Raw genomic sequence first — 81,792 nt, 5'->3', positions numbered from 1 at the left:
CGTCGCCAGCAGCGCCGCCGCCCTCGTTCAGTGAGTGGGCTTATAGAACTAACCCCTTTTCCAAGTCAACACACCAAACCAAAGTTTTTTGACATTTTTGTAACAGGTTGAAAATGAAGGGCTTTTAGTGCCTTCCGCTCAAAGCGAAGAAATTCGCCGCCCGCTCGGGCGGTTTTTGAGATTCGTTTTCGCCGAATCCCGAAAGAATGGCTTCGGCGAGGGAGGCAAGGTCTATATGGGAAGCCCGACGGGGAATTCCAGGTGCTTGCCTATGACGCGCCTCACTGGCTAGTCTGGGAGGAAAGAACGACCCGGCGAAGTGAAGGACGCTTATTCTCGATGAAGAACGGCCGGCCGGCGCTATCCTTGCCTATAAGACGATGACAGGGCGAAAGTGACAATCAGTGCATCATTGCCGGAGCTTCCGGTTTCCCATGTCCTGCCGGCCGTCGGTGCCGCCCTGGGCGAGCAGAAACGCGCCGTCCTTTCCGCACCCCCCGGCGCCGGCAAGACGACGCTGGTGCCGCTTTACCTGCTTGACCAGGCCTGGCGCGGCGACGGCAAGATCATCCTACTGGAGCCGCGGCGGCTGGCAGCGAGGGCGGCGGCAAGCCGAATGGCGTCATTGCTCGGCGAACAGGTTGGCGGCACGGTCGGCTACCGCATGCGCCTCGACAACAGAATATCGGCGGCGACGCGGATCGAGGTGGTGACCGAAGGGGTTTTTGCCCGAATGATCCTCGACGATCCGGAGCTCACCGGTGTCTCTGCGGTGATCTTCGACGAATTTCATGAGCGTTCGCTCGATGCCGATTTCGGGCTGGCGCTGGCGCTCGATGTTCAGTCGGCGCTGCGCGAGGATTTGCGTATCCTCGTCATGTCGGCGACCCTCGACGTCGAACGCGTGGCGGACCTTCTCAACCATCCGCCTGTCATCGAAAGCCTGGGGCGCAGCTTTCCGATCGATATCCGCTACCAGGATCGGACGGGCGGCGAGCGCATCGAGGATGCGGTCACACGGGCGATACTCGATGCCCATGCCGATGAAACCGGCTCGATCCTCGCTTTCCTGCCCGGCCAGGCGGAAATCACCCGAACCGCGGAACGGCTGCAGGGACGATTCGGACCCGAGACACTGATTGCACCGCTCTATGGCAATCTTGGCCAGAAGGAGCAGGATGCGGCAATCCGGCCGGCATCGAAGGGCACGCGCAAGATCGTGCTTGCGACGTCGATCGCCGAAACCTCGATTACGATCGACGGCGTCAGGATCGTGATCGACAGCGGGCTGCAGCGCCTGCCGGTGTTCGAGGCGTCGACCGGGATCACACGGCTGGAGACGGTGCGCGTGTCGCGGGCGTCCGCCGATCAGCGGGCGGGCCGTGCCGGGCGAACCGAACCGGGCATCGCCGTCAGGCTGTGGCACCAGGGACAGACAGCGGCCCTGCCGGCCTTCACGCCACCGCAGATCCTGTCCAGCGATCTTTCCGGGTTGGTGCTCGATCTTGCCCATTGGGGCGTTCAGGATCCGGCATCGCTTGCCTTTGTCGACCAGCCGCCGGAGACGACGCTTAAGGAAGCGCGGGTGCTGCTTGGCCAGCTCGGTGCGCTCGACAAGGATGGGGCGCTGACAGCGCGCGGCAAGGTGATGCGCGATCTCGCTTTGCCGCCGCGGCTCGCGGCCATGGTCGTTTCCGCAGGCGAATCGGGGCACGCCCGGGATGCGGCATTGATCGCCGTGCTTCTCACCGAACAGGGGCTAGGCGGAACCAACATCGATATCGAGGAGCGGCTGCGACGCTTCAGGGCCGAGCGCGGCGAAAGAGCGGAGGCCTCGCGGCGACTCGCGGGGCGGCTGGCGAGCGGCCTCGACAGAGTCACTGCAACGGCGCCGGCGCTTGCGGGCCAGTTGCTGCTGCATGCATTCCCGGATCGAATCGCGCTTCAGCGCGGCGGGCGCGGCCGATTCGTCATGGCGAACGGGCGCGGCGCGGAACTGCCTGAGACCGAGAGGCTGGCCGGCAGTCAGATGCTTGTCATCGCCGACCTTACCGGCCGGGCGGCGCAGGCGCGGGTTCTGGCGGCAGCCGAGGTGACCCGCGGCGATATCGACGCCGAGCTGCCCGGCGAGATCAAAACCGGCGATCAGATCTTCTTCGACCGGCAAAGCCGGCAGATACGGGCGCGGCGGGCAACCCGGCTCGGTGCGATCGTCTTCGAAGAGACGCCCTTGCCGCGACCTTCCGGGCCAGCGGTCACCCAGGCGCTGGTGGAGGGGGTGCGCGAGCTCGGGCTCGATCACCTCGCCTTCTCGAAGGAGGCCGTGCAGCTTCGCGAGCGGATCGGATTCCTTCACCGGACGATCGGCGAGCCGTGGCCCGATGTCGGCGACAATGCCCTGCTTTCCCGGCTGGACGACTGGTTCGGCCCCTATCAGACGGAAGCCCGCGGCCTCTCCGAAATTTCCGCAGCCGGGCTGTCGAACGGGCTGATGTCCTTGGTGCCGCACGAGTTGCAGCGCGACCTTAGCCGACTTGCGCCGACCCATTTCGAAGCGCCGACCGGCCAGAGGCATCCGATCCAATATGAGGGCGAGGAGCCGGTGCTGACGATCCGCGTGCAGGAGCTGTTCGGGCTGAAGCAGCACCCGGCGATCGCCGGAGGCCGTCTGCCGCTGCTGCTCGAACTGACCTCGCCGGCGCACCGGCCGATCCAGACGACCCGCGACCTGCCAGGCTTCTGGGCCGGTTCATGGAAGGATGTGCGCGCCGATATGCGCGGCCGCTATCCCCGGCATCCCTGGCCGGAGCGGCCGGAAGACGCCTTGCCGACGACACGGGCGAAACCGCGTGGTACATGAGGGCCATTTGAGGAGCCCTCGGCATGATCGACAAGACGGAAAGCCATACGCTGGAGGACCGCCATAGCAGCCGCAGGCTGCGCCTGCAGACGCTGGTGCGGCTGCGCTGGCTTGCGGTCGGCGGGCAGGCGCTGACGGTGTTCATCGTGGCCTTCTGGCTGAAATTTCCCTTGCCGCTGATTGCCAGCTCGTCGCTGATCGCCGCGCTTGCCTGGGTGAACTTCTACCTGACGATCCGCTATCCGCCGACACACCGGCTGGAATCGCCGGCCGCCTTTGCGCTGCTCGGCTTCGATCTTCTGCAGCTCTGCGCGCTGCTTTTCATCACCGGCGGCCTTGCCAATCCTTTCGCAGCCCTCGTCTGCGTGCCGGTCATCATCTCTTTTGCCTCGCAGCCGATCCGTTACAGCACGGCGCTGATCGGCTTTGCGATGGTCTGCATCACCGTGCTTGCCTTTTCGCCGTTTCCGCTGCCGTGGTTCGACGGCGTCGAGATCAATGTCCACAACGTCATGCAGTTCGGCGTCTGGTGCTCGATCGCCTCGACGATGGCATTCGCCGCCTTCTATGCCTACCGGGTGTCGATGGAAGCGAGCCAGCTTGCCGATGCGCTGGCCGCGACCGAACTGGTGCTGCAGCGGGAAAAGCATCTTTCGCAGCTCGACGGACTGGCGGCGGCCGCCGCCCACGAACTCGGCACGCCGCTTGCGACGATCAGCGTCGTCGCCAAGGAAATGGAGCGGGAACTCAAGGACGACGATCGTTTCCGCGAGGATGTGATGCTGCTGCGCAGCCAGAGCGAACGCTGCCGTGACATCCTGCGGCGGCTGACGACACTGTCCTCGGAAGGCGAAGCGCATATGCGGCGGCTGCCGCTTTCCTCGATGATCGAAGAGGTCGTCGCGCCGCACCGGGAATTCGGCATCGTACTGGAGCTGATCGAAAAGAGCCCGCGCAAGGACGAGCCGGTGACCGACCGCAATGCCGGCATCATGTATGGGCTCGGCAATCTGATCGAAAACGCCGTCGATTATGCGCGGGAGAAAGTCAGGATCACCGTCGAGCATGATCACGATAAAGTGCTGATCGTCATCGAGGACGACGGCAACGGTTACGCCCCCGATATTCTGACGCGGATCGGCGAGCCTTACATGACCAGGCGGCAGAAGGAGGATACGGCGGGCGGCCTCGGGCTCGGGCTTTTCATCGCCAAGACCCTGCTGGAGCGCTCGGGGGCATCTTTGATTTTCGAGAATCGCGACCCGGAAAGCGCGGGCGCACGTATCCGGATCGAATGGCCGCGCATGCTGATCGACGCAAATTCGACAAAGTGACTTTGTCGGCATAAGTAGGATATAAGCGGTTGACGCAGATCGGGCGTTCAAGCGCCAGGGCAAGACGATGACAGAACAAAATCACGAAAATTTCGCCGCCGGGGGTGAAGACCATATCGGTCCCGACGCCAGCCTGCTGATCGTCGACGATGACGGGCCGTTCCTGCGCCGGCTGGCCCGGGCTATGGAGACACGCGGTTTCCAGGTAGAGACGGCCGAATCAGTGGCGGAAGGTGTTGCGAAATCGAAAGGCAGGCCGCCGAAATATGCGGTGGTCGACCTTCGGCTCGGTGACGGCAACGGGCTCGACGTCATCGAAGCGATCCGCCAGCGGCGCGACGACACCAGGATCATCGTGCTGACCGGCTACGGCAATATCGCAACGGCGGTGACCGCCGTGAAGCTTGGCGCCGTCGACTATCTGGCAAAGCCTGCGGATGCCGACGACGTCTTTTCGGCGCTGACGCAGCGGGCGGGCGAAAAGGCGGAGCTTCCCGAGAACCCGATGTCGGCCGACCGGGTGCGCTGGGAACATATCCAGCGGGTCTACGAAATGTGCGAGCGTAACGTCTCGGAAACGGCACGCCGGCTCAATATGCACCGGCGCACGCTGCAGCGCATCCTTGCCAAACGGGCGCCGAAATAGGCGAGACATCCGTCAGACATCATCGACGGTGAACGGCTTTCCGTTCGCCCATTCGGCCATCATCAGCCTTTGGGCGGCGGCACGCGAGAAATTGAGCGTGACGGATTTTCGCGTCGCCGGGGCCATGCGGTGTTCCGGCGCCTCGCGAATCATATGGGCGCCATAACCATCCGAGAGGAAAAGCCCGCACTCCTCGGGAAAGATGTCGAGCGGTACACCCTCGTGAGTCGCGAAGAACAGGCGGTCGCAATGCAGCCTGTATTCGGGCCACTTGCGATCGACTCTGAAATCCTCGATCGACGTCTTGATTTCGATGATCCAGACCTCGCCTTTTTCCGAAACGGTGATCAAATCGGCGCGGCGGCCGCTGGCCAGCGGCAGTTCGGGCAGCACGGCGTGGCGCATTTCATGCAGCAATATCTGCGTTCCCCGCCGCACCATCATGGCTCTGTCCGATTGCCGGCCATCGATTAACGGATTGTTATTGTAAACGCTCAAAATCGTCATGGATAACCATCCCAGGGGCTGGCGAGTTGTTGCAAAAAAACCATGCGCTTTTAATTTGCGCGGCAGACGGATTTGTCGCGCTGCAGTAGCCTTGCAAAGCGCAAGTTAATCGAAAATAAACCATAATCAACGATGGTCGAAAGACTGTTCTCCTTGCCCCAAAACTTCAAGAGTCATCTATGCGCATCCGCAATGCATTCCCGGTACTTGGCCTGCTGACGACGCTCGCACTGGCCGGTTGCTCCACGACATCAGACAGCGCATCCGTCGACGACAAGGGCGCAGGCCCGACCGTACAGACAGCCCAGATCTTCAACGACGCCTATGGCGTAACGAAGGATGCCGGATACTCTCTGCCGGCGATCCCGATCGACAGGGTCAAGCCGCAGTTCCGCCGCCAGGTCGTCAGCTACCAGACCACGGAGCGTCCCGGAACGATCATCGTCAACACGCGCGAGCGCTTCCTCTATTACATCCTGGCCAACGGCAAGGCGATGCGCTACGGCATCGGCGTCGGCAAGCAGGGCTTCGCATGGGCCGGCACCGCCTACGTCGCCTGGAAGCAGGAATGGCCGACCTGGCACCCGCCGAAGGAAATGGCCGTTCGCCGCCCAGACGTCGCCAAGTATGTCGAGGACGGCATGGGCCCGGGTCTCAGCAATCCGCTCGGCGCGCGCGCCATGTATCTCTTCAACGAGGACGGCAAGGACACGCTGTTCCGCCTGCACGGCACGCCGGAATGGGCTTCGATCGGCACTGCCGCTTCCTCGGGCTGCATTCGCCTGATGAACCAGGATGTCATCGACCTTTACAGCCGCGTCCGTCCCGGCAAGGGCACGTCCAAGGTCGTCGTCATCCAGTAAGCTAGAGACCGAATTCGGTATAAAAAAGGCCGCCGGACTGTCGTCCCGGCGGCCTTTTTCTGTTCCCGGCTATACTCTCAACCAGCCAGCTTCGCCTTCAGCTCGAGGCGGCGGCGGTGAAGCACCGGCTCGGTATAGCCGTTCGGCTGCTCCCTGCCCTTCAAGACGAGATCGAGAGCGGCCTGGAAGGCGATCGAGCCGTCGAAATTGCCTGCCATCGGCCGGTAGGCGGGGTCCGCCTCGTTCTGCCGGTCGACGACGGCGGCCATGCGCTTCATGGTTTCGACGATCTGAGCCTCGCTGACAACCTTGTGATGCAGCCAGTTCGCCATGTGCTGGGCCGAGATGCGCAAGGTGGCGCGATCCTCCATCAGGCCGACATTGTTGATGTCGGGCACCTTCGAGCAGCCGACGCCCTGATCGACCCAGCGCACGACGTAGCCGAGGATGCCCTGGGCATTGTTGTCGAGTTCGCGCTGGATTTCCTCCTGAGACCAGTTCGGCCGCACCGCAACCGGCACCGAGAGAATGTCGGAGAGCTTGGCGCGGGCCCGGTCCTTCAGCCCCTGCTGAACCCTGGCGACATTGACACGATGGTAATGGGTGGCGTGCAGGGTTGCAGCCGTCGGCGACGGGACCCAGGCGGTGTTGGCCCCGGCCTTCGGGTGGGCGATCTTCTGTTCCAGCATCGCCGCCATCAGATCCGGCATCGCCCACATGCCCTTGCCGATCTGGGCGTGGCCGGCGAGGCCGCATTCGAGACCGATGTCGACGTTCCAGTTCTCATAGGCTGAAATCCAGGCTGCTTGGCGCATGTCGCCCTTGCGGATCATCGGGCCTGCTTCCATCGAGGTGTGGATTTCGTCGCCGGTACGATCGAGGAAACCGGTATTGATGAAGACCACGCGCTCGCGGGCAGCGCGGATGCACTCCTTGAGATTGACCGTCGTGCGGCGCTCCTCATCCATGATACCCATCTTGATGGTGTTGCGCGGTAGCCCAAGCGCATCTTCGACCCGCGAAAAGATCTCGACGGCGAAGGCGACCTCCTCGGGCCCGTGCATCTTCGGCTTGACCACATACATGGAGCCGGCGCGGGAATTCCTACGCCGGCCGGCCGGGCCGATATCGTAAAGCGCGATCAGGCCGGTGATAACGGCATCCATGATGCCCTCAGGCACTTCATTGCCGTCCTTGTCGAGAATCGCCGGATTGGTCATCAGGTGGCCGACATTGCGCACCAGCATCAGCGAGCGGCGATGCACTTCGAAGGCAGTGCCATCCGGGCCTGTATATTCCAGATCCGGGTTAAGCTTGCGGATGAAGCTCGCCCCGCCCTTTGCCACCTCCTCCTGCAGATCGCCCTTCATCAGGCCGAGCCAATTGCTGTAGACGACGACCTTGTCCTCGGCATCGACGGCGGCAATCGAATCCTCACAGTCCATGATCGTGGTGATCGCCGATTCCAGCCAGACATCGGAAATATGAGCCGGATCGGACTTGCCGATGGCCGTCGTCGCGTCGATGACGATCTCGATATGGATGCCGTTGTTCTTCAGGAGAATATGCGTCGGGGCGGCGGCATCGCCGCGATAGCCGGCGAAGTGTCCGTCATTCCCAAGCGATATCTGTTCGCCGTCGATCGATCGGAGGGCGAGCGCTCCATCCTTGACGGCGAAACTGCCGACATCCTTCCAGTGGCTCTCCTGCAGCGGCACCGACGTATCGAGGAAATCGCGCACCCAGGCGATGACCTTCTCACCGCGTTTCGGGTTGTACCCCCTGCCCTTTTCGGCGCCGTCACCCTCGGGAATGGCGTCCGTGCCATAAAGCGCATCATAGAGCGAGCCCCAGCGGGCATTGGCGGCGTTCAGCGCATAGCGGGCGTTCATGACGGGAACGACCAACTGCGGACCGGCGATCGAGGCGATCTCGGGGTCGACATCTTGGGTCGACACCTGGAAGTCCGATCCCTCAGGCAGGAGATAGCCGATTTCGCGCAGGAAGGACTGGTAGTCGTCCATATCCGCAGGCGCGCCATGCCGGCGATACCAGTCGTCGATCTTGAGCTGCAGCTCGTCGCGTTTTGCCAGCAGCGCCCGATTCCTCGGAGCGAGGTCGTGGACGATCGCCGAAAAATCGGCAAAGAACTTGTCCGCATCGACCGCCAGGCCCGGCAAAACTTCCTGGACGAGAAAATCATGAAGGACGGCTTCGACGGCAAGCCCGTTCTTATCAATGCGGCTCATGCGGCATTCTCCCTGCAACAACTGTCATGCTGCCACTTTGCCCGGCTTTCATTCATAGTCAATTCCGCAATAATTCGAAAGATTTATGCCACTCGGGAAACTATGCGCGGCGTCACGTGCATCGGCAGGCCGTTCTGCGGCTGCGTCGTCAGCTTCTGCACCGGCCAGGGGTTGGTCTCATCGGTGGAATCGAAGCGATAGCGATGCATCAGGACGGCAAGGGCAATCACCGCCTCCTGAAGAGCAAAGGTTGCGCCGATGCAGACACGCGGACCGGCGCCGAAAGGCAGGAACTGGAAACGGCCGATAGAACCGCGATTTTCGGGCAGGAAGCGCTCGGGCATATAGGCGCGCGGCCTGTCCCAATAGAGTTCGTGGCGGTGCAGCGTCCAAGGCATGATCAGCACCGTGACCCCAGCCTCAAGCTCGACCCGCTCGCCCTTGGGGCTTATCCAGGAATCATCCGCTATGGCGGCGCGATTGATGGATGGCGCCGGCGGATAGAGGCGCAACGTCTCCTCGAAGGCGGCGCGCGTCTGCGGCATCATATCCAGCCATGCCACTGGTTCGGCCCCGGTGGCGAGCACCGCGTCGATTTCCGCCTCCATCGCCTCGCGGATATGCGGGCTGTTCGAGACGCAATAGAGCGTCCAGGCCAATGCCCGAGCCGTGGTCTCATGGCCCGCGCCGATAAAGGTCAGGATATTGTCTTCGATTTCTTCCTTCGTCAGCCCGTCGGGGCCGGCCTGCTCCAGCAGCAGGGTCAGGAAATCTTCGGGTGCCGTGCGGCGATCCGCCTTCATCTTGGCGAGCCGCATATCCATCGTGTCGCGCACGATGGTGCGGAATTTCTCCAGCACTTTCTGCCCGCCGATGCGTGTCACACGTGGAACCCAGGACGGTGCGCGCATCAGATCCATCGGATCGACGCGGCCCATGCGATGCAGGAGCGCGTTGACGTCATCGGCGAAATGGCCGCTCGAGGTGACGATTTCACCTGAAAATAACGTGTCGGCCAGAATCGCGAAGGTCAGCTCGGTCATATCGGTGCTGATGTCGAAAATTGCCCCCGCCTCGCCCGCGCTCTGATATTTGCAGGCATAGTCTTCCGACTGGCGCAGCATCTGCCCGGCAAAGCCCTGGGCATGGCGAGGTGTGAAAACCGGCGCCACCGCCTTGCGTGATCTTTTCCAGACAGAACCTTCGGCAGTCAGAAGACCGTCGCGGAGGATCGGCCGCAGGACGAGCTGGCGCACATCCGACATGCGGTAATTATTGGCATTGTCGACCAGCACATGCTTGATCAGGCCGGGATCGTTGACGATCAGCGTCCTCTGGCCGAAGAAATTGGTGCGGATCCAGGGCAGCGTGTAGGACGGTTCGCCCCAGAGCTCGAGCGGGTTGCGCAGAATGGTGCGGATGATTTCCAGCCGGCTCGGCGGCGCAGTGCGCGGCAGCGGCGCCGGCGGAACGAAGGGATCAGGACGCATGTCCATCGGAAAGCCTTTCGGGGAAGATCGACACCTTCCCGTCAGGCTTGAAGCTAGAGCAGGCCCTTGAGTTCGTCCAGCTTGTCGTTGATCAGCCAGCCGTAATAATTCTCTTCCGGCCAGACGGCCGTGCCGGAAGCGCGGTTTTTCGCAGCAAGGGCTGCGGCTCGCTGGCGCGAGTTGCCGACATTATAAAGCGTCGCGGTCAGGCCGGGATTGCCCGAGATATCCATGCCGGCAATCTCCTTGTAATCGTCGATCGACCGGCGGATCGAGGCGGCGACGAAGGCGAGCGAGATATCGGGATCCATGATCGCCCTGTAGACGGCGCCGGCATTCTTCTCGTTCAGCTTCGGATAACCGGAGACGCGTGACACGAGATCGGAGAGCATCAGCGCCGTCAGCGGATTGACCTGGCCGAGGCCGAAGGTCTGGCCGGCATAGAAGGGCTGAAAGAAGACCGCGCTGAAGCGATTGTTGGGGAAGCTCTCGCCACCCACCGTCTTGCCGCGGAAATCGCTTTCCCAGACATCCTCGCGGCAGGACCAGAGCGTGTAGGAATCATTCTTGGCCTTGCATTCGGCAAATTGCGGCCGCGCCACGAAATCGTCGACGTTTTCGCCGTCATAAGCGAAGCGGAAGCTTTCTCCGGCATAGGAAGCAGCCTTGACATAATAGGCCTGCAGCCGGTCGTAGGCGTCGACATTATAGGTGTGTTCGCCGACGATCGCGCCGACGACATGGATGGGATTGATGCCGTAAGCGCTGGAGACCTTGCGGATCTTGCCCATCAGCTCGCGATCGGTCGCCAAGAGCTCGTGGACCTTTTCATATTTCAGATCGAAGCTGCTCTTGGTTCCCTTGGTGCGCCTGACGGACGCGCCCGGAATATCGGGCTGCTCGGCATGACGGTTGCCGGCCGGCACCGTCTGCATGGCGAAGGCAGGCGCCGAATTCACCAGGGCAGCGGCAATCAAAAGGCTTGTCAAAAGGCGTCGCACGATCCGCTATCCCGTCCCGTTCCATCGTCCTGTTTGCGATGCGGCTGACTGGACCAGAATCTTGGCCGAATAAAGCCGGAGCGGAAAACAAAACGGGCCTTCACTAAAAAGGAAAAGGCCCGCTGTCGAGAGAGCGTTCGTCACAATCCGGCATTCACATCGGGAAAGACATGGACCGGTGCGCCGATATCACAGAATGAAGCGCGAGAGATCGGTATTCTGAGCGAGATCGCCGACATGTTCGCGCACATAGGCGGCATCGATGGTGATGGCCGTGCCGCCGCGATCGGGCGCATTGTAGGAAATATCGTCCAGGACCCGCTCCATCACCGTCTGCAGACGGCGGGCGCCGATGTTTTCGACGGAGGAGTTCAGATGCACGGCGACATCGGCGAGCGCATCGATCGCGTCGTCGGTGAATTCGAGGCTCAGGCTTTCGGTTTCCATCAGCGCACGATACTGGCGGATGAGACTCGCTTCCGTCTCGGTCAGGATCCGGCGGAAATCCTCCTTGTTCAACGGCCGCAATTCGACACGGATCGGCAGGCGGCCCTGCAGCTCGGGAAGAAGATCCGACGGTTTGGAGACATGGAAGGCGCCGGAGGCGATGAAGAGGATATGGTCCGTTTTCACCGGCCCGTATTTGGTCGAGACCGTCGTGCCTTCGACGAGCGGCAACAGGTCGCGCTGGACGCCTTCGCGCGAAACGCCGGCGCCCATGCCGCCGTCACGGGCGGCGATCTTGTCGATTTCGTCGAGGAAGACGATGCCGTCATTCTCGGTGGAGCGAACGGCCTCGCGCTGAATCACCTCATTGTCGATCAGCTTGTCGGATTCATCGCGGATCAGGTCGGTATAGGAGGCCTTGACCGTGGTGCGGACCTTCTTGGTGCGTCCGCCCATCGCCTTGCCGAACATTTCCGACAGGTTGAGCACGCCGATATTGGCGCCCGGCATGCCGGGTATATCGAAGCCGCCCATGCCGGAACCGGCATCGGCCACCTCGATATCGATTTCCTTGTCGTCGAGTTCGCCGTCCCTCAGCTTCTTGCGGAAGCTTTCGCGGGTGGCGGGCGATGCGGTGGTGCCGACCAGCGCATCGAGAACACGCTCCTCGGCGCTGACATGCGCCTTGGCCTGGACCTCGATCCGTTTCTTCTCACGCACCAGACCGATGCCGACCTCGACCAGATCGCGGATGATCTGCTCGACATCGCGGCCGACATAGCCGACTTCGGTGAATTTGGTGGCTTCTACCTTGATGAAGGGCGCGCCGGCGAGTTTCGCCAGGCGGCGGGAGATCTCGGTCTTGCCGACACCGGTCGGGCCGATCATCAGGATGTTCTTCGGCATCACTTCGTCGCGCAGGCTCGGGTCGAGCTGCTGGCGGCGCCAGCGGTTGCGCAGCGCAATCGCAACGGCGCGTTTGGCATCATGCTGGCCGATAATGTAGCGGTCGAGTTCGGAAACGATCTCGCGGGGGGAAAAAGTCGTCATTGCCTGTCATTCTCCTGGCGGTCCGGGGCCATCAACAGCACCCGGCCGCAATTCCTCTTTGTTCGCCGCGGCAGCGGCCGGAAGGCCTGACGGTCAGCCTTCGACATCCAGCGTTTCCACCACGATATTGTGGTTCGTGTAGACGCAGATGTCGGCGGCGATTTCGAGGGCGCGGCGCGCGATCTCTTCGGCCGATTTATCGGTATCCATGAGCGCGCGGGCGGCGGCGAAGGCAAAATTGCCGCCCGAACCGATCGCCGTCGTGCCATGCTCGGGCTCCAGGACGTCGCCATTGCCGGTGATCGCCAGCGTGATCGACTTGTCGGCGACGAGCATCATGGCTTCGAGATTACGCAGGTATTTGTCGGTGCGCCAGTCCTTGGCGAGCTCGACGGCGGCGCGCATCAGCTGACCGGGATATTGCTCCAGCTTCTTCTCAAGCCTTTCGAGCAGGGTGAAGGCATCGGCGGTGGCGCCGGCGAAACCGGCGATCACCTCGCCCTTGCCGATGCGGCGCACCTTGCGGGCATTGCCCTTCATGACGGTCTGGCCAAGGCTCACCTGGCCATCGCCGGCCATCACCACCTTGCCGCCTTTTCGAACTGTAATGATCGTTGTCATCAAACACCTGTCTGCCCACGACGCGGGCGTTTACGCGAGACCAGACATTGGCCCTGTTGAGCCCTATGTAAGTGGGCCGGCGCGGTTTGCAAATGGGCGAGCTTTTCTCTTGCCCGGCTTCTGGATATTTGCCGATACGCCTGATATGGAACGGCCTTATTCCGATGGAGGGCCATATGGCCGAGACCGCAGCAAGCCGCACGGGCAGCGTTTCCCGCAAGACCAACGAGACCTCGATTTCCGTTTCCGTCAATCTCGACGGCACCGGCAAATCGAAGATTTCGACCGGCGTCGGCTTCTTCGACCATATGCTCGACCAGCTTTCGCGGCATTCCCTCATCGACATGGAAATCGAGGCCGAGGGCGACCTGCATATCGACGACCATCATACGGTTGAGGATACCGGCATCGCCATCGGCCAGGCGATCTCCAAGGCGCTCGGCGACCGGCGCGGCATCACGCGTTACGCCTCGATCGATCTCGCCATGGACGAGACGATGACCAAGGCCGCGGTCGATCTTTCCGGCCGGCCGTTCCTCGTCTGGAACGTCGCTTTCAGTGCGCCGAAGATCGGCACGTTCGATACCGAACTCGTTCGCGAATTCTTCCAGGCGCTCGCCCAGAATGCCGGCATCACCTTGCATATTCTCAACCATTATGGCGCCAACAATCACCATATTGCCGAGACATGCTTCAAGGCCGTCGCCCGCGCATTGCGCACGGCGACAGAGATCGATCCGAGACAGGCGGGCCGCGTTCCCTCGACCAAGGGCACGCTCGTCTGAGCCCCTCAAGGGAGCGGCGACAATGACGTCAAGCTATATCTTCCTGACACCGCCCGGCAGCGCAGGCACGCGCCTTGACGAGACGCGAGTGATCCGCGACGGCTCCACATGGCTCGGTCTGCTGTTTCCATGGGCCTGGCTGCTGGTCCATCGGCTGTGGCTATATGCGGCGGCCGCCTTTCTGTTGCAGGCAATCGGCGGCGTGCTGATGGACGAACCGGGTCTCTGGCCGGCTGGAGCAGCCATCACGCTGGGCGTGAACCTGTTGGTCGGCCTCGAGGGCCAGAATTTGCGCATCCGCGACCTCGCCGGCAAGGGCTGGAATGAAGACGCACTCATTGCAGCCGATACGATCGGCATTGCCGAAGACGTCTACTTCTCCGACAGGGCAGCTCCTGCGGCCGGGGATGACGCCGCGACACCGGACTGGCAGAACAAGAGCCGGCCGAACGGCCCGCATGGCCAAGCGACATCGCTTGGTCTTTTTGGTTTTGATGGAGGACGCTGACGATGCGCGTCGCGATTATCGACTATGGCTCCGGCAATCTGCGCTCGGCCACCAAGGCTTTCGAGCGGGCCGCCCGTGAGGCTGGCATCGATGCGCATATCGATCTCACCGACAAAGCTGAGGATGTTGCCGCCGCCGATCGCATCGTGCTTCCCGGTGTCGGCGCCTATGCCGATTGCCGGCGCGGCCTCGATGCCGTGCCCGGCATGGCCGAGGTGCTGATCGAGGCCGTCGAGAAGAAGGCGCGGCCGTTCCTCGGCATCTGCGTCGGCATGCAGCTCATGTCCTCGCGCGGCCTCGAGAAGACCGTGACGCATGGTTTTAACTGGATCCGCGGCGACGTCGTCGGGATGACGCCTGATGATCCTAAATTGAAGATCCCGCAGATCGGCTGGAACACGCTCGACCTGCAGCGGGACCACCCGGTCTTTAACGGCATTGCGACCGGCCCGGACGGGCTGCATGCCTATTTCGTGCATTCCTACCATCTTGCCGCCGAGAACGCCGACGATGTCATCGCGACCGTCGACTATGGCGGTGCGATGACCGCTCTCGTCGGACGCGGCAACATGGTCGGCGCCCAGTTTCACCCGGAAAAGAGCCAGAAACTCGGCCTGGCGCTGATCGCCAATTTCCTGCGCTGGAACCCGTAATAGCTCAGCCTTGTTTCCCCTTTATGGAAACGGCGGAACAGGAGTGCGCTCGATGCCGGCGTCGCGGAAATCAGGCAAGGTGTTCTACACGCTGAGACCCTCCCGAGAAGGCCTGCCTCCCTTCTCGGACATCCGGCTTCCCGACGGAACGATCATCCGCCGTGTCGATGAGGCCATTCATAAAAGAGCGCTTTCCAATGCAGCCAAGGCGTTGAAAGAAAGGCTGGACCGATGATCCATGAATTCCTTTCCGGCAGCGAGAATTCGCAGCTGCGCGCCAACGGCATCAACGCCGGCGACATCACTGAAGCCGTGCTGGAATTTTATATCGAGGGCGAGGACGATCTGATCGGCCTGCTTGCCTATGCCCTCTACGAGCGGCAGAGGCGCGATTTCGTCCTCAGCTATCGCAAGCGCAATGCCGGCCGTTCGCCCAACGAGGCCGAGCTTGCCGCCGTCGCCGGCAACTATCTCTCGACCGACCTGCGCAATACGCTGCGCGACCGTGCCTCGCAGATCCTGTCGAGTTATGCCGAAACCTATGTCGAGGCGATGGAGCCGGAAATCCGGCTCGCCGCCGTCAACAGCCAGGCGCTGCGGGAGGTGCGTGACATCGAAAAATCGATGAAGCGCCGTCTCGGCTTCTGGCGCCAGGTTCGTGCCGGCCTTACCGTCTCCTTGCTTCTTCTTCTGCTTTTCGGCGCGGCCGCCATTGCCGCTGTCTTTTTTCGCTCGGATATCGTAGATGCGTGGAATGCGCTGATGGTATCGACCACTCTACGGACGTAAGACGACATGATCCTTTTTCCAGCGATCGACTTGAAGGGCGGCCAATGCGTCCGCCTGAAGCTCGGCGACATGCAGCAGGCGACGGTCTACAACACCGATCCGGCCGCCCAGGCGAAATCCTTCGAAGACCAGGGTTTCGAATGGCTGCACGTGGTCGATCTCGACGGTGCCTTTGCGGGACATTCGGCCAATGGCGACGCCGTCGAGGCGATCCTCAAGGCGACGAAAAATCCGGTACAGCTTGGCGGCGGCATCCGCACGCTCGATCATATCGAAGCCTGGCTGTCGCGCGGGCTGCGGCGCGTCATTCTCGGCACCATTGCAGTCAGAAATCCTGATCTGGTCATCGAGGCCTGCCGGAAATTTCCCGGCCACGTCGCCGTCGGCATCGACGCCAAGGGCGGCAAGGTGGCCGTCGAGGGCTGGGCGGAGGCGTCCGAACTCGGGATCGTCGAGCTCGCCCGGAAATTCGAGGGCGCCGGCGTTAGCGCGATCATCTACACCGATATCGACCGTGACGGCATCCTTGCCGGCATCAACTGGGCTTCGACGCTGGAGCTTGCCGACGCCGTCTCCATTCCCGTCATCGCCTCCGGCGGCCTTGCCTCGCTCGACGACGTCAGGCGTTTGCTGCAGCCGGATGCGCGGAAGCTCGAAGGGGCGATTTCAGGCCGGGCGCTTTACGACGGCCGTATCGATCCCAAAGAGGCGCTGGCGCTGATCAAGGCCAACAGGGCAAAGGAGACCGCATAATGACCCTTAAAGCCCGTGTCATTCCCTGCCTCGACGTCAAGGACGGCCGCGTCGTCAAGGGCGTCAACTTTCTCAATCTCGTCGATGCCGGCGATCCGGTCGAAGCGGCCAAGGCCTATGATGCGGCCGGCGCCGACGAACTTTGCTTCCTCGACATCACCGCTTCCTCGGACAATCGTGAGACGATCTTCGATGTCGTCTCACGCACCGCCGACCAATGCTTCATGCCGCTGACGGTCGGCGGCGGGGTGCGCAGCATCGCCGATATCCGCAAGCTGTTGCTGTGCGGCGCCGACAAGGTCTCGATCAATTCGGCAGCGGTCAGCAATCCGGATTTCGTCACGGAGGCGGCCGACAAGTTCGGTGACCAGTGCATCGTCGTTTCGATCGACGCCAAGCGCAGACGCACACAGGCGGTTGGCGGCGACAATCTCAGCGCCTGGGAAATCTACACGCATGGCGGCCGCAACGCGACCGGCCTCGACGCCGTCGAATTCGCCCAGAAGATGGTCGAGCGCGGTGCCGGCGAGCTGCTGGTCACCTCGATGGACCGTGACGGCACCAAGGTCGGCTACGATCTGGAACTGACGCGGGCGATCGCCGATGCGGTGCGTGTGCCCGTCATCGCCTCGGGCGGCGTCGGCGACCTCGACGATCTCGTCGCCGGGGTGAAGGAGGGCCATGCCAATGCCGTGCTCGCCGCGTCGATCTTCCATTTCGGCACCTATTCCGTCGGCGAGGCGAAGCACTATATGTCGAAGTGCGGCATCGACATGCGTCTCGACTGAACCTTGAAAGCGGACATATGAGCGGATTTTCCCTTTCCGATCTCGAAAGCATCGTCAAAGAGCGGTCGGCGGCCTCGCCGGAGCAATCCTGGACAGCCAAGCTCGTCGCCGCCGGCCAGCCGAAAGCGGCCAAGAAGCTCGGTGAAGAGGCGATCGAAGCCGTGATGGCGGCGGTGACCGGCGACCGCGACAATCTGACCTATGAAGCCGCCGATGTGCTCTATCACCTTTTGGTCGTATTGAAGATTGCTGAAATACCGTTAGAGAATGTCATGGCCGAACTCGAGCGCAGAACCGCGCAGTCCGGCCTCAAGGAAAAGGCCGGCCGGCAGAGTTCATGAGTATCGCGACTGAGATTATCGGGGTGCCGGAAACGTTGGATCACTTCCAGTCGGACTCCTATTCGCCCTACCACTTCTTCTCTTCCGAACAATGGGCGAAGTTCCGCGCCGATACGCCGCTGACACTGACCAGCGACGAGGTCAAACGTCTGCGTTCGATGGGCGACCCGATCGATCTCGACGAGGTCAGGCGCATCTATCTGTCGCTGTCGCGGCTGCTGTCGGCGCATGTCGAATCCTCGCAGATGCTGTTCGAACAGCGCAACCGCTTCCTCAGCCTGTCCGATGTGACGAAGACTCCCTTCGTCATCGGCATTGCCGGTTCGGTCGCCGTCGGAAAATCGACCACCGCCCGTATCCTCAAGGAGCTTCTGGGACGCTGGCCTTCCAGCCCGAAGGTCGATCTCGTCACCACCGACGGCTTCCTTCATCCGAATGCCGTGCTGCAGCGGGAAAAGCTGATGCAGCGCAAGGGTTTTCCGGAGAGTTACGACACGGCGGCGATCCTGCGCTTTCTCTCGGCAATCAAGGCCGGGCAGCCGGATGTCAAGGCACCGAGCTATTCGCACCTGGTCTATGACGTGCTGCCGGACGAATACAAGATCGTCGACCGGCCCGACATCCTGATCTTCGAGGGCATCAACGTGCTGCAATCGCGCGACCTGCCGGCCGGCGGCAAGATCGTGCCGATGGTCTCCGATTTCTTCGACTTCTCGATCTATATCGATGCCGCCGAAGACCAGATCCACAACTGGTACGTCGCCCGTTTCATGCGGCTGCGCGAGACCGCCTTCCGCGATCCGAACTCCTTTTTCCATCGCTACGCCTCGATCAGCGACGCGGAAGCGCTCGAAATCGCCGGAGATCTCTGGGCGAATATCAACCTGAAAAACCTGCGCCAGAACATCCTGCCGACGCGGCCGCGTGCCGATCTCATCCTGAAAAAGGGCAAGGATCATCTGATCGAGCAGGTCGCGCTGCGGAAACTATAGCAGGCGCTATTCCGATCCTCACGGATTGACGCGGCGCAGCGTCAGATTGATGCGGCCGCCATTCTTCAACAGCGTCGAGGTCGCCGGATGAATGCGGTCGACGCCATGGAAACAAAGCCTCCCCTCGCCGCCCAGAACGACCAGATCACCGCTCGCAAGCTTGAAAGATAGCGTGCGATCATTGCGGTTGAGACCGCCGACACGAAAGAGGCAGCTATTGCCGAGCGAGATCGAGACAACCGGCGCCTGTAGATCCCTCTCGTCCCTGTCCTGATGCAGGCCCATGCGCGCTTCGTCGGAGTAGAAATTCACCAGACAGGCTTCCGGCGGCTTGTCGTAACCGGCCACATCATTCCAGATAGCGAGCAATTCCTACGGCATATCCGGCCAGCGCCTGCCGGTTGCCGGATGCGTCGGCTGGTAGCGGTAGCCGCGCTCCTTGTCGGTCACCCAGCCGAGCGGCCCGCAATTGGTCATGCGCACCGACATCGGCTTGCCGGTGCCGGGCATGACCGGCGCATAAAGCGGCGCCTCGGCGACAATGGTGCGGATCACCTCGACCAACGCCTCCTGGCGCGCCCGGTCGAGATAGCCGGGAAGATGGCGAATACCGCTCAAGAGTTCGGGCATGTCAGTCGCCGCTGCTGCCGCCAGGGCGGCCGCGCATTTTCTTGACTTCCGAGCGGCCGGATTTTTCCTTCAGGCGGCGTTCGACCGAACCCTTGGTCGGTCTGGTCTTCTTGCGCGGCGGCGGCGGCGGTTTGGCGGCCTCCAGAATCAGCTCCTTCAGCCGCTCGCGCGCGTCCTCGCGGTTGCGATCCTGACTGCGAAACCGGCTCGCCTCGATCATCAGCACGCCGTCCTTCGACAGGCGCCGGCCGGCGAGCTTGACCGCATTGGTTTTGACGCGATCATTGAGCGACGGCGAATTCGGGATATTGAAGAACAGCTGGACCGCGGTCGAGACCTTGTTGACATTCTGCCCGCCGGGACCGCCCGCCAGAACGAACTGTTCCGTCAGCTCCCATCCGGCGATGGTGATCCTGTCATCGATATAGAGCGCGTCGCTGGCCATGCGGCGTTCTATCTCACATCGGCGGCGAATTGAAAATATCGACCGTCAACCGAAAAACCCGGCAATCCTGCGATGCCGGGTTTCACGTGAGTCAGAGAATCTGTTTAAGGCGAGCTTCGCTTATTCAGCCGCAACCTTTACGCCCGGGGCCGCGTCGCGGACGCCGCCGTCGACGTGATCCTCGAATTTGGCGAAGTTGGCGATGAACATCGAGACCAGCTTTTCGGCCTGCGCGTCATAGGCTGCCTTGTCGGCCCAGGTCGAGCGCGGGTCGAGGATGCTGCTGTCGACACCGTTGACGGAGACCGGCACGGCGAAGCCGAAGTTGGTGTCCGCACGGAATTCGACCTGGCCGAGTTCGCCGGTGAGGGCAGCCGCGAGAAGGGCGCGCGTCGCCTTGATCGGCATGCGCTTGCCGGTGCCGTAGGCGCCGCCGGTCCAGCCGGTATTCACCAGCCAGCACTCGACGCCATGACGGCTGATCAGCTCCTTCAGCAGGTTGCCGTATTCAGCCGGATGCCGCGGCATGAAGGGCGCACCGAAGCAGGTGGAAAAGGTCGCTTCCGGCTCGACGACACCCTTTTCGGTGCCGGCCACCTTGGCGGTGTAGCCGGAAAGGAAGTGATACATCGCCTGGTCGGGCGTCAAACGGGCGATCGGCGGCATGACGCCGAAGGCATCGGCGGTCAGCATGATGATCGTCTTCGGATGCCCGGCCCGGCCGGTTTCCGAGGCGTTCGGGATGAAATGCATCGGATAGGCGCAGCGGGTGTTCTCGGTCAGTGACCCATCATCGAAATTCGGCTCGCGGCGCTCGTTCAGCACGACGTTTTCGAGCACGGTGCCGAAACGCTGCGTCGTCGCGTAGATTTCCGGCTCGGCTTCGGCCGACAGACGGATGGTCTTGGCGTAGCAGCCGCCTTCGAAGTTGAAGATGCCGTTTTCGCTCCAGCCGTGTTCGTCATCGCCGATCAGCGTGCGGGCCGGATCGGCCGACAGCGTCGTCTTGCCGGTGCCGGACAGGCCGAAGAACACTGCCGCATCACCGTCCGGACCGACATTGGCCGAGCAGTGCATCGGCATCACGCCCTTGGCCGGTAGCAGGTAATTGAGAACGGTGAACACCGATTTCTTCATTTCCCCGGCATAGGAGGTGCCGCCGATGAGGACGAGACCATTGGTCAGGTCGCAGGCGATCACCGTTTCCGAACGGCAGCCGTGGCGGGCCGGATCGGCCTTGAAGCTCGGCAGATCGATGATCGTCAGCTTCGGCGCGAAGGCCGGCAGCGCTGCGGCCTCGGGGCGGATCAGCAGATTGCGGATAAACAGCGAATGCCAGGCAAACTCGGTGACGACCCGGGTCGGCAGCGCATGGCCTTCTTCGGCACCGCCGACGAGATCCTGGACGAACAGGTCCTTGCCGGCGGCATGCGCCAGCATATCCGCGCGCAGTAGAGCGAAATGCTCCGGCGAGAGCGGCTTGTTGTTGTCCCACCAGATTTCGCCATCGGTATTGCTGTCGCGAACGACGAACTTGTCGCGTGGCGAACGGCCGGTGTGCTGGCCGGTGAGGGCCCGCAGCGCACCCTGAGCAGTCAGTTCGGCTTCGCCCCGGCGGATCGATTCTTCATAGAGCGCGGCGGCGGAAAAGTTGTAGCGGACGCTGGCTGCGCCGCCCAATCCAACCGTTGCCAGCTCTGTTGCCGGGTTATGAACTCCGAACATTTCCATGGCTAGTTCCCTTCGCTCAGGCTCGTTGCCGTTAAAACTAATCGCGAAAATACGGGCAGAAATTTTAAAACACAAGAGACAAAACTTGAAAAAATATAGTAATATCAATTATTTAATCGATTTAAATTTAGCGCCATAATTTTAAATCGTTTTAGATGGGGACGTTGAAACATTTTACCGCACCACTCACGATTGCCTTCGAATTCCACGACAATCTTTCCCTTTATCTTTGCCACAATTTGTTCCACCTTTATCCTCCATAAGCGCATCCGGTCATTGAGACCGCCTGGGGAAAGCAAATCCGGGAGATTGCGCACTGATGACGGAGACGAACACCATGCCGACAATCGCGCTCGTTGATGACGACCGCAACATCCTCACCTCGGTGTCGATCGCACTGGAGGCCGAAGGATATAAGGTCGAGACCTATACGGACGGTGCTTCGGCCCTCGACGGCCTTCTGGCGCGGCCGCCACAGCTGGCGATCTTCGATATCAAGATGCCGCGCATGGACGGCATGGAATTGCTGCGCCGGCTGCGGCAGAAGTCGGACATTCCGGTCATCTTCCTCACCTCCAAGGATGAGGAGATCGATGAACTCTTCGGCCTGAAAATGGGCGCCGACGATTTCATCACCAAGCCGTTTTCGCAGCGCCTGCTGGTCGAGCGCGTCCGCGCCGTGCTGCGCCGCGCCTCAAGCCGTGAAGCCGCAGCCGCCGGCGCCAGCCCCGCCGGCGCGCCGAAGAACGGCGCCGTGCAGCAGGCCCGCTCGCTGGAGCGCGGGCAGCTGGTCATGGATCAGGAACGCCATACCTGCACCTGGAAGGGTGAGGCCGTGACCCTGACGGTCACCGAATTCCTGATCCTGCATTCGCTGGCGCAGCGCCCCGGCGTCGTCAAAAGCCGCGACGCGCTGATGGATGCAGCCTATGACGAACAGGTCTATGTCGACGACCGGACCATCGACAGCCACATCAAGCGGCTGCGCAAGAAATTCAAGATGGTCGACAACGACTTTGATATGATTGAAACGCTCTACGGAGTGGGATACCGCTTCCGCGAAGCAGCCTGAGTCCAAACGGCGCAGCGCGAGACATAGTTGAGGGCTGCGGGCCGGTTCATCCGGCCCTGCCCTTCGAAAGGGCCAGTCATTGGCACAGTTGGTGCAGGAAAGGGATCTCGACGATGCGGAGGGCGTGAGCACCCGTCGCGTCCGAGGCCGCCGTTGGTCGCATCCCTTCACGCTGATCCGCCGCATCTTCGGCAATGCCGTGTTTTCGAGCCTGACACGGCGCATCGTCTTCTTCAATCTCGTCGCACTGCTGGTGCTCGTCGGGGGTATCCTCTACCTCAACCAGTTTCGCGAAGGGCTGATCGACGCCCGCGCCGAGAGCCTGTTGACGCAAGGCGAGATCATCGCCGGCGCTATTTCGGCTTCGGCATCGGTCGATACCAACTCGATCACCATCGATCCGCAGAAGCTGCTCGAGCTGCAGGCCGGCCAGAGCATCACCCCGGTGCCGAACGACGAAGACCTCGAATTCCCCATCGATCCCGAGAAGGTCGCGCCGGTGCTGCGCCGGCTGATCTCTCCGACACGCACGCGCGCCCGCATCTTCGATGCCGATGCCAATCTGCTGCTGGATTCGCGCCATCTTTATTCGCGCGGCCAGGTGCTGCGCTTCGACCTGCCGCCGGTCGAGGAGGAGAAGCAGACCTGGAGCGAATGGTTTGCCACCCTGTTCAACAAGGCGCTGCAGCCCGGCAACCTGCCGCTCTACAAAGAAGCGCCGGGCGGCGACGGCTCGATCTATCCTGAGGTGATGAACGCGCTCACGGGCGTGCGCGGCGCCGTCGTGCGCACGACCGAAAAAGGCGAGCTCATCGTTTCCGTCGCGGTGCCGATCCAGCGTTTCCGCGCCGTGCTCGGCGTGCTGCTGCTGTCGACACAGGCAGGCGACATCGACAATATCGTTCATGCCGAGCGGCTTGCCATCATGCGCGTCTTCGGCGTCGCCACGCTCGTCAACGTGCTGCTTTCGCTGGTGCTCTCGTCGACGATCGCCAACCCGCTGCGCCGCCTTTCAGCCGCCGCCATCCGGGTGCGCCGCGGGGCCAAGACACGTGAGCAGATTCCTGACTTCTCCGCCCGCCAGGATGAAATCGGCAATCTTTCCATTGCGTTGCGGGAAATGACGACGGCGCTCTACGACCGCATCGATGCGATCGAGAGTTTCGCCGCCGATGTCAGCCACGAACTCAAGAATCCGCTAACGTCGCTGCGGAGCGCCGTCGAAACGCTGCCGCTTGCCCGATCCGACGATTCCAAAAAGCGGCTGATGGACGTTATCCAGCACGATGTCCGCCGGCTCGACCGGCTGATCAGCGATATCTCCGACGCTTCCCGCCTCGATGCCGAGCTCGCGCGTGTCGATGCCGGTTCCGTCGACATGGAGGTGCTGTTGCGCGACCTCATCGAGGTTTCACGCCAGGTCAGGAGCACCAAGAAGCAGGTGGAGATCGAATATGCGATCGAACGCAAGCCGAACGTCAAGACACGCTTCGTCGTCAACGGCCACGACCTGCGCATCGGCCAGATCATCGCCAACCTGATCGAGAATGCCCGCTCCTTCGTGCCTGAGAAGGGTGGCAAGATTACCGTGCGGCTGGTGCGGACACGTTCGCGCTGCGTCACCACGATCGAAGACAATGGCCCCGGTATCCAGGCTGAAAATATCGACCGCATCTTCGAGCGCTTTTATACGGACCGGCCGGAATCGGAAGGCTTCGGGCAGAATTCGGGGCTCGGCCTGTCGATCAGCCGCCAGATCGCCGAGGCCCATGGCGGCTCGCTGAGAGCGGAGAATATCACCGATGCCGAAGGCGGACAGGTGCTCGGTGCCCGCTTTATCCTCGCTTTACCAGTCGATGCCGCCGCATGACCGCGGCTCACAACATCCATGCGACCGCGATCATCGTCGGCAGGACGGGGCTTCTGTTCAGCGGCCCATCCGGTTGGGGAAAATCGATGCTGGCCTTCACCTGCATGACCGAGGCGCGCCGGCTCGGGCTGTTCACGGCGCTGGTCGCCGACGACCAGGTTCTTCTTTCTGAAAAGACCGGCAGCGTGGTGGCCACATGCCCGCCATCGATCGCCGGGCTGATCGAACTTCGCGGCACCGGCATCGTCCGGCAGGAGCACGTGCCCCGGGCCACGATGCATTATGCCGTGCTCCCGGGCAGTGCTTCCGGTGAAAACCGCGTGCCTCCGGAGGGCGAAATCGTCAGCCTCGCGCCCGGTTTTTCGCTTCCCGCATTGCGGTTGCTCACAGGCGTCTCTTCACCGCTTGCAATCCTGATGGCGAAAGCACCGGATATCGGGCATTGACGCCTTCCGGATTGATCAATCTGCCTTATATATTCGCATTTTTATCTTGCACTTCGGCTTTTCATCGCCAAGATGTGCCCCCACCGGTGGACGTAATTGCTGCATTGCGATATTGGGGCCACCGTTGGCGTATATGGGAGCAGTAATATCATGATCGGACTTGTGCTTGTCACTCATGGCAAGCTGGCTGAAGAGTTTCGTCATGCTGTCGAGCACGTCGTCGGTCCTCAGAAATTCATCGAGACGGTCTGTATTGGCCCCGAAGACGACATGGATCAAAGACGGCAGGATATTCTGGAAGCTGTTTCCGGTGCCGATGACGGCCATGGCGTCGTCATTCTGACCGACATGTTCGGCGGCACGCCGTCCAATCTTGCCATTTCAGTTATGAGCAGCGGCCATACCGAAGTGATTGCCGGCGTCAACCTGCCGATGCTGATCAAGCTCGCCGGCGTGCGTGGCGAGAACAACATGGAGAAGGCGCTGGTGGAGGCTTCCGAAGCCGGACGGAAATATATCAATGTCGCGAGCCGTGTGCTCAGCGGAAAATAACGGCCCTTCATGACATCGCTCTCCCGGGAACTCCTCATTATCAACAAGCGCGGCCTTCACGCGCGCGCCTCCGCCAAATTCGTGCAGATGGTCGAGACCTTCGATGCCGCCATCACCGTTTCCAAGGACGGAATGACGGTCGGCGGCACCTCTATCATGGGCCTGATGATGCTGGCGGCAAGCCCCGGCTCGAGCGTCGTCGTCTCTGCAAGCGGCAGCCAGGCCGAGGAAGCCCTCGAGGCCCTTGACCAGCTGATCCAAAACCGGTTCGGCGAAGAGATGTGAGCAAGTTTGAACTTGCTGCATAATTTTATCCTTAAATCGATTCCGATTTAAGGAATTCTGCAGCGGGTCCCGCTCATATAAACATATAAAGACTTCTTTATATCCTTATTGCCTTCCCATCCGAAGCCTGCTAAACGGCGGATATGCCGTGCGCTAGAGCATGCCGCATCGAACCTGCTTCATGCGACGCGCTTCAGCTCTCTTTTTTGTGCATCTCGTTGTCCCGGAACCGCTGCACACTTCCGGGCGACATGCATCAGGACGCGGCCCATCCGTCGCGCGGTCATCTTTCGCGCCTGCGCCAATTTTGAGACGTTTTTCAGCCTGGAGGCCTCTATGAGCACTGAAAAAGATTATGTCGTCGCCGATATCGGGCTTGCGGATTTCGGCCGCAAGGAAATTACCATCGCCGAAACCGAAATGCCGGGACTGATGTCCTGCCGCACCGAATTCGGCGACGCAAAGCCGCTGAAGGGCGCGCGCATTACCGGCTCGCTGCATATGACCATCCAGACGGCCGTGCTCATCGAGACGCTGGTGGCCCTCGGCGCCGAAGTCCGTTGGGCCTCGTGCAACATCTTCTCGACGCAGGATCACGCCGCTGCCGCGATCGCCGCCGCCGGCGTTCCTGTTTTCGCCATCAAGGGCGAGTCGCTCGAGGATTACTGGGTCTATACCGACAAGATCTTCCAGTGGGCCGATGGCGGCCTTTCCAACATGATCCTCGATGACGGCGGCGATGCCACCATGTACATCCTGCTCGGCGCCCGCGCCGAAGCCGGCGAGGACGTGCTGTCGCATCCGCATTCCGAGGAAGAGGAAATCCTCTTCGCCCAGATCAAGAAGCGCCTCGCCGCTTCGCCTGGCTGGTTCACCAAGCAGCGCGACGCGATCAAGGGCGTCACCGAGGAAACGACGACCGGCGTCAACCGCCTCTACCAGCTCAGCCAGAAGGGCCTGCTGCCCTTCCCGGCGATCAACGTCAACGATTCCGTCACCAAGTCGAAGTTCGACAACAAGTATGGCTGCAAGGAATCGCTGGTCGATGGCATCCGCCGCGGCACCGACGTGATGATGGCCGGCAAGGTTGCCGTCGTCTGCGGCTATGGCGACGTCGGCAAGGGTTCTGCCGCTTCGCTCTCCGGCGCCGGCGCCCGCGTCAAGGTGACCGAAGCCGATCCGATCTGCGCCCTGCAGGCCGCCATGGACGGTTATGAAGTCGTGCTGCTCGAGGACGTCGTTTCCTCGGCCGATATCTTCATCACCACCACCGGCAACAAGGACGTCATCCGCATCGACCATATGCGTCAGATGAAGGACATGGCGATCGTCGGCAATATCGGCCATTTCGACAACGAAATCGAAGTTGCAGCACTGCGCAATCTCAAGTGGACCAACGTCAAGCCGCAGGTCGACCTGATCGAATTCCCCAAGGGCAACCGCATCATCCTTCTTTCCGAAGGCCGCCTGCTCAACCTCGGCAACGCCACCGGCCATCCGTCCTTCGTGATGTCGGCCTCCTTCACCAACCAGACGCTGGCGCAGATCGAGCTCTTCACCAAGCCCGATCAGTATTCCAACCAGGTCTATATCCTGCCGAAGCATCTCGATGAAAAGGTCGCGCGACTGCATCTCGACAAGCTCGGCGTGAAGCTGACGCAGCTTTCCGAGGAGCAGGCTGCCTATATCGGCGTATCGCCGAAGGGCCCGTTCAAGTCCGACCACTACAGATATTGATCTGATCGTTAATATCCACAAGATGTAGAAGCCGCGGCATTGACAAATGTCGCGGCTTATTTTTTGGGCGCTCCCTTCCCGCCGATTCCCTTCCGAAGTATTGTTTTAAGACTTGATTCGTGGCGCCGGACCCTGTCCGGCCGCTGCGGAAATGGGATGTCTTGTCGTAATGCGGCACATTGAAGGACGGAGACATACCGCGGATGTCGGAAATGAAAAACAGCCTGCCCGGTCAGGCGGATGACGGCGTTTGCGCCGATCGCCGCCCGCTGATCGCAGGCCAACAACATCAATCTGCAACGGCACACGAGGCCGCAAAGCAAGAGCATGGATCATTGGCGCGCTTTTTGAAAGCCTGCGCGGCCGGCACGGCGCTTGCCGCGCTGGCGCGGCCGGTTCTGGCACAGGGCGAGCAGCAGGCGGCGGCCTCGGCTCACCTCTTCACATCCTCGCAGGTTGTCGGCGTTTCCGTCGTCATCGGTGTCATATCGGCAGCACTGCTGTCGACGCTGTGGCTGGTGCGCCAGCGCGGCAATCTGGAAAACGAGAGCCGGGAAATCCGCTCGGCGCTTTCCGATGCCCAGCAGCGCATTTCGCAATACCAGGCGCTGATCGCCGACAAGAACCGACGGATCGTCATCTGGGACGGCAATGCCCGTCCCGAGCTGCTCGGCCAGCTTCCGCCCGAGACCGGTGCGCCGCAGGACGGCGAATTCCTGGCCTTCGGCCTCTGGCTGAAGTCACGTTCGGCCGCCGATCTGGAAAAGGCGATCGACCGGCTGCGCGACGGGGCACAGAGCTTCGACATGGTGGTGGAAACCATCCGCGATGAAATCCTCGAGGCGCAGGGCCGGGTTTCCGGCGGCCGCGCCTTCGTCCGTTTCGTGGCGCTCAACAATCTGCGCGCCGAGCTTGCGGAACTCCGGATCGAGCGCGACCGGCTGATGACCTCGATCTCGGCCTTCCAGACCATGCTCGACGCGATCGACATGCCGGCCTGGCAGCGCGATCCGGCCGGCCGCCTCACCTGGGTCAACCAGGCTTATGGCGAGGCCGTCGAAGCGCGCTCGCCGCAGCAGGCGATCAATGAAGGCCGCGAGATGCTGACGACCGTTGCGCGCGAACGCATTCGCGCCACGGTGACGCCGGAATCGCCCTTCCACGACACGATCTCGACGGTGGTGCACGGCAACCGCACGTTCTTCGACGTCGTCGACGTCAGGCTTCCCGGCGGCTCGGCCGGCATCGCGATCGATGTGTCGGATATAGAGGCGGTGCGTGCCGAGCTGGAACGGACGCTGAAGAGCCATGCCGAAACGCTCGACCACCTCGCCACGCCCGTCGCCATCTTCGACGGCGACCGCCGACTGCAATTCTACAACCAGGCTTTCGTTGCGCTCTGGGAGCTGGATATCGCCTTTCTCGAAGGCCGGCCCGACAATAGCGAGCTACTCGAGCGGCTGCGGGCCGCCAAGAAACTGCCGGACCAGCTCAACTGGAAAAGCTGGAAGGAAGCAGCCCTTTCCGTCTATCGCGCGCTCGACACGCAATCCGACCTCTGGCACCTGCCGAACGGGCAGACATTGCGTGTCTTTGCGACCGCCCATCCGCAGGGCGGCGCCACCTGGGTGTTCGAAAATCTGACCGAGCAGGTCGATCTCGAAACGCGCTACAACACACTGGTCAAGGTGCAGGGCGAAACGATCGACCATCTTTCCGAAGGTGTGGCGGTGTTCGGCCCGGATGGACGCATCCGCCTGTCGAACCCGGCCTTCCGCGCGCTCTGGGGGATCACCGAAACCGAAGCCAAACCCGGCACCCATATCCGCGCGCTCGGCGAGGCCTGCGCGCCGTCCTATGACCGGCCGGATGGCTGGAAAGCCTTTGCGGAACTGATCACCAGCTTCGACGACGAACGCCGTTCGGGCCAGGGAACGCTGGAACTCTTCTCCGGCCTGGTGCTCGACTATGCCGTCATCCCGCTGCCGAACGCCCAGACCATGCTGACCTTCGTCAATATGACGGACAGCGTGCGTGCCGAGCGGGCGCTGACCGAGAAGAACGAAGCGCTGCGCAAGGCCGATGAACTGAAGAACGATTTCGTCCAGCACGTATCCTATGAGCTGCGCTCGCCGCTGACGAATATCATCGGCTTCACCGACCTTCTGCGCACCCAAGGGGTCGGGCCGCTGAACGAACGGCAGGCCGAATATATCGACCATATCTCGACCTCGTCCTCGGTTCTCCTCACGCTCGTCAACGACATTCTCGACCTCGCAACCGTCGATGCCGGCATCATGCGGCTCAACTATGCGGAAATCGATCTCAACGACCTGCTCGACGACGTCTCGATGCAGATCGCCGATCGCCTGCATGAAAGCGGCGTCGCGCTCGAAATCACCGCGCCGGCCTACCTCGGCTCGATCGTTGCCGACCCGCAGCGGCTGAAGCAGATCCTGCTGAAGCTGCTTTCCAATGCGGCGAATTTTTCGCCCGAGGGCACCTCGATCGCGCTGGAATGCCATCGCGAGGGCACGGATTTCGTTTTCTCCGTCAGCGATCGCGGCCCCGGCATCTCCCCTGATATGATCGCCACCGTCTTCGACCGCTTTGCCACGGGCGCAAAAAGCGGCAAACGCGGCGGCGCCGGCCTCGGCCTGTCGATTGTCGACAGCTTCGTCAGCCTGCATCATGGCGACGTGACGATCGACAGCGAGCCGGGCAAGGGCACGACCGTCGTCTGCCGCATCCCCTCGGTCGATATCCCGCATTCCGCTGCCGCCGAATGACGACCGGCGATACGATCTCGGTTTTCCTGAAGGACGAAGCGGCGACGATCCGCTTCGGCGAAGACCTGGCGCTGGCCCTGAAAGCCGGCGATTGCCTGGCCCTTTCCGGCGATCTCGGTGCGGGCAAATCCTCGCTCGCCCGGGCGATCCTCCGCGCCATCGCCGACGACGAGCGGCTCGAAGTCCCGAGCCCGACCTTCACGCTGGTGCAATCCTACGATCTGCGCTTGCCCGTTTCGCACTTCGATCTCTACCGGCTCGGCCATCCAGACGAACTGACGGAACTCGGCTTCGACGAGGCCCTGGAGAACGGCATCTGTCTCGTCGAATGGCCCGAGATGGCTGAGGGCGAACTGCCGGCCGAGCGCATTGCACTGCGGCTGGACCATGAAGGCAGCGGCCGCCGGGCAACGATCAAAACCGCCGGCGCACAAGCTCTGCGCATCCATCGTGTTCTGGCGATCCGCGATTTCCTCGCCAAGGCCGGCTATCCCGATGTCAAACGCCGCTTCCTGACCGGCGATGCGTCGCTGCGCGCCTATGAAGCGATCTATCCGGATGGTGGCCCGCGGAAAATACTGATGGATTGGCGCCCGCATCCCGAGGGACCGCCGGTCTATGACGGCAAGCCCTATCCCAAGGTCGCGCATCTCGCACAGAATGCCTATCCTTTCGTTGCGATTGCCGATGTGTTGCGCGCGCGGGGTTTTGCGACGCCGGAGATTTATCAGGTCGATTATGAGCAAGGCATCCTGCTGATCCAGGATCTCGGCACCGAAGGGGTGCTCGCTGACGACGGACGGCCGATCGCCGAACGTTACCGGCAAAGCGTCGTCTGCCTTGCCCATCTTCATTCCATGCAGATCCCGCAGGATATTCCTGTTTCGACAACGCATACGCATCACATTCCGGACTTCGACCGCACGGCAATGAAGATGGAAGTGCAGCTTGTGCTCGATTGGCACATCGCCTGGAAGCGCGGTACACCGCCCACGGATGCGGAACGGGCGGAGTATCTGGCGATCTGGGATGCGCTCATCGACGAGCTCGCCACAGCCGAGAAGAACCTGCTGCTGCGTGACTTCCATTCGCCCAATATCATCTGGCGCGAAGAGGAAAGCGGTATTCGCCAGATCGGCATCATCGACTTCCAGGATGCGATGATCGGCCCGACCGCCTATGACCTTGCATCCATCGTCCAGGATGCGCGCGTGACGATCGAACCAGGGCTTTTCCGACAGCTTATGGACGATTATCTCAGCCTTCGGCGCGCCCAGGGCGGCTTCGACGAAGCCGGATTCATGAAAGCCTGGGCGATCATGTCGGCGCAGCGCAACTGCAAGCTTGCCGGCCTTTGGGTACGGCTGTTGCAGCGCGACGGCAAGCCCGGCTATCTCAAACATATGCCGCGAACGCTCGCCTATCTCCAGGTCGCGTTCGAGCACGAAGCGCTTGCCCCCTTGCGCGATTGGTGCGCAAGGGCTGGAATAGGCCAGAGCGAATCATAAGTTCCGGATCAGGATGACCATCAGACAAGCCATGGTACTGGCCGCGGGTCTCGGCACCCGCATGCGCCCGATCACCGACACGATCCCGAAGCCGCTGGTGAAGATCGACGGCAAGCCGATGATCGACTACGCGCTGGATTCGCTGGTTGCGGCCGGCGTCGAGCGGGCTGTTGTCAACGTCCACCACTTTGCCGACCAGATGCTCGACCATCTCGAGGCTTATCGCGGCCTCGACGTCGTCGTATCGGACGAGCGGGAGGCGCTGATGAATTCCGGCGGCGGACTGGCGAAGGGGCTGACGCTGCTGAACCGCGACAATATCTTCGTCATGAATGCCGATCTCTTCTGGATCGGCGAACAGCCCGGGCGGCCAACGAACCTGCAGCGCTTAGCCGGATTCTTTGATGCTGAGCGCATGGACATGGCGCTGCTCTGCGTCGGAATCGACGATACGACGGGTCACAACGGCAAGAATGATTTCAGTCTGGCGGCCGATGGCCGGCTGACGCGCTATCGCGACGATCCCTCCAATCCGGTCGTCTATGCCGGAGCGATCGTTATGAACCCGTCGCTGCTCGACGACGCGCCGCAGGATGCCTTCAACCTCAATATCTATTTCGACAAGGCGATCGCGCGCGGACGGCTTTTCGGCATGGTGCTCGACGGCCATTGGCTGACGGTGGGAACGCCGGAGGCGATCGGCGAGGCGGAGGAAACGATCCGCAGGTTGCGGACGTTCGCGTGAGATATGGCGGAGCGGCACGAGCCACGCATTCTGACGATCCCGGCGGGCCTCTCCTTCCTGAAAACGCTGGCGACGACGCTTTGCGACGGCCGGCTGACGCCGCTCTTCCGGCATGAGGCCGACGATCCGCTGTCGCTTGCCAGGGTAACGATCTATCTGCCGACCCGGCGCGCCGTGCGTGTGCTGCGTTCGGAATTCGTCGATCTGCTCGGCGGCCGCTCCGCGATCCTGCCGGTCATCCGTCCTCTCGGCGAAACCGACGACGACAGCGGTTATTTCGACGAGGCGCTGCCGGCAACGATCGATCTTGCCCAGCCGCTGTCGAATACCGCCCGTCTGCTGGAGCTTGCCCGCCTCATTCTCGCCTGGCGGAATAAACTGCCGGAAATCGTCCGCCACATTCATTCGGATTCGCCGCTGGTGGCGCCTGCAAGCCCCGCCGATGCGATCTGGCTCGCCCGCAACCTTGCGGAACTGATCGATTCCATCGAAACCGAAGACCTCGACTGGTCGGAACTGTCAAAACTCGACACCGGCGATTACGCCGCCTGGTGGCAGCTGACGGCGGAATTCCTGCAGATCGCCAGCGCATTCTGGCCGGAACGGCTTTCCGAACTCGGCAAATCCTCGCCGGCGCGGCACCGAAACGCCATTCTGCGGGCCGAAGCAAACAGGCTTTCGGCGACGAAGCCCGCTGGACCGATCATCATCGCCGGTTCGACGGGTTCGGTTCCCGCCACCGCCGATCTCATCGCCGCCGTCGCCAATCTGCCCGACGGCGTCATCGTGCTTCCGGGCCTTGATCTCTCCATGCCGGAACGGCACTGGCAGATGGTGGCGCCGGAACTTTCGCCGGGCCAACACGCCAATCCCGCAAGCCGAAGCCACCCGCAATATGGCCTGTCGTCGCTGCTCAAGCGGCTGAAGCTCACGCGGGCCGACGTCACCCTTCTCGACAGGCCGGAAGCCGATCTCGACCGGCGCGCCGAAATCCTGTCCCGGGCGCTCGTGCCGGCTGAGGCGACCAGCGATTGGGGCGCCTGGAAGAGCGAGCTGCCGGAGGGCGCGTTCTCTTCAGCTTTCGCCGATGTCTCGCTGATCGAAGCCGCCAACGAACGCGAGGAAGCGACCGCGATTGCCATTGCGCTCCGGCTGGCATTGGAAAGACCGGGGCAGGACGGCGAAAGCCGGGCCGCCCTCATCACTCCCGACCGTAATCTCGCCCGCCGGGTGATGGCGGAACTTTCCCGCTTCGGCATTCTCGCCGACGATTCGGCCGGCACGCCGCTTGCGGCCACACCGCAGGGCACGTTGCTGCAATTGCTGCTGGAGGCAGCACTGCGGCCGGGCGATCCGGTGGCGATCGTCTCGCTGCTCAAACATCCGCTGGCACGCTTCGGCCTGGAACGCGACGCATTGATTTCCGCCACCGAGGCGCTCGAACTGCTGGCGTTGCGCGGCGGCGTGGCGGAGGTTGATATCAGCAGGCTCGAGCCGTTGCTGACCCAGCAGCTTGGTGAACAGGCGCAGGACAGGCACGCGCCGCAATGGCGAAAGGCGCTTTCGCCCGACGCCGCCGATACCGCCTACGACCTTGGCCGGCGGGTCACACAAGCGACCGAGCCGCTGGCTTCGGCCTTGCTGCGGCAGCGGCCGGAAGATCGCGGGAAGGCGGCTGGTTTCACCTTGTCCGAATGGGCAGAGCGCACCGGCCGCTCGCTAGAAGCGGTGGCGGCCGATCCGCACGGCAATCTCGCCGATCTCTGGTCCGGTGAGGCGGGAGATGCGCTCGCCGCCCTGCTCGGCGAAGTGATCGACACCGACGGCCAGATGGAGGCCGACGGGCCGCAATGGATCGACATCATGGCAGCGCTTGCCGCCGGTCATGCGGTGAAGCCGCGCGCGCTCAGCCATCCCCGCCTGTTCATCTTCGGCACGCTCGAAGCCCGCCTGCAGAGCGTCGATACGCTGATCCTCGGCGGCCTGAACGAGGGCACCTGGCCAGGGCAGACCGCCAACAATCCCTTCATTCCCCGCATGATGAAGACGGAGATCGGACTGGAGCCGCCGGAACGGCGCATCGGCCAGCTGGCGCATGACTTCGAAATGGCGAACGGCACACGCCATCTGATCTATTCGCGCGCGCTGCGCCAGGGCTCGACACCGACCGTCGCTTCGCGCTGGCTGCAGCGGCTGCTGGCGCTCGCCGGAGAAGGGTTCGAAGCGGAATTGAAGGGACGCGGCAACCGCTTCCTCCAATGGGCCGGCCTGATCGATCGCGGAGAAGCCCAGGCACCAGCACAGCGACCCTCGCCGAAACCACCGCTGGCACTGCAGCCGAAATCCTACTCCTTCAGCGAAGTCGGCCGGCTGCGCCGGGACCCCTATGCCATCTATGCCCGCCGCATCCTGCGTCTCGATCCCGTCGATACGTTCAACCGCGATCCGGGAGCGGCCGAACGCGGCACGCTCTACCACAAGATCATCGACCGGTTCATTCGCGAAGCCCATGTCGCCGGCACACCTGGGGCAACAGCGGCGATGGAGCGTATCCTTTCCGAGCTTTTCGATATGGAGCAGCTGCCGCCGCATATCGATGCCGTGTGGCGGCCACGTTTTCGTGCGGTCGCCCGCGCCTTCCTGGATTGGGAGGCGGGGCGGCGGCCCGGCATTCGCAAGACGCTGACGGAGGTGCGCGGCGGCATCGAACTGGAACCGATCAATATCCGGCTCAACGGTGTTGCCGACCGGATCGACGTCACCGGGCCGAACGCCGCCGATATCATCGACTACAAGACCGGCTACAATCCCTCGCCGACGCAGGCACGCGTGCTTCTCGATCCGCAGCTTGCGCTCGAAGCAGCGGCCTTGCGCGGCGGCGCCTTCCGCGATGTCGGCAGTCTCGTGCCGCAGGATCTGCTCTATGTCCGCCTGCGGCCGGGACGCCGTTTTCTGGTCGACACCGTCAACAATGAGAGCTCGGCGCGCAGCGATAAGGCGAAATCGGCGATGGATCTCGCCGAGGAATCGATCGACCAGCTGGTGAAGTTCGTGACGCTGCTGCAATCCGGCGAGAAAGGCTTCACCTCGCGGCTCGTCCCAGCGCAGCAATTCGATTTCGGCGGCGACTACGATCATCTCGCCCGCGTCTCCGAATGGTCGACGGCAGAAACCGAAGAAGGCGGCGGCGATGAGTGACGTGACCGCGCTTCCCAATGGCGACGATCCGGGCACCTGGATCGGCTGGACGACGATCCAGCAGGCGATTGCATCCGATCCGGAGCGCTCGGCATGGGTCTCGGCCAATGCCGGCTCCGGCAAGACGCATGTGCTGACCCAGCGCGTCATCCGGCTTCTGCTTGCCGGCGCGCGGCCTTCCGCCATTTTATGCCTCACCTATACCAAGGCTGCGGCCTCCGAAATGTCGAACCGCGTCTTCGAACGGCTGGCGGACTGGGTGGTGCTCGACGATGAAGACCTTGGCCGGCGGATCACCCAGATCGAGGGGACGGCGCCTGACGGAATAAAGCTTGCCGAGGCCCGCCGGCTGTTTGCCAAGGCGCTGGAGACACCCGGCGGACTGAAGATTCAGACGATCCATGCCTTTTGCGAGGCGCTGCTGCATCAGTTTCCGCTGGAGGCCAACGTCGCCGGGCATTTCTCGGTTCTCGACGACCGCGCAGCAGTGGCGCTGCTCTCCGACGCGCGCCGGGCGCTGCTGACGGCTTCCGCGCCTGAGGGAGACAGCGCCCTTGCCGAGGCATTCGCCTATGTGCTCGATCTCGGCGACGAATCCGGGCTGGAGAACCTGCTCGGCGATATCGTCGCCAACCGCAACGCCATCCGCCGTTTTACGGCGACGGCCGAACGGCAGGGCGGTGTCGCGATGGTTTTGCGCGAAAGGCTCGGCCTTGCCCCCGATGACACGGAAAGCCGGATCGCGGCGCAATATTGGCCGTTGCCTGAGCTTTCCGGCGGCATGCTGGAGCTTTATCTGTCGCTTGCCGACCAGAAGGGCGGCGCGAAAGCGCAGGAAGTTGCCTACGGCCTCAGGCTTGCCGGGCGGGAACGCGATGACGCGAAGCGCGCCGAGTTTCTCGAGAAAATCTTTCTGACGGCGAAGGGTGAACCGAAGGCGGATTCACAATTCACCGTCAAGGCCATGCTTGCCGAAGCACCGCAGCTGGCGGGCGCCATCGCCGCTGCCCGCGCCCATGTTGCTGCAAGCCGCGACCGGCTGAAACTGATGCGGATGTATGGCGCGACGCATGCCGCCCTCGTGCTCGCGGACCGGCTGAATCACGACTATGAGGAATTGAAGAAGCAGCGCAGCCAGCTCGATTTCGAGGATCTGATCACCCGCACCGCCGACCTGCTGACGAAAAGCGGCGTCGGTCCCTGGATCCACTACAAGCTCGATCGCGGCATCGACCATATCCTCGTCGACGAGGCGCAGGATACCAGCCCGATCCAGTGGAGCGTCATCCAGTCGCTCGCCGAGGATTTCTTCTCCGGCGAAAGCGCCCGGCCGATCGTGCGCACGCTCTTTGCCGTCGGCGACGAGAAACAGTCGATCTATTCTTTTCAAGGGGCGCGACCCGAGCGGTTTTCCGAGGAAAGCGACCGGACGCGGCGGCGCGTATCCGACAGTGGACAGAATTTTTCTTCCGTGCGCCTGCCGCTTTCCTTCCGCTCGACCGCGGATGTGCTCGAGGCCGTCGACCATATTTTCAGGGAACCCGGCAATGCGCGCGGCCTCAGCGCGCTTGGCGAACCGGTCGTGCATCGCTCCAGCCGCATCGGGCATCCCGGCGCCGTCGATCTCTGGGAGATGGTCGCGCCTGAGGCGGTGGTGAAGGAGGAGGACTGGACGGCGCCCTTCGACGCGACGCCGGAAAGCGCGCCGGCCGCAATCCTGGCGCGGCGGATCGCCCATTCGATCGGTGCGCTCGTCGGCCGCGAGACGATCGTCGACAAAGGCCGGGAGCGGCTGATCGAAGCCGGCGATATCCTGGTGCTGGTGCGCAAGCGCGACGCCTTCGTCAATGCCTTGACGCGCGCCTTGAAACGCCGCGGCGACATTCCGGTCGCCGGCGCCGACAGACTGGTGCTGACCAGCCATATCGCCGTGCAGGATCTGCTGGCGCTCGGCCGTTTCCTGCTGCTGCCGCAAGACGATCTTTCACTCGCCGCCGTGCTCAAGAGCCCGCTTTTCGATCTTTCCGAGGACTACATTTTTGCGATCGCCGGCCTGCGCGGCGATAATGAGAGCGTCTGGAGCCATCTCAAACGCTTCGCCGCCGACGGCACCGAGCGTTTCCGCGCCGCCGTGGAGAGGCTGGAGCTGTTCCTTCGCCAATCCAGGAGCCTGTCGGTTCATGATTTCTATGCGCGTGTGCTGGGCAGCCATGGCGGGCGGCGACAATTCCTGGCCCGGCTCGGCACCGAGGTCAGCGATATCCTCGACGAATTCCTGACCTTCACGCTCGACCACGAGAGCGCCGGCCTTCCCGGGCTGCAATCCTTCATCTCGACGCTGGAGCTCGAAGCCCCGGTGGTCAAGCGTGAGCAGGACAAGGGGCGCAACGAAGTGCGGATCATGACGGTGCATGCCTCCAAGGGTCTCGAGGCTCCAATCGTTTTCCTGGTCGACGGCGGTTCGAAGGCCTTTACCCATACCCATCTGCCGAAGCTTCGCCTGATCGAGACCGACGCCGACGAGCCGCCGATGCCCGTCTGGGTTCCCGTCTCCGATCTCGCCAATTCGCTGACGCAGAACGACGCCGTTCGTATCCAGATGCTGGCCGAAGAAGAATACCGCCGATTGCTCTATGTCGCCATGACGCGTGCCGCCGACCGGCTGGTCGTCTGCGGCTATCGCGGCGTGCGTGTGAGCAACGACACCTGGCATATGATGATCTCGACGGCGCTGCGCGACGACCATCCGCATGTCGAGGCGACCACATTCTCCAGTCCCGATGGCGAATGGCCGGGGCTCAAATGGCGTGTGCCGCGGGTGGAACGAAGCTTCGAGCGTATCGACCGCAGCCAGGAGCGCGGAAGCGAGGAGAGGCTGCCGGACGGTCTGTTGCGGCCATTGCCGCCGCAGGCCGAGCTGCCGCGGCCGCTCAGCCCCTCCGGCGCCGGGACGATCATCGATGAAGACGAAGGCGGCTTGCTCGTCGTTTCGCCGCTGTTCGGCGAGACGGAGCGCAGCGATCGGTCGCTGGAGAAGGGCCGGCTGATCCATCGCATGCTGCAGGCGCTTCCCGAAATTCCGCCTGTCGAACGGGCTGATGCGGCAGGCCGCTATGCCGAGCGGGCGGCGCGGTTCTGGCCGGAAGCCGAACGGCGCAAGCTCGTCGATTCGGTTCTGAAACTATTGGACGAAGAGGGTCTGCAGGCCGTCCTCGGGGCGCAGGCCCAGCCCGAAGTCTCGATCATGGGCACCTTGACGCTGGAGGACAGGCGCTATGCCGTCTCCGGCCGCATCGACCGGCTTGCCGTGCTAGCCGATCGTGTCGTCATTCTCGATTACAAGACCAATCGGGTGCCGCCGACGACCGAGGCGGCCATCCCCTTCGCCCACCGGGCACAGTTGGCGATCTATCGCGAGATCCTGGCGCCGCTCTATCCCGACAAGCCTATCGACTGCATGCTCGTCTATACCGAGAACGCCTCGCTCTATACGCTGAGCGAAAAGGCGCTCGGTTTGGCGCTTGCAGGACTGAAGACAAAGTGAAATACCGGACATTGAAAATTTGGCACCGCAGCATCACATGTGGTTCAACACCCAATTCCTCTGAAGGAGCAGCCCATGGCTACCGTGAAGGTCGATATCAATAACTTCCAGTCGGAAGTTCTGGAATCCGCAGAACCCGTCGTCGTCGATTTCTGGGCTGAATGGTGCGGCCCGTGCAAGATGATTGCGCCGAGCCTTGAAGAAATCTCCGTCGAGATGGAAGGCAAGGTTAAGGTCGCCAAGCTGAATATCGATGAGAATCCGGAGCTTGCCGCGCAATTCGGCGTCCGCTCCATTCCGACGCTGGCGATCTTCAAGGGCGGCGAAGTTGCCGATATTTCGGTCGGCGCCAAGCCGAAGACCGCTCTTTCGAACTGGATTTCGAACGCTGCCTGATCGATTGATATCGCATTGATGAAAAAGCCCGGCTTCGACCGGGCTTTTTTCATGTCGTATTCTTCATTTCGTCCCTCACTTCGGAGGTGTGCCGTTGTCCGAAAGCACATCGCCGACGAGATAGAGAGAGCCGCCGACGAGGATGCGCGGCGGCAGCCCCTCCGGATCGAGCACGGTTTTGATGGCTTCCAGCGCATCGCCGACCGTCGACATCGGTTCGGCAACCAAGCCGGCATCATAAGCGGCGTTCGACAAGATCACCGGGTCGATCATCGCCTCGCTACCGCGGATCGGCACGCAGAAGACCTTCTCGACCAAGCCGGCGAAGGCCTTGAAATAGCCGACCGGGTCCTTGGTATTGATCATGCCGATGATGAGGAAAAGCGGCCGAGACTGGCGCTCCTCGAAATTGGCCATGGCTTCGGCGATCACTTCACCGGCACCGGGATTGTGCCCGCCATCGATCCAGATCTCGGCACCGGCGGGCGCATGCTGAAGCAGCCGGCCTTCGCCCAGGCGCTGCAGCCGGCCCGGCCATTCCACCGAATTCATCGCCTTTTCCATCATCGTCTCAGTGACGGTGAAACCCGCCGCCTTGACGGCGCGGATGGCGGCGGCGGCATTGGCATATTGATGGCGGCCCGGAAGGCGCGGCAGCGGCAGGTCGGCAAGACCGAATTCGTCCTGATAGACGAGCCGGCCATATTCCTCATGCGCCATGAAATCCTGCCCGAAAACGGCGCTCGGGCAATGCAGCCTTTCGGCCGTCGACATCAGCACGTCGAGTGCCGCGTCATATTCCTGATGACCGATGACGATGGGAAATCCCGGCTTCATGATCCCGGCCTTTTCGGCAGCGATCAGCTCGACCCGGTCGCCGAGATAGGGCTGGTGATCCAGCGAAATCGGCATGATCACCGAGACGGCCGGATCGGAAATGACGTTCGTGGCGTCGAACCGGCCGCCGAGGCCGACTTCGATGATCGCGGCATCGGCCGGCTGTTCGGAAAACAGGATGAAGGTGACCGCCGTCAGGATTTCGAAGACGGTGATGTGCTGTCCGGCATTGGCATCGGCCACACGCCGCAGGGCCTCGGCAAAGACGGCGTCATCGACAAGCTGCCCGCGCCCGCCCGCCACACCGATGCGATAACGCTCGTGCCAATTGACGAGATGCGGCGAGGTGTGGACATGAGCGCTGTAGCCGCCGGCTTCGAGCAGAGCGCGGCAGAAGGCGGTGACCGACCCCTTGCCGTTGGTGCCGGCGACATGGATCACCGGCGGCAGTTTCCGGTGCGGATTGCCGAGCACATCGAGAAGACGAATGATGCGGTCGAGAGACAGATCAAAACCCTTGGGATGCAATCCCATGAGCTTGTCGATCTCCTGTGCTGCCTCACTCACCGCGGTTTGGCCTCTGGGTATCAATTCGGCACCCCGCCCTATCGGTTATCAGGCGCTCGCCGCCAGAGCGATCGCGCCGCCATTCATGGTATTCGCCGCCGAAACCGGCTTCTTCGTCAGGATCTTCAGGACCCGCGCCAGCGTTTCCGGGATATCGTGACGCTTGACGACCATATCCACCATACCATGTTCCAGCAGATATTCGGAGGTCTGGAAGCCTTCGGGCAGTTTTTCGCGCAAGGTCTGCTCGATGACGCGCTTGCCGGCAAAGCCGATTTCGGCGCCCGGCTCGGCCAGATGAATATCGCCGAGCATGGCGTAGGAAGCCGTTACGCCGCCTGTCGTCGGGTTGGTCAGGACGACGATATAGGGCTGACCGGATTCCTTCAGCAGGTCGACGGCAACCGTCGTGCGCGGCAGCTGCATCAGCGACAGGATGCCTTCCTGCATGCGCGCGCCGCCGGAAGCGGGGAACATCACCAGCGGGCACTTTTCCGAGGTCGCACGCTCGAAAGCCTTAACAATCGCTTCCCCGGCAGCCATGCCGAGCGAACCGCCGATAAAGTTGAATTCGTGCACGACCGCCACGAGTTTCAGCCCCTGCACCTTTCCGAGGCCGGCAAGGATCGTATCCTCCTGCTCCGTCTTCAGGCGGCTGTCACGCAGGCGATCGCTATATTTCTTCGAATCGCGGAATTTCAGCGGGTCCTGGGCGACCTTCGGCTGCGGCAGCGATTCATATTCGCCATTGTCGAACAGATCGGCGAGGCGAGCCTTGGCCGGCATCTTCATGTGATAGCCGGAGGCCGGAATGACCCATTTGTTGCCTTCCAGATCCTTGTGGAAGACCATTTCGCCGGTTTCCGGGCACTTGATCCAGAGGTTCTCCGGCACTTCGCGACGGCCCAGCATGGAATTGATCCGCGGGCGAACGTAGTTAGTGATCCAGTTCAACTCAATTCTCCTAACTGACTGGTGCCAATGTGGGCAAACTATTCGGCAGCAACAAGGCGCGCCGAACGTGTTCCCGTGGAAAGGCCGCGCACCAGCGTGGCAACAGCCTGAACCGTGTCCGCCGTCGCCTTGCCGTCAGCGGTCAAGCTCGTGGCGACCTGATTGACGATGGCGGTGCCGACAACGACGCCGTCGGCCGAACCGCCGATGACCTTGGCGTGTTCGGCCGTCTTGACGCCGAAGCCGACGCAGACGGGCAGTTGCGTGTGCTGCTTGATGCGTTCGACCGCGCCCGACACCAGCGACGGATCCGGTAGCGCCGAACCGGTGATGCCGTTCATCGAGACGTAATAGACGAAGCCGGAGGTGTTCTTCAAAACCTTCGGCAGGCGCTTCTCATCCGTCGTCGGCGTCGCCAAGCGGATGAAATTGATGCCTTTGCGGATCGCCGGGATGCAGAGTTCGTCGTCCATTTCAGGCGGCAGATCGACGACGATCAGGCCGTCGATGCCGGCAGCGATCGCGTCGTCGAGGAATGTCTCGACGCCGTAAATATAGATCGGGTTGTAGTAGCCCATCATCACGATCGGCGTGGCGTCGTTGGTCTTGCGGAAATCGGCCGCCAGCTGCAGCGTCTTCTTCAGCGTCTGGCCGCCTTTCAGCGCACGCTGACCGGCGAGCTGAATCGCCGGGCCGTCGGCCATCGGATCGGAAAAGGGCATGCCGAGCTCGATAATGTCGGAACCCGCTTCCGGCAGCGCCTTCATGATGCCGAGCGAGGTGTCGTAATCAGGATCGCCGCCCATGAAATAGGTCACAAGCGCCGGACGGCCCTCGGCCTTCAGCTCGGCAAAGCGTTTGTCCATGCGTGCGGTCATGTCTTACAGTCCCATTCCCAGAATCTTGCCGACGGTGAAGATATCCTTGTCGCCGCGGCCGGAGAGATTCATCAGGATGATCTCGTCCTTGCCCATCTTCGGTGCGCGCTTGATCACCTCGGCAATCGCGTGCGAAGGCTCGAGCGCCGGGATGATGCCTTCGAGGCGGGTCAGGATCTGGAAGGCCTCAAGCGCTTCGTGATCCATGATCGGCACATAGTCGACGCGGCCGGTATCGTTCAGCCAGGAATGCTCAGGGCCGATGCCGGGATAATCGAGACCGGCCGAAATCGAATGGCCTTCCTTGATCTGGCCGTCGCCATCCTGGAGCAGATAGGTGCGGTTGCCGTGCAGCACACCCGGAGAACCGGCGGTGATCGAGGCGCAATGTTCGTCGCCCTGCAGGCCCTTGCCGCCGGCTTCGACGCCGACGATCTTCACGGTGGGATCATCGAGGAAAGGATGGAAAATGCCGATCGCGTTCGAACCGCCGCCGACGGCAGCGACGACGAGATCCGGCAGGCGGCCTTCGGCTGCCAGCATCTGCTCTTTCGCTTCCGTGCCGATCACCGACTGGAAATCGCGGACCATCTCCGGATAGGGGTGCGGACCGGCCGCCGTTCCGATCAGGTAATAGGTATCCTCGACATTGGTGACCCAGTCGCGAAGCGCCTCGTTCATGGCATCCTTCAGCGTGCCGCTGCCCGCCGTCACCGGCTTGACCTCCGCGCCGAGCAGCTTCATGCGGAAAACGTTCGGCGCCTGACGCTCCACGTCGGTGGCGCCCATATAAACGACACAGGGAAGGCCGAAGCGCGCGGCAACGGTGGCCGAGGCGACACCGTGCTGGCCGGCGCCGGTTTCGGCGATGATGCGGGTCTTGCCCATGCGCTTGGCGAGCAGGATCTGGCCGATGCAATTGTTGATCTTGTGCGAACCGGTGTGGTTCAGTTCCTCGCGTTTGAAATAAATCTTCGCGCCGCCGAGTTCGGCCGTCAGCCGTTCGGCGAAATAGAGCGGGCTCGGGCGGCCGATATAATGGGCGCCGAGATGCTTCAATTCGGCCTGGAATGCCGGGTCGTTCTTCGCCTTATCCCACTCGTCCTGCAGATCGAGGATCAAAGGCATCAATGTTTCGGCAACGAAACGACCGCCATAGATGCCGAAACGGCCGTCTTCATCGGGCCCGGAACGGAAGGAATTCGGTTTAGGCGTTTCGTTCACTCTCAACTCCCTGAGGCCATGACAGGCGCATCCGCCTCTTCGACCGCATCGAAAAATTCATCGATCATTGCGACGCTCTTGACGCCAGGCTCGGTTTCGACACCCGAGGAGACGTCGATACCACGCGCCTTGGTCTTCACAAGCGCATCCGCGACATTGTCCTTGTTCAGCCCGCCGGAGAGCATGTAGTCGATGCTGCCGTCGAGCCAGCTCAAAAGGCTCCAGTCGAAGGAAATGCCGTTGCCGCCGGGCAGTTCCGAACCCTTCGGCGCTTTCGCGTCGAACAGGAAACGGTCGGCGATGCCGATATAGGCTTCAACGCGCTTCAGATCGTCGGCCGTGCGCACGGAAAAGACTTTCATGACCGGCAGGCCATAGAGCGCCTTGATCGTCAGCACATGTTCGGGGCTCTCGTTGCCGTGCAGCTGCAGAATATCCGGCTTCAACAGCGAGACGATCTCATCCAGCTCGTCATTGGTGGGATCGACGACGACGGCGACGATCTTCGCCTTGCCGCGTGCCGGTTCGGCCAGTTTACCCGCCAGGTCCGGCTCGATGTAGCGTGGGCTCTTTTCGAAAAAGATAAAACCGATATGGGTCGCGCCGCGTTTCAGCGCACGATCGATCGCTTCGGGCGTCTTCAAGCCACAGATCTTGATATCGGGTTTCATGGCAGCGAAGTGACACGAAATGCAGCAAGAGTCGAGCCAATTTGCGTGCTAGGCTGCATTTAGCGCCAACGTCGGTCAGTCGAAATCAATGGCGTGCAGCTGGCTTCCGTGCCGCTTCAGCCAGGATTTCGCTTCCTCCATGCCGGGGCAGAGCTTCTTGCAAAGCGCCCAGAAGCGAGGCCCGTGATTCATCTCCCTGAGATGGGCAACTTCGTGGGCGGCGAGATAATCGATCACCGAGGGCGGCGCCATGACGATGCGCCAGGAAAAGCTCAGATTTCCCTCTGATGAACACGAGCCCCAGCGGCTGCGCGTGTCCTTCATCGAGATCGAGCGGATCGGCGCCCGGATCGTTGCGGCATGCATCGTCGCCAGCTTTACCAGTTCGGCGCGCGCCTCCTTCTTCAGAAAGGCTGCGATGCGCCGTCCGACATGTTCCTCCATTCCGCTGACGCGCAGCACCGGTCTGCCGTCTATCGAAACCGCCTCCGTCAGCCCGCGCAAACTGCCGGTATGCTGGATGCGATGGGAAAGGCCGCGAAAGAGAATTTCGCCGCCGTCGCGCAGGCAGGCATCGGTCGAAAACTTGGCAAGTTTGGTGAGCAGCCAACCCTGGTGCCGATCGAGAAAGGCATCGACCTCGCGCGCCGCAAGACCTTTCGGCACCGTCATCTTCAAGGCCCGGCCGCCCGGCTCGATGCGCAAGGTGATGCGCGTTGCCCGGTCGTGCTGCTTGATCGTCAACGGCATCAGCCGGCCGGCCACGTCAAGCGTCCGCGTTTCGGGCGGGGCCGGTTTCCGGGCTTTCGGCCTTGTCTTCAGAAGCGAGAACATGGGTGTTTTCTATCCGATTCGCCGGCGGAGCGGACATAGAAAAACCGGCATCGGGAGATGCCGGTCATCAATTCAGTATTCAGGCCGTCATGGCGTCTGGTATTCGGCGACCGGGCCATTGTCGTCACGCTTGGCGTTCTTGCGGTCACGCATGAAGCGATCGAACTCTTCCTGGTCCTTGGCGCGGCGAAGTTCGCGCATATAGGCGTCGAATTCCTCGCGCATTTCATCGAGCTTGCGGCGCTCTTCCTCGATCCGGTCGATCTCGGCCTTGCGCCAGTCGTCGAAGGCGACGTTGCCGGTCGAGAAATGCGGGCGGTGACGGCCGTTCGAACGGCGGCAGGAGGCGAAGAAGCCATCGGTCGCCTGGTTGACGTCACGCTTGAAGCCGCGCAGACGGTCGCCGAAGATGATGTAGGCAAGCATGGCAAGACCCAGAGGCCAGAAAACCATGAAGCCGAGAATCATCAGGGCAATGGTAGCCGGAGTCCAATCCGGTCGAAGCAATGCTGACTGGTTCATCGTGCGGGTATCCTCGCTTTCCACGCCCGGCAGGATACCGAACGCTGAAATCGATGTGGTTACCGCAATAACGACCTTCAAGACGATTGCCCGTGAAATCGGACAAGGCCTTGAATCCGTTTTGCTAATTCAGCTATGCCTGATTTAGGCCGTGCGGCCGCCCTTGATGACACGCGGCACCGGTGGCTTGACGGCAGAACGGGAATGTTGCCGGACGAAATCGAGGATGCGCGGCGCGATCTCGCGCCGGAACCGCGAGCCGTTGAAGACACCATAATGGCCGACATCCGGCTGCAGATAATGCATGCGCATATCTGCAGGAATGTTCACGCAGATTGTCTGCGCCGCCTTTGTCTGGCCGACCCCCGAGATATCGTCATTCTCGCCTTCGACGGTCAGAAGCGCCACTTTGCGGATGGCTGCCGGATCGACGCGTTTGCCGCGATGCATCAGTTCGCCCTTCGGCAGCGAATGCTTGATGAAGACCTGCTCGACTGTCTGCAGGTAGAATTCGGCGGTCAAATCCATGACGGCGAGATATTCGTCGTAGAAATCGCGATGTTTTTCCGGTTCGCCGTCGTTCTTCACGAGATGCATGAAGAATTCCTTGTGGGCGACGAGATGCCGGTCGAGATTCATCGACATGAATCCCGAAAGCTGCAGGAATCCAGGATAGACCGGGCGCATGAAGCCCGGCTGCGGCCAGGGCACGTTCATGATGACATTGTCGGAGAACCACTGCAGCGACCGCTCCTGGGCAAGCTTGTTGACCGCCGTCGGGTTGATGCGCGTGTCGATCGGGCCGCCCATCAACGTCATCGACGCCGGCGACAGCGGATCATTGGCTTCCTCCATGACCGCAGCAGCGGCCAGCACCGGAACGGACGGCTGACAGACGGCGATCACATGCGTGTCGTGGCCGAGGAAATGCAGCATCTCGATAACGTAGTCGACATAATCGTCGAAATCGAATCTGCCTTCCGTCATCGGCACCATGCGGGCGTCGATCCAGTCGGTGATATAGACATCGGCACTCGGCAGCAGCGCCTCCACCGTGCCGCGCAACAGCGTCGCATAATGGCCGGACATCGGCGCGACGATCAGAATGCGCGGATCGTTGCCGCGGGCGGCGGGTGGAACATTGCGGGCGAAATGCAGCAGATTGCAGAAGGGCCGCGACCAGACGACCTCTTCGCGAACAAAAACCATCTGATCGCCGATCGTCGTCTGCTTCAGCCCGAATTCCGGCTTGCCGTAGCGGCGCGTCGTGCGTTCGAACATTTCGAGACTTGCGGCCATCGTCCGGCCGAGCGGCGTATGCGAAAACGGATTGAGCGGATTGGCATAGGCAAACCGCATGATATCGGCCGCGGCGCGAAACGGCGCCATAGCGGCATGGTTCAATTCATAAAGCTGATAAAACAAAGGCGCCACCTTTCTCTATCGAAAAGATGACGCCGATTGAAACGCATCGAATCTTTCCGTTACGCGGGCACGTTACTCAGACTAACAGTTTTTTGTTGCACAGCAACATGGACGAACCAGACCGCACAAGAAATGCCGGAGAAGTGACTCTCCGGCATCAGTATCGACTGGAAAACTTAAGTTTCTCAGCGGAAAGCGTCGTTAATGATCCGCTACGAAGGTCTGCTTCTGCGTGCCGAGACCCTCGATGCCAAGTTCGACCACATCGCCGGCCTTGAGATAATGTGGCGGTTTCATGCCCATGCCGACACCAGGAGGCGTTCCGGTGGAGATGACGTCGCCCGGATGCAGCGACATGAACTGGCTGAGATAGGCAACGATATGGGCGACACCATAGACCATGGTCTTGGACGAGCCGTTCTGCATCGTCTGGCCGTTGACCTTCAGCCACATGCCGAGGTTTTGCGGATCGGCGATCTCGTCCTTGGTGACCAGCCAGGGACCGATCGGTCCGAAGGTGTCGCAGGATTTGCCCTTGGTCCACTGACCGGCGCGTTCCGTCTGGAAGGCGCGCTCGGAAACATCATGCGACACGCAATAGCCGGCGACGTAATCGAGCGCGTCGGCTTCGCTGACATATTTCGCGGTCTTGCCGATGACGACGCCGAGTTCGACCTCCCAATCGGTCTTTTCCGAACCGCGCGGGATCCGGACGCTGTCATTCGGACCAACGATGGCCGAGGTCGCCTTCATGAAGATCACCGGCTCGGGCGGCACCGTGGCGCCGGTTTCGGCGGCATGGTCGGAGAAATTGAGGCCGATGCAGATGAATTTGCCGGTGCCGGCAACGCAGGCGCCGATACGACCGGGGGCAAGCTCCGGTAGGCTCTTCGGATCGATTGCCGCGATCTTTGCAAGGCCCGCCGGCGAGATCGCCTCACCGCCGATATCGGCAACGTGACCGGAAAGATCGCGGATCTTGCCATCGGCATCGAGAAGCGCGGGTTTTTCATTGCCCGCTTGGCCAACACGCATCAGCTTCATGGAATTCCTCCTCATGGAAAACGGATTTGCAGCCACCTATGAACGAATTATTCACCGGTGTCATTACGGCTTTGCCGCGAAGCGGTACGCCTTTCCTTGAAATTCGAATGGATTTCGGCCCAAACCGCATGAATTGCGGCCTTATGCTTTGAAAATTTCTGCAAGATCGGGACCGACGGGAACGATCCCTGCCGGGTTGAGACTTTCGATCGAGTAGTAGCCGCGCTTGATATGGTCGAGGTTGACCGTTTCCGCGATGCCCGGCCAATCCAGCATGCGGCGGCAGAAGGCGCGCAGCTTGGCATAGTCGGAAAGCCGGCGCAGATTGCATTTGAAGATACCGTGATAGGCGACGTCGAAGCGCACGAGGGTGACGAAGAGCCGGATATCGCTTTCGGTCGGATGCCCGGCGAAAAGAAAGGACCGATCCTCGAGCTGCGGCTCGACCCAGTCGAGGCAGGCAAAGACCTCGGCGAAGGCTTCTTCGTAAGCAGGCTGCGTGGTGGCGAAACCAGCGCGATAGACGCCGTTATTCAGGGCCGGATAGATGCGGTCGTTGAAAGCATCGATCGCGTTGCGTCTTTCGGCCGGATAGAGATCGATCGGGTTTTTCGCCAGGTCGCCGAAGCCGCTGTTCAGCATGCGCAGGATATCGGCGGATTCATTGTTGACGATGGTCTTTCTCTGCTTGTCCCAGAGAACCGGCACGGTGGCCCGCCCGGTGAAATCCGGCGCCGCCCTGGAATAGATTTCGTGCAGATAGGCCGTGCCGTTGACATGATCCTCCGTCGCGCCGGGATAATCGCCGAAGCGCCAGCCCTGTTTTGTCAACAGCGGCTCGACGACGGAAACGGAAATGGTGTCTTCCAGCCCCTTCAGCGTGCGGCCGATCAGAGTGCGCGACGCCCAGGGACAGATATAGGCGACATAGAGATGGTAACGGCCGGCGCTGGCTTTGAAGCCGCCCTCGCCGGTCGGCCCGGCGCTACCATCCGGCGTCACCCAGTTGCGGAAACTCGAGGTCTGCCTGACGAAGCCGCCCTTCTCGTCCTTTGCCTGGACGGGCTGCCAGTCCTCCGTCCATTTTCCCTTCACCAGCATGCACAACTCTCCGACCGATTGACTAGGCTTCCATTATCCTGCTTCGCCGGCGGTGTGAGGCCGCCTTTATGGAGACAGTCTGTACACCCCGACTGCGACGACGATACGCTTGCCAAGGCTGCGAAGCAGGAAATATGAGTGGCTGCAGTCCGAGATGAGATGGAGTTCGACATGCACCTCTCCCAAGCCGTCGTGCGCACCGAGCATGCAAGCCGCTACCTGCAGCAGCTCTGCAAACACTGGAGCCATAAATTCAGCGTCGATTTCGATCCGCATAAGGGCCGGGTGCCGTTCAGCGAGACGGCCGAGGTGACGTTTGCCGCCGACGATGCGGGCCTGACCATGATACTTTCCGTCGCCGATCCCGCACAGCAGGCAAGGATGCAGGGTGTCATCGACGATCATCTCAAGCGCTTCGCCTTCCGCGAGGAGCTCGACATCGTCTGGACGGACTGACCCAAGCCCCGATCCGAATTCCGCCTCCAGCTCCCGGAACCAGCATGACAAAAAGCAACAGCCGCGAATCCCAATATCCGATTGATCCGATGTTTCTCGACCGCTGGTCGCCCCGCGCCTTCACCGGCGAAATCATCGAGGAGGCACAACTGCTCAGCCTGCTCGATGCCGCCCATTGGGCGCCCTCCTCATCCAACCACCAACCCTGGCGCTTCATCTATGCGCTCAAGGGTTCTCAGCATTGGGAGACATTCGTCGCATTGCTCGTCGACGCCAATCAGGAATGGGCTAGGAATGCGTCGGCGCTGATCTTCGTCGTGTCGCGCAGCTTTACCGGCGCGGCCGGTTCCGCCGAGGAAAAGCCCAGCTACACCCATACCTTCGACGCCGGCACCGCCTGGGGATATTTGGCGCTCCAGGCCCGTCTCTCGGGGTTCTATGCCCATGGCATGGCCGGCATCAAACACGACGAGATCAGCAAGACGTTTGGCATTCCCGAGGGCTACCGGGTGGAGGCCGGTGTTGCCGTCGGCCGTCTGGCCGACAAGAGCGTCCTTTCCGAGCGCAATCAAGCGCGCGAATTCCCCAGCCAGCGCAAGCCGCTCTCCGAGGTGGCTTTCAACGGCCGTTTCGTCGCGAACTGAGCAATTCCAGCAAAAGTGGACGAAAAAGCCCCGCCGTTCACGGGGAGCGGCGGGGCTTTTATTGAAGAAATACCAATCAGATATCGAGGTTTGCGACGCTCAATGCGTTGTCCTGGATGAATTCGCGCCGCGGTTCGACTTCATCCCCCATCAGCCGGGCGAAGAGGCCGTCGGCATCGGTGGCGTCGTTGACCTTGACCTGCAGCAGCGAACGCACGTTCGGATCGAGCGTCGTTTCCCAGAGCTGCTCGGCGTTCATCTCACCAAGACCCTTGTATCGCTGCATGGTCAGGCCCTTGCGGCCGGTTGCAAAGATTGCGTCGAGCAAGGCGCGCGGGCCTGAGATCTCGAGGTCGCCTTCGCGGCGATGCAGCGACGGCGGCGTCTGATAGATTTCCTTGAGCCGTGACGTCAGCTGATCGATGTGCCGGGCATCCGAGGAGCCGATCAGCGCCATGTCGAGCACGACGATCTCCTTGACGCCGCGGACCATGCGTTCAAGGCGCAGGCCGCCATCGCTGCTCAGATCGCCCTGCCAGCCGCGTTCGGTTTCCTCGGCGATAATGTCGAGACGGCGTGCCACCTCGCTCGTCAATGCCTGCGCTCTTGCCCGGTCGCTGACGAGCTCGGCATTGAGGGCACCGGCGATCGCCGCCTGTTCGATGACCGCACGATTGTAACGCGAATGGAGATTGTCGAGCAAAGCGCGCATGCGCAGCGCGTCGAGGATGACCTCGCGCAGATCCTGGCCGGTGCGGACTTCGCCGCTGCCGAGCTTCAGCGCCGCATCTTCCAGACCCTGGCTGATGAGATATTCCTCGAGCGCCTTTTCGTCCTTCAGATACTGCACCGACTTGCCGCGCGCGACCTTATAGAGCGGCGGCTGGGCAATGTAGAGATGACCGCGTTCGATCAGCTCCGGCATCTGGCGGAAGAAGAAGGTCAGCAGCAGGGTGCGGATATGGGCGCCGTCGACATCGGCGTCCGTCATGATGATGATTTTATGGTAGCGCAGCTTCTCGGCATTGAACTCGTCCTTGCCGATGCCGGTGCCGAGCGCGGTGATCAGCGTGCCGATTTCCTGGCTCGACAGCATCTTGTCGAAACGGGCGCGTTCGACGTTCAGGATCTTGCCGCGCAACGGCAGGATCGCCTGGTTTTCGCGCGACCGGCCCTGCTTGGCCGAGCCGCCGGCCGAATCACCCTCGACGAGGAAGACTTCGGATTTTGCCGGGTCACGTTCGGAGCAGTCGGCAAGCTTGCCGGGCAGCGAGGCGATATCGAGAGCGCCCTTGCGGCGGGTCAATTCGCGCGCCTTGCGGGCAGCTTCGCGCGCCGCGGCGGCTTCGACGACCTTGCCGACGAGAATCTTTGCTTCACTCGGATGCTCTTCGAACCAGGTGTTCAGCGCCTCGTTGACGAGGCTTTCGACAACGGGACGCACTTCCGAGGAGACGAGCTTATCCTTGGTCTGCGAGGAGAATTTCGGATCGGGCACCTTGACCGACAGAACCGCGGTCAGGCCCTCGCGGCAATCTTCGCCCTGCAGCGTCACCTTTTCCTTTTTGGTGATGCCGGAATTATCGGCATAGGACACCACCTGGCGCGTCAATGCCGCGCGGAATCCGGCCATATGCGTGCCGCCGTCACGCTGGGGAATGTTGTTGGTGAAGCAGAGCACGTTCTCGTGATAGCTGTCGTTCCACCACATCGCGACTTCGACGGTGATGCCGTCCTTTTCGCCGCGGATGGCGACCGGTTTGTCGACCAGCGACTTCTTGGCCCGGTCGAGATAGGCGACGAAAGCCTCGAGGCCGCCGTCATAGCGCAGTTCTTCCTGCTTGATATCGGAATGGCGCTTGTCGGTCAGCAGGATGCGCACGCCCGAGTTCAGGAAGGCGAGTTCGCGCAAGCGATGCTCCAGTGTGCCGTAGTCGAACTCCGTCATGGTGAAGGTATCGCTGCTCGGCATGAAGCTCACTTCGGTGCCGGTCTCGTTCGGCGCTTCGCCCGTGACCTTCAGCGGCGCATCGGCGACGCCATGGGTGAAGCTCATTTCATGGATGTTGCCCTGGCGGCGGATCTTCAGTTTCAGCCAGACTGACAAGGCGTTGACGACGGAGACGCCGACGCCGTGCAGACCGCCGGAGACCTTGTAGGAATTCTGGTCGAATTTGCCGCCGGCATGGAGCTGCGTCATGATGACTTCGGCCGCCGATACGCCTTCGCCGCTATGAATGTCGGTCGGGATGCCGCGGCCGTTATCGGTGACCGTCACCGAGCCATCCGGATTGAGCGAGACGGTGACGATGTCGGCATGGCCGGCAAGCGCTTCGTCGATGGCGTTGTCGACGACTTCATAGACCATGTGGTGAAGGCCGGAGCCGTCGTCGGTATCGCCGATATACATGCCGGGGCGTTTGCGCACGGCATCAAGGCCCTTCAGAACCTTGATGGAATCTGCGCCATATTCGGTGCTTACGCCGTTTTCCGTCGCGGATGTATCGCTCATTCTGTCGAGATTTTCCCTGTTGTCGTAAAGCTGCGGCGGGCCTTGCGAATCACCGGCTTCCTTCACTCTCGTATATAGGTTTTTTGGGCACACTTCCCAATGGCAAGTCCCCCGAACAAGGCATAAAACAGGGGATTATGACGCTTTTCCGTCGCCTTTGCCGCCATTTTCGAGAAGAGCCGATAGCCGGCCGATCTCGGCACTGTCAAGGTTGCGAATCCGCCGCGCCAATCGGTTGGCAAATTCGGTATATTCCGGCGGCAGGCCAGAGGTGTCGATGACGACACGCGGATCGGAGGAGCGGGCGAGCAGAAACAGTTCCTCGGCCTCATCCCAGATGATGTTGAAATAGCCGGCGATGCGCTGCAGCAGATCGAATGTCGGTAAACCACGCTTGCCATGTTCCAGCGCCGAGAGATAGGCGGGCGAGACATTCAGCGCTTCCGCCATCTCCTTCTGCGAGACACCCTTGCGCGCTCTCAGCCTGCGAACCGCCTCTCCGAAGGGGGTCATGGCCTTTCCCCATGCCGCCGCGACAGGCGAATGTAGAGCGCACCCTCCCCGCCATGATGCTGTGCGGCCGACTCGTAGGAGGAAATCAGGTAGCGGAATTCCGGCTTCGAGAACCACAGCGGCACGGCCCGCTTCAGCGCGCCGTCGCTGCCCATCGAGCTGCCCTTGCCGGTGATGACCAAGACATGACGCATGCCGCGCTCGTGGGCGCGGATCAGGAAATCGAGCAGGATGGCATGAGCCTCGCTCTGCACCAGACCGTGCAGGTCGATCCGTGCTTCGAGCGCCAGCCGGCCCTTGGCGATCTTGCGCTTGACCGGCTTCTCCAGCGGATGATGCACGCCGGCCGACGGTTTCGACGCCGAAGGCGCAGCCGGCTGCAGCGGCAGAGGCGCGGCGGATGCCTGCTTTCCGGCCTTCTCCTGTTCGGCGGCGGCTTCGGCCTCGACGAGAAAGGCATCGAGTTCATTCAACTCACCCGCCTTACCAGGCATCGGCCGGGTGCTGCGCGCAACCTTGCCCCAGAGGATCCTCTCATCGGCGCTGAGTTTTCGATCCCTGGCCATCAGTCGAACCGTCCGGCGGCGGCCTTGGGAATAAGGATGGTGAAATCGGCATCGTTGCGGACGGTGCCGGCCGTTTCTCCCGCCAAATCCCCCGAGCCGGTGAAGATATCGCCGCGCGCCGGGCCGACGATCGCCGAGCCGGTATCGAGCGCCAGCATCAGCCGGCGGAAGGGCCGGCCGTGATCGAGATGGGTGAGGCTTTCGGCGCGGATGAAAAAGGGAAAGCCGAATGTATGGATCAGCCGGTCGACGGCAAGCGAGCGGCCGGCGAGAAGCGGCACCTTGGCGGCGGCGATCGGACCTGCCTCGGGATCGGCGGTTCGCAGGCCGATAGCCTGCGAGAGCGCTTCGCGAAAGAAAATATAGGAGCGGTTATGCCACAGCACCTCGTCGACGCGCTCGGGATTGCGCGCCAGCCAGGCTCGGATCGTCTGCATCGAGATGTCGGCGCGAGCAATCTCGCCCCGGTCGATCAGCAGCTTGCCGACCGCCGAGAAGGGATGGCCGGCCTTCGCCGCATAGGTGATGCGGCCGATACGGCCATCGCTGTAGCGCAAACGGGCCGCACCCTGCACATGCACGAAGAAGACGTCGACCTTCGACTTCGCCCAGGCGATTTCGAGACCGCGGCCTTCGAGAAACCCGCGATCGATGGCGCGGCGATCCGGATAGGCAGCGATACGGCCATTATGCAGGCGGCCGAAAGCATAGGAATTGTCGAGCTCGGCGGGGCGATTGGCGTCGTCGAGATCGATCAGATCGTCCGGGCGCCGGTAGAAAGGGAAACGGAATATCTCGTCCGGCCGCTCCGACACCTCGATCTCAGGTTCGTAAAAGGCGGTGACGAAGCCGGGATTGCCATCCTTGCGGCGGATCAGGAAGGGCCGGCAATGCATCTCGAAGAAGGCGCGCGCCGATGCCGGCGATGACGGCGTGAAATCCTCGGCGGCCAGCAGAAGCGGAAGCAGATCTTCCGAGCTCAGGCCGAGCGATCCGGTGCGGTAGGGTTTGACATCGCTGATCTGGCGGCGGCAGCGTCGCATGACCTCAAAAAGGCCGGAGGGATCATCATCCCTCCAGCCTTCCAGAGTGTCGAAGCTTATGGCCTGCAGGACGAAGTCCGGCGCGTGGTCACTCATGTTCCGATTCGGTCGCCACGAGTTTCCAGTTCGGATCGCGCGAGCGGGTGTCGCGGGCGAAGGTCCAGAGGTCGTTGACCTCGGCGACGTTTTCGGCGTCGCCTTCGATCAGCACATCCGCCTTGTCGTAGGTGGCCGATATCAGCTGGCTGATGATGCGAACGGTGATCTGCGCTTCGCTGCCCTTCGTCTCCGCATGGGTGAGTTCGGCCTTGTCGATGCCGACGAAGGTGGACTTCACCTTCTCGCCCCGGCTTTCGCGCTCGCCGATCGCCGCCTCGAAGCCGTCATAGACTTCGCGCGACAGCAGGTTCTTCAGCGTTTTCCGGTCGCCGTCGGCATAGGCCATGACGATCATCTCGTAAGCCATACGGGCGCCGTTCAGAAACTCCTTCGGGCTGAAGGCGGGATCGGCCTTGTTCAGCGCCCGCAGCGATTCGTTGAGCGGCGTTCCGGGTGCGGCGAAGGCATCGATGGCGGCGAAACGATCCTCATCCTCGCTCGTCGAATCGCGGCGTGGCAGCGTCACGACCTTGCCGGCATCGGCGGCTTCGGCCGGAGCCGCATCGCGCGGTGTATAGAGATCGCGCGGCGGCTTCTCATTTCCCGTGCGGCGGCCCAGCACGGAGCGGAGCTGAAAGAAAATCAGCACAGCCGCCACCAGGAAGAATAATGTGATGAAGTCGTTCGAACTCATATCGTATCGCAGCCGCCGTTAACATCTCTGATTTGTACTCCCATATAGTCTGCCTATACAGATGATTCAAATGATGGCTGGCATCTTCGCCGGCGCCAAGAGGAGACCGGCAAGCCCGGGACATGACGACCATGCGTTTTTCGATCCTGCCAGCTTTCATTCTGCTGCTGCCGCTCGCCGAAATTGCCGGTTTCGTCGTCGTCGGCCGGGCCATCGGATTGTGGCTGACGCTGGCGCTTGTCATGCTGGGCTTCGTTCTCGGGATGGTTCTGCTGCGCCGGCAGGGCATCGGTATTTTGCGCCGCATGTCGAGCGAAGGACGAAACGGGGTGATGCCGGGGCGCGAGTTGCTGCGGCCGGCGATGAACGTCATCGCCTCGCTGCTGCTGATCATTCCCGGCTTCCTCACCGATATCGTCGCGATCCTCATTCTCATTCCGCCGGTGCGCGAACTCGTCTGGCGGGCGATCGCCAAACGCTTCGTCACCGTCAATGCAGAGGGCGGTTTTTCCACCGGCCCAAAACCCGATTTCCGCGACCGCAAGCCGAATTCGAAGGTGGTCGATCTCGACGAGGAGGACTATCATAGGGAGCCGGACCGCAACTCGCCATGGTCGGGCAAACATCTTGGCGATTGAAGCACTTCGACCGATCAACGGCGCCAAGCGCCCAGGGTTGTAAGCCCTTCCCTGAAATGTTAGATGGCGGCACCATTCCCATGCCCCTCGAGGAAAAGCCAATGGCAGACGATAACAACAGCAACGGTGCGGCCAGCCCCACCCTCTCGATCCTTGCGCAATATACCAAGGATCTCTCCTTCGAAAATCCGGGCGCGCCGCGTTCGCTGCAGGCCCGTGACAAGGCGCCGACGATCAACATCAATGTGAACGTCAACGCCAACCCGCTTTCGGATACGGATTTCGATGTCGTGCTGTCGCTGAATGCCGAAGCCAAGGACGGCGACAAGACGGTTTTCCATGCCGAACTCACCTATGGCGGCGTCTTCCGCGTTGCTGGTTTCCCGCAGGAACACATGCTGCCGGTTCTCTTCATCGAGTGCCCGCGCATGCTTTTCCCCTTCGCCCGTCAGATCATCGCTGACGTCACCCGCAACGGCGGTTTCCCGCCGCTGATGATCGACCCGATCGACTTCACGCAGATGTTCGCCCAGCGCGTTGCCGAAGAACAGGCCCGCGCCAAGGTTCAGGCCGTTCCGAACTGAGCGGATGTTTTTTCTCTGAGATGCGGATGCCCGGGCTGGTCCCGGGCATTTTCAATTGAGGCCGGTTTAATTGCGGCCGGTTTGATCGAGGTTGGCGTATTTCGCCCAGATGCCTTTTTCGCCGAGCTTGGCGACGAGCGCCTCATGCGCCTGCGCCTCGGACTGGCTGAGGCGGGCGGCAAGCGGGCGGGGCCGCTCGAGCACGGATGCAATCACCACATCCTCTTCCTCCGCCCCATCGCCGCGACCATTCTGACCCGATGTAGCGGTCATGCTCAGGCCGAAAGCTGCCTGCCTGCCGCCGATCATCTCGATATAGACCTCGGCGAGCAGTTCGGAGTCGAGCAGCGCGCCGTGTTTGGTGCGGTGCGAATTGTCGATGCCGTAACGGCGGCAGAGCGCGTCGAGCGAATTCGGCCCCATCGGATGTTTGCGCCGCGCCATCGACAGCGTATCGACCACCCGCTCTGGCAGGATCGGCGGCAAACCGATCCGCGCCAATTCGGCGTTGATGAAGCCCATATCGAAGGTGGCGTTGTGGGCGATCCACTTGGCATCGCCGAAGAAGGCAAGGATTTCTTCGGCGACCTCCGCGAAAGGCTTCTTGTCCTTCAGAAATTCGTCGGTAATGCCGTGCACGGCGAGCGCATCCGGATGAACCTTCTGATCGCCGGGATTGATGAAGATATGGATCACGTTGCCGGTGGGGAAATGGTTGAAGAGCTCGATGCCGCCGATTTCGATGATGCGGTCGGCGCGATTGTCGAGGCCGGTGGTTTCCGTATCGAAGATGATCTCACGCATTCCGGAAATCTCCTTTGGCAATCCGTATTTTCAGGTCGGCGATAATCTCGAGCACCCGTTCCTTCGTCTCCGCGATACTGCGGCTGCTGTCGATCAGATAATCCGCCCGGCGCCGTTTTTCCGTGTCCGGCGTCTGGCGTGAGAGAATCATCTCGAATTTTTCCTCGGTCATGCCTTCGCGCGCAAGCACCCTCTCGCGCTGAATCTGTGGACCCGCGCTGACGACGACGACGACATCCACTCTTTCCCAGGCGCCGGTTTCGAAGAGCAGCGGAATATCGAGGACGACCATCTCGGCACCGGCGGCGCGCTGCCGCTTCAGAAATTGCGTCTCACGTTTGCGCACCAGCGGATGGACGATCGCTTCGAGGCGTTTGAAGCCATCGGGATCAAGCGCCAGCTGACGGCCGAGTTCGTGCCGGTCGACGGCTCCATCCTTCATCGTACCGGGAAAGGCGGCATCCACCAGGGGTGCTGCTTCGCCGGCATAGAGATCGTGGACCACGGCATCCGAATCGTTCAGCGGGATTCCAGCCTCGGCGAAGAGTTTGCCCGCCGTCGATTTTCCCATACCGATGGAGCCGGTCAGTCCGATCTTCAGCATCAATGGGCTTCCATATCCGCGATGATCAGCGCGCGCAGCGCGGCGTCGACGACGGGACGCTGGCCGAACCATTTTTCAAAACCCGGAACGGCCTGATGCAGCAGCATACCGAGGCCATCGACAGTGGAAAATCCCTGTTCTTGCGCCTGCGCCAGGATCGGCGTGTTCAAGGGGATATAGACGATATCGGTGACGACGGCGTCGGCTGCAAGCGGCGTGAAATCGAGCTGGGGTGCGACCTCGCCGTCCATGCCGAGCGAAGTGGTGTTGATGAAGAGGCCGGCGCCTTTCATGACTTCGGCAAGTGCTGCGGCCGGATGGGCGAAAACTTTCGGACCGAAGCGATCGGCCAGTTCACGCGCCCGTTCGACGGTTCGGTTGACGACGTGGATCTCTTTGAAACCGCGGTCTCGAACCGCCTGGATGATCGCCCGGCTGGCGCCGCCGGCGCCAAAGACGACGGCCGTGTCATGTCGGTCCCAGCCCGGATGACGTTCGTCGAGATTGGCGGTGAAGCCGCGGCCGTCGGTATTCGTCGCCTGCAGCAGACCGTCTTCCAGCCAAAGCGTATTTGACGCACCGAGCTCGTGCGATAATTCGTCAGGCTTGTCGGCGAGACGGAAAGCCAGCTCCTTATGGGGAATGGTGACATTGCCGCCGACAAAGCCGGAACTGCCATCCTTCAGCGTAGCGATGAAATCGGCAAAGGCCTCGGGCGCCACTTCATGGGCGCGATAGCTGCCTGGCAGACCCAGCGTCTTCAGCCAATATCCGTGGATCAACGGCGAGCGCGAATGCTTGATCGGAAAGCCCGTGACAAAGGCTTTCGGCCCGAATGTTTCACGTGAATCACCCATCGATCGCTCCTAGGTCTCGCAATTTTTTTAAGAGAGGCAGCATGGGCAGGCCGAGGATGGTGAAATAGTCACCCTCGATTTTCTCGAAGAGCTGAATGCCCTCCCCCTCCAACTGATAGGCGCCGACGCTGGACAGCGCCCTGTCGCCAACCCGCGCCAGATGCCTGGCAATGAATTCCACCGTCAACGGCCGCATCGTCAGATCGGCATGGGCGAGATGTTCCCACACCACTGCACCATTGCTGACGATCGCGACGGCGCTGTTCAGCCGGTGGGTCACGCCGGAAAGCGCCTGAAGGTGGTTGGCGGCATCAGCCATATCGCGCGGCTTGTGGAAGACGCGATCGCCGAGCGACATCGTCTGATCCGAACCGATGACCAGTCTGTCCGGAAAACGGCTACTGACATCCTCGGCTTTGGCCTTGGCCAGGACGAGGGCCACCGCATCCGGTGTTGCGCCGGCTTTCTCAAGCGGCGCCTCGACCGCCCGTTCATCGATCCTTGCGGCATGCGCCTCAAAGGATAGACCGGCATTTTCCATCAGCATCCGCCGAAAGGGGCTCGACGATGCGAGGATGAGTTTCTGCGTCATGGGTTCCTCGATGGAGCGACTGCCGGTCAGCGCTTAACGCAGCTTCGGGCGCAGGGCAACGATTGCCGCGGCGGTTTCTTCGATCGAGCGGCGGGTCACGTCGATCAGCGGCCAGTTATGGCGAGCGCAGAGCGAGCGGGCATATTTCAGCTCCTCGGAAATCGCGGCGCGATCGGTATAATGTTCACGATCGAAGCCATGCGTGGCGCCGAGGATGCGATTTTCGCGCACCTGGGAGATACGGTCGGTGGTGGCGATCAGGCAGACGATCAGCGGCTTGGTCGCGACGAACAGGCTTTCCGGCAATGGCACGCCATACACGATCGGAATGTTCGCCGTCTTGATGCCGCGGTTGGCGAGGTAGATGCTGGTCGGTGTTTTCGACGTGCGGCTGATGCCGATGATGACAACATCGGCGTCATTGTAATCGTCCGGCATCTGGCCGTCGTCATGATCCATGGTGAAATTCAGCGCTTCGATACGCGCGAAGTAGCCGGCATTCATCACATGCTGGGCGCCGACGCGACGGCGCGAGGGTGCACCGAGATAGATCTGGAACGCGTTCATCACAGGCTCCAGCACATTCACAGAGGCGACACCCATCTCGACGCAACGCTCGTCGATCAGACTGGCAAGCTCCCGGTCGACGATCGTATAGAGCACGATGCCGGGGGCGTCATCGATCGCCTGCAGAACCGGCAGCAGCTGCTTGCGGTTGCGGATCAGCGGATAGACATGTTCGATCGGCTGAGCGGATCTGAATTGTGCCGATGCGGCGCGGCCGGCAGAGATCAGAGTCTCTCCGGTTGAGTCAGAAATCAGATGCAGATGAAAGAAGTTCGTTCTGTTCTCCACGCTATTTTCCGCTGCCTGTTGAAAACACTGGATGAAAGAGAGCTAAGGCGGGGAGGCAGCTCCCGGCAAGGGAAAACATGCCTCTTTATCCACATTTCGAATTTTGCGGATCGGTTTCGGCGGGCCCTGTGGATGATGGGGAACAGGTTGATTTGTTGAGACCAGCTCCACAGCTTATCCACAGCGACAAGAAAAATCACCTGTCCGGAAGGATTTGGAATCATTTTCAGATTCGGCTTCTCCCCGAACTTTCCGCAGAATTGTGAAATGCTTCCAAGATTTTTTACGGGCACGCGACAAATGGCGTCGGCGGTGGATAGATTTTAATCCTTGATAGACACCGACTCTAAGAAATAGAAACCTTTTAAAATATCTTTGATTTTTTATAGGGAAGAAGCGCTTGAGCGAAACGCGCCGAAAGATCATGAGGGTTCTCGATGGCGAAAGCCTCTCCCCTCCTCCTCTCTGGCTGATGAGGCAGGCTGGGCGTTATCTCCCGGAATATCGGGAGACGCGGGCAAAGGCCGGAAGTTTCCTCGATCTCTGCTACACGCCCGATTACGCCGTCGAAGTGACATTGCAGCCGATCCGCCGTTATGGCTTTGATGCGGCGATCCTGTTTTCCGATATCCTGGTCATTCCTGACGCGATGAAACGGAATGTCCGCTTTACCGAGGGCCATGGCCCGGAGATGGATCCGATCGATGAAGCCGGTATTGGTCGATTGAGCGGGGAAGAGGTTGTCGATTATCTCCAGCCGGTTCTGAAGACGGTGCGGCGGTTGCGTGAGGAGCTGCCTGATGAAACGACGCTGCTCGGCTTCTGCGGCGCGCCCTGGACGGTTGCGACCTATATGATCGCCGGTCACGGTACGCCGGATCAGGCCCCTGCCCGTCTCTTCGCCTATCGCCATCCCCGCGCCTTCGAACATCTGCTGATGCTGCTTGCCGACGTCTCGGCCGACTATCTGGTCGCGCAGATCGATGCCGGCGCCGACGCGGTGCAGATCTTCGATTCCTGGGCCGGCGTTCTCGGCGAGAGGGAGTTCGAGGCGTTCGCGATCAGGCCGGTTGCGCGAATGATCGCTTCGGTCAAATCGCAGCGGCCGCACGCGCGGATCATCGCCTTTGCCAAGGGCGCTGGCTATCAGCTGAAGACATATCGTCAGAAGACCGGTGCCGATGCGATTGGCCTCGATTGGTCGGTGCCTTTGGCCTTTGCCGCCGAACTGCAGAAGGATGGACCGGTTCAGGGCAACCTCGATCCAATGCGCGTCGTTGCCGGCGGCCGGGCGCTGGAAGAGGGTATCGACGATATTCTGCAGCATCTCGGCCCTGGACCGCTGATCTTCAATCTCGGCCACGGCATCACGCCACAGGCCGATCCCGAGCATGTGCGCCTGCTGGTCGATCGCGTGCGGGGGTCGACGTGACGGTGGAAAAGCAGACCGATCGCCGGCCCGGCGCCTATGCCCGCCGGCGCGCCCATTTTGCTTTGGCTTTCTTCGCCTTGATGGCGGTCGGGCTTTTCGCCTGGAACCCGGACAATCTCTATCTCTGGATCAAGGCGCTCCACATCATCGCGGTGATTTCCTGGATGGCCGGGTTGTTCTATATGCCGCGGCTGTTCATCTACCACACCGATGCCGAACCGGGTTCGGTGCAATCGGAAACTTTCAAGGTGATGGAGCGCCGGCTGCTTCGGGTCATCATGACGCCGGCGATGATGCTGACATGGATTTTCGGCCTCTATCTTGCCTGGTCGGTCTATGGATTCCAGGGCGGCTGGCTGCATGCCAAGATCGGCCTCGTCGTGCTGCTGACCGGTGTTCATATGTTTTTCAGCCGCGCCGTCCGAGCCTTCGAGCGAGATGAAAATCGCCGCTCCGCGCGCTATTGGCGCTTCATGAACGAGGCGCCGACCTTGCTGATGATCGTGATCGTGATCCTCGTCGTGGTGAAGCCGTTCTGAGGCGAAAATCGCCCTCAGGTTAAATTTGCTTCATTTTAAGCAGCCCTCTTGCGGCGGCGATAACGAGTCGCTATTTTCCGCGCACCTCATCTACGTGGCATGTGTGTAGAGTTCAGTCGTCTGCGAGCCCTTTCGCAGTACCGAATACGACCCAACATCGCCTTTCCCCTGCAAAATTGAAAAGAGTATTGGTCACTTCATGGCTGAAATGAAGCTTCAGGAACTTAAAAGCAAATCCCCGACGGATCTTCTGGCTTTCGCCGAATCGCTCGAGGTCGAGAATGCCAGCACGATGCGCAAGCAGGAGCTGATGTTTGCGATCCTCAAGATGCTCGCCAGCCAGGATGTCGAAATTATCGGCGAAGGGGTCGTCGAGGTTCTGCAGGATGGTTTCGGTTTTCTGCGGTCGGCTAATGCAAACTACCTGCCGGGTCCGGACGATATCTATATCTCGCCGTCGCAGATTCGCCGGTTCTCGCTCAAAACAGGCGATACGGTCGAAGGACCGATCCGGGGACCAAAAGAAGGCGAGCGCTATTTCGCGCTGCTGAAAGTCAACACCATCAATTTCGACGATCCGGAAAAGATCCGTCACAAGGTGCATTTCGACAATCTGACGCCGCTCTATCCGAACGAGCGCTTCAAGATGGAACTCGAGATCCCCACTTCCAAGGATCTGTCGCCGCGGGTGATCGACCTGGTGGCGCCGCTCGGCAAGGGTCAGCGCGGATTGATCGTCGCACCGCCGCGCACCGGTAAGACCGTGCTGCTGCAGAACATCGCTCATTCGATCACGGCAAACCATCCGGAATGCTATCTCATCGTTCTGCTGATCGATGAACGCCCCGAGGAAGTGACCGACATGCAGCGCTCCGTCCGCGGTGAAGTCATCTCCTCGACCTTCGACGAACCGGCTGTACGCCACGTCCAGGTGGCGGAAATGGTCATCGAAAAGGCCAAGCGTCTTGTTGAACATGGACGCGACGTCGTCATCCTGCTCGATTCAATCACCCGTCTTGGGCGCGCTTACAACACCGTCGTTCCCTCCTCCGGCAAGGTGCTGACCGGCGGTGTCGACGCCAATGCGCTGCAGCGCCCGAAGCGCTTCTTCGGCGCCGCGCGCAACATCGAGGAAGGCGGTTCGCTGACGATCATCGCCACGGCGCTGATCGACACCGGCAGCCGTATGGACGAAGTCATCTTCGAAGAGTTCAAGGGCACCGGCAACTCGGAAATCGTCCTCGACCGCAAGGTCGCCGACAAGCGCATCTTCCCGGCGATGGATATTCTGAAGTCCGGCACGCGCAAGGAAGACCTGCTCGTTCCTCGCCAGGATCTGCAGAAGATCTTCGTGCTTCGCCGCATTCTGGCGCCGATGGGGACAACCGATGCGATCGAATTCCTGATCGACAAGCTGAAGCAGACGAAGAACAATTCCGACTTCTTCGACTCGATGAATACATAATCCTTAGCCGGATTCATCCTACAGAAGCTGGGGGCATCCGAACGATGTCGCCAGCTTTTCTGTTTGGCACGATCGATTCGGGTTGGAACCGAAACAGGCGATATTGGAATGTTGCATGATACGATCTTTGCGCTGTCGAGCGGTGCCACGCCCTCTGGTGTGTCGGTCGTTCGAATTAGCGGCCCGTTAACCAAGGAGATCTTGGTCGGGCTTATCGGATCAGTTCCGAGAGCGCGGTATGCATCGCGTCGAACAATTCGGACTCGTAACAATCAACCGATCGATAACGGCCTGGTGTTATTCTTTCCCGCACCACACTCGTTTACCGGCGAAGACGTGGCCGAACTGCAGCTGCACGGCAGCAAAGCCGTGCTGGCGGCGTTGTTTCAAGAGCTTGGCGATGTTCCAGGCGCTCGAATGGCGGTTGAAGGTGAGTTCTCCCGCCGGGCTTTTGAAAACGGCAAGCTTGATCTCGTCGAAGTCGAAGGCTTGGCCGATCTCATCGGTGCCGAAACCGAGATGCAGCGACGGCTTGCTGTCGAACAGAGCGCCGGCGGGGTGTCCCTCATTTACGATTCGTGGGCGGAACGATTGACGCGCGCCCGCGCATTGATCGAGGCGGAACTCGATTTTGCCGACGAGGACGACGTCCCCGGTTCGGTGTCCGAGATGGTCTGGGCCGATATGGAAAGGCTGCGCCACGATATCGGCGAGCATCTCGCGGCAGCTTCGGCGGGAGAGATCATCAGGGACGGCTTCAAAGTGGTGATCGCCGGTGCCCCGAACGCCGGGAAATCCAGCCTGCTGAACGCTCTGGCTCAGCGCGACGTGGCCATTGTCACCGAGATAGCCGGAACCACCCGCGATATCCTGCAGGTCGATCTCGATATTGATGGCTATCTGATCAAGCTCTATGACACGGCAGGTCTTCGTCAGGCGGATGATCGTGTTGAGATGGAGGGTGTGCGGCGGGCCCGTGTTGCGCTTCGCGATGCCGATCTCGTGCTGCTGCTGCTCGACATGACGAACCCCTTACTCCCCGACGACTTGGACCCGGCTTTGCCGCATGTTACTGTCGGGACGAAGAAGGACCTTGGGGATGCCGTCTCGGCTCATTACGATCTGCAGATCTCGGCGGCAACCGGTGATGGCTTGCCGGAATTGCGACAGCTGATCGGCAAGAACGTCGCGACGCGGTTTACCGGCCTGTCCATGGCGGTCCCCAGTCGGCAACGGCATAAGGATTCGCTCACGAAATGTTTGGCGGCGCTTGAATTGGCGATATCGGCGACGGACATTAATCTAGAGCTGCGGACGGAACAGCTTCGCGTTGCTGCGGAATATTTGGGGAGAATTACCGGCAGAGTGGATGTGGAACAGCTGCTCGGGGTGATCTTCTCGGAGTTTTGTATCGGCAAGTGATTCACGTGAAACACCCGGTATATGCTAGGTCTCAGGTGATACGACTGCCGGATTTGGAGTCTCGGATGACCGACAATATCTATGATGTCATTGTGATAGGCGGCGGCCATGCCGGCTCGGAGGCTGCCAGCGCGGCCGCGCGCCTCGGCGCCAAAACCGCTTTGGTAACACATCGACGTGACACGATCGGCGTCATGTCCTGTAATCCCGCAATTGGCGGGCTTGGTAAAGGCCATCTGGTCCGCGAGATCGACGCGATGGACGGGCTCATGGGTCGCGTTGCCGACGTCGCCGGCATCCAGTTCAGGATGCTGAACAAGAAAAAGGGCGCAGCCGTGCGCGGACCTCGGACCCAGGCCGATCGAAAACTCTATCGTATGGCGATGCTGGCGGCGATCGAGGCAACAGCCGGTTTGGATATTATCGAGGGCGATGCGTTCGATCTGCAGGTCGTGGACGGCCGCGTGGCCGGCGTGATCATGAAAGATGGCCAGGTGCTGACGGCGCCGGCCGTTGTTCTGACGACAGGTACCTTTCTCCGCGGCCTTATTCATATCGGTTCGGAAAAGACGCCGGCTGGCCGTGTCGGCGAAGCACCGTCGATCGGACTGTCGGCCACCCTGGCCAGGCTTGGATTGCGGTTGGGACGGCTGAAGACCGGGACACCGGCACGGCTGGACGGAAAGACCATCGACTGGCAGGCCGTCGGCCGACAGGGCGCCGACGCGGAGCTTATCCCCTTCTCACTGATGACCGACGCGATAGCCACGCCGCAGATCGAATGCGGAGTCACCCGGACGACCGAGGCGACACATCGCATCATTGTCGATAACATCATGCGGTCGGCAATGTATTCCGGTCAGATCGAAGGCGTCGGCCCTCGTTATTGTCCGTCTATCGAAGACAAGCTGGTCAAGTTCGGCGAGCGCGACGGACATCAGGTCTTTCTGGAGCCCGAAGGTCTGGACGATGATACCGTTTACCCGAACGGCATCTCGACATCGCTGCCGGCGGAGGTGCAGGCAGATTTCATCAAGACGATTCCTGGTTTGGAGAGGGCGAGAATCATTCAGCCGGGTTATGCGATCGAATATGATCATGTCGATCCAAGAGAACTGACGCCTTCGCTCGAAGTCAAACGGCTGAAAGGCCTGTTTCTTGCCGGCCAGATCAACGGCACCACGGGTTACGAAGAGGCGGCCGCCCAGGGTCTGGCCGCCGGGCTGAATGCTGCTCTGCGAAGCAGCGATTCGGATCCGTTTCATTTTAGCCGCACAAACTCCTATATCGGGGTGATGATCGACGACCTCACCTCGCGCGGCATTACGGAACCGTATCGAATGTTCACATCGCGGGCGGAATATCGACTGACGCTGCGAGCCGACAACGCCGATATCCGCCTGACGCCGCTGGCGATGCGGCTTGGATGTGTGAGCGGGGAACGGGAACAGCGATTCACATGCTACCAGGCAGATATTGAGGCTGGTCGGAGGCTGCTGCAGTCACTGACTGTGACGCCGACCGAGGCGCGACGCGTTGGTTTGAACATCAATCTCGACGGTCAACGCCGAACGGCCTATGACCTGCTCTCCTATCCAAATTATGATTTCGACACCCTTCGGAAAGTCTGGCCTGAAGAGCTGGGAACGATTTCAGGCAAGACGGCGGAAGCCTTGGAAATTGAAGCGGGTTATTCCGTCTATCTGGATCGACAGGCCGCGGCGATTGCCGATCAGCAGCGCGACGAAGACCGGCATATACCGGCCGATTTCGACTACGCCGCGCTGTCCGGGCTCTCGAATGAGCTTAAAGCCAAGCTCGGGGCGGCACGCCCTTTCAACATTGCCCAGGCTGCGATCGTCGAGGGAATGACCCCCGCCGCCGTCGCGTTGCTGCTCGTGCATTTACGTCGACGCAACTCTCCTGTGCGTCACAGCGCTTGATAAATTTGAGAGACTTTCAGAATGCAATTAAACGGCTTGCGTGTTTCACGTGAAACACAGGAACGGCTGCAGCACTTCGCGGCACTCTTTCAGAAGTGGGCAAAAGCCATCAATCTGGTGGGACCGTCGACGCTTGACGATCTTTGGAACCGGCACATCGCCGACAGCAGTCAGGTGTTTCAGATCCATCCAAAGCCGGTCACCTGGGTCGACCTCGGCAGCGGCGGTGGTTTCCCCGGAGTCATCACGGCGATCTTTCTGGCCGAGCTGCAGGACGGATGGGTGCATCTGGTCGAGAGCAACCATAAGAAAGCAGCCTTTCTCAGGGCAGCGCTGCGGGAAACAAACGCCCGCGGCAGCGTGCACAGCACGCGAATCGAGGATGCTCATGCGGAGATTGGCGTGTGCGAGGCGATTTCGGCGCGGGCGCTCGCCGACCTCGACGGGCTTCTCGACTATTCCGCCGTCTGGATGCTGGGGACGAAAGATTGTCGCGGCTTTTTTCATAAAGGCCGGGATTACCTGAGGGAAATCGACAAAGCACGTGGTCGGTGGGAATTCGATCTGTTAGAACATAGAAGCGCCGTCGAGCAGGAATCTGTTATTTTGGAAGTATCAAATCTCCGGCGCTTGGTTTAACAGATCGGATATTGCGGCAATGGCTGGCGAACGACACCGGATTATCACCATCGCAAATCAGAAGGGTGGCGTTGGCAAAACGACCACCGCCATCAATCTGGCAACGGCGCTCGCTGCTATTGGCGAGCGGGTCCTGATCGTCGATCTCGATCCGCAGGGCAATGCCAGTACCGGTCTCGGTATCGACCGTCGGGATCGTAAGCTTTCCTCCTATGATCTGATGGTCGGCGAACGCGGGATCACCGAGGTGACGCTGGAAACGGCGGTGCCCAATCTGTTCATCGTTCCGTCGACGATGGATCTGCTCGGCGTCGAGATGGAAATCTCGCAGCAGAGCGATCGGGTGTTCAAATTGCGTAAGGCCCTGTCCTCGCCCGAAGCCATGGCATTTTCGTATATTCTTCTGGATTGCCCGCCTTCGTTCAACCTGCTGACGATGAATGCGATGGCAGCAGCCCATTCGGTGTTGGTGCCGCTGCAGTGTGAATTCTTCGCGCTGGAGGGGCTGAGCCAATTGCTCGAGACCGTCAGCCAGGTTCGCCGGACGGTCAATCCGCGCCTGGATATTCAGGGAATCGTCCTGACGATGTTCGATGCACGTAACAATCTTGCCCAACAAGTGGTCAATGATGTGCGCACGCATCTCGGCGAAAAAGTGTACCACACGTTAATTCCGCGCAACGTGCGGGTCTCCGAGGCGCCCTCCTACGGCAAGCCGGCCATTCTCTATGATTTGAAATGTGCAGGCAGTCAGGCCTATCTGCAGCTTGCCTCGGAGGTCATCCAACGCGAGCGCCAGAGACTGGCCGCGTGATTATCATTGTAGGGGTGAGTTTGTCATGAATGACGATGTATCAAAAAGGCGATTGGGTCGTGGCCTCGCGGCGCTGATTGGCGAAATGGATCAGCCTGTTCCGGTGGAAGCTGAGCGGAGGATCAGTGCCGACCGGATGATCCCGATCGAGTTCGTCAGTCGCAACCCCCGCAATCCTCGTCGTTTCTTCGACGACACCGAGCTGCATGATCTTGCCAGCTCCATTCGTCAACATGGGATCGTGCAGCCGATCGTCGTGCGGACGATGGGCCGGGATCAATATGAGATCATTGCCGGCGAGCGACGCTGGCGCGCCGCCCAACTGGCGGGGTTGATCGAGATCCCCGTCATTGTCCGCGATGTGGATGACAAGACGGCGCTGGAGATTGCCATTGTCGAAAACGTACAGCGGGCTGATCTCAATCCGCTGGAAGAGGCGCTGGGTTACGAGCAGCTGATTGCTGAATATGGTTATACGCAGAACGACCTCGGCGAAATCATCGGCAAAAGCCGCAGCCACGTCGCCAACTCCTTGCGCCTGTTGAAGCTGCCCGATCCGGTTCGCGATCTGCTGGCCGCCGGCAGCCTCTCGGCCGGGCACGCGCGTGCGCTGGTTTCGACGCCGGACCCGGCGGGTCTTGCTCGCACCATCGTCGCCAAGGGCATGTCGGTGCGTGACGCGGAAAAGCTGGCGCAAAACAATATCAAAGCACAATCCGAACCGCAGTTGGCCGCCTCGCGGCGGGATCAAAAGGATTCGGACACGCTGGCTTTGGAGCGGACGCTGTCCGATGCACTCGGTCTCGATGTTGCGATCAATCACAAGACGAGCGGCGGCCAGATCAAAATTTCATATAAGTCGCTGGAGCAGCTCGAAGAAATCTGCCGACTGCTTGAAAGGCGCTGACGTCTATTGCGCGAAACGCTTTTGTGCCGCAGCGACATGCGAGAAAATAAAGAGCTAAAGCGCGAGCGATTCTAAAAGATTGCGGCGTGCTTTAACGCCCGTCGTCCGGACGTCCAGCGCTTCGGGGTGGACATCGCATAACAGAGATTTGGTCAGGCGGATTTACGGCCGGATTGAAGGGTGGTGGACAGAAGCGTTTGCATCGCAACGCTGTCTTCCAGCACCTGTCGCCGTCGGCTTTGCAGAATGGCGGCCTGCAAGCGATTGGATTCACGTGCGATGCTTTCCGCGGTCCATTGGCGCAGCGCCTGCTCGATGATCGGCTTGCGGCGGAAATGCAGATGACGACCCAGCGTCTGCATGATCTGAGGCGCCTGCAGGCGTTTTTCTTCCATTTCGGCGCGCATCGTATCGAGAAGCTGAAACTGCTTCAGACAGGCCTGCAACACGAGAAAGATCGCGGTTTTCGAGCTGCTGATCTTCTGCATGGCGTGCAGAAAACCGTTGAGATCGCCACTCAAGATCGCATCGACGGCATCGTCAACCGAGATCGCACTGGCGTCGCCGATTATTTCGGTAACGTGATGTTCTTCCACCGTCTGGACGCCGCGGCAATAGAGAGCGAGTTTGCGCACCTCGTTGCGTGAAGCTATGCGGTCGCCGCCGATCAAGGCGATCAGCGCCTGGCGGGCGGCCGGCGTGATGCCGAGCTTCTCTGCGCTCAATTCGGTATCGATCAGGGCATTCAGGGCGCGGCTGTCATCGGCATAGGATGGGATCGTCATGATCGATCGCGCAGCCTCGGCCGTCTTGCGAAGCAGGGAACCTTTCTTCAAGTCTCCGGCTTCGACGATCAGATGGGCGGCTTCGAGCGGCTTGTCGGCCAGCACCGCCAGGGGATCGACAAGATATTTTTCATTGGCGGCGCCGCGGATCCAGATCAGTTTCTCGCCACCGAACAATCCGATGGACTGCGCTTCGTCGAGCAAGCGTCCGGGATCTTTCTGCAGGTCACCGATATCGAGCTTGGTCAGTGAGAAGGGATCATCGAGGGCGACACCGGTCTTGCCGGCAAGCAGACCGGCACGTTCGGACACGAGGCCGCGGTCCGGCCCGTAAATGACGAAGATCCGGTAGTTCCGCGCCGATTTCTGCAGGAAGGTTTCGAATTCGTGGGATTTTATCTCCGCCACATCTCCGCCCTCAGCGGCTGAGTGCAGCGGCGATATCGGCCCCGACGAATTCCGCCACCTGATCGGCCGCGCGATTCTCGGCATCCCGGATCGCCCGCTGCTTGGCGAATTCCTGGTCAGGGAAATCCACCAGGGCCGTGGTCGCGCGGTTGCCGGCCTTGATGACGTGGTTGTCGATCGTGGCGCGCAGCGTGTAGGTGACGGTAACCGTGACACGGCCGGCGCGCGAGGTATCGGCCGATTCCGTCAGCAGCGTGTCGGCCACAGAGGAGGTGGCGTGCAAGTCGACCTGATAGTCCGGCTTTTCAGCTTCGCCGGCACCACGCGATGCCAGGAAGATCAAGTGATTGCGGACCTGCTGCTCGACCCGGCTGCCCGCCGGGGAAAAGCCGACCGAGGCAAGCTTTTCGGTCAAGCCGGAATTTTCCGAATAAAGCGGCCGGACCTGGCAGGCAGAGAGAAAAGCCGCGGAGGCAAGGATCATGGCGATGCCGGCATTGCGAGCCAGCTTGCAAGCGATATCAGACGACAATGTTCACAATCCTTTGGGGAACCACGATGATCTTCTTCGGGGCCTGTCCGTTCAGCGCGTTCTTCACCGCATCCAGATTCAGCACGGCGTCGGTGACGGCATTCTGATCTGCGTCGCGAGAAATTGTCAATTCAGCGCGTTTCTTGCCGTTGATCTGGACCGGCAGGACGACATCGTTTTCGATGACGAGCGTTTCGTCGTATCGCGGCCAGCCGGTCCGGGCAAGCAGCCCGTCATTGCCGAGCGCTGTCCAGCATTCCTCAGCCAGATGCGGCGTCATCGGCGCGACCAGCTGAATGAGGATCTCGGCGGCATTGCGCACCGCTGCGCGATATGTCGCATCACCCTCGCCCGCCGCGACCCTGGTCATCGGCGCCGCCAGCGCGTTGACCAGTTCATAGATTCGGGCGACGGCCTTGTTGAACCAGAGCTTGTCGTAATCGTTCTCGACGGCCTTCAGGGTCCTGTGGGCGGCCTGCGAGATCGACAGTGCTTCCCCCTCGGTCGCCGGCGCAGGCGCGACCGCGGAAAGCGGTTCCGCGGCCTCGGAAATCAACCGCCACAGACGCTGGGTGAAACGATGGGCGCCTTCGACGCCGGCTTCGGACCAGATGACGTCACGCTCCGGTGGGGAGTCGGACAGAACGAAGAAACGGGCGGTATCGGCGCCGTAGGAGGCGATGATATCGTCGGGATCGACGACGTTCTTCTTCGACTTCGACATCTTCTCGATCGAGCCGATGGCGATCTCCTCGCCCGAAGTCAGCAGGAAGGCGCGGCGTTTGCCGTCGAGCTCCTCGATACGGAGGTCGGCCGGCGCCACCCATTCCCGGCTGCTCCCGGCCCCACGGCTATAGGTCTCATGAACCACCATGCCCTGGGTGAAGAGACCCTTGAAAGGCTCGGTGGCGGCGACATGGCCGGTCTCGCGCATGGCGCGGGTGAAGAAGCGGGAATAGAGCAGATGCAGGATCGCATGCTCGATGCCGCCGATATACTGGTCGACCGGCAGCCAACGGTTAGCCGCCTCAGGATCGGTCGGCTTTCCTTCCCAGGGCGCGGTGAAGCGGGTGAAATACCAGCTCGAATCGACGAAGGTGTCCATCGTATCCGTCTCGCGGCGGGCGTCCTTGCCGCAGGTCGGGCAAGAGACATGCCGCCAGGTCGGATGACGGTCGAGCGGATTGCCCGGCTGGTCGAAGGTAACGTCGTCGGGCAGCTTGACCGGCAGGTCTTTCTTCGGCACCGGCACGACGCCGCAATCATCGCAATGGATGACCGGGATCGGGCAGCCCCAATAACGCTGCCGGGAAATGCCCCAGTCGCGCAGACGGAAATTAACCTTGCGCTCGCCCTGCGGCGCATTGCCGAGCGAAGCCGCCGACAGCCGGTCGGCAACGATATTGAAGGCTTCCATGGTCGTCTTGCCGTCGAGGAAGCGCGAATTGATCATCACGCCATCGCCGTCATAGGCTGTGTCGCCGACGGAAAAACTCGCCGCATCGCCATCCCTCGGCATGACCACGGGCACGACCGGCAGGCCGTATTTCCGGGCAAAATCCAGGTCGCGCTGGTCGCCCGAGGGGCAGCCGAAGATCGCGCCGGTGCCATAATCCATCAGCACGAAATTGGCGACATAGACGGGCAGTTCCCAGGAGGGATCGAGCGGATGGCGGACGCGGATGCCGGTATCCATGCCCTTCTTCTCGGCGGTTTCGAGGGCGGCGAGCGAGGTGCCGGCGCGGCGGCACTCCTCGCAGAAGGCCTCGATGTCGGCATTCTTGGCGGCGGCATCCTTCGCCAGCGGATGATCGGCGGCAATCGCCAGGAAGGAGGCGCCGAACAGCGTGTCCGGCCGGGTGGTATAGACCGTGATTTCGGTTTCGCCGGCCGGCGCCGTTTCCGGCACGATCTCCCAGCGGACCGTCAGGCCTTCCGAACGGCCGATCCAGTTCTTCTGCATCAAGCGCACTTTTTCCGGCCACTGGTCGAGCGTATCCAGCGCATCGAGCAGATCCTGGCTGAAATCGGTGATCTTGAAGAACCATTGCGTCAGTTCGCGCTGTTCGACCAGCGCGCCGGACCGCCAGCCGCGGCCGTCGATCACCTGCTCGTTGGCGAGCACGGTGTTGTCGACCGGGTCCCAGTTCACCTTCGACTGCTTGCGGTAGACCAGGCCTTTCTCCAGGAAATCCAGGAAGAGATGCTGCTGGTGCTGGTAATATTCGACGTCGCAGGTGGCGAATTCGCGGCTCCAGTCGAGCGACAGCCCCATGGCCTTCAGTTGCGCCTTCATCGAGCCGATATTCTGGTAGGTCCAGGAGGCCGGATGCACGCCGCGCTCCATGGCGGCGTTCTCTGCCGGCATGCCGAAGGCGTCCCAGCCCATCGGATGCAGCACATTGTAACCGCGGGCGCGCTTGTAGCGGGCGACGACATCGCCCATGGCGTAATTGCGGACATGGCCCATGTGGATGCGCCCCGACGGATAGGGGAACATTTCGAGGACGTAATATTTTTCGCGCGGATCGGAATTGTCGGTCTCGAAGACCTTGTCTTCGTTCCATTTCTGCTGCCAGCGGGGCTCGGCATCGCGCGGATTATAACGTTCGGTGGCCATGTTATTCGAAATTCCGGAAAATCAGGGGAGGTTGGTCGAGACCTTCACCATGAAACCACCGTAGCGTCAAGTTTTGCAGGCGCTGCAAGCGCCCGATCTTCGTTGCGGCCAGGCGATTTCGCGAGAGCGGGTCTTGGCAAGCACAGATTGGCTGGTTAGTTCATTGCCAATCCTTTCATGCTGGTATGTCGAGGCAGAACGATGGAACTTCAAGAGCGGTTGAACGACGTGCGGTCGCGGATCGCGGCTGGTGAACGCCAGGCAGCCCGCGCTGCGGGTTCCGTTCAGCTCGTCGCGGTGTCGAAGACCTTCGAGGCGGAGGCGATCCGCCCGGCCATCGACGCCGGCCAGCGCGTCTTCGGCGAGAACCGGGTGCAGGAGAGCCAGGGCAAGTGGCCGGCGCTGAAGGCCGAACAGCCGGATATCGTGCTGCATCTGATCGGACCGCTGCAATCGAACAAGGCGGCGGATGCGGTGGCGCTTTTCGACGTCATCGAGACGGTGGACCGGGAAAAGATCGCCCGCGCGCTGGCCGAGGAGATGGAGCGGCGGGGCAAGAGGCCGCGGCTCTACGTCCAGGTCAATACCGGGCTCGAGCCGCAGAAGGCCGGCATTGCGCCTGACGACACGCTAGCTTTCGTCACCCTCTGCCGCGACGAGCTCGGTCTTTCCATCGAAGGTCTGATGTGCATTCCGCCGGCGGAGGAAAATCCCGGGCCGCATTTCGCCCTGCTGGCAAAGCTCGCGCTCACATGCCGCGTCGAAAAACTGTCGATGGGCATGTCGGGCGACTATGAGACGGCAATCGCCTTCGGCGCCACCAGCGTGCGCGTCGGTTCCGCGATTTTCGGCGCGCGCTGATACTCTGCTTTGGTCGGGCTTCCCGTTCCCCTTCCCGCTGCCTAGATTAATCGAGGCTTGCATTCCTGGGGAGGAGCAGATGCAGAACGGCTATCATCAGGCCTATACGGCCTGGAAACGCGATCCCGAAGCCTTCTGGCGCGAAGCCGCGGCCGATATCGACTGGTTCAAGCCGCCGGAGCGGGTGTTTTCGCCAAATGATGGCGTCTATGGCCGCTGGTTCTCAGGGGCCGAGACCAATACCTGCTATAATTGCCTGGATCGGCATGTCGCTGCCGGACGCGGCGGCGAGACGGCGGTGATCTTCGATAGTGCGATGACCGGCGAGAAGCGCCGTTTCACCTATGACGACGTCCTTGACGAGGTGAAGGCCATCGCCGCGACGCTGGTCGATCTCGGCATCGGCAGTGGCGATCGCGTCATCCTCTATATGCCGATGGTTCCACAGGCGGTGTTTTCGATGCTCGCCTGCGCCCGCATCGGCGCGGTTCACTCCGTCGTTTTCGGTGGTTTTGCCGCCAGCGAGCTTGCCGCCCGCATCGACGATTGCGGTGCGAAGCTGGTGATCACCGCGAGCTGCGGGCTCGAACCCGGCCGCATCGTCGCCTACAAGCCCCTCGTCGACCAGGCGGTCGAGATGGCGCGTTTGAAGCCGGAGCGCTGTCTGGTGCTGCAGCGGCCGGAACTCCGGGCAGATCTCGTCAGCGGCCGCGATCAGGATTTCGAGGCGGCGGTGGCGCAGCATCGCGGCGCCGAGGTCGCCTGTGTTCCGGTCAAGGCGACCGACCCGCTCTACATCCTCTATACCTCCGGCACCACCGGCCAGCCGAAGGGCGTCGTGCGCGATAATGGCGGTCATATGGTCGCGCTCCACTGGTCGATGCGGAATATCTATGGGCTGAAACCGGGCGAGGTCTTCTGGACGGCCTCGGATATCGGTTGGGTCGTCGGACATTCCTATATCGTCTATGCGCCGCTGATTTCAGGCGTCACCACCCTGATCTTCGAGGGTAAACCAATCGGCACGCCGGATGCCGGCGCATTCTGGCGTATCGTGTCCGAATATCAGGTGCGGGTGCTCTTCACGGCGCCGACGGCATTCCGCGCCATCCGGCGGGAGGATGGCGACGGGGAACTGATGCGGCGGTATCCGATGCCGGATCTGCGGGCGCTGTTTCTTGCCGGCGAGAGGGCGGATCCGGAGACGCTGAAATGGGCGGAGCGCATGCTCGCCGTACCCGTCATCGATCACTGGTGGCAGACGGAGACCGGCTGGCCGATCGCCGCCAATCCGCTTGGCCTCGGCGCCCTTCCCGTCAAGCACGGTTCGCCGGCGCTGCCGATGCCCGGCTATGACATCGCCGTGCTCGACGATGCCGGCCATCCGATCGAGCCGGGAACGCTCGGCAATATCGTCATAAAGCTTCCCTTGCCGCCCGGCTGCCTGCCGACCCTCTGGAACGCGGACGACCGTTTCCGGTCGGCCTATCTCGACGAGTTTCCTGGCACCTACAAGACCGCCGATGCCGGCTATGTCGATGAGGACGGTTATCTGTTCATCATGTCGCGCACCGACGACATCATCAATTGCGCCGGTCATCGGCTTTCGACCGGGGCGATGGAGGAAGTCTGCGCCCGTCATCCCGATGTCGCCGAATGCGCGGTGATCGGGGTGATCGACAGGTTGAAGGGCCAGGTGCCGTGCGGTTTCCTGGTGCTGAAACGGAATGTTTCCCGCGAGGTGACGGCGATCGAATCAGAGGTGGTGGCGATGATTCGCGATCAGATCGGGCCTGTCGCCGCCTTCAAGATGGCCATCACCGTTAACCGATTGCCGAAGACACGCTCCGGCAAGATCCTGCGCGGCACGATGCAGAAAATCGCCGACGGCATACCCTGGAAAATGCCCGCAACCATCGATGATCCAACGGTTTTGGAGGAAATTGCTGAGGCGTTGCGCGGGCGCGGTTTGGGCTCTCTGCCGATGTGAAATTAACATTCCGCAAGCCTAATTGAGGAATTGTTAACCATGTGATGCAAGGGTTTGTTAACGGCAAGGGCTTGCATAGCAGGCTTTGCATGACGCGGTCGCCGTTACCGGCCTGCTGCATAATTCCTTAAATCGGAATCGATTTAAGGACAAAATTATGCAGCAGTTGAAGTGCTGCAGCGTCCTTTGCGCGTCTGAAAAGACGCGCGGCGCTGTGGTCCGGAATGCCCTTTCTCCCAAGATTGTGGAACGGATCATGACAAGCATCCTTACCAACAACGCTGCCATGGCAGCGCTGCAGACTTTGCGCGGCGTAAACGACGGCCTCAAGGACACCCAGGGTCGCGTTTCCTCGGGTTATCGTGTCGAAAAGGCGGCTGACAATGCCGCCTACTGGTCGATTGCCACCACCATGCGTTCTGACAACAAGGCACTTTCGGCCGTCTCCGATGCGCTCGGTCTCGGCGCGGCCAAGGTCGATACCGCCTATTCGGCCATGGACAGCGCGCTCGACGTCGTCAGCGACATCAAGGCCAAGATTGTTGCCGCCACGGAAAAAGGCGTCGACAAGACCAAGATCCAGCAGGAACTCGACCAGCTGCAGGAGCAGCTGCTCAGCATTGCCCAATCGGCGTCTTTCTCCGGTGAAAACTGGGTCGCCGGCGCTGATGGTACGAAGAGCGTGGTTTCCTCCTTCGTGCGCGACGGCAGCAACGCCGTTTCGGTGAAGATGACGGACTATGTGCTCGATTCAGGCTCGCTCGGAAACGTGCTTTTCGGCATGACGAGCACGGGTGCGATCGAGACGAGCAGCGGTATCATCGGTACCGCCTTCAACGGAACCTATGGCGGCACCGTCATCGTCATGGCGTCGATCTACGATCTCGACATTACCGGCTTCACCCAGGGCCAGCTCGACGCAGCCTTGACCGGCGTCGAACTGGTTCTTGGCGCCATGACTGCCGCCGGCTCGGCGCTCGGCTCGATCTCGACCCGGATCCAGCTGCAGGAAAATTTCGTCAACGGGCTTCACGATTCGATCGACTCCGGCGTTGGCCGCCTGGTCGATGCCGATATGGAAGAGGAATCAAGCAGGCTCTCGGCGCTGCAGACGCAGCAGCAGCTCGCCGTCCAGTCGCTGTCGATCGCCAACAGCTCGGCGCAGAACATCCTCACCCTGTTCCGCAGCTAAACCGACAGGCAACCCGCAACAAAAAATCCCGCCGATCAGCTCATATCGGCGGGGCTTTTCATGAGGTCGTTGATCTCTCAGTACTGATCGTCGTCGTCTTCGTCCTTCGGCGCCGAGCGCAGCGAACTCAGCTTGCGGAAGACGGCGTCGGCGTCGATTTCCTTTTCCTTTTCTTCCTCGCGCTCGTAGCTCGGGCTCAGGCGCTCGGTTTCCTGGGCCGATTGCAGCGTCGCGCCAAGCTCGGCGGCGGTCGGCAGCGGCCGGCCCTTGGAAGCCTTTTCCACTTCCATGTCGAGATCGATCTGGCTGCAGAGGCCGAGCGTTACCGGATCCATCGGCGCCAGGTTGGCGGAGTTCCAGTGGGTGCGCTCGCGGATCTGCTCGATGGTGGATTTCGTGGTGCCGACGAGGCGGGAAATCTGCGCGTCCTTCAGCTCCGGATGGTTGCGAACGAGCCAGAGAATGGCGTTCGGGCGGTCCTGACGCTTGGAAACCGGCGTGTAACGCGGGCCGCGGCGTTTGGATTCCGGCACGCGCACCTTGGGTTCGGAAAGTTTCAGCTTGTGGTTCGGATTGGCTTCGGCGCGGGCGATCTCGTCGCGGGAGAGCTGTCCGGTCGAGATCGGATCGAGGCCCTTGATGCCCTGCGCCGCTTCGCCGTCGGCGATCGCCTTGACCTCGAGCGGATGCAGTTTGCAGAACTGCGCGATCTGATCGAAAGACAGTGCCGTGTTGTCGACAAGCCAGATGGCGGTCGCCTTCGGCATGAGCAGTGTTTGAGCCATGGATATAGTCCTTCTATCGTCCGCGCCGGTCGCGGTCCGTGGATTGTCACCACAATGTCCGGGAAATATGCCGCTATATAACCGCACTGTCGCAGAATTGCAATTCTTCCGAAATGAAATGACCTTTGTCTAATTGCCGCCACGATGCGAGCTGCTATGAATTGCCGTGATTTGAAATCCGGGCCCTAAACCCACGCGGCCCGTCGCATGTTCCATGAGGAGGAGTTGCATGTCGGAGAAGATCTATCCGGTCACGAAGCCGGTGAAGGCGCGCGCCCTGATCGATAAGGAAAAGTACCTGAAATGGTACGAGGAAAGCGTTGAGAACCCGGACAAGTTCTGGGGCAAACACGGCAAGCGGATCGACTGGTTCAAGCCCTATACCAAAGTCAAGAACACGTCCTTTACCGGCAAGGTCTCGATCAAGTGGTTCGAAGACGGCCAGACCAACGTCTCCTATAATTGCATCGACCGCCATCTGAAGACCAATGGCGACCAGGTGGCGATCATCTGGGAAGGCGACAATCCCTATATCGACAAGAAGGTCACCTATAACGAGCTCTACGAACACGTCTGCCGGATGGCGAACGTGTTGAAGAAGCACGGCGTCAAGAAGGGCGACCGCGTCACCATCTATATGCCGATGATCCCGGAAGCGGCTTACGCGATGCTCGCCTGCGCCCGCATCGGCGCGGTGCATTCGGTGGTCTTCGGCGGCTTCTCGCCCGAAGCGCTCGCCGGGCGTATCGTCGACTGTGAATCCACCTTCGTCATCACCTGCGACGAAGGTCTTCGCGGCGGCAAGCCGGTGCCGCTGAAGGACAATACCGATACGGCGATCCATATCGCCGCCCGCCAGCATGTGCATGTCAGCAAGGTGCTGGTCGTGCGCCGCACCGGCGGCAAGACCGGCTGGGCGCCGGGCCGCGATCTCTGGCATCACCAGGAGATCGCCACGGTGAAGCCGGAATGCCCGCCGGTGAAGATGAAGGCGGAAGATCCGCTGTTCATTCTCTATACGTCAGGTTCAACAGGCAAGCCGAAGGGTGTGCTGCACACGACCGGCGGTTATCTCGTCTATGCGGCGATGACGCATGAATATGTCTTCGATTATCATGACGGCGACGTTTACTGGTGCACGGCCGATGTCGGCTGGGTCACCGGCCACTCCTATATCGTCTATGGGCCGCTCGCCAACTGCGCGACGACGCTGATGTTCGAGGGTGTGCCGAATTTCCCTGACCAGGGCCGTTTCTGGGAAGTCATCGACAAACACAAGGTCAACATCTTCTATACCGCGCCGACGGCGATCCGCTCGCTGATGGGGGCCGGCGACGACTTCGTCACCCGTTCCTCGCGTTCGTCGCTGCGCCTGCTCGGCACTGTGGGCGAACCGATCAACCCGGAAGCCTGGGAGTGGTATTACAATGTCGTCGGCGACAAGCGCTGCCCGGTGATCGATACCTGGTGGCAGACGGAAACCGGCGGCCACATGATCACGCCGCTGCCCGGCGCCATCGATCTGAAACCCGGCTCGGCGACCGTGCCGTTCTTCGGCATCAAACCGCAGTTGGTCGACAATGAGGGCAAGGTGTTGGAGGGTGCTGCCGACGGCAATCTCTGCATCACCGACAGCTGGCCGGGCCAGATGCGTACCGTCTATGGCGATCACGAGCGTTTCATCCAGACCTACTTCTCCACCTACAAGGGGAAATATTTCACCGGCGACGGCTGCCGGCGCGATGACGACGGCTATTACTGGATCACCGGCCGTGTCGACGACGTGCTCAACGTCTCCGGCCACCGGCTCGGCACCGCGGAGGTCGAATCCGCGCTCGTCTCGCACAATCTGGTGTCGGAAGCCGCCGTCGTCGGTTATCCCCACCCGATCAAGGGCCAGGGCATCTACTGCTATGTGACGCTGATGGCCGGCCACGAAGGAACGGACACGCTTCGCCAGGACCTGGTGAAACATGTGCGCGCCGAAATCGGCCCGATCGCCGCGCCCGACAAGATCCAGTTTGCGCCCGGTCTGCCGAAGACCCGCTCCGGCAAGATCATGCGCCGCATCCTGCGCAAGATCGCCGAAGACGATTTCGGCGCGCTCGGCGATACCTCGACGCTCGCCGATCCGGCCGTCGTCGACGATTTGATCGCCAACCGGCAGAACAAGGCGACTGCTTAAACAACAAGGCCGTTCCCTCTTGTTGGAGCGGCCTCAGTTTGTTGACAAAGTCTCCTCCGTCATGCTCGGCCTTGTGCCACGGCTGTCCGGTTTAAAAAGAGTGGACAGGGCGCACGGTGTTGATTCTACT

Annotated in this window: 73 protein-coding genes and 1 pseudogene; 41 read left to right on the top strand and 33 right to left on the bottom strand. The window is 61.3% G+C overall.

The genetic code is table 11. The features are described from left to right. The first annotated feature begins 394 nt into the window (after positions 1–394). The 3 genes from hrpB (at position 395) to AF337_RS15305 (ending at position 4,840) form a co-directional block, all read left to right on the top strand. A complete protein-coding gene (gene hrpB, locus AF337_RS15315; protein ID WP_049732702.1) occupies positions 395–2,860 on the top strand; it encodes an ATP-dependent helicase HrpB in 2,466 nt (821 codons plus the stop codon). A 23-nt stretch (positions 2,861–2,883) separates the two neighbouring features. After that, positions 2,884–4,194: an ActS/PrrB/RegB family redox-sensitive histidine kinase gene (locus AF337_RS15310; RefSeq protein WP_049732701.1), complete on the top strand. Its 1,311-nt coding sequence runs from the start codon at positions 2,884–2,886 to the stop codon at positions 4,192–4,194. 67 nt (positions 4,195–4,261) lie between these two features. Then, positions 4,262–4,840 carry an ActR/PrrA/RegA family redox response regulator transcription factor gene (locus AF337_RS15305; protein WP_049732700.1) on the top strand — a complete coding sequence of 193 codons (579 nt, stop codon included), beginning with the start codon at positions 4,262–4,264 and terminating at the stop codon, positions 4,838–4,840. 12 nt (positions 4,841–4,852) lie between these two features. Here AF337_RS15305 and AF337_RS15300 read toward each other — a convergent pair whose 3' ends face one another. Beyond that, positions 4,853–5,347, bottom strand: a complete 495-nt coding sequence (locus AF337_RS15300; RefSeq protein ID WP_049732699.1) for an MmcB family DNA repair protein — start codon at positions 5,345–5,347, stop codon at positions 4,853–4,855. A 179-nt stretch (positions 5,348–5,526) separates the two neighbouring features. Between AF337_RS15300 and AF337_RS15295 the strand changes: the two genes are divergently transcribed. Further along, on the top strand, positions 5,527–6,210 hold the full coding sequence (locus tag AF337_RS15295) for a L,D-transpeptidase (RefSeq protein ID WP_049732698.1): 684 nt from the start codon (positions 5,527–5,529) through the stop codon (positions 6,208–6,210). Positions 6,211–6,287: 77 nt separating this feature from the next. On the opposite strand, the gene AF337_RS15290 is transcribed toward AF337_RS15295, so the two are convergent. The 5 genes from AF337_RS15290 to hslV all read right to left on the bottom strand — a co-directional run bounded on the left by AF337_RS15290 (position 6,288) and on the right by hslV (position 13,068). Next, positions 6,288–8,459: a malate synthase G gene (locus AF337_RS15290; RefSeq protein WP_049732697.1), complete on the bottom strand. Its 2,172-nt coding sequence runs from the start codon at positions 8,457–8,459 to the stop codon at positions 6,288–6,290. 83 nt (positions 8,460–8,542) lie between these two features. Beyond that, positions 8,543–9,955 carry a cytochrome P450 gene (locus AF337_RS15285; protein WP_049732696.1) on the bottom strand — a complete coding sequence of 471 codons (1,413 nt, stop codon included), beginning with the start codon at positions 9,953–9,955 and terminating at the stop codon, positions 8,543–8,545. Between the two features lie 47 nt (positions 9,956–10,002). Continuing rightward, entirely contained in the window at positions 10,003–10,950 is a 948-nt protein-coding gene (locus AF337_RS15280) for a DUF1402 family protein (RefSeq protein ID WP_049732695.1), read from the bottom strand. A 189-nt stretch (positions 10,951–11,139) separates the two neighbouring features. Further along, complete coding sequence (gene hslU / locus AF337_RS15275; RefSeq protein ID WP_049732694.1) at positions 11,140–12,447, bottom strand: ATP-dependent protease ATPase subunit HslU; 1,308 nt, start codon at positions 12,445–12,447, stop codon at positions 11,140–11,142. 93 nt (positions 12,448–12,540) lie between these two features. Beyond that, entirely contained in the window at positions 12,541–13,068 is a 528-nt protein-coding gene (gene hslV / locus AF337_RS15270; RefSeq protein WP_049732693.1) for an ATP-dependent protease subunit HslV, read from the bottom strand. 176 nt (positions 13,069–13,244) lie between these two features. Between hslV and hisB the strand changes: the two genes are divergently transcribed. Genes hisB through coaA form a run of 9 tightly spaced genes read left to right on the top strand, consistent with a single transcriptional unit; the run spans position 13,245 to position 18,677 of the window. Then, complete coding sequence (hisB, locus tag AF337_RS15265; RefSeq protein ID WP_049732692.1) at positions 13,245–13,853, top strand: imidazoleglycerol-phosphate dehydratase HisB; 609 nt, start codon at positions 13,245–13,247, stop codon at positions 13,851–13,853. 22 nt (positions 13,854–13,875) lie between these two features. Further along, on the top strand, positions 13,876–14,361 hold the full coding sequence (locus AF337_RS15260; protein WP_049732691.1) for a DUF2628 domain-containing protein: 486 nt from the start codon (positions 13,876–13,878) through the stop codon (positions 14,359–14,361). 2 nt (positions 14,362–14,363) lie between these two features. After that, the gene (gene hisH, locus AF337_RS15255) at positions 14,364–15,014 is read left to right on the top strand and encodes an imidazole glycerol phosphate synthase subunit HisH (protein ID WP_049732690.1); all 651 of its coding nucleotides are present in this window, start codon (positions 14,364–14,366) and stop codon (positions 15,012–15,014) included. Positions 15,015–15,066: 52 nt separating this feature from the next. Beyond that, positions 15,067–15,249, top strand: coding sequence for a hypothetical protein (locus AF337_RS15250; protein WP_049732689.1), 183 nt, complete (start codon positions 15,067–15,069; stop codon positions 15,247–15,249). Beyond that, positions 15,246–15,803 carry a hypothetical protein gene (locus AF337_RS15245; protein ID WP_049732688.1) on the top strand — a complete coding sequence of 186 codons (558 nt, stop codon included), beginning with the start codon at positions 15,246–15,248 and terminating at the stop codon, positions 15,801–15,803. Before AF337_RS15250 ends, AF337_RS15245 begins: the two co-directional genes overlap by 4 nt. Positions 15,804–15,809: 6 nt before the next feature. Next, complete coding sequence (gene hisA, locus AF337_RS15240; RefSeq protein WP_049732687.1) at positions 15,810–16,556, top strand: 1-(5-phosphoribosyl)-5-[(5-phosphoribosylamino)methylideneamino]imidazole-4-carboxamide isomerase; 747 nt, start codon at positions 15,810–15,812, stop codon at positions 16,554–16,556. Beyond that, positions 16,556–17,344 (top strand): imidazole glycerol phosphate synthase subunit HisF, encoded by a 789-nt coding sequence (hisF, locus tag AF337_RS15235; protein ID WP_049732686.1) that lies wholly within the window; start codon positions 16,556–16,558, stop codon positions 17,342–17,344. Before hisA ends, hisF begins: the two co-directional genes overlap by 1 nt. 17 nt (positions 17,345–17,361) lie before the next feature. After that, positions 17,362–17,685 carry a phosphoribosyl-ATP diphosphatase gene (locus AF337_RS15230; protein ID WP_049732685.1) on the top strand — a complete coding sequence of 108 codons (324 nt, stop codon included), beginning with the start codon at positions 17,362–17,364 and terminating at the stop codon, positions 17,683–17,685. Next, a complete protein-coding gene (coaA, locus tag AF337_RS15225) occupies positions 17,682–18,677 on the top strand; it encodes a type I pantothenate kinase (RefSeq protein WP_049732684.1) in 996 nt (331 codons plus the stop codon). The genes AF337_RS15230 and coaA overlap by 4 nt, the downstream gene beginning before the upstream one ends. 18 nt (positions 18,678–18,695) lie before the next feature. Here the strand turns inward: coaA and AF337_RS15220 are convergent. The 3 genes and pseudogenes from AF337_RS15220 to AF337_RS15210 all read right to left on the bottom strand — a co-directional run bounded on the left by AF337_RS15220 (position 18,696) and on the right by AF337_RS15210 (position 21,483). Next, positions 18,696–19,307 (bottom strand): annotated as a pseudogene (locus AF337_RS15220) (alpha-ketoglutarate-dependent dioxygenase AlkB family protein). A gap of 1 nt (position 19,308) precedes the next feature. Beyond that, a complete protein-coding gene (arfB, locus tag AF337_RS15215; protein WP_049732683.1) occupies positions 19,309–19,752 on the bottom strand; it encodes an alternative ribosome rescue aminoacyl-tRNA hydrolase ArfB in 444 nt (147 codons plus the stop codon). Between the two features lie 120 nt (positions 19,753–19,872). Continuing rightward, the gene (locus tag AF337_RS15210) at positions 19,873–21,483 is read right to left on the bottom strand and encodes a phosphoenolpyruvate carboxykinase (protein ID WP_049732682.1); all 1,611 of its coding nucleotides are present in this window, start codon (positions 21,481–21,483) and stop codon (positions 19,873–19,875) included. Between the two features lie 337 nt (positions 21,484–21,820). Between AF337_RS15210 and AF337_RS15205 the strand changes: the two genes are divergently transcribed. From AF337_RS15205 to trxA, 12 genes are all read left to right on the top strand, one after another. Next, positions 21,821–22,555, top strand: coding sequence for a response regulator transcription factor (locus AF337_RS15205; RefSeq protein WP_190238074.1), 735 nt, complete (start codon positions 21,821–21,823; stop codon positions 22,553–22,555). A gap of 79 nt (positions 22,556–22,634) precedes the next feature. Then, on the top strand, positions 22,635–24,425 hold the full coding sequence (locus AF337_RS15200; protein ID WP_049732680.1) for a sensor histidine kinase: 1,791 nt from the start codon (positions 22,635–22,637) through the stop codon (positions 24,423–24,425). Next, a complete protein-coding gene (locus tag AF337_RS15195; protein ID WP_049732679.1) occupies positions 24,422–24,871 on the top strand; it encodes an HPr kinase/phosphorylase in 450 nt (149 codons plus the stop codon). The genes AF337_RS15200 and AF337_RS15195 overlap by 4 nt, the downstream gene beginning before the upstream one ends. 150 nt (positions 24,872–25,021) lie before the next feature. Next, a complete protein-coding gene (locus AF337_RS15190; protein ID WP_003544139.1) occupies positions 25,022–25,423 on the top strand; it encodes a PTS sugar transporter subunit IIA in 402 nt (133 codons plus the stop codon). 9 nt (positions 25,424–25,432) lie between these two features. Further along, positions 25,433–25,708, top strand: a complete 276-nt coding sequence (locus AF337_RS15185) for an HPr family phosphocarrier protein (protein WP_003544133.1) — start codon at positions 25,433–25,435, stop codon at positions 25,706–25,708. Between the two features lie 336 nt (positions 25,709–26,044). Beyond that, the gene (gene ahcY / locus AF337_RS15180) at positions 26,045–27,445 is read left to right on the top strand and encodes an adenosylhomocysteinase (protein ID WP_049732678.1); all 1,401 of its coding nucleotides are present in this window, start codon (positions 26,045–26,047) and stop codon (positions 27,443–27,445) included. Positions 27,446–27,648: 203 nt separating this feature from the next. Beyond that, positions 27,649–30,234: a PAS domain-containing sensor histidine kinase gene (locus AF337_RS15175; protein WP_049732677.1), complete on the top strand. Its 2,586-nt coding sequence runs from the start codon at positions 27,649–27,651 to the stop codon at positions 30,232–30,234. After that, a complete protein-coding gene (gene tsaE / locus AF337_RS15170) occupies positions 30,231–31,742 on the top strand; it encodes a tRNA (adenosine(37)-N6)-threonylcarbamoyltransferase complex ATPase subunit type 1 TsaE (RefSeq protein ID WP_049732676.1) in 1,512 nt (503 codons plus the stop codon). The genes AF337_RS15175 and tsaE overlap by 4 nt, the downstream gene beginning before the upstream one ends. 13 nt (positions 31,743–31,755) lie before the next feature. Then, positions 31,756–32,487 carry a nucleotidyltransferase family protein gene (locus tag AF337_RS15165; protein WP_049732675.1) on the top strand — a complete coding sequence of 244 codons (732 nt, stop codon included), beginning with the start codon at positions 31,756–31,758 and terminating at the stop codon, positions 32,485–32,487. Positions 32,488–32,490: 3 nt separating this feature from the next. Further along, positions 32,491–35,685 carry a double-strand break repair protein AddB gene (gene addB, locus AF337_RS15160; RefSeq protein WP_049732674.1) on the top strand — a complete coding sequence of 1,065 codons (3,195 nt, stop codon included), beginning with the start codon at positions 32,491–32,493 and terminating at the stop codon, positions 35,683–35,685. Next, the gene (gene addA / locus AF337_RS15155) at positions 35,678–39,229 is read left to right on the top strand and encodes a double-strand break repair helicase AddA (RefSeq protein ID WP_049732673.1); all 3,552 of its coding nucleotides are present in this window, start codon (positions 35,678–35,680) and stop codon (positions 39,227–39,229) included. The genes addB and addA overlap by 8 nt, the downstream gene beginning before the upstream one ends. A 75-nt stretch (positions 39,230–39,304) precedes the next feature. After that, positions 39,305–39,625 carry a thioredoxin gene (gene trxA / locus AF337_RS15150; RefSeq protein WP_004672616.1) on the top strand — a complete coding sequence of 107 codons (321 nt, stop codon included), beginning with the start codon at positions 39,305–39,307 and terminating at the stop codon, positions 39,623–39,625. Positions 39,626–39,700: 75 nt separating this feature from the next. On the opposite strand, the gene AF337_RS15145 is transcribed toward trxA, so the two are convergent. From AF337_RS15145 to AF337_RS15100, 10 genes are all read right to left on the bottom strand, one after another. Continuing rightward, positions 39,701–41,053, bottom strand: coding sequence for a bifunctional folylpolyglutamate synthase/dihydrofolate synthase (locus AF337_RS15145; RefSeq protein WP_193393623.1), 1,353 nt, complete (start codon positions 41,051–41,053; stop codon positions 39,701–39,703). A gap of 24 nt (positions 41,054–41,077) precedes the next feature. After that, positions 41,078–41,983 (bottom strand): acetyl-CoA carboxylase, carboxyltransferase subunit beta, encoded by a 906-nt coding sequence (gene accD / locus AF337_RS15140; RefSeq protein ID WP_049732671.1) that lies wholly within the window; start codon positions 41,981–41,983, stop codon positions 41,078–41,080. 38 nt (positions 41,984–42,021) lie between these two features. Further along, entirely contained in the window at positions 42,022–42,861 is an 840-nt protein-coding gene (trpA, locus tag AF337_RS15135; RefSeq protein ID WP_049732670.1) for a tryptophan synthase subunit alpha, read from the bottom strand. Positions 42,862–42,864: 3 nt separating this feature from the next. Beyond that, complete coding sequence (gene trpB, locus AF337_RS15130; protein ID WP_049732669.1) at positions 42,865–44,085, bottom strand: tryptophan synthase subunit beta; 1,221 nt, start codon at positions 44,083–44,085, stop codon at positions 42,865–42,867. A 2-nt stretch (positions 44,086–44,087) separates the two neighbouring features. Beyond that, positions 44,088–44,756 carry a phosphoribosylanthranilate isomerase gene (locus AF337_RS15125; protein WP_049732668.1) on the bottom strand — a complete coding sequence of 223 codons (669 nt, stop codon included), beginning with the start codon at positions 44,754–44,756 and terminating at the stop codon, positions 44,088–44,090. 75 nt (positions 44,757–44,831) lie between these two features. After that, the gene (locus AF337_RS15120; RefSeq protein WP_049732667.1) at positions 44,832–45,590 is read right to left on the bottom strand and encodes a M48 family metallopeptidase; all 759 of its coding nucleotides are present in this window, start codon (positions 45,588–45,590) and stop codon (positions 44,832–44,834) included. An 87-nt stretch (positions 45,591–45,677) separates the two neighbouring features. Continuing rightward, a complete protein-coding gene (locus AF337_RS15115) occupies positions 45,678–46,112 on the bottom strand; it encodes a DUF2852 domain-containing protein (protein WP_003571403.1) in 435 nt (144 codons plus the stop codon). 144 nt (positions 46,113–46,256) lie between these two features. Then, positions 46,257–47,537: a polyhydroxyalkanoate depolymerase gene (locus AF337_RS15110; RefSeq protein ID WP_049732666.1), complete on the bottom strand. Its 1,281-nt coding sequence runs from the start codon at positions 47,535–47,537 to the stop codon at positions 46,257–46,259. Between the two features lie 201 nt (positions 47,538–47,738). Next, positions 47,739–48,581, bottom strand: a complete 843-nt coding sequence (locus AF337_RS15105; protein WP_049732665.1) for a fumarylacetoacetate hydrolase family protein — start codon at positions 48,579–48,581, stop codon at positions 47,739–47,741. 141 nt (positions 48,582–48,722) lie between these two features. Further along, on the bottom strand, positions 48,723–49,682 hold the full coding sequence (locus AF337_RS15100) for a glutathione S-transferase family protein (protein ID WP_082336813.1): 960 nt from the start codon (positions 49,680–49,682) through the stop codon (positions 48,723–48,725). Positions 49,683–49,853: 171 nt separating this feature from the next. On the opposite strand from AF337_RS15100, the gene AF337_RS15095 reads away from it, so the two are divergent. Beyond that, a complete protein-coding gene (locus tag AF337_RS15095; RefSeq protein ID WP_049732706.1) occupies positions 49,854–50,138 on the top strand; it encodes a DUF2218 domain-containing protein in 285 nt (94 codons plus the stop codon). A 44-nt stretch (positions 50,139–50,182) separates the two neighbouring features. Continuing rightward, positions 50,183–50,782, top strand: a complete 600-nt coding sequence (locus AF337_RS15090) for a nitroreductase family protein (protein WP_049732663.1) — start codon at positions 50,183–50,185, stop codon at positions 50,780–50,782. A gap of 76 nt (positions 50,783–50,858) precedes the next feature. Here AF337_RS15090 and gyrB read toward each other — a convergent pair whose 3' ends face one another. The 5 genes from gyrB to AF337_RS15065 all read right to left on the bottom strand — a co-directional run bounded on the left by gyrB (position 50,859) and on the right by AF337_RS15065 (position 56,209). Continuing rightward, positions 50,859–53,294: a DNA topoisomerase (ATP-hydrolyzing) subunit B gene (gene gyrB, locus AF337_RS15085; RefSeq protein WP_049732705.1), complete on the bottom strand. Its 2,436-nt coding sequence runs from the start codon at positions 53,292–53,294 to the stop codon at positions 50,859–50,861. Positions 53,295–53,429: 135 nt separating this feature from the next. After that, entirely contained in the window at positions 53,430–53,807 is a 378-nt protein-coding gene (locus AF337_RS15080; protein ID WP_003544097.1) for a helix-turn-helix domain-containing protein, read from the bottom strand. Beyond that, positions 53,804–54,373: a Smr/MutS family protein gene (locus tag AF337_RS15075; protein ID WP_049732662.1), complete on the bottom strand. Its 570-nt coding sequence runs from the start codon at positions 54,371–54,373 to the stop codon at positions 53,804–53,806. The genes AF337_RS15080 and AF337_RS15075 overlap by 4 nt, the downstream gene beginning before the upstream one ends. Further along, entirely contained in the window at positions 54,373–55,512 is a 1,140-nt protein-coding gene (gene mltA / locus AF337_RS15070; protein WP_049732661.1) for a murein transglycosylase A, read from the bottom strand. The genes AF337_RS15075 and mltA overlap by 1 nt, the downstream gene beginning before the upstream one ends. After that, positions 55,505–56,209: a Tim44/TimA family putative adaptor protein gene (locus tag AF337_RS15065; protein ID WP_049732660.1), complete on the bottom strand. Its 705-nt coding sequence runs from the start codon at positions 56,207–56,209 to the stop codon at positions 55,505–55,507. Before AF337_RS15065 ends, mltA begins: the two co-directional genes overlap by 8 nt. Positions 56,210–56,340: 131 nt before the next feature. Between AF337_RS15065 and AF337_RS15060 the strand changes: the two genes are divergently transcribed. Both AF337_RS15060 and secB read left to right on the top strand, forming a co-directional pair. Further along, positions 56,341–56,847 (top strand): FxsA family protein, encoded by a 507-nt coding sequence (locus AF337_RS15060; protein ID WP_049732704.1) that lies wholly within the window; start codon positions 56,341–56,343, stop codon positions 56,845–56,847. Between the two features lie 101 nt (positions 56,848–56,948). Next, positions 56,949–57,431, top strand: coding sequence for a protein-export chaperone SecB (secB, locus tag AF337_RS15055; protein ID WP_049732659.1), 483 nt, complete (start codon positions 56,949–56,951; stop codon positions 57,429–57,431). Between the two features lie 66 nt (positions 57,432–57,497). On the opposite strand, the gene dnaQ is transcribed toward secB, so the two are convergent. The 5 genes from dnaQ to AF337_RS15030 are packed head-to-tail and all read right to left on the bottom strand — an operon-like array spanning position 57,498 to position 61,143. Next, entirely contained in the window at positions 57,498–58,235 is a 738-nt protein-coding gene (gene dnaQ / locus AF337_RS15050; RefSeq protein WP_049732658.1) for a DNA polymerase III subunit epsilon, read from the bottom strand. Continuing rightward, positions 58,228–58,839, bottom strand: a complete 612-nt coding sequence (coaE, locus tag AF337_RS15045) for a dephospho-CoA kinase (RefSeq protein WP_049732657.1) — start codon at positions 58,837–58,839, stop codon at positions 58,228–58,230. Before coaE ends, dnaQ begins: the two co-directional genes overlap by 8 nt. Next, on the bottom strand, positions 58,839–59,696 hold the full coding sequence (locus tag AF337_RS15040) for a shikimate dehydrogenase (RefSeq protein WP_049732656.1): 858 nt from the start codon (positions 59,694–59,696) through the stop codon (positions 58,839–58,841). Before AF337_RS15040 ends, coaE begins: the two co-directional genes overlap by 1 nt. Next, a complete protein-coding gene (locus AF337_RS15035) occupies positions 59,689–60,288 on the bottom strand; it encodes a Maf-like protein (protein WP_049732655.1) in 600 nt (199 codons plus the stop codon). The genes AF337_RS15040 and AF337_RS15035 overlap by 8 nt, the downstream gene beginning before the upstream one ends. Positions 60,289–60,321: 33 nt before the next feature. Beyond that, positions 60,322–61,143, bottom strand: coding sequence for a pyruvate, water dikinase regulatory protein (locus tag AF337_RS15030; protein ID WP_049732654.1), 822 nt, complete (start codon positions 61,141–61,143; stop codon positions 60,322–60,324). 400 nt (positions 61,144–61,543) lie between these two features. Between AF337_RS15030 and hemE the strand changes: the two genes are divergently transcribed. The 8 genes from hemE to AF337_RS14990 all read left to right on the top strand — a co-directional run bounded on the left by hemE (position 61,544) and on the right by AF337_RS14990 (position 70,304). Next, positions 61,544–62,575 carry a uroporphyrinogen decarboxylase gene (gene hemE, locus AF337_RS15025; protein ID WP_049732653.1) on the top strand — a complete coding sequence of 344 codons (1,032 nt, stop codon included), beginning with the start codon at positions 61,544–61,546 and terminating at the stop codon, positions 62,573–62,575. Beyond that, on the top strand, positions 62,572–63,114 hold the full coding sequence (gene hemJ / locus AF337_RS15020) for a protoporphyrinogen oxidase HemJ (RefSeq protein WP_184340531.1): 543 nt from the start codon (positions 62,572–62,574) through the stop codon (positions 63,112–63,114). The genes hemE and hemJ overlap by 4 nt, the downstream gene beginning before the upstream one ends. A gap of 199 nt (positions 63,115–63,313) precedes the next feature. Next, complete coding sequence (gene rho / locus AF337_RS15015) at positions 63,314–64,579, top strand: transcription termination factor Rho (RefSeq protein WP_003589536.1); 1,266 nt, start codon at positions 63,314–63,316, stop codon at positions 64,577–64,579. A 102-nt stretch (positions 64,580–64,681) separates the two neighbouring features. Beyond that, the gene (gene mnmE / locus AF337_RS15010; RefSeq protein ID WP_193393624.1) at positions 64,682–66,001 is read left to right on the top strand and encodes a tRNA uridine-5-carboxymethylaminomethyl(34) synthesis GTPase MnmE; all 1,320 of its coding nucleotides are present in this window, start codon (positions 64,682–64,684) and stop codon (positions 65,999–66,001) included. A gap of 65 nt (positions 66,002–66,066) precedes the next feature. Further along, positions 66,067–67,944, top strand: coding sequence for a tRNA uridine-5-carboxymethylaminomethyl(34) synthesis enzyme MnmG (gene mnmG / locus AF337_RS15005; RefSeq protein WP_049732651.1), 1,878 nt, complete (start codon positions 66,067–66,069; stop codon positions 67,942–67,944). A gap of 21 nt (positions 67,945–67,965) precedes the next feature. After that, positions 67,966–68,583: a 16S rRNA (guanine(527)-N(7))-methyltransferase RsmG gene (gene rsmG / locus AF337_RS15000; RefSeq protein ID WP_049732650.1), complete on the top strand. Its 618-nt coding sequence runs from the start codon at positions 67,966–67,968 to the stop codon at positions 68,581–68,583. Between the two features lie 19 nt (positions 68,584–68,602). Further along, positions 68,603–69,397: a ParA family protein gene (locus AF337_RS14995; RefSeq protein WP_003571440.1), complete on the top strand. Its 795-nt coding sequence runs from the start codon at positions 68,603–68,605 to the stop codon at positions 69,395–69,397. A 25-nt stretch (positions 69,398–69,422) separates the two neighbouring features. Then, positions 69,423–70,304 (top strand): ParB/RepB/Spo0J family partition protein, encoded by an 882-nt coding sequence (locus tag AF337_RS14990; protein WP_049732649.1) that lies wholly within the window; start codon positions 69,423–69,425, stop codon positions 70,302–70,304. 152 nt (positions 70,305–70,456) lie between these two features. On the opposite strand, the gene holA is transcribed toward AF337_RS14990, so the two are convergent. The 3 genes from holA to leuS are packed head-to-tail and all read right to left on the bottom strand — an operon-like array spanning position 70,457 to position 74,649. Next, the gene (holA, locus tag AF337_RS14985) at positions 70,457–71,497 is read right to left on the bottom strand and encodes a DNA polymerase III subunit delta (RefSeq protein WP_049732648.1); all 1,041 of its coding nucleotides are present in this window, start codon (positions 71,495–71,497) and stop codon (positions 70,457–70,459) included. A 10-nt stretch (positions 71,498–71,507) separates the two neighbouring features. Continuing rightward, the gene (gene lptE, locus AF337_RS14980; protein ID WP_049732647.1) at positions 71,508–72,029 is read right to left on the bottom strand and encodes an LPS assembly lipoprotein LptE; all 522 of its coding nucleotides are present in this window, start codon (positions 72,027–72,029) and stop codon (positions 71,508–71,510) included. Beyond that, positions 72,019–74,649, bottom strand: a complete 2,631-nt coding sequence (gene leuS / locus AF337_RS14975; RefSeq protein ID WP_049732646.1) for a leucine--tRNA ligase — start codon at positions 74,647–74,649, stop codon at positions 72,019–72,021. The genes lptE and leuS overlap by 11 nt, the downstream gene beginning before the upstream one ends. Before the next feature lie 201 nt (positions 74,650–74,850). Between leuS and AF337_RS14970 the strand changes: the two genes are divergently transcribed. The 3 genes from AF337_RS14970 (at position 74,851) to AF337_RS14960 (ending at position 78,692) form a co-directional block, all read left to right on the top strand. Beyond that, positions 74,851–75,510 carry a YggS family pyridoxal phosphate-dependent enzyme gene (locus tag AF337_RS14970; protein WP_049732645.1) on the top strand — a complete coding sequence of 220 codons (660 nt, stop codon included), beginning with the start codon at positions 74,851–74,853 and terminating at the stop codon, positions 75,508–75,510. A 79-nt stretch (positions 75,511–75,589) separates the two neighbouring features. After that, positions 75,590–77,500: a propionyl-CoA synthetase gene (locus tag AF337_RS14965; RefSeq protein WP_049732644.1), complete on the top strand. Its 1,911-nt coding sequence runs from the start codon at positions 75,590–75,592 to the stop codon at positions 77,498–77,500. 256 nt (positions 77,501–77,756) lie between these two features. After that, complete coding sequence (locus tag AF337_RS14960) at positions 77,757–78,692, top strand: flagellin N-terminal helical domain-containing protein (protein ID WP_049732643.1); 936 nt, start codon at positions 77,757–77,759, stop codon at positions 78,690–78,692. A 77-nt stretch (positions 78,693–78,769) separates the two neighbouring features. On the opposite strand, the gene AF337_RS14955 is transcribed toward AF337_RS14960, so the two are convergent. Continuing rightward, positions 78,770–79,477 (bottom strand): DUF1013 domain-containing protein, encoded by a 708-nt coding sequence (locus AF337_RS14955; RefSeq protein ID WP_003583207.1) that lies wholly within the window; start codon positions 79,475–79,477, stop codon positions 78,770–78,772. 229 nt (positions 79,478–79,706) lie between these two features. On the opposite strand from AF337_RS14955, the gene acs reads away from it, so the two are divergent. Beyond that, a complete protein-coding gene (gene acs, locus AF337_RS14950; protein ID WP_049732642.1) occupies positions 79,707–81,662 on the top strand; it encodes an acetate--CoA ligase in 1,956 nt (651 codons plus the stop codon). Positions 81,663–81,792 lie beyond the last annotated feature (130 nt).

Source organism: Rhizobium ecuadorense (assembly GCF_001187535.1).
GTDB lineage: Bacteria > Pseudomonadota > Alphaproteobacteria > Rhizobiales > Rhizobiaceae > Rhizobium > Rhizobium ecuadorense.
This window is presented reverse-complemented; position numbering and strand designations above follow the sequence as displayed.

What these genes read in the sequence shown, in the direction of transcription:
- AF337_RS15080 (WP_003544097.1), bottom strand. Translation starts at nt 53,807, where the DNA reads ATGACCCCCTTCGGAGAGGCGGTTCGCAGGCTGAGAGCGCGCAAGGGT.
- AF337_RS15075 (WP_049732662.1), bottom strand. Translation starts at nt 54,373, where the DNA reads ATGGCCAGGGATCGAAAACTCAGCGCCGATGAGAGGATCCTCTGGGGC.
- AF337_RS14995 (WP_003571440.1), top strand. Translation starts at nt 68,603, where the DNA reads ATGGCTGGCGAACGACACCGGATTATCACCATCGCAAATCAGAAGGGT.
- AF337_RS15260 (WP_049732691.1), top strand. Translation starts at nt 13,876, where the DNA reads ATGACGTCAAGCTATATCTTCCTGACACCGCCCGGCAGCGCAGGCACG.
- hisH (WP_049732690.1), top strand. Translation starts at nt 14,364, where the DNA reads ATGCGCGTCGCGATTATCGACTATGGCTCCGGCAATCTGCGCTCGGCC.
- AF337_RS15285 (WP_049732696.1), bottom strand. Translation starts at nt 9,955, where the DNA reads ATGGACATGCGTCCTGATCCCTTCGTTCCGCCGGCGCCGCTGCCGCGC.
- trpA (WP_049732670.1), bottom strand. Translation starts at nt 42,861, where the DNA reads ATGACCGCACGCATGGACAAACGCTTTGCCGAGCTGAAGGCCGAGGGC.
- hslU (WP_049732694.1), bottom strand. Translation starts at nt 12,447, where the DNA reads ATGACGACTTTTTCCCCCCGCGAGATCGTTTCCGAACTCGACCGCTAC.
- AF337_RS15250 (WP_049732689.1), top strand. Translation starts at nt 15,067, where the DNA reads ATGCCGGCGTCGCGGAAATCAGGCAAGGTGTTCTACACGCTGAGACCC.
- coaE (WP_049732657.1), bottom strand. Translation starts at nt 58,839, where the DNA reads ATGCTGAAGATCGGACTGACCGGCTCCATCGGTATGGGAAAATCGACG.
- AF337_RS15060 (WP_049732704.1), top strand. Translation starts at nt 56,341, where the DNA reads ATGCGTTTTTCGATCCTGCCAGCTTTCATTCTGCTGCTGCCGCTCGCC.
- AF337_RS15305 (WP_049732700.1), top strand. Translation starts at nt 4,262, where the DNA reads ATGACAGAACAAAATCACGAAAATTTCGCCGCCGGGGGTGAAGACCAT.
- AF337_RS14955 (WP_003583207.1), bottom strand. Translation starts at nt 79,477, where the DNA reads ATGGCTCAAACACTGCTCATGCCGAAGGCGACCGCCATCTGGCTTGTC.
- AF337_RS14970 (WP_049732645.1), top strand. Translation starts at nt 74,851, where the DNA reads ATGGAACTTCAAGAGCGGTTGAACGACGTGCGGTCGCGGATCGCGGCT.
- arfB (WP_049732683.1), bottom strand. Translation starts at nt 19,752, where the DNA reads ATGGCCAGCGACGCGCTCTATATCGATGACAGGATCACCATCGCCGGA.
- AF337_RS14990 (WP_049732649.1), top strand. Translation starts at nt 69,423, where the DNA reads ATGAATGACGATGTATCAAAAAGGCGATTGGGTCGTGGCCTCGCGGCG.
- AF337_RS15195 (WP_049732679.1), top strand. Translation starts at nt 24,422, where the DNA reads ATGACCGCGGCTCACAACATCCATGCGACCGCGATCATCGTCGGCAGG.
- AF337_RS15185 (WP_003544133.1), top strand. Translation starts at nt 25,433, where the DNA reads ATGACATCGCTCTCCCGGGAACTCCTCATTATCAACAAGCGCGGCCTT.
- addA (WP_049732673.1), top strand. Translation starts at nt 35,678, where the DNA reads ATGAGTGACGTGACCGCGCTTCCCAATGGCGACGATCCGGGCACCTGG.
- AF337_RS15175 (WP_049732677.1), top strand. Translation starts at nt 27,649, where the DNA reads ATGTCGGAAATGAAAAACAGCCTGCCCGGTCAGGCGGATGACGGCGTT.
- AF337_RS15040 (WP_049732656.1), bottom strand. Translation starts at nt 59,696, where the DNA reads ATGGGTGATTCACGTGAAACATTCGGGCCGAAAGCCTTTGTCACGGGC.
- AF337_RS15100 (WP_082336813.1), bottom strand. Translation starts at nt 49,682, where the DNA reads ATGCTGGTGAAGGGAAAATGGACGGAGGACTGGCAGCCCGTCCAGGCA.
- leuS (WP_049732646.1), bottom strand. Translation starts at nt 74,649, where the DNA reads ATGGCCACCGAACGTTATAATCCGCGCGATGCCGAGCCCCGCTGGCAG.
- rsmG (WP_049732650.1), top strand. Translation starts at nt 67,966, where the DNA reads ATGCAATTAAACGGCTTGCGTGTTTCACGTGAAACACAGGAACGGCTG.
- hisA (WP_049732687.1), top strand. Translation starts at nt 15,810, where the DNA reads ATGATCCTTTTTCCAGCGATCGACTTGAAGGGCGGCCAATGCGTCCGC.
- coaA (WP_049732684.1), top strand. Translation starts at nt 17,682, where the DNA reads ATGAGTATCGCGACTGAGATTATCGGGGTGCCGGAAACGTTGGATCAC.
- dnaQ (WP_049732658.1), bottom strand. Translation starts at nt 58,235, where the DNA reads ATGCGTGAGATCATCTTCGATACGGAAACCACCGGCCTCGACAATCGC.
- AF337_RS15190 (WP_003544139.1), top strand. Translation starts at nt 25,022, where the DNA reads ATGATCGGACTTGTGCTTGTCACTCATGGCAAGCTGGCTGAAGAGTTT.
- AF337_RS15300 (WP_049732699.1), bottom strand. Translation starts at nt 5,347, where the DNA reads ATGACGATTTTGAGCGTTTACAATAACAATCCGTTAATCGATGGCCGG.
- rho (WP_003589536.1), top strand. Translation starts at nt 63,314, where the DNA reads ATGGCTGAAATGAAGCTTCAGGAACTTAAAAGCAAATCCCCGACGGAT.
- trxA (WP_004672616.1), top strand. Translation starts at nt 39,305, where the DNA reads ATGGCTACCGTGAAGGTCGATATCAATAACTTCCAGTCGGAAGTTCTG.
- AF337_RS15165 (WP_049732675.1), top strand. Translation starts at nt 31,756, where the DNA reads ATGACCATCAGACAAGCCATGGTACTGGCCGCGGGTCTCGGCACCCGC.
- AF337_RS15295 (WP_049732698.1), top strand. Translation starts at nt 5,527, where the DNA reads ATGCGCATCCGCAATGCATTCCCGGTACTTGGCCTGCTGACGACGCTC.
- AF337_RS15290 (WP_049732697.1), bottom strand. Translation starts at nt 8,459, where the DNA reads ATGAGCCGCATTGATAAGAACGGGCTTGCCGTCGAAGCCGTCCTTCAT.
- AF337_RS15035 (WP_049732655.1), bottom strand. Translation starts at nt 60,288, where the DNA reads ATGACGCAGAAACTCATCCTCGCATCGTCGAGCCCCTTTCGGCGGATG.
- AF337_RS15210 (WP_049732682.1), bottom strand. Translation starts at nt 21,483, where the DNA reads ATGGAAATGTTCGGAGTTCATAACCCGGCAACAGAGCTGGCAACGGTT.
- AF337_RS15310 (WP_049732701.1), top strand. Translation starts at nt 2,884, where the DNA reads ATGATCGACAAGACGGAAAGCCATACGCTGGAGGACCGCCATAGCAGC.
- AF337_RS15090 (WP_049732663.1), top strand. Translation starts at nt 50,183, where the DNA reads ATGACAAAAAGCAACAGCCGCGAATCCCAATATCCGATTGATCCGATG.
- AF337_RS15120 (WP_049732667.1), bottom strand. Translation starts at nt 45,590, where the DNA reads ATGTTCTCGCTTCTGAAGACAAGGCCGAAAGCCCGGAAACCGGCCCCG.
- hslV (WP_049732693.1), bottom strand. Translation starts at nt 13,068, where the DNA reads ATGACAACGATCATTACAGTTCGAAAAGGCGGCAAGGTGGTGATGGCC.
- acs (WP_049732642.1), top strand. Translation starts at nt 79,707, where the DNA reads ATGTCGGAGAAGATCTATCCGGTCACGAAGCCGGTGAAGGCGCGCGCC.
- hisF (WP_049732686.1), top strand. Translation starts at nt 16,556, where the DNA reads ATGACCCTTAAAGCCCGTGTCATTCCCTGCCTCGACGTCAAGGACGGC.
- AF337_RS15095 (WP_049732706.1), top strand. Translation starts at nt 49,854, where the DNA reads ATGCACCTCTCCCAAGCCGTCGTGCGCACCGAGCATGCAAGCCGCTAC.
- AF337_RS14965 (WP_049732644.1), top strand. Translation starts at nt 75,590, where the DNA reads ATGCAGAACGGCTATCATCAGGCCTATACGGCCTGGAAACGCGATCCC.
- AF337_RS15065 (WP_049732660.1), bottom strand. Translation starts at nt 56,209, where the DNA reads ATGAGTTCGAACGACTTCATCACATTATTCTTCCTGGTGGCGGCTGTG.
- mltA (WP_049732661.1), bottom strand. Translation starts at nt 55,512, where the DNA reads ATGAGTGACCACGCGCCGGACTTCGTCCTGCAGGCCATAAGCTTCGAC.
- AF337_RS15105 (WP_049732665.1), bottom strand. Translation starts at nt 48,581, where the DNA reads ATGAAGCTGATGCGTGTTGGCCAAGCGGGCAATGAAAAACCCGCGCTT.
- ahcY (WP_049732678.1), top strand. Translation starts at nt 26,045, where the DNA reads ATGAGCACTGAAAAAGATTATGTCGTCGCCGATATCGGGCTTGCGGAT.
- AF337_RS15230 (WP_049732685.1), top strand. Translation starts at nt 17,362, where the DNA reads ATGAGCGGATTTTCCCTTTCCGATCTCGAAAGCATCGTCAAAGAGCGG.
- addB (WP_049732674.1), top strand. Translation starts at nt 32,491, where the DNA reads ATGGCGGAGCGGCACGAGCCACGCATTCTGACGATCCCGGCGGGCCTC.
- AF337_RS15115 (WP_003571403.1), bottom strand. Translation starts at nt 46,112, where the DNA reads ATGAACCAGTCAGCATTGCTTCGACCGGATTGGACTCCGGCTACCATT.
- AF337_RS14960 (WP_049732643.1), top strand. Translation starts at nt 77,757, where the DNA reads ATGACAAGCATCCTTACCAACAACGCTGCCATGGCAGCGCTGCAGACT.
- mnmG (WP_049732651.1), top strand. Translation starts at nt 66,067, where the DNA reads ATGACCGACAATATCTATGATGTCATTGTGATAGGCGGCGGCCATGCC.
- tsaE (WP_049732676.1), top strand. Translation starts at nt 30,231, where the DNA reads ATGACGACCGGCGATACGATCTCGGTTTTCCTGAAGGACGAAGCGGCG.
- AF337_RS15125 (WP_049732668.1), bottom strand. Translation starts at nt 44,756, where the DNA reads ATGAAACCCGATATCAAGATCTGTGGCTTGAAGACGCCCGAAGCGATC.
- AF337_RS15245 (WP_049732688.1), top strand. Translation starts at nt 15,246, where the DNA reads ATGATCCATGAATTCCTTTCCGGCAGCGAGAATTCGCAGCTGCGCGCC.
- AF337_RS15205 (WP_190238074.1), top strand. Translation starts at nt 21,821, where the DNA reads ATGCCGACAATCGCGCTCGTTGATGACGACCGCAACATCCTCACCTCG.
- gyrB (WP_049732705.1), bottom strand. Translation starts at nt 53,294, where the DNA reads ATGAGCGATACATCCGCGACGGAAAACGGCGTAAGCACCGAATATGGC.
- secB (WP_049732659.1), top strand. Translation starts at nt 56,949, where the DNA reads ATGGCAGACGATAACAACAGCAACGGTGCGGCCAGCCCCACCCTCTCG.
- hisB (WP_049732692.1), top strand. Translation starts at nt 13,245, where the DNA reads ATGGCCGAGACCGCAGCAAGCCGCACGGGCAGCGTTTCCCGCAAGACC.